At 36.3% G+C, this 115,343-nt stretch carries 107 protein-coding genes and 1 riboswitch (1 of these 108 running past the window's edge); of the genes, 68 read left to right on the top strand and 39 right to left on the bottom strand.

What is annotated here, in order from left to right; all coding sequences use genetic code 11:
• Positions 1-1,585 carry the beginning of a cytochrome c biogenesis protein CcsA gene (gene ccsA, locus ABS768_RS00535; protein WP_408072897.1) on the bottom strand. 1,637 nt of this gene lie to the left of the window's left edge, so the window shows 1,585 of its 3,222 coding nt (coding positions 1-1,585); its start codon is at positions 1,583-1,585; its stop codon lies beyond the left edge, outside the window.
• A gap of 315 nt (positions 1,586-1,900) precedes the next feature.
• On the opposite strand from ccsA, the gene ABS768_RS00530 reads away from it, so the two are divergent.
• The 7 genes from ABS768_RS00530 to ABS768_RS00500 all read left to right on the top strand — a co-directional run bounded on the left by ABS768_RS00530 (position 1,901) and on the right by ABS768_RS00500 (position 11,081).
• A complete protein-coding gene (locus ABS768_RS00530) occupies positions 1,901-3,832 on the top strand; it encodes a M1 family metallopeptidase (protein WP_408072895.1) in 1,932 nt (643 codons plus the stop codon).
• A gap of 63 nt (positions 3,833-3,895) precedes the next feature.
• Positions 3,896-4,654: a Rossmann-like and DUF2520 domain-containing protein gene (locus tag ABS768_RS00525; protein ID WP_408072893.1), complete on the top strand. Its 759-nt coding sequence runs from the start codon at positions 3,896-3,898 to the stop codon at positions 4,652-4,654.
• The gene (locus ABS768_RS00520) at positions 4,638-5,165 is read left to right on the top strand and encodes a KdsC family phosphatase (RefSeq protein WP_408072891.1); all 528 of its coding nucleotides are present in this window, start codon (positions 4,638-4,640) and stop codon (positions 5,163-5,165) included. The genes ABS768_RS00525 and ABS768_RS00520 overlap by 17 nt, the downstream gene beginning before the upstream one ends.
• Positions 5,166-5,199: 34 nt before the next feature.
• Positions 5,200-6,108: a geranylgeranylglycerol-phosphate geranylgeranyltransferase gene (locus ABS768_RS00515; protein WP_408072889.1), complete on the top strand. Its 909-nt coding sequence runs from the start codon at positions 5,200-5,202 to the stop codon at positions 6,106-6,108.
• Complete coding sequence (locus tag ABS768_RS00510; RefSeq protein WP_408072887.1) at positions 6,101-6,688, top strand: Maf-like protein; 588 nt, start codon at positions 6,101-6,103, stop codon at positions 6,686-6,688. Before ABS768_RS00515 ends, ABS768_RS00510 begins: the two co-directional genes overlap by 8 nt.
• 27 nt (positions 6,689-6,715) lie before the next feature.
• Positions 6,716-9,205 carry a PIG-L family deacetylase gene (locus ABS768_RS00505; protein ID WP_408072885.1) on the top strand — a complete coding sequence of 830 codons (2,490 nt, stop codon included), beginning with the start codon at positions 6,716-6,718 and terminating at the stop codon, positions 9,203-9,205.
• Between the two features lie 169 nt (positions 9,206-9,374).
• Positions 9,375-11,081 (top strand): sodium:solute symporter, encoded by a 1,707-nt coding sequence (locus ABS768_RS00500; RefSeq protein ID WP_408072883.1) that lies wholly within the window; start codon positions 9,375-9,377, stop codon positions 11,079-11,081.
• 56 nt (positions 11,082-11,137) lie between these two features.
• Here the strand turns inward: ABS768_RS00500 and ABS768_RS00495 are convergent, their stop codons facing one another.
• The gene (locus ABS768_RS00495; RefSeq protein ID WP_408072881.1) at positions 11,138-11,992 is read right to left on the bottom strand and encodes a DUF2911 domain-containing protein; all 855 of its coding nucleotides are present in this window, start codon (positions 11,990-11,992) and stop codon (positions 11,138-11,140) included.
• A gap of 155 nt (positions 11,993-12,147) precedes the next feature.
• On the opposite strand from ABS768_RS00495, the gene ABS768_RS00490 reads away from it, so the two are divergent.
• The 6 genes from ABS768_RS00490 to ABS768_RS00465 all read left to right on the top strand — a co-directional run bounded on the left by ABS768_RS00490 (position 12,148) and on the right by ABS768_RS00465 (position 16,511).
• Positions 12,148-12,609, top strand: coding sequence for an SRPBCC family protein (locus ABS768_RS00490; protein WP_408072879.1), 462 nt, complete (start codon positions 12,148-12,150; stop codon positions 12,607-12,609).
• A gap of 6 nt (positions 12,610-12,615) precedes the next feature.
• Positions 12,616-13,899, top strand: coding sequence for a cryptochrome/photolyase family protein (locus ABS768_RS00485; RefSeq protein ID WP_408072877.1), 1,284 nt, complete (start codon positions 12,616-12,618; stop codon positions 13,897-13,899).
• A gap of 59 nt (positions 13,900-13,958) precedes the next feature.
• Positions 13,959-14,825 carry a bestrophin family protein gene (locus ABS768_RS00480; RefSeq protein ID WP_408072875.1) on the top strand — a complete coding sequence of 289 codons (867 nt, stop codon included), beginning with the start codon at positions 13,959-13,961 and terminating at the stop codon, positions 14,823-14,825.
• 63 nt (positions 14,826-14,888) lie between these two features.
• A complete protein-coding gene (locus tag ABS768_RS00475) occupies positions 14,889-15,068 on the top strand; it encodes a hypothetical protein (protein WP_408072873.1) in 180 nt (59 codons plus the stop codon).
• Positions 15,069-15,173: 105 nt separating this feature from the next.
• Positions 15,174-15,704 carry a GNAT family N-acetyltransferase gene (locus ABS768_RS00470; RefSeq protein ID WP_408072871.1) on the top strand — a complete coding sequence of 177 codons (531 nt, stop codon included), beginning with the start codon at positions 15,174-15,176 and terminating at the stop codon, positions 15,702-15,704.
• A gap of 105 nt (positions 15,705-15,809) precedes the next feature.
• A complete protein-coding gene (locus ABS768_RS00465) occupies positions 15,810-16,511 on the top strand; it encodes a hypothetical protein (protein WP_408072870.1) in 702 nt (233 codons plus the stop codon).
• Between the two features lie 66 nt (positions 16,512-16,577).
• On the opposite strand, the gene ABS768_RS00460 is transcribed toward ABS768_RS00465, so the two are convergent.
• The gene (locus tag ABS768_RS00460; protein WP_408072869.1) at positions 16,578-18,206 is read right to left on the bottom strand and encodes an ABC-F family ATP-binding cassette domain-containing protein; all 1,629 of its coding nucleotides are present in this window, start codon (positions 18,204-18,206) and stop codon (positions 16,578-16,580) included.
• A gap of 128 nt (positions 18,207-18,334) precedes the next feature.
• On the opposite strand from ABS768_RS00460, the gene ABS768_RS00455 reads away from it, so the two are divergent.
• Positions 18,335-19,741 carry a TlpA family protein disulfide reductase gene (locus ABS768_RS00455; protein ID WP_408072868.1) on the top strand — a complete coding sequence of 469 codons (1,407 nt, stop codon included), beginning with the start codon at positions 18,335-18,337 and terminating at the stop codon, positions 19,739-19,741.
• Here ABS768_RS00455 and ABS768_RS00450 read toward each other — a convergent pair whose 3' ends face one another.
• Positions 19,742-20,215: a GyrI-like domain-containing protein gene (locus tag ABS768_RS00450; RefSeq protein ID WP_408072867.1), complete on the bottom strand. Its 474-nt coding sequence runs from the start codon at positions 20,213-20,215 to the stop codon at positions 19,742-19,744.
• A gap of 140 nt (positions 20,216-20,355) precedes the next feature.
• On the opposite strand from ABS768_RS00450, the gene ABS768_RS00445 reads away from it, so the two are divergent.
• Positions 20,356-20,913 carry an acetate uptake transporter gene (locus ABS768_RS00445; protein WP_408072866.1) on the top strand — a complete coding sequence of 186 codons (558 nt, stop codon included), beginning with the start codon at positions 20,356-20,358 and terminating at the stop codon, positions 20,911-20,913.
• An 8-nt stretch (positions 20,914-20,921) separates the two neighbouring features.
• Here the strand turns inward: ABS768_RS00445 and ABS768_RS00440 are convergent, their stop codons facing one another.
• Entirely contained in the window at positions 20,922-21,332 is a 411-nt protein-coding gene (locus ABS768_RS00440) for a hypothetical protein (protein ID WP_408072864.1), read from the bottom strand.
• A gap of 315 nt (positions 21,333-21,647) precedes the next feature.
• Here ABS768_RS00440 and uvrA point away from each other — a divergent pair, with 315 nt between their 5' ends.
• From uvrA to ABS768_RS00420, 4 genes are all read left to right on the top strand, one after another.
• Positions 21,648-24,479: an excinuclease ABC subunit UvrA gene (uvrA, locus tag ABS768_RS00435; RefSeq protein ID WP_408072863.1), complete on the top strand. Its 2,832-nt coding sequence runs from the start codon at positions 21,648-21,650 to the stop codon at positions 24,477-24,479.
• 27 nt (positions 24,480-24,506) lie between these two features.
• Positions 24,507-25,229 (top strand): LOG family protein, encoded by a 723-nt coding sequence (locus ABS768_RS00430; RefSeq protein ID WP_408072862.1) that lies wholly within the window; start codon positions 24,507-24,509, stop codon positions 25,227-25,229.
• A 151-nt stretch (positions 25,230-25,380) separates the two neighbouring features.
• Entirely contained in the window at positions 25,381-28,206 is a 2,826-nt protein-coding gene (locus tag ABS768_RS00425) for a gluzincin family metallopeptidase (protein WP_408072861.1), read from the top strand.
• 195 nt (positions 28,207-28,401) lie between these two features.
• Entirely contained in the window at positions 28,402-30,807 is a 2,406-nt protein-coding gene (locus ABS768_RS00420) for an alpha-ketoacid dehydrogenase subunit alpha/beta (RefSeq protein WP_408072860.1), read from the top strand.
• 59 nt (positions 30,808-30,866) lie between these two features.
• Here ABS768_RS00420 and ABS768_RS00415 read toward each other — a convergent pair whose 3' ends face one another.
• Positions 30,867-32,222 (bottom strand): NAD-dependent succinate-semialdehyde dehydrogenase, encoded by a 1,356-nt coding sequence (locus tag ABS768_RS00415; RefSeq protein WP_408072859.1) that lies wholly within the window; start codon positions 32,220-32,222, stop codon positions 30,867-30,869.
• Positions 32,223-32,322: 100 nt separating this feature from the next.
• Here ABS768_RS00415 and ABS768_RS00410 point away from each other — a divergent pair, with 100 nt between their 5' ends.
• Positions 32,323-33,585, top strand: a complete 1,263-nt coding sequence (locus ABS768_RS00410; protein ID WP_408072858.1) for an OmpA family protein — start codon at positions 32,323-32,325, stop codon at positions 33,583-33,585.
• A gap of 82 nt (positions 33,586-33,667) precedes the next feature.
• The gene (locus tag ABS768_RS00405; RefSeq protein ID WP_408072857.1) at positions 33,668-34,069 is read left to right on the top strand and encodes a glyoxalase; all 402 of its coding nucleotides are present in this window, start codon (positions 33,668-33,670) and stop codon (positions 34,067-34,069) included.
• Between the two features lie 48 nt (positions 34,070-34,117).
• On the opposite strand, the gene ABS768_RS00400 is transcribed toward ABS768_RS00405, so the two are convergent.
• From ABS768_RS00400 to fabG, 3 genes are all read right to left on the bottom strand, one after another.
• The gene (locus tag ABS768_RS00400; RefSeq protein ID WP_408072856.1) at positions 34,118-34,546 is read right to left on the bottom strand and encodes an META domain-containing protein; all 429 of its coding nucleotides are present in this window, start codon (positions 34,544-34,546) and stop codon (positions 34,118-34,120) included.
• 68 nt (positions 34,547-34,614) lie between these two features.
• Positions 34,615-36,642 (bottom strand): vWA domain-containing protein, encoded by a 2,028-nt coding sequence (locus ABS768_RS00395; protein WP_408072855.1) that lies wholly within the window; start codon positions 36,640-36,642, stop codon positions 34,615-34,617.
• 56 nt (positions 36,643-36,698) lie between these two features.
• The gene (fabG, locus tag ABS768_RS00390) at positions 36,699-37,445 is read right to left on the bottom strand and encodes a 3-oxoacyl-[acyl-carrier-protein] reductase (protein WP_408072854.1); all 747 of its coding nucleotides are present in this window, start codon (positions 37,443-37,445) and stop codon (positions 36,699-36,701) included.
• A 143-nt stretch (positions 37,446-37,588) separates the two neighbouring features.
• Between fabG and ABS768_RS00385 the strand changes: the two genes are divergently transcribed.
• The 4 genes from ABS768_RS00385 to ABS768_RS00370 all read left to right on the top strand — a co-directional run bounded on the left by ABS768_RS00385 (position 37,589) and on the right by ABS768_RS00370 (position 39,192).
• Complete coding sequence (locus ABS768_RS00385) at positions 37,589-38,128, top strand: GNAT family N-acetyltransferase (RefSeq protein ID WP_408072853.1); 540 nt, start codon at positions 37,589-37,591, stop codon at positions 38,126-38,128.
• 170 nt (positions 38,129-38,298) lie between these two features.
• Entirely contained in the window at positions 38,299-38,439 is a 141-nt protein-coding gene (locus ABS768_RS00380; protein WP_408072852.1) for a hypothetical protein, read from the top strand.
• A 255-nt stretch (positions 38,440-38,694) separates the two neighbouring features.
• Positions 38,695-38,892, top strand: a complete 198-nt coding sequence (locus ABS768_RS00375) for a hypothetical protein (protein ID WP_408072851.1) — start codon at positions 38,695-38,697, stop codon at positions 38,890-38,892.
• Positions 38,893-38,922: 30 nt separating this feature from the next.
• A complete protein-coding gene (locus tag ABS768_RS00370) occupies positions 38,923-39,192 on the top strand; it encodes a hypothetical protein (RefSeq protein ID WP_408072850.1) in 270 nt (89 codons plus the stop codon).
• Between the two features lie 77 nt (positions 39,193-39,269).
• Here ABS768_RS00370 and ABS768_RS00365 read toward each other — a convergent pair whose 3' ends face one another.
• Together ABS768_RS00365 and ABS768_RS00360 are read right to left on the bottom strand one after the other, a co-directional pair.
• The gene (locus ABS768_RS00365; RefSeq protein WP_408072849.1) at positions 39,270-39,890 is read right to left on the bottom strand and encodes an L-threonylcarbamoyladenylate synthase; all 621 of its coding nucleotides are present in this window, start codon (positions 39,888-39,890) and stop codon (positions 39,270-39,272) included.
• A gap of 79 nt (positions 39,891-39,969) precedes the next feature.
• Complete coding sequence (locus ABS768_RS00360; protein WP_456264632.1) at positions 39,970-42,309, bottom strand: ATP-dependent helicase; 2,340 nt, start codon at positions 42,307-42,309, stop codon at positions 39,970-39,972.
• Between the two features lie 198 nt (positions 42,310-42,507).
• Between ABS768_RS00360 and ABS768_RS00355 the strand changes: the two genes are divergently transcribed.
• The 6 genes from ABS768_RS00355 to ABS768_RS00330 all read left to right on the top strand — a co-directional run bounded on the left by ABS768_RS00355 (position 42,508) and on the right by ABS768_RS00330 (position 46,255).
• Positions 42,508-43,032 (top strand): DUF7935 family protein, encoded by a 525-nt coding sequence (locus ABS768_RS00355; protein ID WP_408072847.1) that lies wholly within the window; start codon positions 42,508-42,510, stop codon positions 43,030-43,032.
• Positions 43,033-43,080: 48 nt separating this feature from the next.
• A riboswitch (cobalamin riboswitch) is annotated at positions 43,081-43,261 on the top strand.
• A gap of 100 nt (positions 43,262-43,361) precedes the next feature.
• Complete coding sequence (locus ABS768_RS00350) at positions 43,362-44,060, top strand: Dph6-related ATP pyrophosphatase (RefSeq protein WP_408072845.1); 699 nt, start codon at positions 43,362-43,364, stop codon at positions 44,058-44,060.
• A gap of 15 nt (positions 44,061-44,075) precedes the next feature.
• A complete protein-coding gene (locus ABS768_RS00345; RefSeq protein WP_408072844.1) occupies positions 44,076-44,459 on the top strand; it encodes an acyl-CoA thioesterase in 384 nt (127 codons plus the stop codon).
• Positions 44,460-44,520: 61 nt separating this feature from the next.
• Positions 44,521-45,111 (top strand): hypothetical protein, encoded by a 591-nt coding sequence (locus ABS768_RS00340; protein WP_408072842.1) that lies wholly within the window; start codon positions 44,521-44,523, stop codon positions 45,109-45,111.
• A 7-nt stretch (positions 45,112-45,118) separates the two neighbouring features.
• Complete coding sequence (locus tag ABS768_RS00335) at positions 45,119-45,376, top strand: DUF7660 family protein (protein WP_408072840.1); 258 nt, start codon at positions 45,119-45,121, stop codon at positions 45,374-45,376.
• A gap of 48 nt (positions 45,377-45,424) precedes the next feature.
• Positions 45,425-46,255 carry a DUF5694 domain-containing protein gene (locus ABS768_RS00330; protein ID WP_408072838.1) on the top strand — a complete coding sequence of 277 codons (831 nt, stop codon included), beginning with the start codon at positions 45,425-45,427 and terminating at the stop codon, positions 46,253-46,255.
• Here the strand turns inward: ABS768_RS00330 and ABS768_RS00325 are convergent, their stop codons facing one another.
• Positions 46,256-48,328: a M1 family metallopeptidase gene (locus ABS768_RS00325; protein WP_408072836.1), complete on the bottom strand. Its 2,073-nt coding sequence runs from the start codon at positions 48,326-48,328 to the stop codon at positions 46,256-46,258.
• Positions 48,329-48,432: 104 nt separating this feature from the next.
• Between ABS768_RS00325 and recG the strand changes: the two genes are divergently transcribed.
• Entirely contained in the window at positions 48,433-50,535 is a 2,103-nt protein-coding gene (gene recG / locus ABS768_RS00320) for an ATP-dependent DNA helicase RecG (protein WP_408072834.1), read from the top strand.
• Between the two features lie 52 nt (positions 50,536-50,587).
• Here the strand turns inward: recG and ABS768_RS00315 are convergent, their stop codons facing one another.
• Together ABS768_RS00315 and ABS768_RS00310 are read right to left on the bottom strand one after the other, a co-directional pair.
• The gene (locus tag ABS768_RS00315; protein WP_408072832.1) at positions 50,588-51,244 is read right to left on the bottom strand and encodes an HAD family hydrolase; all 657 of its coding nucleotides are present in this window, start codon (positions 51,242-51,244) and stop codon (positions 50,588-50,590) included.
• The gene (locus tag ABS768_RS00310) at positions 51,244-51,900 is read right to left on the bottom strand and encodes an HAD family hydrolase (RefSeq protein WP_408072830.1); all 657 of its coding nucleotides are present in this window, start codon (positions 51,898-51,900) and stop codon (positions 51,244-51,246) included. The genes ABS768_RS00315 and ABS768_RS00310 overlap by 1 nt, the downstream gene beginning before the upstream one ends.
• Positions 51,901-52,094: 194 nt before the next feature.
• Here ABS768_RS00310 and ABS768_RS00305 point away from each other — a divergent pair, with 194 nt between their 5' ends.
• Genes ABS768_RS00305 through ABS768_RS00295 form a run of 3 tightly spaced genes read left to right on the top strand, consistent with a single transcriptional unit; the run spans position 52,095 to position 53,523 of the window.
• Positions 52,095-52,637 carry an RNA polymerase sigma factor gene (locus ABS768_RS00305; protein ID WP_408072828.1) on the top strand — a complete coding sequence of 181 codons (543 nt, stop codon included), beginning with the start codon at positions 52,095-52,097 and terminating at the stop codon, positions 52,635-52,637.
• Between the two features lie 30 nt (positions 52,638-52,667).
• Positions 52,668-53,075, top strand: a complete 408-nt coding sequence (locus tag ABS768_RS00300) for a hypothetical protein (protein WP_408072827.1) — start codon at positions 52,668-52,670, stop codon at positions 53,073-53,075.
• Between the two features lie 4 nt (positions 53,076-53,079).
• Positions 53,080-53,523 (top strand): sensor of ECF-type sigma factor, encoded by a 444-nt coding sequence (locus tag ABS768_RS00295; RefSeq protein WP_408072826.1) that lies wholly within the window; start codon positions 53,080-53,082, stop codon positions 53,521-53,523.
• Positions 53,524-53,586: 63 nt separating this feature from the next.
• Here the strand turns inward: ABS768_RS00295 and ABS768_RS00290 are convergent, their stop codons facing one another.
• Positions 53,587-54,633: a WD40/YVTN/BNR-like repeat-containing protein gene (locus ABS768_RS00290; RefSeq protein ID WP_408072825.1), complete on the bottom strand. Its 1,047-nt coding sequence runs from the start codon at positions 54,631-54,633 to the stop codon at positions 53,587-53,589.
• 197 nt (positions 54,634-54,830) lie between these two features.
• On the opposite strand from ABS768_RS00290, the gene ABS768_RS00285 reads away from it, so the two are divergent.
• Positions 54,831-55,358, top strand: coding sequence for a hypothetical protein (locus ABS768_RS00285; protein ID WP_408072823.1), 528 nt, complete (start codon positions 54,831-54,833; stop codon positions 55,356-55,358).
• Between the two features lie 14 nt (positions 55,359-55,372).
• Here ABS768_RS00285 and ABS768_RS00280 read toward each other — a convergent pair whose 3' ends face one another.
• Complete coding sequence (locus tag ABS768_RS00280) at positions 55,373-55,741, bottom strand: DUF983 domain-containing protein (RefSeq protein WP_035131150.1); 369 nt, start codon at positions 55,739-55,741, stop codon at positions 55,373-55,375.
• 93 nt (positions 55,742-55,834) lie between these two features.
• Between ABS768_RS00280 and ABS768_RS00275 the strand changes: the two genes are divergently transcribed.
• The 5 genes from ABS768_RS00275 (at position 55,835) to ABS768_RS00255 (ending at position 61,781) form a co-directional block, all read left to right on the top strand.
• Complete coding sequence (locus ABS768_RS00275; RefSeq protein ID WP_408072821.1) at positions 55,835-56,716, top strand: helix-turn-helix domain-containing protein; 882 nt, start codon at positions 55,835-55,837, stop codon at positions 56,714-56,716.
• Positions 56,717-56,752: 36 nt separating this feature from the next.
• Positions 56,753-57,511, top strand: a complete 759-nt coding sequence (locus tag ABS768_RS00270) for a hypothetical protein (RefSeq protein ID WP_408072820.1) — start codon at positions 56,753-56,755, stop codon at positions 57,509-57,511.
• 69 nt (positions 57,512-57,580) lie between these two features.
• A complete protein-coding gene (locus tag ABS768_RS00265; protein WP_408072819.1) occupies positions 57,581-58,795 on the top strand; it encodes an RsmB/NOP family class I SAM-dependent RNA methyltransferase in 1,215 nt (404 codons plus the stop codon).
• Between the two features lie 152 nt (positions 58,796-58,947).
• Positions 58,948-60,201, top strand: coding sequence for a hypothetical protein (locus ABS768_RS00260; protein ID WP_408072818.1), 1,254 nt, complete (start codon positions 58,948-58,950; stop codon positions 60,199-60,201).
• 155 nt (positions 60,202-60,356) lie between these two features.
• Positions 60,357-61,781 carry an L-serine ammonia-lyase gene (locus ABS768_RS00255; protein WP_408072817.1) on the top strand — a complete coding sequence of 475 codons (1,425 nt, stop codon included), beginning with the start codon at positions 60,357-60,359 and terminating at the stop codon, positions 61,779-61,781.
• 46 nt (positions 61,782-61,827) lie between these two features.
• On the opposite strand, the gene ABS768_RS00250 is transcribed toward ABS768_RS00255, so the two are convergent.
• Positions 61,828-62,265, bottom strand: a complete 438-nt coding sequence (locus tag ABS768_RS00250; protein ID WP_408072816.1) for a nuclear transport factor 2 family protein — start codon at positions 62,263-62,265, stop codon at positions 61,828-61,830.
• 125 nt (positions 62,266-62,390) lie between these two features.
• On the opposite strand from ABS768_RS00250, the gene panB reads away from it, so the two are divergent.
• The 4 genes from panB (at position 62,391) to ypfJ (ending at position 66,451) form a co-directional block, all read left to right on the top strand.
• The gene (panB, locus tag ABS768_RS00245) at positions 62,391-63,209 is read left to right on the top strand and encodes a 3-methyl-2-oxobutanoate hydroxymethyltransferase (protein WP_408072815.1); all 819 of its coding nucleotides are present in this window, start codon (positions 62,391-62,393) and stop codon (positions 63,207-63,209) included.
• Positions 63,210-63,296: 87 nt separating this feature from the next.
• The gene (locus ABS768_RS00240; RefSeq protein WP_408072814.1) at positions 63,297-63,986 is read left to right on the top strand and encodes an RluA family pseudouridine synthase; all 690 of its coding nucleotides are present in this window, start codon (positions 63,297-63,299) and stop codon (positions 63,984-63,986) included.
• 134 nt (positions 63,987-64,120) lie between these two features.
• Positions 64,121-65,458 carry a hypothetical protein gene (locus tag ABS768_RS00235; RefSeq protein WP_408072813.1) on the top strand — a complete coding sequence of 446 codons (1,338 nt, stop codon included), beginning with the start codon at positions 64,121-64,123 and terminating at the stop codon, positions 65,456-65,458.
• 132 nt (positions 65,459-65,590) lie between these two features.
• Positions 65,591-66,451 carry a KPN_02809 family neutral zinc metallopeptidase gene (ypfJ, locus tag ABS768_RS00230; protein ID WP_408072812.1) on the top strand — a complete coding sequence of 287 codons (861 nt, stop codon included), beginning with the start codon at positions 65,591-65,593 and terminating at the stop codon, positions 66,449-66,451.
• On the opposite strand, the gene ABS768_RS00225 is transcribed toward ypfJ, so the two are convergent.
• Positions 66,448-66,684 (bottom strand): hypothetical protein, encoded by a 237-nt coding sequence (locus ABS768_RS00225; RefSeq protein WP_408072810.1) that lies wholly within the window; start codon positions 66,682-66,684, stop codon positions 66,448-66,450. The two genes, ypfJ and ABS768_RS00225, sit on opposite strands and share 4 nt — an antisense overlap.
• A gap of 141 nt (positions 66,685-66,825) precedes the next feature.
• On the opposite strand from ABS768_RS00225, the gene ABS768_RS00220 reads away from it, so the two are divergent.
• The 5 genes from ABS768_RS00220 to ABS768_RS00200 are packed head-to-tail and all read left to right on the top strand — an operon-like array spanning position 66,826 to position 72,334.
• Complete coding sequence (locus ABS768_RS00220; protein ID WP_408072809.1) at positions 66,826-67,323, top strand: metallophosphoesterase family protein; 498 nt, start codon at positions 66,826-66,828, stop codon at positions 67,321-67,323.
• Complete coding sequence (locus tag ABS768_RS00215) at positions 67,323-68,609, top strand: anthranilate synthase component I family protein (RefSeq protein WP_408072808.1); 1,287 nt, start codon at positions 67,323-67,325, stop codon at positions 68,607-68,609. The genes ABS768_RS00220 and ABS768_RS00215 overlap by 1 nt, the downstream gene beginning before the upstream one ends.
• Positions 68,610-68,658: 49 nt before the next feature.
• On the top strand, positions 68,659-69,009 hold the full coding sequence (locus ABS768_RS00210; protein ID WP_408072807.1) for a four helix bundle protein: 351 nt from the start codon (positions 68,659-68,661) through the stop codon (positions 69,007-69,009).
• An 18-nt stretch (positions 69,010-69,027) separates the two neighbouring features.
• Positions 69,028-70,338, top strand: a complete 1,311-nt coding sequence (gene tilS, locus ABS768_RS00205) for a tRNA lysidine(34) synthetase TilS (RefSeq protein ID WP_408072806.1) — start codon at positions 69,028-69,030, stop codon at positions 70,336-70,338.
• A gap of 4 nt (positions 70,339-70,342) precedes the next feature.
• Positions 70,343-72,334, top strand: a complete 1,992-nt coding sequence (locus tag ABS768_RS00200) for a protein-disulfide reductase DsbD family protein (RefSeq protein ID WP_408072805.1) — start codon at positions 70,343-70,345, stop codon at positions 72,332-72,334.
• 31 nt (positions 72,335-72,365) lie between these two features.
• Here the strand turns inward: ABS768_RS00200 and ABS768_RS00195 are convergent, their stop codons facing one another.
• The gene (locus ABS768_RS00195) at positions 72,366-73,721 is read right to left on the bottom strand and encodes an FAD-dependent oxidoreductase (protein WP_408072804.1); all 1,356 of its coding nucleotides are present in this window, start codon (positions 73,719-73,721) and stop codon (positions 72,366-72,368) included.
• Between the two features lie 243 nt (positions 73,722-73,964).
• Here ABS768_RS00195 and ABS768_RS00190 point away from each other — a divergent pair, with 243 nt between their 5' ends.
• The 4 genes from ABS768_RS00190 (at position 73,965) to ABS768_RS00175 (ending at position 78,720) form a co-directional block, all read left to right on the top strand.
• The gene (locus tag ABS768_RS00190) at positions 73,965-75,500 is read left to right on the top strand and encodes a YifB family Mg chelatase-like AAA ATPase (RefSeq protein ID WP_408072803.1); all 1,536 of its coding nucleotides are present in this window, start codon (positions 73,965-73,967) and stop codon (positions 75,498-75,500) included.
• A 21-nt stretch (positions 75,501-75,521) separates the two neighbouring features.
• Complete coding sequence (locus ABS768_RS00185; RefSeq protein ID WP_408072802.1) at positions 75,522-76,106, top strand: hypothetical protein; 585 nt, start codon at positions 75,522-75,524, stop codon at positions 76,104-76,106.
• A gap of 119 nt (positions 76,107-76,225) precedes the next feature.
• Positions 76,226-76,975, top strand: a complete 750-nt coding sequence (gene truA / locus ABS768_RS00180) for a tRNA pseudouridine(38-40) synthase TruA (RefSeq protein WP_408072801.1) — start codon at positions 76,226-76,228, stop codon at positions 76,973-76,975.
• Positions 76,972-78,720 (top strand): ABC transporter ATP-binding protein, encoded by a 1,749-nt coding sequence (locus ABS768_RS00175; protein WP_408072800.1) that lies wholly within the window; start codon positions 76,972-76,974, stop codon positions 78,718-78,720. Before truA ends, ABS768_RS00175 begins: the two co-directional genes overlap by 4 nt.
• 392 nt (positions 78,721-79,112) lie before the next feature.
• On the opposite strand, the gene ABS768_RS00170 is transcribed toward ABS768_RS00175, so the two are convergent.
• The 9 genes from ABS768_RS00170 to ABS768_RS00130 form a co-directional block, all read right to left on the bottom strand.
• Complete coding sequence (locus tag ABS768_RS00170) at positions 79,113-79,598, bottom strand: DNA-deoxyinosine glycosylase (protein ID WP_408072799.1); 486 nt, start codon at positions 79,596-79,598, stop codon at positions 79,113-79,115.
• 88 nt (positions 79,599-79,686) lie between these two features.
• Positions 79,687-80,559 (bottom strand): succinate--CoA ligase subunit alpha, encoded by an 873-nt coding sequence (sucD, locus tag ABS768_RS00165; protein ID WP_035131199.1) that lies wholly within the window; start codon positions 80,557-80,559, stop codon positions 79,687-79,689.
• Positions 80,560-80,741: 182 nt separating this feature from the next.
• Complete coding sequence (locus tag ABS768_RS00160) at positions 80,742-81,104, bottom strand: nuclear transport factor 2 family protein (protein ID WP_157481548.1); 363 nt, start codon at positions 81,102-81,104, stop codon at positions 80,742-80,744.
• Positions 81,105-81,107: 3 nt separating this feature from the next.
• Entirely contained in the window at positions 81,108-82,040 is a 933-nt protein-coding gene (locus tag ABS768_RS00155) for a UDP-3-O-(3-hydroxymyristoyl)glucosamine N-acyltransferase (protein ID WP_408072797.1), read from the bottom strand.
• Positions 82,041-82,106: 66 nt separating this feature from the next.
• Positions 82,107-82,673, bottom strand: coding sequence for an elongation factor P (gene efp, locus ABS768_RS00150; protein WP_408072795.1), 567 nt, complete (start codon positions 82,671-82,673; stop codon positions 82,107-82,109).
• 67 nt (positions 82,674-82,740) lie between these two features.
• Positions 82,741-83,526, bottom strand: a complete 786-nt coding sequence (gene lpxA, locus ABS768_RS00145) for an acyl-ACP--UDP-N-acetylglucosamine O-acyltransferase (RefSeq protein ID WP_408072793.1) — start codon at positions 83,524-83,526, stop codon at positions 82,741-82,743.
• A gap of 10 nt (positions 83,527-83,536) precedes the next feature.
• Positions 83,537-84,925, bottom strand: a complete 1,389-nt coding sequence (locus ABS768_RS00140; protein ID WP_408072792.1) for a bifunctional UDP-3-O-[3-hydroxymyristoyl] N-acetylglucosamine deacetylase/3-hydroxyacyl-ACP dehydratase — start codon at positions 84,923-84,925, stop codon at positions 83,537-83,539.
• A 13-nt stretch (positions 84,926-84,938) separates the two neighbouring features.
• On the bottom strand, positions 84,939-85,961 hold the full coding sequence (gene lpxD / locus ABS768_RS00135) for a UDP-3-O-(3-hydroxymyristoyl)glucosamine N-acyltransferase (RefSeq protein WP_408072790.1): 1,023 nt from the start codon (positions 85,959-85,961) through the stop codon (positions 84,939-84,941).
• A gap of 23 nt (positions 85,962-85,984) precedes the next feature.
• Positions 85,985-87,229 carry an HD domain-containing protein gene (locus ABS768_RS00130; RefSeq protein WP_408072788.1) on the bottom strand — a complete coding sequence of 415 codons (1,245 nt, stop codon included), beginning with the start codon at positions 87,227-87,229 and terminating at the stop codon, positions 85,985-85,987.
• 361 nt (positions 87,230-87,590) lie between these two features.
• Between ABS768_RS00130 and ABS768_RS00125 the strand changes: the two genes are divergently transcribed.
• Entirely contained in the window at positions 87,591-88,157 is a 567-nt protein-coding gene (locus ABS768_RS00125) for a hypothetical protein (protein WP_408072786.1), read from the top strand.
• A 3-nt stretch (positions 88,158-88,160) separates the two neighbouring features.
• Entirely contained in the window at positions 88,161-89,129 is a 969-nt protein-coding gene (locus ABS768_RS00120) for a hypothetical protein (protein WP_408072785.1), read from the top strand.
• Here ABS768_RS00120 and ABS768_RS00115 read toward each other — a convergent pair.
• Positions 89,113-89,346: a hypothetical protein gene (locus ABS768_RS00115; RefSeq protein ID WP_408072784.1), complete on the bottom strand. Its 234-nt coding sequence runs from the start codon at positions 89,344-89,346 to the stop codon at positions 89,113-89,115. The genes ABS768_RS00120 and ABS768_RS00115 overlap by 17 nt on opposite strands.
• A 62-nt stretch (positions 89,347-89,408) precedes the next feature.
• Positions 89,409-90,572, bottom strand: coding sequence for a THUMP domain-containing class I SAM-dependent RNA methyltransferase (locus ABS768_RS00110; RefSeq protein WP_408072783.1), 1,164 nt, complete (start codon positions 90,570-90,572; stop codon positions 89,409-89,411).
• A gap of 58 nt (positions 90,573-90,630) precedes the next feature.
• Here ABS768_RS00110 and ABS768_RS00105 point away from each other — a divergent pair, with 58 nt between their 5' ends.
• From ABS768_RS00105 to ABS768_RS00075, 7 genes are read left to right on the top strand one after another with little or no spacing between them, the layout of a single operon-like run.
• Entirely contained in the window at positions 90,631-91,362 is a 732-nt protein-coding gene (locus ABS768_RS00105; protein WP_408072782.1) for an SAM-dependent methyltransferase, read from the top strand.
• 3 nt (positions 91,363-91,365) lie between these two features.
• Positions 91,366-92,088: a ZIP family metal transporter gene (locus tag ABS768_RS00100; RefSeq protein ID WP_408072781.1), complete on the top strand. Its 723-nt coding sequence runs from the start codon at positions 91,366-91,368 to the stop codon at positions 92,086-92,088.
• A 25-nt stretch (positions 92,089-92,113) separates the two neighbouring features.
• Complete coding sequence (gene murQ, locus ABS768_RS00095; RefSeq protein ID WP_408072780.1) at positions 92,114-92,929, top strand: N-acetylmuramic acid 6-phosphate etherase; 816 nt, start codon at positions 92,114-92,116, stop codon at positions 92,927-92,929.
• Positions 92,916-93,155, top strand: coding sequence for a DUF6095 family protein (locus ABS768_RS00090; RefSeq protein WP_408072779.1), 240 nt, complete (start codon positions 92,916-92,918; stop codon positions 93,153-93,155). Before murQ ends, ABS768_RS00090 begins: the two co-directional genes overlap by 14 nt.
• Complete coding sequence (locus tag ABS768_RS00085) at positions 93,142-93,729, top strand: DUF1572 family protein (RefSeq protein ID WP_408072778.1); 588 nt, start codon at positions 93,142-93,144, stop codon at positions 93,727-93,729. Before ABS768_RS00090 ends, ABS768_RS00085 begins: the two co-directional genes overlap by 14 nt.
• A complete protein-coding gene (locus ABS768_RS00080; RefSeq protein ID WP_408072777.1) occupies positions 93,726-94,097 on the top strand; it encodes a DNA topoisomerase IV in 372 nt (123 codons plus the stop codon). Before ABS768_RS00085 ends, ABS768_RS00080 begins: the two co-directional genes overlap by 4 nt.
• A 10-nt stretch (positions 94,098-94,107) precedes the next feature.
• Positions 94,108-94,887: a TerC family protein gene (locus ABS768_RS00075; RefSeq protein WP_408072776.1), complete on the top strand. Its 780-nt coding sequence runs from the start codon at positions 94,108-94,110 to the stop codon at positions 94,885-94,887.
• A gap of 50 nt (positions 94,888-94,937) precedes the next feature.
• Here ABS768_RS00075 and ABS768_RS00070 read toward each other — a convergent pair whose 3' ends face one another.
• From ABS768_RS00070 to ABS768_RS00035, 8 genes are all read right to left on the bottom strand, one after another.
• On the bottom strand, positions 94,938-97,586 hold the full coding sequence (locus ABS768_RS00070) for a DNA gyrase/topoisomerase IV subunit A (RefSeq protein WP_408072775.1): 2,649 nt from the start codon (positions 97,584-97,586) through the stop codon (positions 94,938-94,940).
• Positions 97,587-97,635: 49 nt separating this feature from the next.
• Positions 97,636-99,489, bottom strand: coding sequence for a DNA topoisomerase IV subunit B (locus ABS768_RS00065; RefSeq protein ID WP_408072774.1), 1,854 nt, complete (start codon positions 99,487-99,489; stop codon positions 97,636-97,638).
• A gap of 116 nt (positions 99,490-99,605) precedes the next feature.
• A complete protein-coding gene (locus ABS768_RS00060; protein WP_408072773.1) occupies positions 99,606-100,589 on the bottom strand; it encodes a transglutaminase domain-containing protein in 984 nt (327 codons plus the stop codon).
• 28 nt (positions 100,590-100,617) lie between these two features.
• On the bottom strand, positions 100,618-101,553 hold the full coding sequence (locus tag ABS768_RS00055; protein ID WP_408072772.1) for a transglutaminase domain-containing protein: 936 nt from the start codon (positions 101,551-101,553) through the stop codon (positions 100,618-100,620).
• A gap of 104 nt (positions 101,554-101,657) precedes the next feature.
• Positions 101,658-102,338: a TIGR02117 family protein gene (locus ABS768_RS00050; RefSeq protein ID WP_408072771.1), complete on the bottom strand. Its 681-nt coding sequence runs from the start codon at positions 102,336-102,338 to the stop codon at positions 101,658-101,660.
• On the bottom strand, positions 102,322-102,861 hold the full coding sequence (locus ABS768_RS00045; protein WP_408072770.1) for an NADPH-dependent FMN reductase: 540 nt from the start codon (positions 102,859-102,861) through the stop codon (positions 102,322-102,324). Before ABS768_RS00045 ends, ABS768_RS00050 begins: the two co-directional genes overlap by 17 nt.
• A 75-nt stretch (positions 102,862-102,936) precedes the next feature.
• Positions 102,937-103,614, bottom strand: coding sequence for a hypothetical protein (locus ABS768_RS00040; RefSeq protein ID WP_408072769.1), 678 nt, complete (start codon positions 103,612-103,614; stop codon positions 102,937-102,939).
• Positions 103,615-103,628: 14 nt separating this feature from the next.
• Entirely contained in the window at positions 103,629-104,054 is a 426-nt protein-coding gene (locus ABS768_RS00035; RefSeq protein ID WP_408072768.1) for an RNA-binding protein, read from the bottom strand.
• 48 nt (positions 104,055-104,102) lie between these two features.
• Between ABS768_RS00035 and ABS768_RS00030 the strand changes: the two genes are divergently transcribed.
• Positions 104,103-104,645 carry an AAA family ATPase gene (locus ABS768_RS00030; RefSeq protein ID WP_408072767.1) on the top strand — a complete coding sequence of 181 codons (543 nt, stop codon included), beginning with the start codon at positions 104,103-104,105 and terminating at the stop codon, positions 104,643-104,645.
• A gap of 50 nt (positions 104,646-104,695) precedes the next feature.
• Here the strand turns inward: ABS768_RS00030 and ychF are convergent, their stop codons facing one another.
• Positions 104,696-105,790: a redox-regulated ATPase YchF gene (ychF, locus tag ABS768_RS00025; protein ID WP_408072766.1), complete on the bottom strand. Its 1,095-nt coding sequence runs from the start codon at positions 105,788-105,790 to the stop codon at positions 104,696-104,698.
• Between the two features lie 166 nt (positions 105,791-105,956).
• Here ychF and ABS768_RS00020 point away from each other — a divergent pair, with 166 nt between their 5' ends.
• The 4 genes from ABS768_RS00020 to ABS768_RS00005 form a co-directional block, all read left to right on the top strand.
• Positions 105,957-106,493, top strand: coding sequence for a hypothetical protein (locus ABS768_RS00020; RefSeq protein ID WP_408072765.1), 537 nt, complete (start codon positions 105,957-105,959; stop codon positions 106,491-106,493).
• 161 nt (positions 106,494-106,654) lie between these two features.
• Positions 106,655-108,223 carry a T9SS type A sorting domain-containing protein gene (locus ABS768_RS00015; protein ID WP_408072764.1) on the top strand — a complete coding sequence of 523 codons (1,569 nt, stop codon included), beginning with the start codon at positions 106,655-106,657 and terminating at the stop codon, positions 108,221-108,223.
• 515 nt (positions 108,224-108,738) lie between these two features.
• Positions 108,739-114,906: a fibronectin type III domain-containing protein gene (locus tag ABS768_RS00010; protein WP_408072763.1), complete on the top strand. Its 6,168-nt coding sequence runs from the start codon at positions 108,739-108,741 to the stop codon at positions 114,904-114,906.
• A gap of 87 nt (positions 114,907-114,993) precedes the next feature.
• On the top strand, positions 114,994-115,343 hold a 350-nt coding region (locus ABS768_RS00005), incomplete at its 3' end, for a PorP/SprF family type IX secretion system membrane protein (RefSeq protein WP_408072762.1).

The following is a 115,343-nucleotide window of genomic DNA, read 5'->3' as shown; positions in this document are numbered from 1 at the left end:
TAATACGACTGAATTTAGCCGCATGCTCTTTACTTACCTTATATTTCTTAATTATAGAGTCTAACTGTTTTTCAGTTGGTTTTTCATGAGCATGTTGTGAATATCCGCTTAAACCAAAAAACAATACAAGTATAGTTATTAGTTTAGCTTTCTTTGCTTTTATTTTTTTCAGTTTTAGCCTTAAGTCACCAAAACGGGTGTTTTTATCAACGAGTATAACCATTAACCCAATATATAAAAGGAAATATCCAATATAACTTATCCATGTTCCCCAAAAATCATGATTAACCGAAAGACTTGTACCCAGTTCATCTTTATCAAAACTTGCCTGGAAGAAACGATAACCACGGTAGTCCAGAATATTATTCATAAAAATACGGGCATCAAAAGTGTTATTTTTTTCCTGGTCTATAACAGTAACCTTACTTTCAAAAGCCGAATAACTGGATTCTGTTCCCGGATATTTGTCGGCAATAAAATCATTCAGTTTTATACTGAAAGGAAGTTCGTATGTTTTACTTCCGTATATAAAAGTGTATTCAAGGCTGCCTATTTTGATTGACTGCGGTACTCCCATTTTCTTTACACCTCCGGCTAGAGTAATTTCTTTTTCTACTCCCTCGTTTTTAACTACAATAGTAAGAGCACCGTCTTCTTTTGTTTTATAGTCTCCGTTTGACTTATAAACCTTTTTACCTTTAATAGGTGCATCAGGGAATACAAATCGGGAGCCTGCAACATTATACAACGATCTAAACATTAAAGGCTGGATAGAGTCGGCATATACAGTACCCTGCATCCTGTCGGCCATACGCATAAAGTCACCTCCAAAAGATGACTGTAGCATGTATATATCATTTACAGAAGTAATGTTTACAGCACCCTGAGTAGGCTTATTAAAAGCATAAAGAATGTTGTGAATACTTTGTACTTCACCTTCTTTAAGGTAGTGCTCATGGCGTCCGCCGTCTCCGGCTTCAACCATTTTTATATAGTTAACTCCGTCTTTATCCTCTACAATAGTATCTTTAGCACCAAGTATATAATCTTTATACTCAATAGTGAAAGGAATACCATTAAACTCTTCGTTCATGGTGAAGTGGTTACTTCCCAACATCCCTATAAACCAAGGTTTATCTCCTTCTGGAGTCATTAACAGGTGTTTCTCAAAAGTCCTTCTTCTCATTTCACCCTGATATTCACCATCAACCATTACGGTTAAATAAGCTTTATCAGAATAAAAATGACTTTCGGTAGCACCTTCCCTAATCGGCATCATACCCTCATAGCTAATATATCTGGTTATTCCGGCACCCAGAATAATAAAGATAAATGAAAGGTGAAGTAAAAGAGTAGCCCACTTCTCTTTTTTATGTAACTGGTAACGCTTTATGTTACCAATAAAGTTAATTACAAAAATGAGCATAATGGCTTCAAACCATTTTGCATTGTAAATGTATAATCGGGCTGTCTCGGTATTATAAGCATCTTCTATAAATGTGCCTACCCCCATTGCAAAAGCAAAAACTATAAAAAGGACGGCCATTAAACGCGTAGAAGAAAAGAAGGAAATAACTTTATCCATGTTGTGAAGCGGAAAATGGTTTTTAAATTGATGCAAAAGTACTCAAAACTTCATTTTTAAAGTTTATTTTAACGATTAAAAATTAAGGAAATTTCTGTGCAAGGCTGTTTTTACATAATCTCTTTAGTTATTTTTGCCTTAAAGACATTCAAAAAGCAAAATTCTTTAAAACTATACTGCCGTAATGTTGCAATACAATGTATTGCATTAACTTTATGACTTTTTACAAATCATTGTTTTTAAAGGCATGGCTTTTGTGAAATAAAAATCAAAATATTGAATACAACTAAAAGAAAACTAAACAACCACATTTTAATGAAAAGATTTTTTTGTACTCTTTTAGCAGGCTTTTTGGGTATTACTGCTTTTGCTCAGGAAGTTGATGCTAATAACCAGAATAAGTTTGACGATTTTATGTACAGGCGAGGTAACGTATACCGTTCTGCATCGGGGATTCCCGGACCGGAATACTGGCAAAACAGCGCCGATTATGTTATTGAGGCCGAACTCGATGATGTAAACAATATACTTAAAGGTAAAATGACTATGACATACCATAATAATAGTCCGCAGGAACTAGAGTATGTTTGGATGTATGTAGAACAAAACCGTTTTACCGAAGACTCAAGAGGTACACTTACCACCCCTATTGCAGGAAACAGATATTCAGGCGATACTAATGGCGGACTTACAATTACAAATCTTGTAGCTAAGTCAAAAGGTAAAGAGTCAGGTAAATACCTGATAAGCGATACCCGTATGCAGGTGTTTTTTGATAATCCAATCAAAGCAAACGGTGGCAAAGCAACTGTTTCAATGAACTTTGAATTCAAAATACCTGAGGAAGGAATGGACAGGATGGGACAATATAAAACCGAAGACGGCATCACTTATTCTATGGCACAATGGTATCCAAGAGCAGCTGTTTATGATGATGTTGTAGGATGGAATACCGAACCTTACCTTGGTGCGGGTGAGTTTTATGTAGAGTACGGAAACTTTGATTATAAAGTAACGGTACCCCATGATTTTATTGTTGTAGGTTCGGGAGAACTTGTAAATGCTAAAGATGTACTTACCAAAAACGAGATAAACAGACTGGATCAGGCTTCTAAAAGCGATAAAACAGTTTATATCATATCACCGGAAGAAGTTGGAAATACAAGTGTTACACGACCTGTGCAAAATGGGAAACTGACTTGGCACTTTAAAATGGAAAACACACGTGATGTAGCTTTTGCTGCTGCCAAAAACTTTATTTGGGATGCAGCACGTATTAATCTTCCTAGCGGTAAAAAAGCAATGGCACAGTCGGTTTATACAAAAGAGAGTAATGGTAACGACAGATGGAGTCGCTCTACAGAGTACACTAAAGGATCAATAGAACATTATTCATCTATGTGGTATGATTATCCTTATCCAAATGCTGTTAATGTAGCCTCTAATGCAGGAGGTATGGAATATCCGGGTGTTTCTTTTTGTCATGCTAAAAGTTGGGGAGCTGATTTATGGGATGTAACCGATCATGAGTTTGGGCACAACTGGTTCCCCATGATTGTAGGTTCTAACGAGCGTCGTTACGCATGGATGGACGAAGGTTTCAATACTTTTATAAATTACTACAGCACTGTTAATTTTAACAATGGTGAATATACTTCAGATATTGCTAAGAGCCGTAACAGGGTTATGTGGTTTAGATGGAAAGGAAGAGAAAGTATCTCTACCTACCCTGATGTTGCAAAAGCAATGAACCTTGGTTATACAGCTTACTATAAGCCCGCAACGGGACTTATAATGCTTCGTGAATATATTTTAGGACACGAGCGCTTTGACAATGCCTTCAAAACTTATATAAGAAATTGGGCATTTAAGCACCCACAACCATCTGATTTTTTTAACTGTATAGAAAATGTAGCAGGAGAAAACCTAAACTGGTTTTGGAAAGGGTGGTTTGTAGGTAATGGTAATGTGGATTTAGGTATAACTAAAGTTTCACAGTATGATGACAATTCTACCATTATTACATTTGTGAACAAAGGCGATATACCAATGCCTGTAGTATTCAAGGTTTTCTATGAAGATGATTCAAGCGAGATAAAAACCCTTCCTGTAGAGGTATGGCAAAGAGGTAATGAATGGAAATATCTGCTTAAATCACCTAAAAAAGTGAAAATTGTAGATATAGATCCGGGGCGTTTTTTACCGGATATCGACTCAACAGACAATACATGGATTAAAGAAGAATAAACACAATAATATATAAAGCTGGCATTTTTTTTAAGCCAGCTTTTTTTTAATAATTTAGCCTCCATGTTAAAAGTAGTTGTTATAGGGAGTGGCAATGTAACTCAGCATCTCATATCTGTCTTTAAAGAGAGTGAAACCGTACAGTTGGTTCAGGTTTATGCCCGTAATCCGGAAAATTTATATCATATTATTGATAAAGAGAAAATTACCGATTCTTTTGAGAATATAACTGATGCCGATATTTATATTATTTCGGTAACAGATGATGCCATTGCACAGGTGTCATCTTCCCTGCCATTTACTAACAGACTTGTTGTGCATACTTCCGGGAGTGTGGCTTTAGAACAGTTAAATAACAAAAACAGGCGTGGAGTTTTTTATCCGTTACAAACATTTTCAAAAAACAAATCAGTAAATTTCAATACGGTTCCGTTATGTTTGGAAAGTGAATTTGAGAAAGATTACAGCATTTTAGAACAACTTGCCAACAGCATTTCCCATAGCGTTTACAACATAAGTTCACAACAACGAAAAGCACTGCATGTTGCGGCTGTATTTGTAAGCAATTTTGTGAATCATATGTATGTACAGGGTAAAAACGTATGTGAAGAACATAATATTCCGTTTGATATCCTTAAGCCTTTAATACTGGAAACTGCCGATAAAGTACAGCAAATGGATCCAATAGCTGCCCAAACAGGCCCGGCCGTAAGAAATGATAGGCAAACTATTGAAAAGCATATTGATTTTATAAACAACGATATACAAAAAGAAATATATAAGTTAATTACACAATCTATACAGGATGTCAAAAAGCTATAAAGAGATAATGAACGATATTACCACATTTGTTTTTGATGTGGATGGCGTGCTAACCGATGGTACAATACATGTAACCCCTACAGGAGAGATGTTAAGAAATATGAATATTCGTGACGGTTATGCCATGAAGGCCGCTGTAAAAAACGGATACACGGTTTGTATCATTTCCGGAGGGAGCAATGAAGGTGTAAGAGTGCGATTAAGAAACCTGGGAATTACAGATATTTATCTTGGTGTGCCAAATAAAGTAGAAACTTTTGATGAGTTTACCGATATTTACAACATAAAACCTGAAAATGTACTTTACATGGGGGATGATATTCCTGATTATCATGTAATGAAACTGGTAGGCTTAGCCACATGTCCACAAGATGCAGCGCCCGAAATTAAAGAAATAAGCAAATATATTTCTCATAAAAACGGAGGAACGGGATGTGTGCGTGATGTAATAGAACAGGTTATGAAAGTACAGGGAAAATGGATGGAACATTTTAATGCCAAATACGATTAATAAAACAAACACTAAACAGGACTAAATAAGCTTGATGAAAACAGCCCGACTTATACGCTACGGAAACCTTTTACTTATTGCATTTGCCTTTTGTACATTCAGATATGGATTTTTAGAAATGCAGTCTGGCCTTCCACTTGCATTAAACAACCTTCAGTTTTTATTACTAACCATATCGGCAGTATGCATAGGAGCCGGTGGTTTTCTTATCAATAATATAATTGATAATGATGTAGAAGAAAAATACGGTATAACCGAAAGTATGGCTTACAACCTATATATGGGGCTTAATATTGTAGGTGTTGGGATTGGGTTTTATATATCCAATTATATTGGCACTCCTAGCTATACACTTGTATTTATAATATTATCAGGCACTATGTATTTGTATGCTACAAGCCTTAAATATACTATTGCAATTAATAACATTATCGTTGCCTGTATTGTAGCAGTGAGTGTCGTGTTAATAGGTGTATTTAATTTATACCCTTCAATAACACCAGATAACAAATTATACATGGCTACTATATTCAGTATATTTCTGGATTATGCCGCTTTTGCTTTTATAATAAGCGTTATCAGGGAAATAATAAAAAATCTTAGGGATACTGATAAAGATTATAACAACGGAATCAATACATTACCCATTGCTTTAGGAAAAAGCAGAGTAGCAAAAATAGCAGTAGGACTTACGCTTATACCTGTTGCTATGACGCTTTACTACATTGACAGTTATTTTATTAACGAAAACGGAATGTTACTATATGCTCTACTTTATGTATTGATATTTATACTGGGTCCGCTTATTTACTTTATGATAAAACTATGGACTGCTAAAACAGCCAAAGATTTTGACAGGCTAAGCCTTACATTAAAAGTGGTTCTTGCTTTTACTATATTATCCATAGTAGTTATAACTTTTAATATTCAAAACAATGCTTAATGATAAACTGAAACATTACAATATTATACTTGCTTCAGGATCTCCCCGAAGGCAAAAGTTTTTAAAAGAACTGGATATTGATTTTGAAATACGCCTCAAGGATGTTGAGGAAATATATCCTAATCATTTAAAGGCAGAAGAAATTACCGATTTTCTTGCAGAACTTAAAGCTGCTGCACTTACAGATACACTGTCTGACAATGATGTTCTTATTACAAGCGATACCATCGTTTGGCATAAAGATAAAGCCTTAGGAAAACCAACAGACAAAGAAGATGCTTTTGAGATGCTCAAATCACTATCAGGTAATACTCACGATGTAATAACATCGGTATGTATAAAAAATAGTTCAAAATCAGTAACATTTAATGAAACTACAAAAGTTACCTTCAATACGCTGACTGACGAGGAAATATACTATTATCTTGAAAACTATAGGCCTTATGATAAAGCCGGGGCTTATGGTATTCAGGAATGGATAGGTCTTGTAGCCATTGCAAAAATTGAAGGTTCATATGTTAACGTTGTAGGTTTACCTGTAGATAAGGTATATCAACATTTAGTTTCTTTTACAAAATAATTATAAGGTTTAATGCCTATCATAACCATGCATAAATTTTTTAGTTACCTCCTACTCTTCTGTTATGTTTCGGTGTTTGCACAGCAGCCACAAAAACCTTCATCGGTAGAGATTTATCATAAAATTGAAAAACTTAATTTCTTAGGTACAGCATTATATATAGCTGCTCACCCTGATGACGAGAACACAAGGCTTATTTCGTTTCTTTCAAACGAAAAAATGGCTCGTACAGGTTATCTGGCTTTAACACGTGGCGATGGCGGACAAAACCTTATAGGGCTTGAATTAAGGGAGCTATTAGGTGTTATCCGTACACAGGAACTGATTGAAGCCCGAAAGATTGACGGAGGTGAACAGTTTTTTAGCCGGGCGAATGATTTTGGTTTCTCCAAAGTGCCAGATGAAACCCTACAGATATGGGATAAGGAAGAAGTATTACAGGATATGGTATGGATAATCAGGAAATTCAGACCGGATATTATCATTAACCGTTTCGACCACCGTACACCGGGAACCACACACGGGCATCATACTTCATCTGCCATGTTAACCCAAGAGGCTTTTGGTTTGGCAAATGACCCTAATTATGCACCTAATCAGTTAAAATTTGTAAATACCTGGCAAACCCAACGTGTATTTTTTAATGTATCATGGTGGTTTTTTGGCGGAAAAGAACAGTTTGATAAAGCCGACAAATCGAAATACATAAACCTTTCTACCGGAGTATACTACCCTATGCTTGGTAAATCAAATCAGGAAATAGCAGCGCTTAGTCGTAGCAGACACCGTTCTCAGGGCTTTGGTACTACAGGAGTGCGTGGAGATGATATGGAGTACCTGGAATTGATAAAAGGTGACAATCTAAAGGATAAACAAAACCTTTTTGAAGGGATTGATACTTCATGGAACAGAGTTAAAAACGGAAAGAAAATTGGTAAAGCAGTACAAAATATACTGGACAACTACAATTATAAAAAACCTTCATCCTTATTACCAGCTCTAATAGAGGTTTATAAAGACATACAGGCTCTTGATGACAATTACTGGAAAGAGATAAAAACGAAGGAAATAAAGGATATAATTGCTGCATGCAGCGGTCTGTTTGTTGAAGCATCGGCAAATAGCCAGTCGGCAACTCCGGGTAGTGAAATAACCATAAATTGGGAAGCTATAAACCGAAGTGCAGTACCAATGACTTTAAAGTCTCTTACGGTTTATCCTGACGATGAAACCTTTATCCATAATATTCCGTTACAAAACAATGTAGATAAAGGAGATAACTTTACTGTTACCATCCCTCAGGATATAGAGTACACCTCACCTTATTGGCTTAAAGAAAAAGGAAATAAAGGGATGTATACCGTAAACGATCAGCAAAAAATAGGTATACCCGATATTATTAGAGATTTGTACATAAGCTTTGAAGTTGAAATTGACGGGGTAATAATTCCTTTTAAAAGAGAACTGGTATATAAATATAATGACCCTGCTTTTGGCGAAGTATATCAGCCTTTTGATGTGGTTCCGGCAGTAACAACAAAAATACTTAACAAAGTACAACTGTTTAAAGACAACAAAAAACAGACTGTACAGGTTAAAATAAGCGCAGGTAAAGACAACTGTAGCGGTAAACTTCAATTAAAATTACCTGACACATGGAAGGTAAGCCCTGCTTCAATTCCGTTTAATCTGGAAACTAAAGGAAGTGAACAAATAGTATCATTTGAGGTTACTCCTCCATCACATTCTGAAGAAGCAGTAGCAGAAAGTATTGCTTTAGTTAACAATAAACAATATGATAAGGAACAGATAATTATAGATTATCCACATATTGCTAAACAACAGGTATTATTACCGTCTATAGCCAAATTTACAAAAGCAGATATCGAAATTAAAGGCAGAAGGATTGCCTACATAATGGGGGCCGGAGATAATGTTCCTGAAAGCCTTAGGCAAATGGGATATGAAGTAACTTTACTTAATCCGCAGTTAATTACTCCTGATATTCTAAAAGACTTTGATGCTGTTATAATGGGGATTCGTGCCTATAATGTACTGGACGATTTGATATACAAGCAACAAATTCTTTTTGATTATGTGAAAGAAGGTGGTAATATGATTGTACAATACAATACCACAGGTCATTTATCTATCAGGGATTTTGCACCTTATCATCTTCGTATATCAAGAGACAGGGTTACCGAAGAAGATGCCGAAGTAACCTTTTTAGCACCTGAAAATCCTGTTTTAAATAAACCTAACAAGATTACCGAGAACGATTTTAAAGGCTGGGTGCAGGAACAGGGATTGTATTATCCTGATGAATGGGGGGCAGAATTTACCCCTATCCTATCATCTCATGATAAGGGTGAGTCTTCTAAAAAAGGTGCACTGCTTATAGCAAAGCACGGAAAAGGTTATTATATTTATACCGGATTGAGCTTTTTCAGAGAATTACCTGAAGGGGTTTCCGGGGCTTACAGGCTCATGGCAAACATAATTGCATTGGGCAAATAAAGTTAACGGCTGGTGTAACAAATATGATGTTTGCCAGTCCTATTTAAACCTAAAAAAGAATTGTATGAAAGATAATCCCAATGCTTGGAAAAAAAGTTATTCGTTAGTAATACTACTTAACGTTATCTACATACTAGTGTTTTATTTTATAATGCAAATATTTACATAGATGCAGGCAATAGACTGGATTATACTTTCGGTTACACTACTTTTTATTGTTGTTTACGGTGTTATGAAAACCCGTGGTAGTAAAAACGTAGAGGAGTTTATACTTGGAAATAACGAAACGCCTTGGTGGACAGTAGGGCTATCGGTTATGGCTACACAGGCCAGTGCCATTACGTTTCTTTCTACACCCGGTCAAGCCTACCATGATGGTATGGGCTTCGTACAGTTTTACTTTGGTATGCCTTTGGCAATGGTGGTTATATGTATCACCTTTATACCTTTATATCACAAGTTAAAGGTATTTACAGCCTATGAATTTTTAGAACAACGATTTGATCTTAAAACACGTTCGCTTGCCTCAATAATATTTTTAATTCAAAGAGGGCTTGGTACGGGGCTTACTATTTATGCACCTGCTATTATATTGTCTTCACTTTTAGGCTGGAACCTTAACTTAATGAACCTTATAATTGGTGTACTTGTTATTATCTATACCTTCTCTGGTGGTACAAAGGCTGTAAATGTTACCCAAAAACAACAAATGTTTGTAATCATGTCAGGAATGATAATTACTTTTTTTATCATCCTGAGTTATCTTCCAGATGAGCTTAGTTTTGCCAATGCATTACACATAGCAGGAGCTAACGATAAAATGAACATTGTTGACTTTTCATTTGACCCTGCCGAAAAATATACCATTTGGAGTGGTATTGCCGGAGGTTTCTTTTTGATGCTTGCTTATTTCGGGACCGATCAGTCTCAGGTACAGCGTTATCTTTCAGGGAAATCTATCAGGGAAAGTCAGATGGGGCTTATTATGAACGGACTATTAAAAGTACCTATGCAGTTTTTTATACTGCTTATAGGTGTAATGGTTTTTATTTTTTTTCAGTTCCATTCTGCCCCGCTACACTTTAATCCTAATAATGTAAAGGTTTTAAAGGAATCACAATACAGTGATGAATATGCCGGACTGGAAAAGCAGCTTGAAGAACTTGCCCTTGAAAAGAAGGAAATAAGTATGATTTATGTAAATCAACTTAATCAGGATTACGATAATAAAGAGCTCCATAATAAAATGGTTACCCTTAATGCAAGGGAAAAGGGCCTAAGAGATAAGGCAAAAGGATTGATAAAGAAAGTAAGCGAGAAAGCTGAAACTAACGATAAGGATTATGTTTTTCTGTACTTTATATTAAACTTCCTGCCAAGAGGCCTTGTAGGATTATTACTAGCTGTAATATTCTCGGCAGCAATGTCATCATCGGCTTCAGGATTAAATGCCCTCGCCTCTACCACAGCTATAGATATTTATAAGCGTAATGTGGGGCAAAAATCAGAAAAGCATTATGTCAATGCTACTAAGATGTTTACACTTTTATGGGGAGTTGTGGCTATACTTTTTGCTTGTGTAGGCACCTTGTTTGAAAATCTTATACAATTAGTTAATATAATAGGTTCTATATTCTACGGAACCGTGCTGGGTATTTTCCTTGTTGCTTTCTATATTAAATATATAAAGGCACAGGCAATATTTTGGGGAGCTTTAATAACCCAAACAGCTGTTATTTATATATGGTATGATTATGTAAGAACAGATCACATAGGTTACCTTTGGCTTAACTTTATAGGTGCCATGTTAACCATTTTCCTATCACTGATACTACAGCCAATACTCGATAAGAGCAAGCCAATGGAAGAAGCATAATATAAAAAGGCAGGTTTTACAACCGGCCTTTTTAGTATATATTTATTTAGAAAAGATTACTTTCTGCTCCATTCAAGAATAGAATCCTTATTCATTTTTACATAATCATAATTGTTTGCTTTTTCCGCACCTGCCAGTGATTGTTTTGCAGTTTCAATAGCACCTTTCTTATCTCCCATTTTAGCCTGGATAAGAGATTTTTGTCTTAAAATATAAAATGGAACATCCTGTCCGCTTGGTGTCTTAGCGATAGAATTATTAATCCAATCTAAAGCTTTATTCATATCGGCGTTAGACTGGTAGTAGTATTGTGCTGCAGAGAAGTAATCGCCAGCACTTGGCCCTGCCATTGCAGTTTCAATACTTTCAATGGCTTTTTCCTTAGTAGGAACGACGAATTTTAAAGTAACTTTGGTTCTTTCCCAAGACAATTCAAGGTTTGCAAAGTCATTATCAAGATCTGCAATGTTAATAGTAAATGTCTCTATGTTTTTAGGAAGAAACTCCGGTTTAACTGTAGTTCTTAAAACCTCTTTTTTCTCATCCCATTTTTCAGGTAATCCCCAGTTGTGTGTATCACCATAAAAAATAATATCCCAGCTGTCTGCCTTTGGTAAAGTATATAAGGCATACTCACCTTTAGGAAGTGTTTTTCCGTCAATAACTACATCATCACTAAAAGTAATAACAGTATTAGTATTCGCACCGGTTCTCCATAATTTCCCAAAAGGAACTAACTCTCCATAAACAGATCTTCCTCTGGCACTTGGGCGTGAATAATCAATTTTAACATTTGTAAGCCCTACGGTCTGTTCAATTTTTGCTGACGGACTAGCCATTGGAGTCTGTACCTGAGCGTTTGTTGTTAAGCAGCCCAGCATTATAGCACCTGCAATAAGTAATTTTTTCATTTTAACCTGATTTTGTTTTATATATTGATACTGCGAAATTAATGATTATGCGTTTTACGATTGTTAAAAAATACCAAAAATAAGGTTCAACAAAGCTTAAAATTCCCTTGTGTTCCCTAACTTCACACAGTTTAATACTTAAAATATAGCCTGTTTTGTACACACTACATAAAACACAAAAAATACCTGTAAGTTTAAATGAAGCTTGGAACTTTATTTCTACTCCCAAAAACCTTGCCGTAATTACCCCACCCTCAATGGGTTTCGTAACATTATCTGGTGATGATAAGGATATGTTTGCCGGACAGATTATACATTACCATGTTAGTCCGTTACTGGGGTTAAAAATGGAATGGGTAACCGAGATAACCCATGTTGAGGATAAGCACTTTTTTGTTGATGAGCAACGTTTTGGTCCTTATAAATTTTGGCATCATAAACACTTTTTAAAAGAGATAGCAGGAGGTGTTGAAATGGAAGATATTATACACTACAAACTTCCTATGGGTATATTAGGCAAAATGGTGCAGCCTTTTATGGTAAAACCTAAACTGGAAGAAATTTTTGAGTACAGAAAAAATAAGCTAATTGAACTTTTTGGAGAATTTAACGACTAATTGAACATGAACATATTCTGGTTTAGAAGGGATTTACGAATAGAAGACAATACCGGGCTCTACGAAGCATTGAACAGTGATGAAAAAGTGTTACCCATATTTATTTTTGATAAAAACATTCTTGATGAATTACCTAAAAGTGATGCAAGAGTAACTTTTATATATGAACTTCTTAGTGACCTGAATAAAGCTTTCAAATCACATAACAGTTCACTTGCAGTATTTCATGATACTCCTGAAAATGTATTCAAAAAACTGGTCTCCGAAAACAAAATAAAAGCTGTTTACACCAACCATGACTATGAACCTTACGCTTTAAAAAGAGATAAAGCTATACTTCAATTATTTAAAGATAATAATATTGTATTTAAGCATTTTAAAGATCAGGTAATATTTGAAAAAAATGAAGTAGTTAAGGATGACGGAACTCCTTATGTGGTATACACACCATTTATGAAAAAATGGAAAGAAAAGTTTACCGAAAGTGATATCAGACAACATCATCCGGAAAACAAGCTTGATAATTTAGCTTCACATTCGTATCCGTTTTTAGAGTTAAAGGATATTGGTTTCTCAAAAAGTGACATAAAAGTTAAACCCTACAATACCGCCCCTAGCCTTATAGATAATTATGAAGACACCCGAAACATTCCCTCTATTGAAGGAACTTCGTTTTTGAGTCCGCATTTACGTTTTGGTTCGGTGAGTGTTCGTCAGTTAGTTAAAAAGGCATTAGAAAGTAAAAACCAGACTTTTTTAAACGAACTGATATGGCGTGAGTTTTTTATGCAAATATTATGGCATTTCCCCGAAACGGTTAGTAAGAGCTTCCGTCCTAAATACGACAACATCAAATGGCGTAATAATGAAACGGAATTTAAAGCATGGTGTGATGGTAAAACCGGATATGCTATGGTAGATGCCGGCATGCGTGAACTGAACAACACCGGCTATATGCATAACAGGGTACGTATGGTGGTAGCCAGTTTTTTATGTAAACACCTGCTAATTGACTGGCGCTGGGGTGAAGCTTATTTTGCCGAAAAGCTATTAGACTACGAACAATCCAGTAACGTAGGTAACTGGCAATGGGCCGCAGGAAGTGGTGTAGATGCTGCTCCTTACTTCAGGGTGTTTAACCCTATAGAACAAGCCAAAAAATTTGATCCTGATTTAAAATATATAAAAAAATGGGTACCTGAATATCAGGAAATAAACTATAGGCCAATTGTAGATCACAAAGAAGCACGTGAGAGAGCACTTAAAGTTTATAAGCAAGCCGTACAATAATATTTGGCAAAACATAAACTTTAAATACATTTGTGTAGCAATACTATACAACCAAACAGATGATAGCATACAACCCAAAAGAGTGGTTTTCATTCATATTCCGTTTTCATAAGGCCGACACATTCAGAAAGTTACTTCCTTTAATGCTTGCCATCGGTTTGTATTCATTAGGTGTAGCGTACCTTGAACTGGAATACTGGAAGGTGTCTGAAAGCAGCCATGTTAAAAACATAACTGTAATGCATACCCTGTTGGGATTTGTTATATCGTTATTACTCGTGTTTAGGACCAATACAGCTTACGATCGTTGGTGGGAAGGCCGAAAAGCTTGGGGAGCACTGGTAAACAACAGCCGAAATCTGGCTATTAAAATAGCTGTTATGGTAAAAAGTGATAAGGATAAGGAAATTTTCAGGAAACTTATCCCTGCCTATTCTGCCGTTTTGAACCTGCACCTTAAAAACGTAGATGTTAAGCACGAACTTTTTGATAATGCTACCCTATCTGACGATCATTATAAGCATAAGCCAAACCAGATAGCAAAAACTATAATCGCTAAAATTAATGAGTTATACGAACAGGGAAAAATTACAGGAGACCAGCTTATTGTACTTAATGCCGAAATGCAGTCATTAACCGATATTTGTGGTATTTGTGAAAGAATTAAAAATACCCCTATTCCCTACTCTTACAGTGCTTTTATAAAGAAATTTATATTTATATATGTAATGTCATTACCTTTTGGTTACGTGTTTTCACTTGGTTACTTGGTGATACCTGTTGTTATAGTAATTTTTTATGTACTTGCAAGCTTGGAACTTATTGCCGAAGAGATTGAAGATCCGTTTGGTTATGACCCTAACGACCTGCCAACAGCAAGGCTTGCTGAAATGATGCAAAAAAATGTGGAGGAGCTAATCTATTAATTTAGTTTCCCGTTAACATTTTCACATTTGTAATTTCCTTAATATTATACTTTAAAAGATACTATGGAAGCCGAAGATAAAAAAGAACATGATGATGATGGTGTTACCCAGTATACCGACAGTGTAGACACTAATGCTCATTATGATAAATCAGGTAAAATAACCCGGGAGGATTTTAGGGATGAGAAAGACAGCATCAATAACTGGGATGCCGAGAAAAACCGATCAGGAAGGCATAAATAATTAATAATTCCCGGTAAGAGAGTTGAATGTACTTTCGCAATGTATATCTATGGTTTTACTTAAACCTACTTCTTATTTACCTCATAGTGAAAATGACGTAAAAATATGACTGGAAACAAATTATCTATAAAAGAAATAGAGCATAAAGATGTAAAACTTATTGCAGACTATTGGTTTAATTCTGATAATGAATATCTTTTAAATATGGGGGTTGATGTAGAAAAACTCCCTGCCAGAGAGGATTTCATCACAATGCTGCAAACTCAGATTACCTTACCCTATAATGAGAAAAAAGTATATGGTGTCGTTTGGTATGTAGATGACAAGCCAATAGGACACAGTAACCTAAACCCGCTTGTTTATAAGGATCATGGTTATATGCATTTACATATTTGGCACGAACAATACAGAAACAAAGGTTATGGTATTGATTTTATTAAAATGAGTACAGCAGCATATTTTAATAACCTTAAACTTAAAAAACTATACTGCCAGCCAAATGCCTTTAACCCATCACCAAACAAAACACTTGAAAAAGCAGGATTTAGATTAGTAAAGGAATATATCACTACACCAGGCTCCATTACGTTTGAACAGGTAGTAAAACTATGGGAAACAAACGGGGCAATAATATAAGTACAACATCCGTTTTTTGTAAAAGCTGATTTATTTTTACTTAATTTGTACTGTATTATTTTAGGCACGCTAATTGCTGCTTACGTTAAAAAGATCAAAACCTATATGAAATACCTTTGTACCCTTTTGCTTATACTTTGCCTTACCCCAAAGCTAATGGCTCAGGGTGGCGATAAGCCACGCGGAGGTATTGCCATACCGCGTGAGGAAAATCCGCAAACATCACCTGAACCCGAAACTGATGATGAGACTCCAAGCCTGTTTAGTTTTGAACCTCCAAAAAAAGAACTAGACCCTCGTTTTCAGATTGGTGTAGACAGAACAGATACATCTCCTATGTCTACAGAAAGTCAGTTTGCTGATAATACCGATCAATATGAGGATAGAGTGAAAATTAAAATGGGCGGTGAATCAAATGAAGCCTATCGGGGTGATATGTTTTTGGGTGAAATACGAACCAATGCGGAGTATGTAAATTCATTTGCAGCCGACTTTGGTTTACAGGATGGTGACAGGATAAGAATTTGGCTTAACGGCAAAATAGTTATTAGTAATTTTGTATTAGCCAATAATCCGTCGGCTATACAAATACGACTTTCACCTGGCTTTAATAAAATTGACTTTGAAGCATTAAATCAGGGTACAACCGGTCCAAATACGGCAGATATAAGGATATATGACGACAACCGTAAGCTCCTTACGTCCAATCAGTGGAATCTTGCAACAGGATTTAAGGCTACAGTAATTATAGTTAAGGAAGATACTCCTGCTACAGCTCCCCCATCAACTAAAGACAAATCAGAGTAATATTTAAAATATTGGATATAAAAAAAGCCCGAAGTAATGATTCGGGCTTTTTAGTTTATTTATCTGTTAGCTTGAAGCATACATTTTCTTTCTCAATTCTTTGATTTTCTCATCATCAAGATAATCATCAAATGTCATATAACGATCAATAACTCCGTTTGGTGTAATTTCCAATACCCTGTTACCTACAGTTTGTGCAAACTCGTGATCATGAGTTGTGAACAGTACTGATCCTTTGAAGTTTTTAAGCGAGTTGTTAAATGCTGTAATCGATTCAAGGTCAAGGTGGTTTGTAGGCTCATCAAGCATTAAAACGTTAGCTCTTAACATCATCATTCTTGAAAGCATACAACGTACTTTCTCTCCTCCCGATAATACTCTTGAAGATTTTAAAGCCTCCTCTCCGCTAAATAACATTTTACCCAGGAAACCACGGATATAAACCTCATCGCGTTCTTCCTCTGTAGTTGCCCATTGACGTAACCAGTCTACAAGACTAAGGTCGGTATCAAAAAACTCATGGTTTTCTCCCGGAAGGTACGACTGTATAGTAGTAACGCCCCACTCAAATTTACCGCTATCCGGTTTGATTTTACCGTTTATAATTTCATAAAAAGCAGATGTGGCACGTGAATCTCTTGATACTACTACTATCTTGTCACCTTTAGCCATATTAAGGTTAAGGTCTTTGAACAGAAGCTCTCCGTCAATAGAAGCACTTAGGTCAGTGATATTAAGTATCTGGTCTCCAGCCTCACGTTCCTGTTCAAATATAATTGCAGGATAACGTCTGCTTGAAGGTTTAATATCATCAACTTTAAGTTTCTCAAGCATTTTTTTACGGCTGGTAGCCTGTTTAGACTTAGCCACGTTAGCGCTAAAACGCATAATGAACTCCTGAAGTTCTTTTTTCTTCTCTTCAGCTTTTTTGTTTTGCTGTGCTCTTTGTTTAGCAGCCAGCTGGCTTGACTCATACCAGAAGGTATAGTTACCTGAGTAATGGTTAATCTTACTGAAGTCAATATCTGAAATATGTGTACAAACAGCATCCAGGAAGTGACGGTCGTGAGATACAACAATTACAGTATTATCGTAGTTAGCCAGAAAATTCTCTAACCATGAAATTGTTTCAAAGTCAAGGTCGTTGGTAGGCTCATCCATAATAAGAACATCAGGATTACCAAACAAAGCCTGCGCCAATAACACACGTACTTTCAGCTTACTGTCCATATCTCCCATAAGGGTATAGTGAAATTCTTCACCAATACCTAAGCTTGATAATAAGGTTGCAGCATCTGAATCAGCATTCCAACCGTTCATTTCTTCAAAAACAACCTGAAGCTCACCTACTCTTTCACCATCTTTATCAGAAAAGTCAGGTTTAAGGTAAATTTCATCCATCTCCTTTTTTACAGCAAATAGCGTCTTGTTCCCCATCATTACGGTTTCAAGTACTGTATGCTCGTCAAACATATTGTGGTTCTGGTTAAGTACCGACATACGTTTGCCCGGTTCAAGGAACACATGTCCTGAAGTTGGGTCTATATCTCCTGCAAGTATTTTTAAGAAAGTAGATTTACCGGCACCGTTAGCACCAATAATACCATAACAGTTACCCTGAGTAAAAGAGGTGTTTACTTCGTCGAATAAAATTCTTTTACCAAACTGAACTGATAAATTTGAAACTGAAAGCATTTTAAAAAATTTTTGGCAAAACTACGAAAAATACAAGCAGTATCCTATTGGCCAATGTTATAATAAACATTAAAATATTTTAACGGTGTTTTAACAGCTTGCATACATAAGAACAAATATTTTTGTTAATGTACGGAAAAAACACAATGACAAACTACTATAAAAATTTACTACTGTTATTTACAATAATTGTTACCTTATCCTCATGTGGAAACCGTAACAATTATGAAGCTTATTTTGGTGGTGAAATAACCAGCCCAAAATCAGATCACATTTATTTTTGTCGTGATAATAAAGTTATTGATACTATAACATTAGACGAGAATAACAGATTCTTTATAAAGTTTGACTCCCTTACTCCCGGAATGTACAGTTTTAAACATGAGCCTTACTATCAATATGTATACTTTGATAAAAATGACAGCCTGATGGTAAATATAGATACAAGGCACTTTGATGAATCTATAGTATTTAGCGGTAAGGGTAATGAGAAAAATAATTTCATGATGGAATTATACCTTGTTAATGAAAAAGACCGCAACAGCTGTTTCTCCGTTTTTGATTATGACTTTGATAAATTCACAAAATGCATTGATTCCACTTACCAAAAAAGAATAGCCTATTATGAAGAAGAAAAATCAAGACTGGAATGGAGCAGTGGTTTTGATTTTTATGTAAAAGCCAGGCTGGACTTTAACTACTTCTCTAAAAAAGAATACTATCCCTACGCACACGCCTTAAAAACCGGAAAAAAAATAAACGATCTTATCCCTAATGATTATTATGATTATAGAGATGAAATAGAATTTAATAACCCCAAGCTTACCAACTATACGCCTTTTGTAAGATATTTTACAGCTATGCTTAATAATATGGCTATAAGCAAACATGAACCTTATAATATTCCGGAAGATACACTTGAAGAAAACATTACAAAACTAAACCTAGCCGACTCAATATTCATAAATGAAGATGTAAAAAATCAGGTACTAAATACACTTGCTTTTAACTACCTTCTTGAAGATAAAAATATTGTGAATCACGAAGCCTTTTTGGAGTGTTTTAACGAATTGTCTACAGATGATGATGACAGTAATGAAATTGTACGTATAGGGCAAGCTGTGGATGAACTGAGTGAAGGTAATAAACTCCCTGAAATAGAGCTCGTGGATAGTTATGATAATCCTATAGATATAAATAATGGTATTAATGAAAAAACAGTTATATTTTTCTGGACAAGCTGTTCTAAATCAAGACTCAAAGTTATTGATAAGAAAATAGACTTGCTCAAACAGCAATATGGAGAAATAGATTTTATAGCTATAAATGTTGATGAAGATGAGGAATGGAAAAAAACAATGAAGGAGTACTATCTTGAAAATGCCTGCCATTTAAGAGCTTCTAACTTCAAGGCATTAAAAGATAAGTGGGCGTTCACTAAAATAAACCGAACGATTGTGCTTAATCCCGACGGTACCATAAAAAAAGGTTTTGCCAATTTAATGGATTCAAACTTTAGCCGACACCTTCGCTAATTACCTTATTGGTATCCAGATTTCTTCTTCCGATTCGTCACTGCCATTTTTATACTTCTCCCCTAACACTTCAAAATGCGGGCGATTATCTAAAACATACCCCGACTGTGGCAACCATTCTTTCATTATATAGCTAAATACCTGTGTTGCATTAGCGGGACTTCCTTTGTAATAAAACACAGCATACATCCCTTCTTCCAGTTCAAATGTCTCCATTCCTCCGGGAATAGTGTTAAAATCAGTTACTTCAACCAGTGCCCATTTTTTGAATTCGGTAACAGGATTAAACTGTGAAAAGAAATTTTCATCATACACCTGTAATGAATACATCTCATTGCTAATATTATTAGCAATCTCTTTTCGCCTTGGCATAAAACTACGCCATAATTCGGCCGTCTTATTATCAATAAACGACATGTTTAGACTAACGCCAATCAGTTTTTTGGCAGAAATAGTTGTAATTATCGGAATCATATCTCAAAGATATAAACCTGATTGAATTAACTGGATGCAAATCCACTACAAAACTTTGACAGAATAATATATTGAATATTTTAACAATTAAACTAATAAAATTATATTTTTGATAGTACACTAAAATTAAAAATATATTTATGGAAGGAAAATTAGGAAATCCGGCGCCACTTGGTCTTATGGGCTTTGCAATGACAACCATACTGCTCAATATACATAATATGGGATTTTATCCGTTAAGCTCGGTGGTATTATCTATGGGGATATGTTACGGAGGAATTGCACAGGTAATAGCCGGTTTACTATCTTTCAAAAAAGGGAATACTTTTGCAGCCACAGCTTTTACTTCATATGGTTTCTTTTGGCTATCACTGGTATTGATATGGATGTTACCCGCAACAGGTATTGAAAACGCTCAGGCTACCCCGCCTAACTTTTTAGGTTGGTATTTGGCCTTATGGGGAATTTTCACAGCGTTTTTATGGGTAGGTACTTTTAAAAACAGTAAAGTACAACAGTTTGTGTTTTTATCGCTAACCATATTGTTTTTCCTATTAGCAACGGCTATCTGGACAAAAGACGTAAACCTACATAAAATAGCTGGTATTGTAGGTGTTATTTGTGGTAGTAGTGCTTTTTACCTTGCTATGGCCGAACTACTTGAAGAAGTAAAGGGCAGGAGAATTTTGCCTTATTAACAAGTAACTTAAGGCAACAACCATATTCTCCATTTAGGCCTGATTGCGAATTTTTTATAGTGATAAGAAAAAGCTTTAAATTCATCTGTCAATGGTAAGTTATTAGCCTGAGCATATTGGGTATAGTCATCTATAGTATTTAAAGGAATACTGGTCTTTTTCTCAAGATCATAAACAATAAAATCATAATCAGGAGAATTAGAATAATCACGGATTACTTCAGCACAAAGCTTATTTTGAGATACAGTAAATTTCCCGATATCAAAATCTTCGGAATCGTATGCATCCGGATTTGGATAAAAGTATACCATTCCACCATTACTACAAAACACATGCTGCTTATAACCTATAGGAACCATTACCGTTTCTCCAAGGCCGTTATCTCGCTCATAAGAAAACCTATATAATACTAATATCACAAAAAGAATTGGTATGCAGGAAAACCAGAAGGGTAACTTACGACTCGTGATTCCTGATATAAAAGAAAAGTTTGTTGTTTTAGCAATCAGTAATATAACTAATAACAAAACTCCTGAATATAGAAGTGACAGTAATAAACAGTGAATTAATGTTACGATAAGTTCAAAATAGGCTATAATCATGGTAAGGCAATTAATGTCTCAAAAATAAAATATAATAATATAAATCATATTGGTTTTAACAATTTCTTACTCCTACTTCCACTATAAAAATACCTTTAAAATCAGTATCTTTGCGTTTTGCACCAATTTGCTATGCTAAATAACGAAGAAACGATTGAAGTAATGGGCGCTCGTGCCCATAACCTTAAAAATATAGACGTAACCATACCAAGGGAAAAGCTTGTTGTTATAACAGGACTTTCGGGTTCCGGTAAATCATCCCTGGCATTTGATACTATATATGCCGAAGGCCAGCGCAGGTATATTGAGACCTTCTCGGCTTATGCGCGTCAGTTCCTTGGCGGGCTCGAACGTCCTGACGTAGATAAAATTGACGGACTTTCGCCTGTAATTGCTATCGAGCAGAAAACCACAAGTAAGAGTCCGCGTTCTACCGTTGGTACTATTACCGAGATATACGATTTCCTAAGGCTTTTATATGCCCGTGCCGGAGAAGCTTATAGTTATGTTACCGGAGAAAAAATGGTAAGCTACAGCGACGACCAGATCAAAGAGCTTATCGTAGAGAAATTTAATGGTAAGCGCATTACTATACTGGCTCCTATTATCCGTTCCCGTAAAGGGCATTACCGTGAACTTTTTGAACAAATTTCCAAACAGGGATTCCTAAAGGTTCGTGTAGATGGCGAAATCAGGGATATCGAAAGCGGCATGAAACTGGACCGTTACAAAACCCACGATATTGAAACGGTTATAGACCGCATGCAGGTTGACAGTAGTGAAGACCTGGACAAACGCATAAGCGAAAGTATCAAAACAGCAATGTACCACGGTGACGATGTAATGATGGTTATAGAACACGGTACTGATGATGTTCGTTATTACAGCCGTAATTTAATGTGCCCTACATCGGGTATCTCCTACCCTAATCCTGAACCAAATAACTTTTCGTTTAACTCCCCAAAAGGAGCGTGTGACAGTTGTAATGGTTTAGGTACTGTAAATGAAATCAATATCAAAAAAATAATTCCTAACCCTAAGCTATCTATCAAACAGGGTGGTTTTGCTCCGCTTGGAGAATATAAAAACTCATGGATTTTTAAACAACTAGAGGTAATTGGTGAAAAATACGGGTTTAAACTTACCGATCCTATAGAGACCATTTCGCAGGAAGCGATAAACATGATAATGAATGGCGGTAATGAGAAATTTACTGTCAACTCTAAAACTCTTGGTGTTAATCGAGAATACAAAATTGATTTTGAAGGAATTTCAAGCTTCATTCAAAACCAGTATGACGAAAGCGGTTCTACTTCTATAAAACGTTGGGCAAAAGACTTTATGGACGAGATAGAATGTCCGGTTTGCAATGGTACCCGACTTAAAAAGGAATCACTCTACTTTAAAATAGACGGTAAAAACATTGCCGAACTGTCTTTTATGGATATATCTGACCTTGCCGAATGGTTTGATAATCTGAACGACAGACTTTCTGAAAAGCAAAAAATTATAGCTTCGGAAATTGTAAAGGAAATCAAAGCCCGTTTAAGTTTCCTTCTGGATGTAGGTTTAAATTATCTGGCGCTTAACCGTAGTTCAAAATCCCTATCGGGTGGTGAAGCACAACGTATAAGGCTGGCAACACAAATAGGTTCACAGCTTGTAGGCGTATTGTACATTCTTGATGAGCCAAGTATCGGTTTACATCAGCGTGACAACGAAAAACTAATTCATTCACTGGAGCAGTTAAGGGATATAGGAAACTCGGTTATTGTTGTTGAGCACGACAAAGACATGATAGAGCGTGCGGATTATGTAATTGACATAGGTCCTGCTGCAGGACGTTTTGGCGGACAAATAGTAAGTAAAGGGACTCCGCAGCAATTACTTAAGGAGCATACCCTTACAGCAAGTTATCTAAACGGCGAAAGAGAAATTACTGTACCTAAAAAGCGTAGAGAAGGTAACGGTAAAAGCATAAAACTTAGCGGGGCCACCGGTAACAATCTTAAAAATGTTACCGTAGAGTTCCCTCTTGGTAAGCTTATTTGTGTAACTGGAGTATCAGGTAGTGGTAAATCAACACTTATAAACGAAACCCTGTACCCTATTCTTAACGCACACTTTTTTAATGCGGTTAAAAAACCGCAACCGTACAAAAAAATAGAAGGACTAGAACACATAGACAAGGTTATTGATATAGACCAGTCTCCTATCGGTCGAACACCACGTTCAAACCCTGCTACATATACCGATGTATTCTCTGAAATACGCAGGCTGTTTACCCAAACACCCGAGGCTATGATAAGGGGATACAAACCGGGACGCTTTAGCTTTAACGTTAAAGGCGGACGCTGTGAAACCTGTGAAGGATCGGGTCTTAGGGTTATAGAAATGAACTTCCTTCCTGATGTTTATGTGGAATGCGAAACCTGCCAAGGGAAACGTTTTAACAGGGAAACACTGGAAATCCGTTATAAGGGAAAATCAATATCAGATATACTGGATATGACAGTTGATGAGGCTGTTCCGTTTTTTGAGAACATTCCTAAAATTTTCCGTAAAATAAAAACAATTCAGGACGTGGGGCTTGGTTACATTACCTTAGGTCAGCAAAGTACTACCCTTTCGGGTGGTGAGGCACAAAGGATAAAACTGGCTACCGAACTTTCCAAAAAAGATACCGGAAATACCTTCTATATACTGGATGAACCTACAACAGGTTTACATTTTGAGGATATAAGGGTACTTATGGAAGTAATAAACAGACTGGTAAAAAAAGGAAATACCGTACTTATTATTGAACATAATATGGATGTTATTAAATTGGCCGACCATATTATAGATATTGGTTATGAAGGCGGTAAAGGTGGTGGTAAGCTAATAGCCGAAGGCACACCTGAAGAAATTATAAAGAATAAGAAAAGTTATACAGCAAAATTTCTTAAAAAAGAGTTATCTTAGTAAGTGACCTTAAAAATTTAAATTGCTATGTCTAAAGAATATAAAGATGACGACGAGAAAATCCGTGAAGATTTAACCCCTAAAACATGGAATGAAATAAGGAGTAACGATTCGTGGGCCATTTTTAAAATAATGTCAGAATTTGTTAATGGTTTTGAGAGCATGGCTCGTATAGGCCCGTGTGTATCCATATTTGGTTCGGCTAGAACCAAGGGAGATCACAAATACTACTTATTAGCAGAGAAAATTGCAGAAAAAATATCTAAAGCCGGTTATGGTGTAATTACAGGCGGTGGTCCTGGTATTATGGAAGCTGGTAATAAAGGAGCCGCAAAAGGTATGGGGCCTTCGGTAGGCCTTAATATTGATTTACCTTTTGAACAACACTTTAACCAGTATATAGATAGTGACAAGAATCTTAACTTCGACTACTTCTTTGTCAGAAAAGTAATGTTCGTTAAATACTCTCAGGGATTTGTGGTAATGCCGGGAGGCTTTGGTACGCTTGACGAAATGTTTGAAGCAATTACTCTTATCCAAACAAAAAAAATAGCCAAATTCCCTATTATACTGGTAGGTTCTGAATTTTGGACGGGTTTGATAGATTGGATTAAAAATGTACTTATAGAAAAGTACCTTAATGCGAGTCCGGAAGACCTGAACCTTATTAAAATAGTAGATAACGAAGACGAAGTGCTTGAAGTTATAGATACATTCTATAAAAAATACAATCTTAGTCCTAACTTCTAACTTAATAGTTCAGAAACATTTAACTCTTTTGAAGGCAACCTTCAGGTAACATTACACATCTCTTTTTAAGTAAATATTAATACTTGCATAGTTATTATAACCCTGCAAAAGCATATTTTAGTAAAAAGATTATTAATTTATACACCATACCTTGAATCGTAATTTTAAACTGTTTTTTGCCCTTTTTTTTGTTCTCACATCGGGAGCCTATGCCCAGCATCTTAATAAAATGTATGTGGTATTGGATTATGAGAATTACACGCTTAGAGTAAAGCAGGAAATTACATTTCATAATCAGTCGCAGGATACCCTGCATGAATTTATCCTTAACGATTGGAACAATGCCTACTCCAGTAAAACTACTCCGTTAGGAAAGCGTTTTTCTGATGAATTTGTGCGTTCATTCCATCTTGAAAAAGATGAGAAAAGAGGACATACGACTATATATTCGGTCACTAACCAATATGGGGTATCTTTAAAATACTCCCGACCTGAAAAACACCCTGATTTAATTAATATACAGTTAATTAAACCTATTTACCCAAATGAAAAGTTTAATATAAGTCTAATGTATTATGTTAAGCTGCCCGATGACAAATTTACCCGTTACGGTTACGATAACAACGGTAACTTAAAGCTAAAGGACTGGTACCTTACCCCTGCCCGTGTGGAAAACGGAAAATTTGTAAAAAACAGCAATGAAAACCTTGATGATATAGCCAATTCGTTTTGTGATTATCAGGTGGCTTTTATTGCTGATGAAAAACTTAATATTACTACTGATTTGTATCAGGGAAACAAACAAAAAACCGATCGCGGTATTGAATACTTTTTTATTGGGGAAGACCGACCGGGGTTTAGTATGGTTATTCAGCCTCAAAATGATTTTGAAGTATTTACAAACTCAACCGTAGAGGTAAATACCAATTTAAAAGATTACAGGGTTACAGGTATACAAAAGGCTTCTCTTATCAATAACATTATCAACTTTACTAATGATAATTTAGGAAAATATCCTTACGGTAAAATAACTGTAAACGAAGTAGATTACGAACGAAACCCGGTTTACGGACTTAATCAGTTGCCATCATTTATAGCTCCCTTCCCCGATTCGTTTATATATGAAATAAAATTCCTTAAAACCTACCTGAACAATTACCTGAAAAATACGCTTAGGTTAAATCCCAGGGAAGATAACTGGATATACGACGGTATACAAACCTACCTAATGTATAAGTATATTGAAGAGTATCATCCTGAAAAAACCATGATGGGAATTAAATGGGGAATCCTTAAAGGGCATAATATTTTTAAGGTAGACTACAATTCCAAATTCATTTACCTGTATCTGGTTATGGCACGTAAAAATTTGGATCAGCCTATTGGTAATCCTAAAAATACCTTTATAAAGTTTAATGAACAGATGGCCGGTAAATATAAAGCCGGACTAGCTCTTAACTATCTTGACAGTTACCTTGAGAACGATGTAATACCATCATCAATTAAAGAATATTTTGAACTGAATAAAGATCAACAAACTACCCGTAATGACTTCAGGAATATAATAGATTCTAAAACAGAGAAGCAAACAAACTGGTTTTATAGCTCTATTGTAGACAGCCGAGATATAATTGATTATAAATTCGGGAAAGTAAAAAAGAAAAAAGATTCCTTAAAAATTACCATAAAAAACGAAACAAGGGTAAACGTTCCTGTACCGCTCTACGGATTAAAAGACGGTGAGATTGTGTTTAAGCATTGGTTAAATAATATAAAAAAAGACAGTACTTTCACCATTGCAAGACAGGGCGCCGATAGGTTATCTATTAATTACGAAAATGAGGTAATTGAATACAACAGACGTAACAACTGGAAAAAACTTAATAAGGTTGTTTTAAATAACAAACCTATTAAGTTTACTTTTTTTCAGGATTTGGAAGATCCGGGGTATAACCAGATTTTTTATGTACCTAACTTTACATTCAACCTGTATGACGGACTTTCACTAGGTTTACGTTTGCATAACAAGTCTATACTTGAAAAACCTTTTATATTTAATGTAACACCAAGTTATTCCAGTAAAACAGGAGAGCTCATAGGGTCGGCATCAATGCAGTTTAATCATTATATTAGAGATGACGGTCCGTTATACAACATAAGGTACGGCTTAGGAGCCTCTACCTATCACTATGCACCTAATGCTGCTTATTTAAGGGTTTCTCCAAGTATACAGTTTAGATTTAGGGACGAGAATTTACGTAATAATAAAAAACAATTCCTGTTACTACGACATATATTAGTTAATAGAGAGAACTCAAACTTTACCTTTACCGATCAGCAAAACGAAGATTATTCGGTGTTTAATGCACGATACACTTCTTCAGAATCTGAAGTTATAAGGCATCTGGACTACTCTACTGATTTACAGATTGCCAACAACTTTGGTAAGTTGGCAGGAGAAGTACAGTTTAGAAGACTATTCAATGATAACAGGCAGATAAACCTGCGTTTTTACGGGGGTATGTTTATGTATAAGGATACCGATTCTGACTATTATAGCTTTGGCCTGGACCGCCCTACTGATTATCTTTTTGATTATAATTTCTATGGACGATCTGAAACTACCGGAATTTACAGTCAGCAGTTTGTTATGGCTGAAGGCGGATTTAAGTCAAAACTGGACACCCGATATGCAAATCAATGGATGACAACCGTAAATGCGAGTGTAAATATCTGGAATTGGGTAGAAGTTTATGGTGATGCAGGATTTTTGAAGAATAAGTATCAAAATGCCGAATTTGTTTACGATAGCGGAATTCGCCTAAACCTTCTTACAGATTATTTTGAACTGTACTTTCCAGTGTATTCGTCAAACGGTTTTGCCCTGAATGACAGCAATTATAGCCAGAATATACGCTTTGTAGTGACTTTAAGCCCGGGTACACTAATTAAATTATTCACAAGGAAATGGCTTTAGCAAGTATTTTATAACACTTTTAGATGTTGTTAAAAAATACATAATATTTATTTTTAAAGAGATTTTATTGAAAATAATTTATTGAAAAATAGCTTAAAAACGATTTTACTATCAAAAGTGAAATCATTTTTTTGTTTGAAATTTATGAAATTCAATACTTTTAATTAAATTTGTAATCATTCAATATGTGCGTTTATGACTGAAACAGAAACTAAAAAGACTATTTCTTTTGACGATTTTAAAGCAGAAGTGCTTAATGATTATAAAGTTGCCATAGTAAGCAGGGAATGTAGCCTTTTAGGCCGCAAGGAAGTTCTTACCGGTAAAGCTAAGTTTGGTATCTTCGGTGACGGAAAAGAAGTTCCGCAGCTGGCCATGGCAAAAGCTTTCCGTAACGGTGATTTCCGCTCAGGTTACTATCGTGACCAAACCTTTATGATGGCTATTGGAAAATTAAATATCCAACAGTTTTTTGCAGGACTATATGGGCATAGTGATTTAGAGCACGATCCAATGTCGGCAGGTAGACAAATGGGTGGTCACTTCTCTACACACAGTCTTGATGAAAACGGAAACTGGAAAAGCCTAACACAGCAAAAAAATTCCAGTGCCGACATCTCTCCTACTGCGGGACAAATGCCAAGATTACTTGGTTTGGCCCAAGCTTCAAAAGTTTTCAGAAACGTTTCGGGTATTGAAAACAAAACCGACTTCTCTATAAACGGTAACGAAGTTGCCTGGGGAACTATTGGTAACGCAAGTACATCTGAAGGGTTGTTTTTTGAAACTATAAATGCAGCAGGTGTACTACAAGTACCTATGATTATTAGTGTTTGGGACGATGAGTACGGTATTTCGGTACACGCACGCCACCAAACCACTAAAGAAAATATATCTGAAATCCTTAAAGGATTCCAGCGCGATGAGGAAAATAAAGGATATGAAATTATTGTAGTGAAAGGATGGGATTATCCTGAACTGATTTCAGCTTACGAAAGAGCCTCACAAATTGCAAGAGAGCAACACGTGCCTGTACTTATACATGTTCACGAACTTACACAGCCACAGGGACACTCTACTTCAGGTTCTCACGAGCGTTACAAAGATGTCGACCGTTTATCATGGGAAGCTGAATATGATTGTATCGCCCAAATGAGAAAATGGATGATTGAAAATGAAATGGCTACAGCTGAAGACCTTGATGCAATCGATTCTCAGGCTAAAAAAGACGTTCTTGAAGCTAAAAAGGCTGCATGGAGCGCTTATACTACACCTATAAAAGAAGAGCGTGACGAACTTGTTAACGTTTTAAAAACAATTGCAGATCAAAGTCCTAATAAAGTATTTATTGATAAATATATTAATGACCTTTCGGGCATAAAAGAACCTATAAGAAAGGAACTTTTAATTGCAGCAAGAAAGGTACTTCGCATGATTATCAAGGAAGCTGGTAAAAGCACGCTTTCAACATGGATTACTACTTATACCGAAAAAATTCAGCCAAAATTCAGCTCTCACCTATTCTCTCAGTCAGATAAAAATGTATTTAGCGTAAGCGAAGTGCTACCTGAATATGGAGATAGTAACGAGGAAGTTGACGGACGTATGGTTATACGTGATAACTTTGACGCTCTGTTCTCTAAATACCCAGGTACTTTAGTTTTTGGTGAAGATTGCGGACACATTGGTGACGTTAATCAGGGACTTGAAGGAATGCAGGAAAAATACGGAGATTTCCGTGTTTGTGATGCCGGTATTCGTGAAGCTACTATATTAGGTCAGGGTATTGGTATGGCAATGAGAGGTCTTAGACCAATTGCCGAAATACAGTATCTTGATTATTTGTTGTATGCCATACAGATAATGAGTGACGATCTTGCTACGTTACAATACCGTACGGCAGGAAGACAAAAAGCTCCGCTTATCATAAGAACTCGTGGTCACAGACTTGAAGGTATATGGCACTCCGGTTCTCCAATGGGAATGATAATTAATGCTATTAGAGGTATTCATGTACTTGTTCCAAGAAATATGACTAAAGCAGCCGGATTCTATAATACACTATTAGAAACAGACGAGCCTGCATTAGTGGTAGAATGCCTTAACGGTTACCGATTAAAAGAGAAAAAACCAATGAACCTTGGTGAGTTTAAAACTCCTATAGGTGTTGTTGAAACAATAAAAGAAGGTACAGATATTACACTTGTATCTTATGGCTCTACGCTTAGGCTTGTAGAACAGGCCGCAAAAGAACTTCTTGAAGTTGGTATTGATGCCGAGATTATAGATGTACAGTCACTACTGCCTTTTGATGTTAACCACGATATCGTGAAAAGTGTTGCTAAAACAAACAGATTGTTAGTGATAGATGAGGATGTTCCTGGTGGAGCTTCTGCTTACATACTGCAACAGATACTTGACGAGCAAAATGCTTACAGATATTTAGACAGTAAACCTGAGACGCTTACTTCTAAAGCACACAGACCTGCTTATGGTACAGATGGGGATTATTTCTCGAAACCATCTGTAGAAGATATTTACGAAAAAATTTATGCGATAATGCATGAAGTTAACCCAACAGAATATCCACAATTATACTAATATAAAAATTCCCGCTCAATGAGCGGGAATTTTTATTTATAATTACTCTCCTTAAAATATTATTTGGCTATGTAAACCGTTTTTACGTTTACAAATTCCTTAATTCCGTTTTCAGCCAGTTCACGTCCGAAACCTGATTTCTTAACTCCTCCAAAAGGTAAGGCAGGGTCTGATTTTACCATTGCATTAATAAATACTGCACCTTCCTCAAAAAGGCTTATTTTCTCTTTTATACCCTCGATATCTTCAGTAAAAATATTTACACCTAAACCAAAACCCGAGTCGTTACTTAATGCAACAGCTTCCTCAAAAGTATCAAAAGATATTACAGGAGCTACAGGGCCAAAAACTTCCTCATTAAATAAAGGCATATCAGTAGTAACATCAACCACAATAGTCGGTTCATAAAAAGCATTGTTACGCTTCCCTCCTGTTAAAACCTTTGCTCCCATCTCTACAGATTTGTTTACCTGCTTTTCTATATCTTCTGCAAGATCTACTCTGGCCAGCGGCCCTATATCGGTGTCTTCATCCATAGGGTTCCCTGATTTAAGTTTTTTCACTTCCGTAGTAAAACGTTCTAAAAACTCATCATAAAGTGAGCTGTGAACTAAAAAACGTTTAGCAGCAATACAACTTTGACCTGTATTTTGCATTCTGGCATTTACAGCTATAGGGATGGTTTTATCTAAGTTAGCATCTTCAAGAACTATAAAAGCATTACTCCCTCCCAGTTCAAGCACCGATTTTTTAATGAGATTAGCTGCTGTAGATGCTACATTAGCACCTGCTTTTTCACTACCTGTAAGAGATACACCTTTAATAATAGGGTTCTCAATCACATTTTTAACCTGACTACCGGATATCTGAAGGTTTTGATATACGGTTTCAGGAAACTCAGCCTCCTTAAATAGTTCTTCCAGTAACTGAGCACATTCAACAACATTTGAAGCGTGTTTAACCACAACAGTATTTCCTGCTATAATAGCCGGAATAGCGAAGCGAAAAACCTGCCAGTAAGGAAAATTCCAGGGCATTACCCCTAAAATAACTCCTAAAGGCTCATGAGTAACAAAACTTTCACCTGCATCTGAGGAAATTTCTTCATCCTGAAGGAACTTTTCTGCATGTTCAAGGTAAAAATCACACAAAAGTGAGCACTTTTTTACCTCGGCAATAGCCTGCTTAAGGGGTTTTCCCATCTCCTGAGAGCACTTTTCAGCTAGTAAATGTTGTTTTTTTGTTAAAACAAATATTAAATTTTTGATAAATTTCACCCTTTTTTTTAGGGGTGTTTTCCCCCATTTTCGAAAGCTTTTCTGACTAATTTCAAGCATTTGATTAACCTGAATGTCAGTGTAATACTGATATTCCGACAGGGTACTTAAGTCGTATGGATTAGTTGTTAACGGCATTATAAAGTATATATTTGTAAAAATAACACATATTTTCTTAGATTTAAAATTACTACATTTACAAAAAATTTCAAAGTACTGATAACAATAAACAATTATTATGAAGAAAGTTGTACTACCTTTATTAATGATTTGCCTAACTTCGGCAAGTTTACAAGCACAGGACGTGCAGGAAAGCGGTAACTCAAACGACTACAACAAATGGTCGATTGATGTTAACGGCGGTTTCAGCAAGCCCGCTAATCCAATGAGCCCGGGCTATCATTCATCTGCATTTAATTTTTTCCATGCAGATTTAGGTTTCAGGTACATGTTTAACACTAAATTCGGTCTTAAACTTGACGCAGGTTATGATGTGATGAGTGAAGATGACGGTCCTGAATTCGAATCTAAACTTCTACGTACAAGCTTACAGGGTTATGCCAACCTTGGCCGTATTATGGAGTTTGAATCATGGACTAACAGATTCAACCTTTTAGGTCACATGGGTGTTGGTGTAGGCCAACTTAAAAATGATGACCGTTTTGAAGGTGAAGACTGGATTGGAAACTTCCTTATCGGTTTAACCGGACAGGTAAGACTATCTGACAGAGTTTCGTTAAACGCTGACTTTACCATGATAAACAGCTTCTCTCAACAAAAAACTTGGGATGGTGGTAACAACCAGACAACAAAACAAGGTTTTGACAGCACCCTTTACAATGCTACTGTAGGTCTTTCTATCTACTTAGGTAAAAACGAGAAGCATGCTGACTGGTTTGTTGACGATAAGAGCGATGAGCTAGATGCACTAGAGCAAAGAATTGGAGAAGTCGAAACTATGATGAATGACTCTGATAAAGACGGTGTGCCGGATTATCTAGATGCTGAACCAAACAGTGTAACTGGTGTTGCTGTTGATACAAAAGGTAGAGCTATTGATAAAAACAACAATGGTGTGCCGGATGAGCTAGAGTCTTACCTAGATCAAAGAACTAACGAAATCAAGAAAGAAGTTAGCGAAAGCAATAGCAACGATCTTGCTGGTCTAATCAACAACGGTTATGTGAATGTTTACTTCGACTTCAATTCAGACAAACCAAACGCACAGTCTGTAAGCGGAATGAACTTCCTAATCAAATACCTAAAACAAAACCCTTCAGTTTCTGCAGACGTAGTAGGATATGCTGACGAAATCGGTAACAGCGATTACAACAAGCAACTATCTCAGAGAAGAGCTGAAAACGTTAAGAAAATTTTAGTTGACGCTGGTATCGATGCTGGTAGACTAAACATTGTAGGTAACGGTGAAGATACTTCAGTAAACAAAGATTCTAAATATGCACGTCAGGTAGTAAGAAGAGTTACTTTCATCCTGAAATAATATTAGATTCCAATAAATAAACTAAAAACCTCTGCTTATCGCAGAGGTTTTTTTTATATCTTTAAGGTAAAAGAAAAAGAAAATGAACCAGCGCGACAATGCCCTTCTTGAAATAAGAGGCGGTACTATAGGTGAAATAATGGAACAGTCTTCCACGGAAGAAAAATTTCAGAACAAAACCCTTAGACCTATTCTCAAATTACAAAATGATTTATTTGTAGAATCTTTCCTTAATTATGTAAACAAGCATAAAACTGATTTTTACAGCCTCTCTACAGAGAAAAAACTTCTTTTTATAGAGAATGCCATACAAAAGGATATAAAGTTCAGAAATGCCTTAAAAGGCATGGTTATCGCCATGTTTACTATTGAAGAGTTTAGAGAGTATATAACGAACTCTTCAAACCTTAACAAAAGGATGATGAATATACTCATTGAACGCCTTAAGGATCAGGTACAGGTTTTGGTAAGAACCGAAGTATAAAAAAAGGGGAGCCTACAGGCTCCCCTTTTTTTATCATTTTAATTTCCTTTATTTAGCTGAAGGAATAAATACCATTACTTCCTTATCTCCGTTTAAAAGGATAACTTTTCCTTTTTGGGTTTTAATCCTATTAGCATCATTAAGTGCTTTTAAGAACTCACTCTCACCCTGGGCATCGGCACAATACATTTTAGTAGCAAAAACCTTATCTGCCTTAAAACTGCCGTCCTCCCCTATTTGATACTCTCCTCCATATCCGTTGCACCCTGCATTTCCATTCATTTTGTTTTCTGATGTAAAAGTAACGGTAGGCATTCCACGTCCAAAATCAGCCGTATCAGCAGCCTTTCCGTTTAACATTGATAATTCCCATGCATTTGCTGTTAAAACGTCTACAGAAGCCTTTTCTGTGCATTTACACGATATAAGAGTAAATATAAATGCAATAATTGTAGTTGATGTTGCAAGTTTTTTCATAATGCTTATTTTTTGTTTCTATAAAATTAACCAAATAGCATTAATTAAAATCGGCAATTAGAATAATTTTATAACAGTCCGTTATATTTTCTCGTAAACCATTCTGTAGCAAGAGAAACACAAAGTACGATAAGAAGTGTAATCCAGTCTATTAACGGAGACTTCGTGGTTTTTACTTTTTGAGTTTCTTTGTAGTTTTCATTTTTAGCAAGAAAATCAATCAGTTCATCAGTTTGAGATGGGTAGAACACCTTACCGTTTGTATTATCTGCTGTCTGTAAAAGTCGGTTTAAATCAGGGTTTACAAACTGTTTCTCAATTTCAAAATCAAGTACTTCAAAGTTCCCTACATAAGTCGTATTGGAATTATTCTCCTTAACCGTGAAAGTATATTTCCCGGTTGGGAGCCCATCCATATTAACTTTATATTCGCTATTCCCTTTAAGAAAATCGTAGGTTTTGCTGAAGTCAGACTCCTTCCCTTTCACAATAATAGTTAAGCGTGCATTTTCATCAAACTCGTAATTTTTATTGAAAAATTGAGCTGTGATGTTTATTGGTTCACCCGAATTATAAAAACGTTCGTGATTAACCACCAATGATTTTCTTTTTGAGTTTGTCGCCAAATACTGGATTATTTTATCTGTAAAAATATCAAACTCTTCAAACGACTTATTATTCACATGCGTTTCAAGTCTCCATTTCCAGATGTTTTCTCCTAAAAGGAAAGCCTTACGGGATGAATCGCTTTCTGAAAAAACAAGTAAAGGGTTCTCAGTCTCAACATTCCTTATTCTTGCCTGCAGTAATGTGTTAGTTCCCGAATTTAGCTTAACATTACCAAAGGGCTGCTCTAATGGAGGAAATTGTTCAAAGCCTATATCATCTGTAGCAAAAAGATTGAATGATGAAATATAACTGGCCAGATAATCTTCCTTTTGGTTTGTCATCTTAAAGGATAACTGCTGCTGATACTGATTAAGTAAGTTAAAGTCAGTATGCATACCGGTAATAATCCAAGTGTTTAACTGGGCATTGGCATTCATATTCAAAAGCTCTTTAAAAGTAGCGTTTGGTTGATATAAAACCAATACGTTATAATCGTTTAATGATTTTATCTCATTTGGCTTAAGAATAGTTATCCTCCTTTGCTGGTTTGACTCAATAGCTCTTTTTAAAGCCCCAAGGTCAGGATGATTTAAGGAAGAAACAATAGCTACTTCACTTCGCTGATCAATTACCTCTACAGCAAAGTTTTTAATGTTATTATATTTATTTTTTTCCTGTTCGGGAGAAGACAATACCGCTCTGTAGGTTTGAACCCCTACCTTATCTGCATCCAGTAAAACAGTAACAGCCTGAGCTTTTTTATCTTTGGTAAAAGTGATATTCTGTTTACTTAAAACATTATTCCCCTGTTGAACTGAAAACACAGCATTAACGGTTTTATTTCCGTTATACTGCAAAAAGACTTCTACAGGAAATTTATTTTTAAGGAAAGCGTATTTGTTAGCGTTAAGCTGATTAATCTTCAAATCAGGAAAAACAGTAGTATCACCCAACACTATTGGGTAAACACTTGTGTTTTGCTGAAAACTGTATACATAATCATTACCTATGGTTTGGTTACCATCAGTAAGCAATATAACCGGATAGGTAGTATTTCTATAAAACTGTTTCAGGTTTTGTACTGCCTGGTCAATATGGGTTTGCTTCCCTGTAAAGTCGGGCTCCTTTCCTACTTCAAAACCTTCATCAAAAGTATAAAGCTGTACATCATACTTTTCATTAAGAGCTTTGTTTGAAGTGATTTTTTGAGAAAGTAGCTTAGCAATACTGTCCTGCCCCAATTCTTTAACCGACTGTGAGTTATCCAGCAGTATCGGAAGTGGTGTTTTAACCGTTTCATAATCCTGTTTTGTTACAACCGGATTAATAAGCAGTAAAAAAACAGCCATAAGTGTAATAAAACGTAAAAAAGCCAAAAAGAAGAACACAGGGCTTTTCTTTTTGGCTTTAAAAAGATATTGATAAAACGATAACGCAAAGGCTACAAGTGCAGATACTATTATTAATAAAACTGTAGATGTAGTCATATTGGCTGGTTATCGATATTCAATTGGTTTTAATTTAAAATTAATGCTTTTTTGAATTAGGTAAGCATACCTCCGTCTACGTTCAGGGTTTGTCCTGTTACGTAAGCCGACATATCTGATGCAAGGTAAACACAAGCGTTAGCGACATCTTCAGGAGTACCACCACGTTTTAACGGAATGTTCTCTGTCCATCCTTTAATTACATCTGCGCCCAGTTTCTCAGTCATTTCAGTTTCAATGAATCCCGGAGCAATAGCATTGCAACGGATGTTTCTTGAACCAAGCTCTAATGCTACTGATTTAGTGAAACCAATTACACCTGCTTTAGAAGCTGCATAGTTAGTTTGTCCCGCATTACCCTTAACACCTACTACAGAGCTCATATTGATAATAGAACCATGACGTTGTTTAAGCATTGTTCTTTGTACTGCTTTTGTCATGTTGAAAACCGACTTAAGGTTTACTTCTATTACCTTATCAAAATCTTCTTCAGATATTCTCATTAAAAGATTATCTTTAGTAATACCTGCATTATTAATTAATATATCTACAGTACCAAAAGTTTCCACTACTTCGTCAACCAGCTTTTGTGCCTCATTAAAATCAGCAGCGTTAGACTGATATCCTTTAGCTTTAATACCCAATGCTGTAAGCTCATCTTCTAATGTCTTAGCTGCTTCGGCAGAAGAACTGTATGTAAAAGCAACATTAGCACCATGTTTAGCAAAAACCTGGGCAATACCACGGCCAATACCTCTACTCGCTCCGGTAATGATAGCCGTTTTTCCTTCTAGTAATTTCATAGGTTCGTATTGTTTGTTTTTTTAATTATAGAGCAACAAATATAATAAAATGTTTGAGGTTTATTTACCCCTATTTATCTTTTAGTTTAAGTATTATAACGTTTTTTGTAGGGAAACTCATTATTAAGCTGTTAAGTTTATATATGGATAAATTGTATAGTGAAAATAAAATACCATCGGGAGAGGTTATTACCATACGCACTGGCAGCAGACAGGATGCCCAAAAACTTATAGCCTTAAAAAAGAGTTATATTACAGGTACCACTTCCATCCCTTTGTATGAGGATGAATACCGTAATACTATTGTAGAAGAAGCCGAATGGATAGACAGGTATAATAATCAGGATAACAGCCTGCTGTTATTAGCCGAATATAACGGTGAAGTAATAGGTAATATTGACCTAACCGGAAACCAACGCCGTAAATTATACCATACCGGTATGATTGGTATGGGGATTCATAATGACTGGCAAAACAAAAAAATAGGTTCACTACTTATGGAAACGACTATCGAATGGGCAAAAACGTCTCTATTACAAATTGTATGGCTAGAAGTATATGCATCAAACACAGCCGGAATAAAACTCTATGAAAAATTTGGTTTTGAGCGTTGCGGATTAATAAAAAACTTCTTTAGGGAAGGTAAAACAATTGATAAAATCACTATGGTTAAGTATCTCTAACTTTACGAAAAAACTAATTTAATGCTAAATAAGCCCTTAAGTATTAAAGTTTTATTAAATGGAGCCAGCGTTCGGTTTATTATTAGTAATTTCAAGGCACGAAGAAGAAAATCAAAATAATAAACAAAAAAAGCGTAATGATTAAAGTTAACCGATTAAAACAAGAGAAGATGAATGTGATGAAATTTTTCCTGGCCATGCTAGCAGGATTTGGACTTATAAGAGTCTATAATTTTATAGCGCAAAGGGAACTTGAAGAAGAAGAGAACGACATTTATGATGATGAACACGAGTACCCTCTTTTTGTATAGTTCCGCTATACATAATACTTTATTATAAGCACCTCCCTGCAGGTGCTAACCCATTATGAGGCAGCACTATTCAATAAGCCTCATATTTTTACCTGCATTATATTTTCATATCACTTCTATTAGGTTTTAAACAGTTTACAAGGAATTATAACCAAATATTAAACTGTTGATTATTAGCACTCTTTTAAGACATTATTAATACACTTTGTGATTGATAATAAGTAACTTGTAAGTGCTTTTAAAACCTAATTGATTATGAACAATCCAAACAGAAAACCGGATCAGGATCCGATTCCAAAAAATATAGTCCCTAACCAGGAACCCAAGCCTATACCCCAAAAAAACAGAAGGAGTAACTTAGGACAATGGGATGAGAAGGACGTGACAGAAGGAAGCCGACTTACTCCTGACAATGAAAAGAAGCAGGAAAACAAAACCAATAGTAAAGAATAAATTATTTATTAATCATAAAAATAAATAGCTATGAGTAACAAAAAATTAGTTTTAGGAATTGCTGCCGGAGTAGCAGCCCTTGCAGTAGTAGGAGTTATATGTAAAAGAAAAGGATATCTTGACGGAGCTTGTGAAAAAGCTGAGTCGTTAGGTAATGACCTTAAAGACAAGTACAATAATGTAAAAGAAAGTGCCCGCAAAAAATTTGATGAAGTGGTGCACAAAGGTGGCGAAATTGCCGACAGACTTAAAAACAAAAGCGAAACTGCTGCCAAAAATATTGATCCGACAACAAACTAGCCAGACAAATTATTATTCCATTAAAAACAGAAAGCTGCCCAAAAGGGCAGCTTTTATTATTTATCTGATATCAGTAGTTAGAATATAGCCGGATCTCCTTTTCCTTCTCTTACCACTATCGGTTCATCTCCCGAAAGATCTATAATCGTGGAAGCTACATTATCACCATATCCGCCATCAATAACGGCATCAACCTGATTTTGCCATTTCTCAAAAATAAGCTCCGGGTCGGTAGAGTATTCCAAAATCTCATCCTCATCATGTATGGAGGTCGAAACTATAGGGTTACCTAAAGCTCTTACAATATCAAGCGCTATGTTATTATCAGGTACACGTATACCAACCGTATTTTTCTTTTTAAACTCTTTTGGTAAATTATTATTACCAGGCAGGATAAATGTATAAGGACCAGGCAGCGATCGTTTAAGTATTTTAAAGGTACTCGTATCTATCTGCTTCACATAATCTGACAGATTACTCAAATCACTACAAACAAATGAGAAGTTTGCCTTATCCAGTTTAATGCCCTTTATACGGGCAATTCGCTCGAGTGCTTTACTGTTGGTTATATCACAGCCTAATCCGTAAACGGTATCAGTAGGATAAATTATAATCCCCCCATTACGCAATATCTTAACCACTTTTTCTATTTCCCTTTCATTGGGATTTTCAGGGTATATTTTTATGAATTGTGCCATGTTGTAGTCTGTTTTCGGTTTTTGCAAGCTTAAAGTTACGAAAGCTATTTATTATTAGCGTTAATTTAAACGTAAAGCTTTAGCCTATAACATCGAGCTTAGCAAAGCGAAGTAACAGCTTTTTAATTCCTCCTACCTCAAACTTTATTTCAGCCTTTTTATCAGCTCCTACACCTTCAAGGTTAAGTACCTGTCCTTTACCAAAACGTTCGTGCAGTACCACGTTACCAATGTTAAGCTTACTATCTGGCATTGCAGGTCCTGATGATGCGGGGGCTGATCCGCCAGCCATAGGTTTAAGCCTGCGTATTGGCATATCTGGCTTAGGGTCGTTATCGGTAACCCATTTAGGCGGAATACCACTTTTAGGTTTAGATTGCCTTAGTTTTGATTTATCTACATCACCAAAAACATCGTTATTGATCATTGGTTTATAACGATAGTTCGTTTCTACCGGAGTAAGGTATTCAAGGAAAACACCTGTAATCTCTTCTATAAAGCGCGACGGTTCACTATCAACCAGTTTACCCCAACGGTACCTTGACTGTGCATAAGTTAGATAAGCCTGATGTTCTGCACGTGTTAGTGCCACATAAAACAGCCTTCGCTCCTCTTCCAGTTCACTACGGGTATTCATACTCATGGCACTTGGGAAAAGATCTTCTTCCATCCCTACAATAAATACATGTGGGAATTCAAGTCCTTTTGCCAGGTGAATGGTCATAAGTGCTACCCTGTCATCATCTCCGGTATCTTTATCCATATCGGTAGCCAGGGCAACATCTTCAAGAAATTCAGATAATGCTCCTCTTGCACCGTCTACCTCTTTTTGACCTTCAATAAAGTCTTTAATACCGTTTAGCAACTCTTCTATATTCTCTATACGGGCAATACCTTCGGGCGTTGCATCCTTTTTCAGCTCCTGTATAAGTCCGGTTTTCTTGGTAACGTGCTCGGTAAGGTAAAAGGCATCATAACTGTCGTTAATGACCTGAAAGCTTTTTACCATGGTAACAAAATCCTGAATTTTGTTTCTTGTCCCCGAATTAAGCCTTAAATCAATCCTGTCGATATTTTCCATTACCTCAAAAATCGAACGTTTGTAATGGTTTGCGGCAACGGTAAGTTTTTCTATTGTTGTACCACCAATACCTCTTGCAGGATAGTTAATTACCCTTACAAGAGCTTCTTCGTCCTTAGGGTTAATAACCAGCCTTAGGTAAGCCAAAACGTCTTTAATCTCTTTTCTTTGGTAGAAAGAAAGCCCACCGTAAATCCTATATGGAATATCACGTTTCCTTAAAGCATCCTCAATAGAGCGTGACTGTGCATTGGTACGGTACAATACGGCAAAGTTTCCGTTAGGAAGCTGGTTCTGCATTTTCTGCTCAAAAATGGTACTGGCCACAAAACGCCCTTCCTCACTATCGGTAAGACTACGATGTACCTTAATTTTCGGTCCGTCATCATTGGCAGTCCATACAACCTTATCCAGCTTAGTTTTATTTTTATCTATAATGGAGTTAGCCGCTTCCACAATGTTTCGTGACGAACGATAATTTTGCTCCAGTCGGTATGTTTGTACGTTGTCGTAATCCTTTTGGAAGTTAAGGATGTTGTTAATGTTTGCCCCTCTAAAAGCGTAAATACTCTGGGCATCATCTCCTACCACACAAATATTCTGGAACCTGTCAGACAGAGCTCTTACAATAAGGTATTGAGAGTGGTTGGTATCTTGATACTCATCCACAAGTATATAACGGAAACGATCCTGATATTTCATAAGCACATCAGGGAAACGGTTGAGAAGCTCATTAGTACGAAGCAAAAGGTCATCAAAGTCCATGGCTCCTGCCTTAAAGCAACGCTCTACGTACTGCTCGTATACCTCGCCCATTCTTGGTTTTTTGGACATGGCATCGGCTTCCTGAAGTTCAGGGTTGTTGTAATAAGCCTTAACCGTAATAAGGTTGTTTTTATAATTGGAAATACGGCTCAATACCTGCTTTGGCTTGTATACATCCTTATCTAGCTGCATTTCCTTAATGATAGAAGATATAAGGCGTACACTATCCTGACTGTCGTAAATACTAAAGTTTGACGGATAGCCCAGCTTATCGGCCTCAAAACGCAGTATTTTGGCAAAAATAGAGTGGAATGTACCCATCCAAAGGTTTTTGGCTTCAGAGTTCCCTACAATACCCGCAATACGGTTTTTCATTTCACGCGCAGCCTTATTGGTAAAGGTAAGTGCCAAAATATTAAAGGCATCCACCCCCTGACTCATAAGGTAAGCAATACGCAGTGTAAGTACCCTTGTCTTACCCGATCCTGCACCTGCAATTACAATCATAGGTCCGTCTTTTTGCAAAACCGGAGCCCTTTGCGCTTCATTTAGCTGGCTTATATACTTTTCAATTTCCGTCATAACTTCTAAAAAAGCAAAAATAGTTATTTTTAGTCGGGAAATAAACTCTAATTATAGTTTCAGATAAGCTGTTTTGTTAAAAATTATTCACAATAATTTTATCTTACAAAAAGTATTTCGTTATTTTCGCCTTTCACAATTTTATATTAACAAACTGCGTTAGTTTATTACACCAAACTATTACTAAACATGGATTTTACAAAATTTATTGACGTACTGGCATATACGCTACCTTCAATCGTAGTAGGACTTTTAGCCTACTATTTTTTTGATGCCCAACGCAAAAACGAAGAAAGTCGCCGCCGATACCTTATTCACAAAGAAGCACAAAAAAATGCTATGCCGTTGCGACTGCAGGCATATGAAAGACTGGTACTTTTCCTTGAAAGAATAAACCCTTCAAAATTGCTTATAAGAATTGCTCCCCAGTCATCAAACAAACATGATTATGAGGAGTATGTAATTGCACAAATTGAGCAGGAATACGAGCATAACCTTACGCAACAAATCTATATTTCTGCCGAAAGCTGGGATATTATCACTACGGCAAAAAATGCTACTATCCAAATGATACGCAAAACCAATATGAGCGAAAAGGTAGATAGTGCAAACAAGTTAAGAGAGGTTATACTTACCGATTTGTTTGACACACAAAGTCCAAGCAGCATCGCTGTGGCTTATCTTAAAAATGAAGTAGCCGAAATGTGGCAATAATGCCAATTTACAATATTTTACAAGGCATCCTGAAAAGGATGCCTTTTTATTTTATATTTGCCAAAAGGTTTTGCTTAACGCAAATTAATAGGGAATCGTGTGTAAATCACGGGCTGTCGCGCAACTGTAAAGTACAAAACAGTTTTATCGAAATAAACCACTGCTGCATTTAGCGGGAAGGGCGATAAAATGTACAAGCCAGGAGACCTGCCTTACTAAATAATGACTATGCTTTCGCGGTTAAAGTGATGTCCGGTAATTGTACTCCTTTTTGGAGTTTAACTGCTGTGCCTTCATTTTATCTCCGTAAAAGCTTTAAAAATATACACGTGACGGAGAACACACAAAAAACGTATTTTAACTGGAGTAGCGGTAAAGACAGCGCCATTGCACTTTATTACCTGTTACAGAACAAAAACTATAGTGTAGACAGCCTGCTTACATCTATAAATTCACATTATGACCGTGTTAGTATGCATGGTTTACGTAAAGAGCTTTTACTACAGCAAATTGAAGCCATAGGGATACCGGGCACTACTATAGAGCTTCCCCTCCAGCCTACCAACGAGGAGTATGAAACCATTATGAAAAATAAGGTTCAGGAACTTATAAATGAAGGATACACTACCGCTGCTTTTGGTGATATTTTTTTAGAAGACCTTAAGGTATACAGGGAAAAACAACTTGAACCTTATGGTATAAAAGCGGTTTTCCCTTTATGGAAAAAAGACACTAAAGAATTATTAAAAGAGTTTATAGACCTGGGCTTTAAAACCATAACCGTTTGTGTAAACGGTACTAAACTGGATAAATCATTTGTTGGTCGTGTTATAGACCATGATTTTATAAATGAACTACCCGATGATGTTGATCCCTGTGGTGAAAACGGTGAGTTCCATACCTTTTGCTTTGATGCTCCCTACTTTAAAAAACCTGTAGACTTTACCATAGGTGAAACGATTTACAGAGAATACGACAACCACGGCACAAAAACCGGATATTGGTTTTGCGATTTGATTCCACAATAAATAACCATCATAAATATGACATCAGAAGTAAGAATAAAACTATCGGAAACACGAATTTTTAAAGCGGTTTTCCCTAACACAACAAATCACTATGATACTCTTTTCGGGGGTACTGCCATGCACTTAATGGACGAAGTTGCTTTTATAACGGCTACGCGTTTTAGCCGTCAGCGTATGGTAACGGTGAGCAGTGATCGTATCGATTTTAAGAAACCCATCCCTGCAGGTACTATAGTTGAGCTTATTGGTAAGGTTACCTATGTAGGAACCACCAGTCTTAAAGTACGTGTAGAGATTTATGTAGAACAGATGTATGAAAATACAAGGGAAAAAGCAGTAAACGGAGAGTTTACTTTTGTCGCAATAGATGAGAATAAAGTCCCGGTAAAAATACTTTAATTAAAAGGCATCCTTCAATCGGATGCCTTTTTTGTTTATGTTTGTTTTATAAAACATTATCATGAAAAAGATATTTACTGCCTCTCTTATTTTTTTATGCCTTAGTTCGGCTTTTGCCCAAAAAATATATCATAACAAAGGTTTTGGTATCACTATCGAAATACCTCAAACCTGGTGGGAAGACAACCGTAACGGGTTCCCTGCCGAAATTGAATTGAGCAAAAGCGAACGTAAAAAAATACTGGATGACAGTAACTCGGTTTTCCTTACCCTGTTTTATGACAGGGAAACCATAAAAGAAGGAGGTAATTACATCCCTAAAATGCAGTTTAACGTTGCCAGTAATTATGAAAAAGATTTTAAAGTACTGCTGAAAGCTACCGAGAACAATGTTAAAATACAGAAGAAATTCCAACCGGATTTTAAACTGGTTAAAAAACCTAAAGAGGTAAAAATTGCGGGTATTAAAAGTATAGGCTATGTAGCTACCTACTCCATGATGGTAAACGGGAAAACTACAACTATACGCAGTTTTACTTATGTTATACCTTATAACAATTATGTTTTCCATCTTAATTTTACCGATGAGATAAACGGAAAAGACCGCTCTAAAGAATTTGAAGCAGCAGTAAAGACTATTAAAATAGGATAATTAACAGATGACGGATGAACTCTATAGTAAACAGATTACAAGTAGGAAAGATTTTGTTGAGTTTTTAAAACTTCTGCATAAATACTACGCCTCAAAACCGGAAGATTGGGAGAATAACACCCTCGAATCTTTTTTGAAAGCACTATCTGATTATGCTGATGATATACCTAAGTATTATAAAAACACTAAACAGGACAGAAGCCCCGAGACTGCAGACTGGCATGTATTTGCAGACATGCTAAAAGGTGCTATTGTTTACGAATGACCTCTTTAACCAATTGTTTTTGTTATATTTATAAAAACAAAAACAACTATGAAGAAAGCCTTACCGCTATTATTACTTTTTATTTGTACTACAGTATTTTCACAAAAAACTGACATCGTACTACTGGGAACAGATCATTTTAGTCAGATTTATAAGGAAGATAACCCTAATACTGATATCAAATCTGATAAAAGAAAAACTGAAATAAATACAGTTATTGATTTAATTGGCAAGTACAAACCTGACTGCATTATGGTTGAGGAACTTCCGGAAAATCAACCCGAAATAGACAGTATGTATAATCTTTATGTAAAAGGTATTTTAAACACTTCCAGCAGAAGAGAGATTTTTAATATCGCTTTTCCTATTGCTAAAAAACATAATCTAAAAAAAGTATACTGCGTTAATGCACCAGGGGGCACATCACAAAGTCTCTTGGATAATGGAGATAATATTGAGTTGTATAAAAACGAAACTCTGGAGCTTCGGGAAATAGTAATGGCAAAATACAAGGCTATTAGTAACGGTACGCTCTCTTTTAAAGATTATCTCACCTTTCTAAACCAACCCGATACTTACAACAAAGTCTACCATTTGAAATACATAACCCCTGCAAGGGTTAGAAACGGTACTTTTAACGGCAACGATGAAATGATTGATTCCGCATTTGTTGATACAAAATATATAGGTGCAGAGCTTACTTCTGTGTGGAAAAACAGGGATTATAAAATATACTCCAATATTGTAACCACTCAACTAAAGGAAAAACCTAAACGTATTTTGCTTATTATTGGTGTAGGTCATGTAGGCTCACTTAAAAGCATTTTCAGGGATGACCCCGAATATAACCTTATAGAAGCAAATACAATTTTAAAATAATTATTCGGCTAAAAGTAATTCCAGCCTTTGTCTTTCATTCTCCTTAAGTTCAGGCATTATATTGGTAAACGCTTCCCTGTAGCCTTCTTCTTTAAGCAGCTTTCTTATATTATCACGTCCAAACTTGGCAAATTGCCATTTGTGATGTTTAGTGGCTCTGGCAAGATTTATAAGTACAATATCATCCTGCTTACCTATAAAAATTAAATTAGACAATGCATTTTGACGGATACTGCTTTCATACTTTGGAGACGCATAATCCTGTAGCTCGGCATAATATTGCTCTTTTTTATCAGCTCTGTAGTCTTTAGTGGTGTAAGCTAGCGTTAGCCATAGTATCCTTAAATTTTTGTCGTTAAATCCAACCCAGGTATCAGACACATCAAGGAACTCCCCTATCCTGTCTGGGAAACGCATGCTTAAAACATTAAGAGCAATTTCCTTTGTTACGTATGACTCATCCTGCATAAGTGATGTGTATTCTTCAAAAAACGCATCAGGAATAGTAACAACCGTACGGGCAACCGCCTGCCTTATTTTTATATTATCCGTTTTCATGGCAGTACGCACAATGTCGGCTTTTTCTTCAAATGGTACTTCTGCCAGTTGGAACAGTATTTCTTCTTTTAAAGGCCAAAATGCATCCGAATTCATTACCTGTGTATACATTTCCTTACCTTCCTCAAATGGTTGGTTTTGCAGACTGCCTATAGCAAAATACTGTTGTATGAATTTATTTTTTTTCAGTAAATCAATAGCTTCACCAACCTCAAACTTAGGATTTTTAAGCCAGCGTTTTTTAAATGATTCGGTATTATAATCAGACACCTTGTTAATCTCTGCAAGAAAATCATCGGTACTTACATTCTTAAAGGCATATTTTTCCAAATAAGTTTTCACTGCTTTCCTAAAAACATCATGCCCTACACCTTCTCTTAATACATGCAGTGCCCATGCTCCTTTTTGATAGTAACTCAAGGCACTTGCTTTTTCGTTTAATATAGGCACTGTATCAGTTTGTGATGCCTGCTGTAACCTTTCTGCCATTTGGTATAACTCATAGTAAAAATGGTCTTCCCCATACAGTTCCTGTTCTGCCAGTAAAGCATAGTAAGTAGCAAAACCTTCCTGTAGCCAGTGATGCTCACCCGACTTTGCCGTAATCAAATCGCCAAACCACTGGTGAGCCAGTTCGTGGGCATTAACATTTACATAAGTTCGATCATTAAAACCAATGTTATCCACCACATAATCCTGTGAAAATATAGTAGAAGTTGTATTTTCCATACCTGCATATAAAAAGTCGAGCACCGGTATTTGCCTGTAAATTCCCCAAGCATACTTCACTCCTATTTCCTTTTCAAAAAAATCGAATATCTGTTTACTGTAACGATAGGTAGGTTCAAATTTATCCCTGTCTTCCGGACGGTAATAAAACTCTAACGGAGTACCTGAGGCCGACATCTGCTGCTGTTTTTCAAACCTGCCTATAGCCATCATCAAAAGATAGCTACTCATAGGATTTTGCATTTCGTAATTCCATTTTTGAAGGTTATCCTCAGCGGATTTACCTTTCAACTCACCATTAGCCAGTACTTCAAATCCCTCCTGAAATCCTACCGAAAGGTTAAACACCACCTTTTCGTTCATGTCGTCAAAACTCGGTAGCCAGTGACTGGTATACTTCCCCTGCCCTTGTGTCCATATTTGCAGTCCGTTGCCTTCACCCACAAAGTAAAGCGTTTGTTTAGGCTGTGCCGTGTAATCAAACTCCAGTATGTTTTTTCCTTTTTTATAACCTTTGTAAAGCTTTAAGGCATGGGGAGCATCTACAAAACCTGCTTTCTTACCGTTAATGGTTAAGTTGGCATAATCCATATCGTGCGCGTCAATGGTAATGGTATCGGTTTTTTCAAGCAAATCAAAGGTATACTTAACCTTACCCATAATCTTTTTATGGGATACATCAAAAGTAAGGTAGGCATTAAGGGTTTTAAAATCGGCCTTTTTGTATTGCTGGGCAAAGCCCGAAAGGCTTAGTAAAAATATAGTGGCAGAAATGTAGTTTTTCATGGAAAATCAAAGTATTTATACAAAACTAATAAATGCATACATATATTACACTTTAATTTTATCGAATAAGTTTTATCTTCGTAACTCAATCCTTACAAGCCAAAATGAATAACCTATTAGAAACTCCTATAGAATACCTTAAAGGCGTAGGCCCTGCCCGTGGCGAGTTGTTACGTAAGGAGTTGGGCATTCATAAATATGGCGACCTGCTTAACCTTTACCCTAACCGCTATATAGACCGTACTAGGTATTACCGTATTAACGAATTGCAAAACAGTAACTCTGAAGTACAGATTGTAGGGAAAGTAATCAACATAAAAACGGTTGAACAAAAACGCGGAAAACGCCTTGTTGCTACCTTTGTAGACAATACAGGGCAAATGGAACTGGTGTGGTTTCAGGGACAAAAATGGATAAGGGAAAACGTTAAGATAAATGTGCCTTATGTAATTTTTGGTAAAGTTACTTCGTTTAACGGAGTTTTCAATATGGCACACCCAGAAATGGAACTGCTTAGCGAACACGAAAAAAGCCTTCGCAGCGCCATGCAGCCTATTTACCCAAGTACCGAAAAACTTACGCAACGCGGTATTACAAATAAAGTGGTAAACAAAATAATGCAACAGCTGTTTATAGAAACACAGGCATTGTTTAAGGAAACACTACCGGCATGGCTTTTACAGGAAATTAAACTAATTCCTAAAAATGCGGCATTGTTTAATGTACACTTTCCTAAAAGTCAGGAAATACTGGCTCAGGCACAGTTCAGGCTTAAGTTTGAAGAACTGTTTTTTATTCAGCTACAGCTTATTACTAAAAATTTACTGCGTAAACATAAAATAAAAGGACACCCCTTTGACAAAGTAGGCGAAATGTTTAACGGTTTTTACCAAAATCACCTTCCTTTTGAACTTACCAATGCCCAAAAACGCGTACTAAAGGAAATTAGGCACGATATGGGGCATCCGGCACAAATGAACCGCCTGTTACAGGGAGATGTGGGATCGGGTAAAACCATTGTAGCGCTAATGAGTATGCTACTGGCTCTTGATAACGGTTTTCAGGCCTGTCTTATGGCACCTACCGAGATTTTGGCTAACCAGCATTTTGTAGGTTTATCAGAACTGGCAGCGCCTTTAAATATTAATATTAAAATACTTACAGGGTCTACCAAAACGGCCGAAAGAAGGATTATTCACGAAGAACTCGAAAACGGTACATTACACATTATAATAGGCACTCATGCCCTACTTGAAGATAAGGTTCAGTTTAAAAACCTTGGACTTGCCATTATTGACGAGCAACATCGTTTTGGTGTGGAACAACGTTCCAAACTCTGGAAAAAGAATGAAATTCCACCACATATACTGGTAATGACCGCCACTCCTATTCCGCGAACGCTTGCTATGAGCCTGTATGGTGATTTGGATATTTCCGTTATAGATGAACTTCCTCCGGGACGTAAACCTATTAAAACGGTACACCGTTATGACAGTAACCGACTAAAAGTTTGGGCTTTCCTGAAGGAAGAAATTGCCAAAGGAAGACAGGTTTATATTGTCTATCCGTTAATTCAGGAAAGCGAAAAGATGGATTATAAAGACCTGATGGTCGGTTATGAGAGTATTTCACGCGACTTCCCCCTACCACAGTATAGTGTTAGTATAGTACACGGACAGATGAAACCATCTGAAAAGGATAGCGAAATGGAACGCTTTGCAAAAGGTAAAACCAATATTATGGTAGCTACCACTGTGATTGAAGTTGGTGTAAATGTACCCAACGCCAGTGTTATGGTCATTGAGAGTGCCGAACGTTTTGGGCTGTCCCAACTTCACCAGTTACGTGGACGTGTAGGCCGTGGTGCCGAACAGAGTTATTGTATAATGATGACGGGGGGTAAACTGAGTAACGACAGTAAAGTACGTATGGATACTATGGTACGTACCAATGACGGATTTGAAATTGCAGAAGTTGACCTAAAACTGCGTGGCCCTGGTGATATTATGGGAACACAGCAAAGCGGTGTGCTTAACCTACAGATAGCCGACTTAGTAAAAGACCGTGAAATACTCCAAATGGCAAGGCATTATGCCATAAAACTGCTTAAGGACGATGCTAACCTAAATAAACCAGAACATGCCGCACTACGAACGGCCTTTATAGAAATGACCAAAAAGAAGAATATCTGGAATTATATATCTTAGTCAAAGAGGGAAAAAGTCTAAAGCGATAAAGAAAAAACCTTACCAATCAATATTAGATAAGGTTTTTAATCGTTTTATAGTCAAGTTGTTTAAAATCGGTAATAACCTTATTGGCTAACGATGTATCCTGCCCCATAGAATGTTCACTTTGGTAGCCAATACAAAACACTCCGGCACCTGTTGCGGCCTTTATACCGTTTGTACTGTCTTCAATAATAATACATTCCTCTTTTGGAAAACCGGTTTGTTTAACCGCTTCAACAAATATGGCAGGATTAGGTTTTGAAAATTCAAAATCTTCCCCGCTTATTTTGGTCTTAAAATACTGGTGTAGGTCAAACCTTGTAAATACAGCCTCTATTTTTCTTTTAGCAGCCGATGAAGCTAATACCAGTGTCATTCCGTTAGTATATAAGTCAATAATAAGGTCTTTTACTCCCGGTATAAGTTCCAGTTCGTCACTAGTCTCAAAAGCATCAAAGTAATATTTGTAACTCTCCTCAAGAAGCACTTCTTCGCTCTGCTCCAAATTAAACCTACTACGGAGTTTCTGTATAATATTCTTGTCGGAATTACCTATAAAATCAGAATATATCTCATCAGTAACCTCAATGCCAAGTTCCTTATAAAACTTACGATTCGCCTCCAGTCCTACGGGTTCGGTATTAACCACTACCCCATCCATATCAAATATTACAGCGTTTACCATTATTTAATGTCCCTTACTTTTAGGAAATCAAGCTCATTGAAATGGGCAATAATCTTATCGGCCTCTTCAAGCTCCTGTAATTTTGAATTTTCACTTTGGTACCCTACACAAAATATACCGGCACCTTTTGCAGCTTTAATTCCATTTGTACTGTCTTCAATAACAATACATTCCTCTTTTGGAGCAACAGATAATGATGCTGCATGTTCAAATATAGCCGGATGTGGTTTCGATTTAGGAAAATCTTCTCCGCTCACTATATGTGTAAAATACTGATGAAGCCCAAAACGGTTAAATACCCTCTCTATAGTTACCTTAGAGGCAGATGAAGCCAGTATAAGCTGAATACCGTTACCGTGTAAATCCACTATAAGTTCTCTAACACCCGGTAACAAATCAAGGTCTTCCTTTACATCAAAAGCATCATTAAATAGGGATCTTTTGGTTTGTACCAAATGCTCCACCTCATGCTCAAGATCAAAAGTATCTTTAAGTTTCTGGTAAACATTTTTGGTCGAATTACCTGTAAATGAAGCATACATTTCGTGTGTAACTTCAATATTCAGGTGTTTAAAATGCTGGTAGTAGGCAAAATGATGTACGGGTTCAGTATCAACAATAACCCCGTCCATATCAAATATAACGGTCTTTATCATAGTCAGAATTAAAGCCGCAAAATTACAACATACTATTGTAAGCTAAAAGTTTTATGGCATTAAGATGGAGTTAAATTACCCCCTTTAACATAGTAAAACAGTACAATAAACGTTTTCGGGAAATTATTTATAAGTCGGTTTTAAACCTTTTGCAGTAACTTTAGTCTTAAATATAAATCAGTACTCAAAAAGAATTGCAGGACGAAAAGGCATTCATAGCACAATTGCTTGACCCTAAAACGCAAAACGATGCGTTTAGGCAGCTTGTATCTCAATACAGCAGGCCATTGTATAGCCATATCCGTAATATAGTACTAAATCATGATGATGCCGATGATGTACTGCAAAACACATTTATAAAAGTATTCAGGAATCTTAGTAATTTTAAGGGTGAAAGCAAACTGTTTTCCTGGATATACCGCATAGCCACAAACGAATCGCTTACCTTTATTAGTCAAAAGGCAAAGAAAGCCGGGGTAAGGAATGAGGAAATATTAGAGAAACAGGCTCAGGAACTGCATGCCGACAATTATTTTAGCGGAGACGAAATACAACAAAAGCTCCAACAGGCCATTACCACATTACCCGAAAAGCAACAACTGGTTTTTAAAATGCGTTACTTTGAGGATATAGGCTATGAAGAGATGTCGGAAATACTGGATACATCAGTAGGTGCCCTAAAAGCTTCTTACCATCATGCCAGTAAAAAAATTGAAAATTATTTTAACACTCATTAAACCTTTTGTAAATTATTCAGTCTTAAATATATGAAACCATTTAACTTAGATAAAGAACAAAAAATAAAATCGGGATTTACCACACCCGACAGCTATTTTGATGACTTTACCGAAAAGATGATGCAGCAGCTTCCTGAAGAGGAAGTTAAAGTTGTACCGCTTTACAGGAGGATGTCGGTTTGGATATCATCTGTAGCTGCAGTGTTGGTTATTGCCCTTGGAGTTTCTTTACTTTTAAAAATGAATACTACAGTTGAGCCCGATACTACTACTATAGAGAACTACCTGGTTTATCAGGCAGATATAATGCCTAATGACTTTATACAGGGACTGGATGAAGATGCCATAGAGTCTCTTGAGGCATCTATAGTAATTAGCGATGAAGCTATAGAAAACTACTTAACCAACGAAGATTACGATATTTATCTAAATGAATAACACTATGAAAACAAAGTTATTACTAACATTATTATTAAGTTTCTCACTAAGTGTTTTTTCACAAACGCATAAGGAGAAAAGAGACCGGATTAAAGCTTTAAAGGTATCGTTTTTAACTACAGAACTAAAGCTTACAAGTCAGGAATCGGCTAAATTCTGGCCTATATATAATGCATATGAAGAGAAGGAATTTGAGATAAAGCATGACAAAATGCGCTCTATTATCAAAAAGATAGAAAGTGCCGGAGAATCATTAACTGAAAAAGATGCCGGCAATTACCTAAGTCAGTTTCAGGAAGCTGAAAAAGAGCTCTTAGAGCTGAAAGGTAAAATGATTGCCGACTTAAAGCCTGTTATAGGATCAGTAAAATTACTGAAGCTTCAAAAGGCTGAATTTGATTTCAACAGAAAATTATTGTCTAAATATAAAGACAAACATAAAGAGTAGTTTAATTAGGTTATTTTGTTACTAAAATCAGCAGGCATCTTTTTCATTACCCTGCTGATTTTTTTATTTTAAAGTCAGCCGTACAATCCTGTTCTGCCCTGCGGCTATAATGGTTTTATCATCTTTAAATCGTAGTGTATGCAGATCGGTATCATTAAGTATTTTCTTCCAGGTTTTCCCCATATCAAACGAATAGAACATACCGTTTGCCCCACTGGCTATAAGTTCGTAACCTTCACTATTTGGCATAAACTGTACGCATGAGGCATATCCGAAACCTGAACCATCGGCTATTTTTTTCCATTTTCGTCCGCCTTTAGTAGTAATTATTTTGTTACCGGTATTCATTTCGGCTTTAGTATAATCTCCTCCTACCGCAAAACCTATTTCCTCATCATAAAAATCGGAAGAATATATACCTTCCGTTGAAGTACCCTGTACTATAGGCGTTTTATAAACTTTCCATGACTCCCCCATATCATCAGAGAAAAACACCCTTGATTTCTTTCCTCCCGAAACAATCCATGCTTTTTTACCTTTTACAACAATATTGGTGTTACTGGCTGCAAAAGCCGCTTCCCCTTCTTCTGCTTCGGGTAAATCATCGCAGGAAAGTTTTTTCCATGAATTACCGCCATCTCTGGTCACAATAACCGAAAGACACTCATTTGTAGGATCGCCCATTGCAATACCATTTTTATTATCAAAAAACTGCATACTGTCATAAAATACTTTTTCACCTTCTTCGGTATAAACAACTGTATTAGTTTTATTGTCTTTGTTAATTTTATAGAGTTTAGCGGGAGAAGCTACATTGAGTATAAATACATTCTTATCAGTTTGTGCTATAGCCCTGAATTCAGGTAACGAGCCATCAAAAGCAATAACTCCGTTAAAAGCCTTTTCACCTGTTAGTGAAATATAACCGTACTTCCCCCTGCTACCGGAATACCAAACCTTATCATTATCAATAGCTATGGCACGTATGCTTATACTATCAGTAAGTAATGTATCAACATTTACAGTGGCAAAAGAAGCTTTAAAATCCTTTTTTTCTTCCTTACAGGATAGTATAGTAATAGCAAATATAAGCAGTAGGCTTTTTCTCATGTTTAAAATTTTGAAGCCCTAAATTAATCAATTTAAAATAGTGTCTTATAAATAGGCGATATTTATATTTAGGATAGATTTATTTACAATATGCATTTCATCAGGTAATATTTGCATTATGACTATTGTGTGAAATGAATTGTTAAAATTTTAAAATTTGTGATTATATTGGGGTACCAACCATAAAACAAACACAAATGAAAAAACTTATCTTGACCATGGGATTCCTGTGTCTCATCAGTTCGGGATATAGTCAAAGCCTTCAGCTTCCTGTTATTGAGCCTGTAACTCTTGAGTCACTTCCGGCGGCGGTATCCAAAAGCATTGAACTGAAAGATTTTGAAAAAGCGGCACTACAGGCCTCTGACTTTATTATATCCTCTCCTATTGATGATCTTAACAACGAAGAAGTTAAGGCCAGTAAAGGTTATTTACTGGGATGGATGCAGGATAGCCCTGATTTTAATTTTGCCCCGGATCATACCATAGCCATATTTGAAGACAATAATCTCCTAATGTGGACTTATATGGCCTGTATGGCAAAATTTACAATAGAAAACAAAGCTCAGTCTGGCGATACCGATTTTATTAAACTGGGCACATGGGAACTGGTTGCAGATTACATAGACAACCCCGGGAATAATGTCCCAAGGACAGATAAGCTCAATCAGCTTTGTAATGCTTACAGAAATAATCAGCTTAGTACTTTCCTTGAAAGCCTATAAAGAAAAAGAGCAGGTTATACCTGCTCTTTTTTCTCTTCCTTACTGTCAAACATATGCATCCATATCATTCGTGACAGTCTGAAATTAAACATACTCAGCGCTACAGCCATAAAAGCTATTAATGCCAGCATGCCGCCAAAGCCTTCTATAAAAAAATGAGCTATTACATATACCGCAATCATTTCGGCTACAGTAAGTCCATAACTCACATACATTGCACCATAAAAAAAGCCTGGCTCCCTTTCAAACTTATGATCACAAACAGGACAGTGATCGTTCATTTTTGGCAAGCGAAATAAAAACAGGTTTCCTTTGCTTTTAAACACTTTACCCTCTCCGCATTTCGGACATTTTTCCTCTATTATATCGTTGAATTTAGACATCTTGTTTTTTATTTCAAATTTACTACAGATAGTAAAAAAAGGCAATAGCTTATTTACGCAATAATTTGTACTTTTAGGACATTATTACTAACTATGAAAAAAACAGCCATACTTGATATTAATCAGTTCCAGCAAACCGGACTCGAAGATTTTTATGTAAACACACTGGAAGACCACCTTATTACCAGCCATAAGGATATTTCTCTTCCCCATAAACATAACTTCTATCTGGCTATACTTTTTACGCATGGAACCGGTATTCATGAAATAGATTTTACGGTTTATGATGTTAAACCGGGGAGTCTGTTTTTCCTTAACCCTGGGCAAACCCACCACTGGGAACTTTCGGCAGATACTAAAGGTTATATCTTTTTCCATACACAGGGTTTTTACAATTTATACTATACCCAAAACCAGATAAATAACTTCCCCTTTTTTTACAGCATGCACAGTTCTCCCTGCATTTACCTTGAAGGAGAAAAGCTAGAGGATATTACACTATTATTTAAACGAATACTAAAAGAAAACGGTAGGGATGAAATTTTAAAAAAACATCGTATAATCAATTTGGTACAGTATGTATATATAGAATGTACCCGTATATATGCCCGTCAAAACCCCGTAGCTGCGCTGGAAACCCATAATAGTTATTACAGCAAATTCCTTAAACTGGAAGAGTTGGTAAACCAAAATTTCATTGCAGAAAAATCGCCAGCTGCCTATGCCGAAATGATGTATATAACTCCAAAACACCTTAATCGTATTACACAGGCAGTGGCAGGTAAAACAACATCAGACATTATTACCGACAGGGTTTTACTGGAAGCAAAAAAAGAACTCATATTACAACAGGATGATTTTGCCGGAATATCAGAAATGCTGGGCTATGAGGATTATGCTTACTTTTCACGCCTGTTTAAAAAGAAAACGGGGGAAACCCCAAGTGAGTTTTTAAACAGATATATGAAAGAGTAAATTTTTAACTAACTTCCTTAAAAGAAAAAAATCAAAATGAAATATAAACTTTTAATATTTTTTAGTCTTATTATCATATCCTGTAAGTATAAAGAGAAAAGTTCTGTTGAAACGAACAATATAAAACTTGAAGACACATTACAGAACAGCAGTAATAGTAAACCTAATAAAGTATATATACCTTTTGAATATGATTGTAAATGCCCTGAAAACAAATTCACTTCTGTAAAAGCAGATACTGTATTTACATTAAAAAATAACAGACAAATCGCTCTTTGTGGCTATAGAAATAATGATAATACCTTTTCCGAATTTATACTTTCAGACTGTGATGAAAAAACAGTAATAAATTTTTGGGATGCCTTAACCGTTTGTGATGTTAGAACTGATAACGACAAACTGATGGTTAAAAAAATAATTCAACTACCTGTAGGAAAACAAAAAGCCTTTGAGCCAATAGTATGGACTATTGAAAAACTATATTTCGATGAAGGTGAGATTAAAAGATCATTGATAATAAACCCTGAATTCCCAAAATATACTACACAGGAAACAGACTTAATAATCAAAGAGTATGAAACCCAAAAACTGGAACAAAACGAAAACTATATAAAACTGGCATACTACTTATTTACAGCAGCTATTTCAGGAAGTGAGACAGCCAAGCAGTATTTTTATGAGTTTCCTCAAAAAGTAAAACTTCCTGACGGAGCCTATTCTGAAGAATATAATGACTTAAAAAACCGTATGCAAGAATTTGAAAACTTAGAGTCTGCCAAAACAAAACAGTACTAAGTCATATCTCGAAGTATATTATTTAACTTCTCCTAAAAAATAATACCTTTGCAGCTTCAATTCACAAAAATGAGATTACACAGAAATTTAGTGTTTACGGTTATTGATTCCCTTAACTTTATTTTTAATGAGGGAGAGTATGCCGATAAGGTTGTGGCAAAGGCTTTAAAGAAAGACAAACGTTGGGGAAGCCACGACAGGAAGTTTGTTGCCGAAACGATATATGAAATTGTGCGCTGGAAACGCCTGTATGCTGAAATTGCCGAAGTTAAGGAACCTTATAACAGGGATAACCTATGGAGAATATTTGCCGTATGGGCAGTACTTCGTGGTTATAACCTGCCAGACTGGAAATACTTTGAGGAAACTCCGGTACGCCGTATTAAAGGCCGTTTTGATGAGCTTTCAAAAATCAGGAAGTTCCGTGAATCTATTCCGGATTGGATGGATGAACTTGGTGTTAAGGAGCTTGGTGAAAAGAAATGGGAAAAGGAGCTTGCCGCACAAAACGAGCAGGCAAAAGTTATACTTCGTGTTAACACTCTAAAAACAACAAAAGAACAGCTTCGTGCCATTTTAATGGACAGCAATATAGAAACCGAATTCATTAAAGAATATCCTGATGCCCTTGTGTTAAAGGAACGTGCAAACGTATTCCTTACTCAGGCATTTAAAGACGGACTTTTTGAGGTTCAGGATGCTTCTTCACAGCTGGTAGCACGTTTTCTTGATGTAGCTCCGGGTATGCGTGTGGTTGATACCTGTGCCGGTGCCGGTGGTAAAACCCTGCACATGGCTTCCATTATGGAAAATAAAGGTCAGCTTATAGCTATGGATATTTACGAAAGTAAATTAAAACAGCTAAAGCTTCGTGCAAAACGTAACAGCGTTTTCAATATTGATTACCGCGTTATTGAAAGTACTAAGGTCATCAAGAAACTACATGAAAAAGCCGACAGGGTTCTTATTGATGCCCCTTGTAGTGGACTTGGTGTTTTAAAACGCAACCCTGACAGTAAATGGAAACTGCAACCTGAGTTTATTGATAATATCAAAAATACTCAAAGAGAGGTACTGGAAAACTACTCTAAAATGGTTAAACCGGGTGGTAAGCTTGTTTACGCTACCTGTTCGGTACTACCATCTGAAAATGAGGAGCAGGTTAAACACTTCCTTACTACAGAGATTGGTAAACAGTTTACTTTTGTAAAAGACAATAAAGTCCTGGCATCAGACTCCGGATTTGACGGATTCTATATGGCACTTATGGAACGTAAAAAATAAATTAAAGCCTCCCAATCGGGAGGTTTTTTATTTCTGTAAATTTGGAGTAACACTAAAAAGTTTAGCTTTTGAAAAGGTATAAGCCTTCAAAAGCTATCGTATAAGAATTTTGAAAATTAATTTTTATTATGTTTGTTTCAAACCATGCCGTCATGAAACAAACATTTTTCTTTTTAGCCCTTCTTATCGCCCAGTTACTAGCAGCTCAGGATAACAATATCTCTGTCATTTCAGTTGAAAAAGCTAACATTGTTTACAGGGGTATTCAAAACCCTGTTAAAATAGCTATACCGGGAGCCAAATCATATAAAGTTACCACCCTTGCAGGGTTAACTAAAAAAGACTCTTTGGGTAATTATTATTTAAATGTTAGTCGTGTACAGGGAAAAACAATAAAAATAAACATTGAATCTACCCTTGAAAATGACAGTATAATTAATGAATTCAAAGAGTTTGAGGTAAGGGATATTCCTCGAAGAAAAGCTATGATAACTAATCTTTACAGTAATAAGATTTATGAAATGACATTGGAGGAGTTTGAAAAGCTTAAAGTTAAAATTCTAATAGATGATATAGCTTATACATTGCCCTCTGAATACAGTAAAGTAATGTCGTTTATCATCAAAACAGAAGGTTATGAAGATATATGGATTGAAGGAGATTCAATTACCCCCAAAGCTTATTCGGTTCTAAAAAAGCTTAAGCCTGGTCATGAAATACTTATTTGTCATATAAGACAATATAACCCAAGTCAAGTTGACATGGCTCGTATTCCTTCTTTAAGAATAAAACTAATAGAAAAAAATGATGAGTATTATTCTCTTATTCCTGAAGTTTCAACTAAATATGGTAACACTATAGTTTACAGAGGCATCAAAGATACTTTAGAAATATCAGTACCCAATGCAAAATCATTCAAGGTAAAAGGAAAAGGACTAAAAATGTTACCCGACAGCATTTATGTAATGGATGCGGGTAAAATAAAAAAAGATAAAACCTACCTGGAGTTTGAAATAGTAAATCAACATGACTCAATAATCCATACAAAACAACTGCTATATGTAAAAGACAGGGATACAACACCTAAAAAAATTACTGTAAACGGAAAAGGCTGTGGTAACTGTATTCTAAAAATGACATTACAGGAACTAAAAGATGCCGTTATAGATATAACCGAGGATGATGAGCAAAGCTCTTTAACTCAATACCAGGTTTTGGCCTGTAATATAAAGCTACCCGATGGTAATAATATAGATCTAAATAATAATACAATTACAGATACTGCTTTTGAACAACTCTCAACCCTTCCGGAAAACTCAATTATTGAGATTAAAGTATATCATTCTCTTTTTAGGTATCCTCTCAACCTTTCACCATTAAAAATAATGATTATTAGTACCTATTAAGCCCAATAAAATTCCAAAACTAACAATTTTACTATTGTTTGTTATAAGCATTTTATCATATCAACAAATTTTCATCTACATCGTTATAGTATCATCAATTTAATTACCTTTGGGCGCTTTTGTATAAGTCGCAATAATTATATTTTTGTATTACTATGAATGAATGTATTTCAGTTTTCGATATGCTTAAAATCGGCGTGGGTCCTTCAAGTTCACACACTTTGGGTCCGTGGCGCGGTGCAGAACGCTTTCTTGAGGAATTGCGTGAAGAAGGCATTTTTGAAAAAACTAACCGCGTTAAGGTAGACCTGTACGGTTCGCTTTCCCTTACCGGAAAAGGACACGCAACAGATCTTGCCGTGATGCTGGGCCTTAGTGGTGCCGATCCTGAATATGTTCCTGTAGAGAGCATACAAAATACTATTGACGACATTAACTTCCAAAAGCAGCTTATATTAGGCGGACTGAATGTTATACCATTTAACCCTGAAAACGATATTGTTTTCAACAGGGATTTCCTTCCTTTCCATGCTAACGGTTTTGTTTTCACTGCTTATTATGAAGGTGGTGAATATGAGTCTACCTTCTACTCTATTGGTGGCGGGTTTGTTGTTAAGGAAGAAAGAATAAACGCTAAAGAGAATGCTGTCATTAAATGTGCTTTCCCTTTCCCTACCGATAATGCAGCCGATTTATTGAGATTTGCCCAAGCAGAGAATAAACGCATTTCTGAAATAGTTTATGAGAATGAAAAGTCTATTCGTAGTGAAGAGGATATTCACAGTGAACTGATGCGTATATGGAACACTATGCTGGAATGTATGTATACCGGCTGCCATACCGAAGGCATACTACCCGGAGGTTTAAACGTAAGGCGCAGGGCGTTTGACATGCATAAAAACCTTATTGGCGAACTACCATACAATAGTCCGCAGGAATGGTTAGAAGTTATCAGAAAAACAGAAGTAAAATTCCGTCAGATATTAAAATGGGTAAGTTGTTTTGCTCTAGCAGTAAATGAGGTTAATGCTTCACTAGGCCGTGTAGTTACAGCACCAACAAACGGAAGTGCGGGAGTTATACCTGCAGTACTAATGTACTATATGGTTATTGAAAACCACGATGCTAACGAAGAACATATAAAACAATTCCTTATGGTTGCCGGTGAGGTGGGCAGTATCTTCAAAAAAGGCGCTACCATATCTGCTGCTATGGGTGGTTGTCAGGCAGAAATCGGTGTATCATCGGCAATGGCTGCAGCTGCTTTATGTGAAGTTATGGGCGGTTCGCCGGAACAGTGCCTTATCGCTGCCGAAATCGCAATGGAACATCACCTTGGTATGACATGCGACCCTATTGGCGGACTTGTACAAATCCCTTGCATAGAACGTAATACCATGGGAGCTATTAAAGCTATTAATGCTGCAGAACTGGCATTAGAAACCGATCCTAAAAATGCTAAAGTACCATTAGACAAAGTGGTAAACACCATGTGGCAAACAGCACAGGACATGAATAATAAATACAAAGAAACATCGGAAGGCGGACTTGCAGTTACCGTTAATAATGCCGACTGTTAACCGTTCTACATACATAAAAAAAGCACTTGCAATGCAAGTGCTTTTTTTATGCCTTTTCGCGTGTATCAATTATATATACAATTTTCCATATCCCTTTATCATTATAAAGCTGAAAGGAATTCACTCCTTTATGGCTTAGCTTCCCTTCCACATAAAATTCATAAGGTGTCCAAACATGAGCCATGGCTCCGTCAAACTGAATTTTATATTCCAAAAGTTTTTCCTCTATCTCCAGTTCTTTTGGCACAGCTGCAATGGCCGCAAAAAATTTGGGTGCCTCGTCTGTAGTAAGTGTCACCTCCCCTTTATTGTTTCGGCTAACTGACTGAAGCATAAGCCCTGAATCACAAACCGACTGTATTTTTTCAACATCTTTATTATGTAACCCCTCAAAAAAGGTATCTATAGACTGCTGTATCTCCTTATTTTGTGCAAATACCCCCTGCATACTCAGAAGTAAAGCCAATAAAACCAATTTTCTCATGATTAATACTATTTACGTAGTAGTAAATATATTGTTTTATTATTAAACAACTGTTCAATAAAAGCAGTATATCTTACTCAGTGTTACCACAATTTAGTAAATTTACCGTCCTAAAAATTCAGATTATGTCTACAGCAAAAAAAGATTATAAAAGAATAACCACAAGGTCACTTATAGAAATGAAAGCAAACGGAGAGAAAATCTCCATGCTAACAGGTTACGATTATACTATGGCAACTATTACCGATGGTGCCGGTATTGATGTTATACTTGTGGGTGACTCAGCATCTAACGTTATGGCAGGTCACGAAACCACTCTTCCTATCACACTGGATCAAATGATTTATCATGCATCGTCGGTAGTAAGAGGTGTTAAAAGAGCACTTGTTGTGGTAGACCTTCCTTTTGGTAGTTACCAGTCAGACTCAAAGGAGGCTTTACGTTCTGCCATCAGGATCATGAAAGAAAGCGGTGCACATGCCGTTAAGCTTGAAGGTGGTAGTGAAATTAAGGACTCTATCAAAAAGATACTAAATGCCGGTATTCCAATTATGGGGCACCTTGGATTAACACCGCAATCTATTTATAAATTTGGTACTTATACCGTTCGTGCAAAGGAAGATGCCGAAGCCCAAAAACTTATTGACGATGCCAAGCTATTGGAAAAACTGGGTTGTTTTGCATTAGTACTGGAAAAAATCCCTGCTCAGCTTGCCAAAAAGGTAGCCGAAAGTATTTCTATTCCGGTAATTGGTATTGGTGCCGGTGGTGATGTAGACGGACAGGTACTTGTAATACACGATATGCTGGGAATGAACAATGAGTTCAGTCCGCGTTTTCTAAGAAGATATATGGATCTGCACGAAGATATGACCAATGCTATTTCACAATATGTTAGCGATGTAAAATCACAGGACTTCCCTAACGAAAACGAGCAATATTAATTTAGATTATTCGAAATTTAGATTATTCGCATTACTCTAAATGCAGTCGGATATTCTAAAAATCCAACAATCTAAAAAATCCTTATAATGAAAGTTATATCTACAAAAGATAATTTAGATGTCCTTTATGAAGACAACCATATAATAGTTATCAATAAGCGTGTTGGTGATATTGTTCAGGGTGATAAAACCGGAGACAAACCTTTAAGTGATGTAGTTAAGGAGTATTTAAAAGAAAAATACAACAAACCGGGTAACGTATACCTTGGAGTAGTACATAGGCTGGACAGGCCTACTACCGGAATTGTACTTTTTGCACGTACCTCTAAAGCGTTACCAAGGCTCAACGATTTATTTAAAAACCGCGAAACCAAAAAAACATATTGGGCAGTGGTTAAAAACAAACCTGAAAACGAAACCGATACTTTAGTCCATTACCTGAAGCGTAATGAAAAAAGTAACACGTCGCGTGCTCATACTAAGGAAGTACCTAACAGTAAAAAAGCAAGCTTGGATTACACTATAATCAAAGCTCTTAATAACTATTATGTACTTGAAGTTAACCTTCACACAGGGCGCCATCATCAAATCAGGTCACAGCTCTCTGCAATAGGTTCGCCAATAAAAGGAGATTTGAAATATGGCTTTGACAGAAGTAATCCTGACGGGGGTATACACTTACATGCCAGGAAACTGGAATTTGTACACCCCGTTACAAAAGAACATTTAATAATTACAGCACCTGTGCCAAGCGATACGATTTGGCAATCAGTATAAAAATTAAAAATACCCGGTTCTGGGTATTTTTTTTTTGATTGTTTTGATTGAAATTTTACAGAAAAATTCTATTAAAATTTACTGTAATACATAGTCTTTTACTAATTTAGAATAACCAAAAAACAATCAATCTTATGAAGAAACCCCTATTATTTATCATAACACTTTTGTGTGCAAACACTTACGCACAGGAACACTTTTCAGGCATCAACACATCACGGCGAACAGGTATACTAAATGCCTCGGTTAACCCGGCTGAACTCGTAAACCTTAAAAATGAAATGGAAGTAAATGTATTTACTTTCAGTGCCAATGTTTCCAATAACAAAATCACCTTTGGCGACTTGGTTGGAGGCGACAACTTAGGCGATCTTATTTTTGAAGGAGATGAACCGGTAAACTTAAGAGCCGATGTAGAAATACTGGGACCTTCGTTTGCTATGAAACACAACAAATGGGCTTTTGGCATACAAACCGCTGCAAAAATAAAAACCAATTTGGTTGACATAGATACTAACTTAGGTAACGCACTTGTCAATGCCAGTGATGATTTACTTATTGGACAGGCAAATATAGTTACTGATTATAATCAAAGAGCCTCCGCAACTGCCTGGGGTGAAATTGGTTTTTCGGCAGCAAGAGAAGTTTTTGAAAACGAAACCCACAAAGTAGCCGCAGGTGCTACTCTAAAAATGATATTTCCCGGTACGTACGCTAACATGTCGGCAGATAGATTTACCGGTACAATTGAGAATGTAGGTCCGCTTGTTGGTCTTACAGATACTCATACCAATGTAAATCTGGCTTATTCAGGTGCATTAGGAGACAGTTTTACTGATAGCGGTAATTTTAGTGAATTCTTTGCCGGAGGACTTAACGGTTTTGCTGCCGATTTAGGTGTTAACTACCAATGGAAAGACGAAAACGGAGGCTATAAAATTAATGCAGGAGCATCTGTAAAAAATATAGGATCCATGACTTTTAAGGATGATAATAACGTAAATAAAAGTTATGTTGTTGATATTCCTGATGGGCAATACCTTGATTTGAGAGAGTTTGAAGATGTAGACAATATTGATGATGTAGAGGCTATACTGGTAAATAGTGGTTATGCTACCTTAACTGAATCTGAAAAAGATTTCAAAATAAAACAGCCTACTATGCTTTCCCTCTATGCCGATGTTAAAGTATACGATAAATGGTATGTAACGGGATTTTTACAGCAAAACCTTAGTGATGCCAGTAATAATAACCGTATAGGTTCACAAAATGTATTTACTGTTACACCACGTTATTCTACAAGCTTCTTTGAAGCCTATGCTCCATTCTCTCATAATGAGATTTCAGGGTTTACGGCTGGTGTTGGTTTCAGAATTGGAGGATTCTTTATAGGTTCAGGTTCAATACTATCAGCGGCAATTGGCAATACTACTCAGGCAGATGCCTATATGGGCTTTAGATTCGGAATATAAAAAACATTAAATCACATAATTAACAAAAGCCACCATTAAGGTGGCTTTTGTATTAAATAATCATAAAATAGCATTTATGTTATCCTAATTTTATTAATTTCACTTTACCAAAAACCAAAAAATGATAGCCTTATGAAATGGAAAGGAAGAAGAGAAAGCAATAATGTTGAGGACAGAAGAAGCATGTCTGGCGGAAAGATTGCTGCAGGTGGTGGTATTATAGCCATTGTTATAATACTAATTAACCTTTTTATGGGAGGCGATAATTCGGCTGTACTAAATGAGATAAATAACCAGTTACAACAGCAAACAACTACAGAACAACCTGCACCACTTAGCGCTCAGGACGAAGAGATGGGACGCATGGTTAAGGTTATCCTTGCTGACACTGAAGACGTATGGCATAAAATATTTCAGGAAAATGGTTTGGTATATGAAGAGCCAAAACTGGTACTTTTCCGCAATTCGGTTGAGACTGCATGCGGTGGTGCTTCATCGGCATCAGGGCCGTTTTATTGTCCTTTGGATAAAAAAGTATATATGGATTTGTCTTTCTTTGACGAACTACAATCACGTTTTGGAGCTCAGGGAGGCGATTTTGCCATCGCTTATGTTATTGCTCACGAGGTAGGTCACCATGTACAAACCCTTATGGGAACATCGTCCAAAGTAAGGCAAATGCAGCAACAGCTTAATCAGGCAGATGCCAATAAACTATCGGTAGCCCTTGAGTTACAGGCTGATTTCTATGCCGGATTATGGGCACATTATAACGAAGAAATGAACCAGATGCTGGAAGAAGGTGATGTGGAAGAAGCTTTAAGTGCTGCTCACGCGGTAGGTGACGATGCCATCCAAAAACGTGCACAGGGACATGTAGTGCCTGACTCTTTTACACATGGTACATCGGCACAACGTGTGTATTGGTTTAAAAAAGGATTAAACACCGGACAATTTAACGCAGGTACTACCTTTAATGATTTGGAAATCTAATCATTTTTCAGCTTTGCATTCATTATCTGCCACTGGTCTTCAATGTATTTAATTTTCCTAACTTCTTTCATGATAGACTCCAGTTCTTCTTCATAATAATCTATATCGTCTTCCCTATTCATAAAATCAAGGTCTTCTGCCCTCTCCAGTAATATATCTATTACCGGCATTACCCTATTTTTCACATAGGGAGACAGTTTCCCGAATACTTCCTGTAGTTGTGTTTTTACCATAATACAAAGTTGCTAATTTTTAGTTTAGCTTTTGGTATAAACAAAATATTTTTTAAAGGATTACCTAATCCTCGTTCAAAGTTTGAACACACAAACAATCTTTGTAAATTTGACGGTTTAAAAATCGTAAAGTACATTCCGTTGAAAAAAATACTTCTCCTTTCTGATACCCACAGCCATATCGATGATACTATTATGAAATATGTAAGACAGGCGGATGAAGTATGGCATGCCGGAGATATAGGAGACCTATCGGTAACTGATGCCATCAAAAAAGAAAAGTCCTTAAAAGCGGTATACGGAAATATTGACAATGCCGAAGCCCGACTCGAATTTCCCCTTAATAACCGCTTTTTTTGTGAAGGTGTAGATGTTTGGATTACGCACATTGGTGGTTATCCGGGTAAATACAATCAGGCAATAAGGGAAGAGATAAATACAAATCCGCCTAAACTATTTATCTGTGGGCATTCGCATATCCTAAAAGTTATGCCCGATAATAAACTTAACCTTATACATATGAATCCCGGTGCTGCCGGAGTACATGGCTTTCACCAAATACGCACCATGTTACGATTTGAAATAAACAGAGATAATATTCAGAATCTGGAAGTGATAGAAATAGGAAAAAGAGCTTAATGAGAACTTCAGTTATATATACCCTACAGGAGCCCAAACTTTTTAAGAAGCAGCTTTTAAAATGGGCACAGCAATACAGGGAAATCACATTTTTAGACAGTAACGATTATCATCAGCACTACTCATCTTTTGATGCGGTATTGGCTACCGATGCACTTACACTAATAAAAACCGATGAATATAAAGCTTTTGAAGATCTTAGTGCCTATCAAAAAACAACACGCGACTGGATTTTCGGTTATCTGTCTTACGATTTAAAAAATGATACTGAAAGACTAGAATCCAATAACCATGATGGTTTGGATTTTCCCGATTTGTTTTTCTTTCAGCCCAAAAAACTGTTCTTTATTAGGGGAAATCAGGTAGAAGTTGCTTACCTCAATATGTGTGATGATGAACTGGAGGACGACTTTAAAGATATACTTGCAACCCAGATTGAAAATAAAGACGTACATACTCCCCTATCTATAAAACAACGTATTACTAGAGAAGGCTATGTAGAAAAAGTAACTCAAATGCTGGAACATATCCATTTGGGAGATATTTATGAAGCTAACTTTTGCATGGAGTTTTATGCCGAAGACACTATAATCAATCCGTATGAAAAGTATCAGGCATTAAATGACATATCCGAACCTCCTTTCGCTGCCTATTTTAAAAACCATAAACAGTACCTGCTTTCGGCATCTCCTGAAAGGTATATCAGGAAAGAAGAAAACAAAATAATATCCCAGCCCATAAAAGGAACAGCCAGGAGAAGTAACAATACAGAAGAAGATGAGGCTATTAAGCTGGAACTTACAAAAAACGAAAAGGAACGTTCTGAAAATATAATGATTGTCGACTTGGTTCGTAACGATTTATCGCGTACCGCAAAAAAAGGATCGGTTAATGTTAAAGAGTTATGCGGAGCGTACACCTTTAAACAGGTACACCATCTTATATCTACCGTAGTGTCTGAGTTAGATGCTGAGTATTCTCCTGTTGATGTGATTAGAACCTCATTCCCTATGGGGAGTATGACCGGTGCACCTAAAATATCGGCCATGCAGATTATTGAAAAACTGGAAGAAACTAAACGCGGACTCTACAGTGGTTCAGTGGGCTACTTTACCCCTACGGGAGATTTTGACTTTAATGTGGTAATAAGAAGCATACTTTATAATGAAACTAATAAATATGTATCGTTCTCTGTAGGAAGTGCAATCACATCAAAAGCATTACCTGAGAAAGAATATGAAGAATGCCTGTTAAAAGCCAAGGCAATGCGTAGCGTGTTGGAATAGTTGATACTCATTAAAGATATAAGGCAAAAGGCAATAGTTTAAATAAATTATGAAAAGCTACAAAGATTTAATCGTATGGCAAAAATCGGTTGAGTTAGTTACTCAAACCTACATACTAACAACTTCTTTTCCTGATGAAGAAAAATTTGGGTTAACTTCACAATTAAAGAGGAGTGTTATATCAGTTCCATCCAATATTGCAGAAGGTTATGGTAGAAAATATACTAAAGACTACATTAGGTTTTTACAAATAGCACGAGGTTCTTTATTTGAGAGCCAAACTCAGTTGGAAATTGCTTTTCGTTTAAAGTTTGTAAGTCAAGAAGAAGCAATCAAAATAAATGAACTCTCTCTGGAAGTAGAAAAAATGCTAAATTCGCTTATCAATAAATTAGGGTAATCTTATGCCTTTTGCCTTATGACTGAAAAACTTCTTCATCATCTCAAAGAAAATCTACCTTACTTAGCCGGTAAAAAATTGCTTTTGGCTACCAGTGGAGGCATAGACAGTATGGTACTGGTTCACCTTTTTAATCGGCTTAACTATACTGTGGCTATGGCTCATTGTAACTTCGGATTAAGAGGTGAAGAAAGCGATGGTGACGAGAAATTCATTAAAGATTACGCACAAAAAAACAGTATAGAATTATTTGTAACTAATTTTGATACAAATAAATATGCAGAGGAGTTTAAACTATCCATTCAAATAGCTGCACGCAGACTTAGGTACAGTTGGTTTTACGAATTAATGGAACAAAACAGTTTTGATTTCCTGCTTACGGCACATCATCTTGATGATAGCATTGAAACTTTTCTAATAAATCTTACTCGTGGCACGGGTCTTGATGGGTTGACAGGTATTCCGCAGCAAAATGACAAAATTGTACGTCCGCTACTTCCTTTCGGCAGAAACGAAATTGAGCAATATGCAAAGGATAACAATATTACATGGAGAGAAGACAGTAGCAATGCAAGCGATAAGTATTTAAGGAACAAGCTAAGGCATGATGTGGTACCGGTTTTAAAATCACTAAATCCCTCTTTCCTTGAATCGTTTCAGGATACATTAAATCACCTAAAGCAATCACAATCGTTAGCCGATGATGCCGCTGTTTTGGTTTACAAACAGGTAGTAAGTGAAAAGGACAATCAAAAACTGATTGACATTAACCAACTCAAAAGGCTGCCAAATTATAAAGCCTATTTATACCAATGGTTAACCCCATTAGGTTTTACAGCTTGGAAGGACATTTATAGCCTTACCGAGGCACAATCAGGTAAACAGATATTGGCAAGTGGTTACCGACTTTTAAAAGACAGGGAAAAGCTCATATTGCAGCCCATTGAGGAAAATGTTACAAATGTTTATGAAATACCCGAAGGGACTACCGAAATATCACAGCCCTTTGGCATGAGGTTAACAAATGTTAATAAAACATTAAAAAAATATGCGAATAACGCAATCTATGTTGATGCTGATACATTAAAATTCCCGTTATTTGCAAGGAAATGGATGGAAGGTGACTATTTTTTCCCTGCCGGCATGAATGGACAAAAGAAAAAGGTTTCCAAATACTTTAAGGACGAGAAGATGTCTTTAAGCGAAAAAGAGAAAACCTGGCTGCTTTGTTCCGGTAATCAGATTGTATGGATTATTAATAAACGTGCCGACGAGCGATTTAAAGTAACCGATAAAACAACTCAAATTATAAAAATAGAAGTTTTATAAACCAATGAAAAAAACTGCTTTATTATTCTTTTTATTACTCTCTTTTATAGCGGGTAAAGCACAAATTATTGAGCCGGTAAAATGGACCTCAAAAATTGAAAAAAAATCAGAGACCGAGTATGTTCTTATCTTCAATGCTACAATTGAAGAGAACTGGCACATGTATTCACAGTTTTCTGCCGATGGTGGCGGACTTCCGCTAGAAGTTGAATTCAACAATGCTGAAAATAACTTTGAAGCTGTTGGCAAAGCTGAAGAAAGTGAAACCCATAAAGAGTACAATGATATCTTTGAAGTAGAAGAAACTTTCTTCTCGAATAAAGCTGAACTAAAGCAAAACATAAAAGTAAGTAACCCTGATAACACCTTGGTACAGGTTGGACTTTACTATCAGGTTTGTAAAGAGTCATGTATTCAGGGAGAGAATCTTTTTGTTTTCAACTTAAAAGATCTTACTTCTCAGGAAGTGATGAACTTTGAAGAAGTTGTAGTTCAGCCTGAAACTAATAAATCAGAAGTTAAGGATAGTGCTCCGGCTACCGGAGATAGCAACAAAAAAAAAGATGATGAAAGAGGTTTATTCACTATTTTCATCATAGCATTTTTCTCGGGCTTTGCAGCCCTACTTACACCATGTGTATTCCCGATGATACCTATGACCGTAAGCTTTTTTACCAAACAGAGCAAAACAAAAGCTGCCGGTATAAAAAATGCTTTCATTTATGGTATTTCAATTATTGTAATTTATGTTGTTTTAGGTTCGCTGGTAACAGCCATATTTGGTGCTGACGCTCTTAACGCCCTTTCAACAAATGTTATATTCAATATTGCTTTCTTTGTACTGCTTGTTGTATTTGCCTCTTCTTTCCTTGGAGCTTTCGAAATCATGCTGCCTAACTCATGGGCTAATAAAGTAGATCGTCAGGCAGACAGAGGTGGTATAATAGGAATACTTTTTATGGCACTTGCTCTTGCAATTGTATCATTCTCGTGTACAGGACCTATTGTAGGTACGCTACTGGTTGAAGCAGCATCTAAAGGAGGAATAGCTCCAATTGTTGGAATGTTTGGTTTTTCATTAGCATTAGCATTACCATTTATGCTTTTTGCAATGTTCCCGGGATGGTTAAACAGTTTACCAAAATCTGGCGGATGGCTTAATACCGTAAAAGTATTTTTAGGTTTCCTTGAACTTGCTTTTGCATTCAAATTCCTTTCCAATGCAGATCTTGTTCTTCAAATGCATATACTTGAAAGAGAAACTTTCCTAGCTATCTGGATAGCTGTATTCGGAGCATTATCACTATATCTTTTTGGAAAAATCACATTACCGCATGATAGTCCATTGCAATCTATCTCTGTAGGAAGATTATTCATGGGGCTATTTACATTAACATTTACAATTTACCTTATACCTGGATTATGGGGTGCACCTCTTAAACTTATTAGTGGTTTCCCTCCTCCAATGCATTATAGTGAATCTCCGCACGGATTTGGTGGTGGTGGTTCAGTAATATCTTCATCTGAAGACTCTAAACTTCCTAAAGGAGCTAAACTTGGTGCACATAACATTGTAGCCTTTAAAGATTATGCTGAAGGACTTGCTTACGCTAAAGAGGTAAACAAACCTGTTATGATTGACTTTACCGGTTATGCCTGTGTAAACTGCCGTAAGATGGAAGATTATGTATGGTCTGATGAACGTATTATGTCAATACTTAAAAACGATGTAGTGTTGATTTCTCTATATGTAGACTACAAAAAAGAACTACCTGAAAGTGAAAAGTACGTATCTGAAACTACAGGTAAGAAAATAGAAACTATTGGTAACAAATGGAGTGATTTTGAAATCACAAGATATAAAGCCAATGCACAGCCATATTACGTTCTTATAAATCTGGAAGAGGAAAACCTAAACGATCCTGTAGGTTACACTCCCGATGTTGAAGAATATCTTGAATGGTTACAATCAGGAATAGCAAACTTTAAAAAATAATAAAAAACCCTCTTAATGAGGGTTTTTTATTCTATATACTATTTATAAGTTTTCTTGCAGCTGTTTGCACAGGATCCCAAACCGGAGAAAATGGTGGTGCATAAGATAAATCCAAATCTATAATATTTTGTAGTGTAAGATTATGAGTCAAAGCAGTTGCCAAAACATCTATACGTTTTGCAGCCCCCTCCTCACCTATTATCTGTCCGCCTAGTAATCGTCCACTGTTCTTTTCAGCTAATAATTTTACCACAATCTTTTTCGAACCGGGATAATAATGCGCCCTTGTACGGCTTTCAATAGTAGCCTTTACATAATCGATATTAAGCTTTTGCAATTGCTTTTCCAGTAGCCCTGTACGGGCTACTTCATAACTGCATATTTTACACACAGCAGTACCTACCACACCGGGAAAAACAGTTTTTTCACCAGCTATACTACTACCTGCTACCAGTCCGGTTTTATTGGCAATAGTACCCAGCGCTATATATACATGTTCTTTACTTACTAAATGTAAGGATTCGGTACAATCACCCGCTGCCCAAACATCGGGTATATTAGTACGTAACTGACCATCTACTTTTATAGCGCCACGGGTTCCAAGTTCAATTTTACTACCTTTAAGAAAATCAGTATTAGGACTCGAGCCCATACCTAATATTACAATATCAGCCGGAATACTTTGTTTGTCAGTTAATACAGCAGCTACCTTACCCTCTTTTACGTCAAATCCGGTAAGTGCTTCGCCTAAAAACAGCTCAACTCCAAGTCCCCTCAAAGCTTCAGACACCAAAGCCCCCATATCAGGATCAAGTGTATTCATTACCTGTTCTGACCTGTTAATTAACGACACTTTTAACCCCCGCTCCAAAAGTGATTCGGCCATTTCAAGACCAATATATCCTCCGCCCACTATTACTGCTTTTTGAGGCTTTTTCTCTTCTATATAGCGCTCAATATTAATTCCACTTTTAAGCGTAGTAACCCCAAATACATTTTCAGAATCATATCCCTTAACATCAGGGCAAAACGCCTTCCCACCGGTAGCAATCATTAACTGGTTATAGCTTTCCCAAAACTCATCTCCGGTTTTCTTATTCAGTACTTTTATCTTTTTATTATCAGTATCTATAGATAGTGCCAAATGTTGCGTTCGTACATCTATATGATATTTATTCCTGAAAGTCTCAGGATCACGTACTATAAGCTCCTGATAAGTTTTTACCTTCTCAGAAATAAAATAGGGTATTCCACAGGCAGAATAAGAAGTATAATCCGATTTTTCAAAAACAATTATTTCCCTATCGGGCTGTTCCCTTCTTACTTTTGATGCGGCTGTCATTCCTGCTGCATCCCCTCCTATCACTACCAGTTTATTATTTGTCATTTTTACATTATTAGCAAGTTGCTATTAAAGGTAGTAAGAAAAATAGTTTTACAGGACTTAATTAACTTACACATATATTTTTTTCCTATTTTTAAGCACTTAAAACTCAACCTTACCAATACATGAAAAACTTTTGTTTTTTACCTCTCTATGATGACTCATTTCCTACGTGTCTAATTACCCGCAAGACCTTTGTTACCACAAAACATAAAAAATTAATTATAAGCCATTTAAGTTAATAACATGCTCATAAAAGTATTTGGAAGCGCCGTATTTGGTGTTGAAGCCACAACCATAACCGTAGAGGTTAATATTGATAAAGGAATAGGATATCACCTTGTAGGATTGCCCGATAATGCCGTTAAAGAAAGTAGTTACCGTATTGCTGCGGCCTTAAAGAATAACGGTTATCAATTACCCGGTAAAAAGATTACCATTAATATGGCTCCGGCCGACTTGAGAAAAGAAGGATCTGCTTACGATCTTACTCTTGCTGTAGGAATACTTGCAGCATCAGGACAAATCCCGCCTGAAGAAGTTGATAAATATATTATAATGGGTGAGCTCTCGCTAGACGGAAGCCTACAACCAATTAAAGGCGTACTACCTATTGCTATTAAGGCAAAGGAAGAAGGTTTTAAAGGTTTCTTCCTCCCTAAACAAAACGTAAAAGAAGCAGCTATTGTTAGTGGACTGGATGTATACGGAATAGAAAACGTTACCGAAATAATTGACTTTTTTAGCGGGAAAGGCAGCTTACAGCCTACCGTAATCAATACCCGCGAAGAATTTTATAAAACACTTGATTTCCCAGAATTTGATTTTGCTGATGTTAAGGGACAGGAAAGTATAAAACGCTGTATGGAGATTGCAGCGGCAGGCGGACATAACATAATACTTATAGGTCCTCCAGGAGCAGGTAAAACCATGCTTGCCAAACGACTGCCCAGCATATTACCACCTATGACACTCAAGGAAGCCCTGGAAACAACAAAAATCCACAGTGTTGCCGGCAAGATAAAAGATGTAGGACTAATGAACCAACGTCCGTTTAGAAATCCCCATCACACAATCTCGGATGTTGCTCTGGTTGGAGGCGGAACTTTCCCACAACCGGGAGAAATTTCACTGGCACATAATGGCGTTTTGTTTTTGGACGAGTTACCCGAGTTTAAACGAACAGTACTTGAGGTTATGCGTCAACCACTGGAAGATAGGGAAGTTACCATTTCACGTGCCCGATTCACCATTACTTACCCATCATCATTTATGCTGGTAGCCAGTATGAATCCTAGTCCGGGTGGTTATTTTAATGACCCCGATGCTCCGGTAAGTTCGTCACCACATGAAATGCAACGCTATATGAGCAAAATATCGGGTCCATTATTGGATAGGATTGATATTCATATCGAAGTTACACCAGTGCCTTTTGAGAAACTATCCGACAAACAAAAAGCCGAAAGCAGTACAGACATCAGGAAAAGAGTTATGGAAGCCAGAGAGATACAAACAAATCGTTTTGCACATCTGGAAAACATACACTACAATGCCCAGATGAATACCAAACAGATACGCGAGTACTGTGATCTTGATGAAATTTCGTTACAGCTTTTAAAAACAGCTATGGAAAGGCTTAATCTTTCAGCTCGTGCTTACGACAGAATTTTAAAAGTATCGCGTACCATTGCCGATTTAGAAGGCTCAACGAATGTTGAATCACAACACATATCAGAAGCTATTCAATATAGAAGCCTTGACCGTGAGGGATGGCTGGGGTAAAATATATATTATTTAATTAGAATGAATAAAACACACATAAAGACACTACTAGTATTAAGTTTTGTTTTTTTAGCTTCATGCACCCCTATTGCTAAAATAATTTATGGCATAAAAAATTTTGAAACCTATGTCCCTAATGACGAAAGAGTAGAATATTACAAACCGTATTTTGAATCAACTGATAATAAAGTAAATATCTATGCTTTTAAAAACCGGGAAGGCCTTAAAGCGACTTCTGACTCAGTAGGTATACCCCGTGTATTTTTACATAACATATTAAATGATTCGGTTTATGTTCTCAATTGTCATGAAGACATGCTATATGATGTTGAAGAAATTAATAAAAATAACTTTAAAGATATATTGTTAGCTGACAAAAAGGAGTTTGTTAATTTAAAAAACATAATAGATACCAGCGCTGTTTTAACTTATACTGAGAACGAGATAAGAAAAAACAATAAATGGAAAGTTTATCTTGTAAATGGTACATTTATGGGTAAAACATTGAGAAAAAAAGCATTACCTGTTACAAAAACACTTGAAGGCGTAGAAGAACTTATTGTTGTTGATGTAAGTATAGACGGAGAAAAACCTGAAAATAAATAATAAACCTAACCTCTATTTAACACTGTTAAAAAATATAATTTGTTACTTTGCCTGTCTGTAACTTTACGCCGTCAATACCCAAAAAATAGTATCTTTGCATAAAAAATTAGCTACAGGTTTTGAGGTATTTTATTGAATTTGCTTATAACGGAAAAAACTATCACGGGTGGCAGTATCAGCCACACAGCATATCGGTACAGGAAGTATTAAATAAAGCCCTCTCTACCCTGCTAAAACAACCTATAGATGTTACAGGGGCCGGCCGTACAGATACAGGTGTGCATGCAAAACAAATGTATGCTCATTTTGATTTTGATAAGGAACTGGACAGTAGCTTCTGGACAAAAAAACTCAACGCATTTTTACCAAAAGATATAGTGGTATACAGGATAATACCACTGCATGATGATGCGCATGCCCGTTTTGATGCTACCAGCCGTACCTACGAATATCATATACATACTTATAAGGATGCCTTTGATAACGAAGCCAGTTGGTATTATTTCCATAAACTGGATATAGATAAAATGAACGAGGCCGCTAAAATCCTTTTTGACTATAAAGATTTTAAATGCTTCTCAAAAACGCATACAGATGTCAAAACATTTAACTGCGTAATGATGGAAGCCAACTGGAAACAAAATGGCAACAAGTTAGTATTTACCGTTGCTGCCGACAGATTTTTAAGAAACATGGTAAGGGCCATTGTAGGAACATTAGTAAATGTAGGACAGGGCAAATTAACCTTACAGGAATTCAGGGAAATTATAGATAGCCGCGACAGAAATAAAGCAGGCTTCTCGGTTCCCGCACACGGATTGTACCTAACCAAGGTAGCTTATCCATACATCGATCAAGAAATAATATGAAAGCAATAAAATCCACATCACTAAAAAAAGTACTAAAGTTTACCAAACCTTACAGGGCCCGCTACAATGCCGTTATCTTTTTTGCAATATCGCTATCGCTTTTTGCTGCCCTTAGACCCTATCTTTTAAAAAGAACGGTAGACGAATATGTAAGCCCCAAAGATGAAACAGGCCTGCTGTATTACATTATTGCAATGGGCGTTGTTTTAATGCTTGAGGTCACCTCACAGTTTTACTTTGTTTACTGGGCAAACTGGCTGGGACAGGATATCGTTAAGGATATTCGTGAGAAACTTTTCAGTCAGATTTCACGTTTCAAAATGAAGTTTTTTGATAACGAACCTGTAGGTAAACTGGTAACCCGTACCGTTTTTGATATCGAATCTATCGCCAGAATTTTCAGTCAGGGTTTGTTCATGATAATCAGTGACCTGCTTAAAATGATAGTTATACTTGGCTTTATGTTCTACATGAACTGGAAGTTAACCTTTATCGTATTACTGGCTATGCCTATTTTACTTTATGCTACCCGAATTTTCCAAATCAAAATGAAGGCTGCATTTGAGGAGGTTCGTGCCCAAATTTCAAACCTTAACACCTTTGTACAGGAAAGGCTTACCGGCATGAAAATCGTTCAGCTTTTTAATCGTGAGAAAATTGAGTACGAAAAATTTAAGGAAATTAATAGGAAACACAACAAAGCTTGGTTAAAAAATATTTTATATAACTCTATTTTCTTCCCTATTGCCGATATTATTTCGTCTATTACATTAGGTATTATTATTTGGTATGGAGGATTAAATATACTTAACGGAGATAACATAACCACATTTGGTGATTTGTTTGCCTACACTATGTTTATAAGTATGCTGTTTAACCCATTAAGGCAAATAGCCGATAAGTTTAACGAGCTCCAAATGGGGATAATAGCTTCAGACAGGGTATTGGAATTACTGGATTCTGAAATGAAAATACAGGATGCAGGCACACTTATAGCTACTCATTTTAAAGGAAATCTAAACTTTAAAGATGTGCGCTTCAGCTATATTGAGGATGAAGAAGTAATTAAAGGAATTAACCTTGATGTAAAGGAAGGAGAAACCATTGCTATAGTTGGTGCTACAGGTGCGGGTAAATCGACCATTATAAACCTGTTAAACCGATTTTACGAAATAGATAGCGGTACTATATGCATTGATGGCACTAACATTAATGAATTTACATTGGAGAGCCTTAGAAAACAAATAGCTGTGGTATTACAGGATGTCTTCCTTTTTGCAGATACTATTTTTAATAATATTACACTGGATGATCCCAATATAACAAGAGAACAGGTTATAACCGCTGCAAAAAACATTGGTGTTCATGATTTTATTATGTCACTACCTAACGGTTATGATTATAATGTAAAAGAACGTGGTGTAATGCTTTCTTCGGGGCAGAGACAGCTTATCGCCTTTTTAAGGGCTTATGTGAGCAACCCTAGTATATTAATATTAGATGAGGCAACATCTTCAATAGATACTTATTCTGAAGAGCTTATTCAAAATGCCACCGACACCATTACACAAGGAAGGACATCAATTGTTATTGCACACAGACTTGCCACTATTATTAATGCCGATAAGATTATTGTAATGGATAAAGGTAAAATTGTAGAAGCTGGCTCACACTACGAACTCATTAATAAAGATGAGGGCTATTACAAAAACCTCTACTATTCGCAGTTTGCTGTTGAGAGTTAATAAAAAACTAATTTAAGCTACCTAAGGGTAGCTTTTTTTAACACTTATTTTCAAAAGTAAAACCATTTAACAAATAATTACGTAAGTAATTTTGTATAAAAAGACAATATTATAAGAATTAAGTCGTTAATTTTATGAAAAACAAACACTTAATTAACTAATGTTTTTAATAAAAATTTAATATAAAATTAGAAATATTTAATTTATAAATACTGAACTTGCAACTATCAAAATCAACCCCACAGTATTATGAAATGGACTAACTTAAAAAACAAACTAAAGCTCCTTATCGAGGTAAGCATTAGAAGCTACCGACAAAGACGGTTAAGGAGGTACTTTACTTCGTGAGCAATTCAAAAATATCATGAAGAAAATATTTTGCCATTGATTTTTTAAGTCAGTGGCAAAATTTTTTTCGCCCATATTTCAAGTTTCTCTGCAAATGATTTTGTAGCATTTGCTCCGCTTGGTGAAGGCAATACATCATAATTAAGATTATTCTTTCTCCCAACATATTTATCATAATATACCGCTGCATTTTTACTGGAGAAAAATACATGGCTGATATTAGGGTGATTTTTATAGAAGTCATCAAAATTATTAGCTACTTCATTTTTAATATTACTGTCAAGACTTCCCTGCCTTTCGCAAAACTCAAGTACATCCCATAAGGCTATATTATATTTACCAAGCAATAATTTACGATCTTCATAATCTAAAGAAAAATCTTCCCCTAGTAAATTATATATCAGTTTCCAAAACTGGTTACCCCTATTACCATAATACTGCCCTAATTCCAGCGATTTCTCACCCGGCATGGTACCAAGTATCAGTATAGTACATTTACTATGTACTAAGGGCGGAAATGCTTTTTTCATATTATCATTGTAAACCATATCACAATATAAGTTTTAGAAACAAAAAAAGCCTCACATTGTGAGGCTTTAATTTTATAATCTAAAGAAATTATCCTAGAACTTCTTTTACTTTTTTACCTATCTCAGCTGGAGAGTCAACAACGTGGATACCGTTTTCGCTCATGATACGTTTTTTAGCTTCTGCTGTATCGTCAGCACCACCAACAATCGCACCTGCGTGGCCCATTGTTCTACCTTTAGGAGCAGTTTCTCCGGCAATGAAACCAATAACTGGTTTTCTGTTACCATCAGCTTTAATCCATTTAGCAGCATCCGCCTCAAGCTGACCACCAATCTCACCTATCATGATGATAGCTTCAGTTTCAGGGTCATTCATTAAAAGCTCAACTGCTTCTTTAGTAGTAGTACCAATGATTGGGTCACCACCAATACCGATAGCTGTAGTAATACCTAAACCTTGCTTTACAACCTGGTCTGCAGCTTCATAAGTAAGTGTACCTGATTTAGAAACGATACCTACATTACCTTTTTTGAATACGAAACCTGGCATGATACCAACTTTAGCTTCACCCGGAGTAATAACACCAGGACAGTTAGGACCTACTAAACGACAGTCTTTACCTTGTATGTAGTCATAAGCTTTGATCATGTCTGCAACAGGAATACCTTCTGTAATAGCAATAATTACTTTGATACCTGCCTCAGCAGCTTCCATAATTGCATCAGCAGCAAATGCCGGCGGAACAAATATGATAGATGTATCAGCACCTGCAACTTCAACTGCATCTTTTACAGTATTAAATACAGGACGATCTAAGTGAGTAGTACCACCTTTACCCGGTGTTACACCACCTACTACGTTAGTGCCATATTCAATCATTTGGGTAGCGTGGAAAGTACCTTCGCTTCCTGTGAATCCCTGAACAATTATTTTGGAATCTTTATTAACCAGAACACTCATGATATATTTTTTAAATTATTTTTTAAATCGCAATGCAAAAATAGCTTTTTACTAATTATATATAAAGCTTTTTTTGATTTTTATACACTTAATTCACTAAAAAAAGCCCACGCTTTTTTCTTTATATTTTTTTGACAGAATGATAACCAACAGGTGAATGACTTTTATAGTAAAACCAACCGTTAAGCTAACTGACTCATTAAAAAACCTTTATAAAACTGATTGTCTTTTATTTCCCAAATTACCATAAAATTAGCCAATACCATTTCTTCATCCGGATTTTCAAATGCATGTACATAATGGGTATAACGTACACTAACGGTATCCCCTTCCTCAATAATATGAGATATATTTACACGCGATGAAATGTAAGATTTATTCAGTTCGGCAGCTAAAGCCAGTAAATCATCCTTATCAAGTTCAAGATAGCCTTTAGAACTGTTCCATTGCAATACAATATCATTATGAATAAAACGTTTCAGGGCTTCTGCATTTGCATAAGCCTGCGAATTATAATACTCCAAAACCAGTTCTTTAGCTCCCATATCTTATTTTTTTAATTTTTCTAAAATTTCGGGAATACGTTTGATATGTGCAAGTTGTTTTAGCTTTTCTCTTGATTCTTCTGCCGGATAGCCAAAATATACTTTTCCGCCTTCAAGGGATTTACTAATGCCCGACTGCGCCAGTAATACCGCCTTACTACCTATGGTTATACCACTGGTAGTACCTACCTGCCCCCAAATCGTAACTTCATCCTCAATTATAACACAACCTGCAATACCGGTTTGTGCAGCAATAAGACATTTTTTACCTATTACTGTATCATGGCCTATATGCACCTGATTGTCAATTTTAGAACCTTCACCTATAGTAGTATCACCTGTTACTCCCCTATCTATAGTACATAATGCACCAATACCAACGTTGTCTTTAATCACAACGCGACCACCTGAAAGCAATTGATCAAATCCTTCAGGACGCTTTTTGTAATAAAAAGCATCGGCTCCTAAAACAGTACCTGCATGTATAATAACATTATCACCTATAACAGCATTGTCATAAATCACAACGTTAGAATAAATAAGGCAGTTTTTACCAATAGTAACATTTTCGCCAACTACAACATTGGGTTGTATGACCGTTCCTTCACCAATTTTAGCTGTAGAGGCTATAGCTGCTCCTGCTGCTTTAAAAGGCTGAAAATGTTTGGTAAGTTTATTGAAATCCCTAAACGGATCGTCTGAAACCAAAAGTGCTTTACCTTCAGGGCAATCTACTTCTTTATTGATAAGTACAATTGTCGCTGCCGACTGTAATGCCTTATCATAATATTTAGGATGATCTACAAAAACTATATCTCCCGGTTCGACCACGTGAATTTCATTCATACCGTGTACCGGGAAGTTCTCATCACCTACAAAATCACAGTCAATAATTGCTGCGATTTCCTTAATAGGATAAACTTTAGGGAATTTCATAAAAATGAAAATGAATTAAGATAAAAAAGCCAGTTCAAAATATTTTAAACTGGCCTGTAGTATAAATTATTCTTTAACACGCTCAACATAAGAGCCTGTTGCAGTATCAATTTTAATTTTATCACCTTCGTTAATAAACAAAGGAACGTTTACAGATGCACCTGTTTCAACCTTAGCCGGCTTAGTTGCATTTGTTGCAGTGTTACCTTTAACACCTGGTTCTGCATAAGTAACTTCAAGAATAACAGAAGCAGGCATATCTACAGATAGAGGAGCTTCAGTTTCAGTATTAATGATAACCATTACCATTTCCCCTTCTTTTAAAAGATCCGGTGCATCAAGAATATCTCTTTGAAGAGAAATTTGCTCATACGTTTCGGCATGCATAAAGTGGAAAAGATCTCCTTCAGGATACAAATACTGAAATTTGTGAGTTTCTACCCTTACGTCTTCAATTTTATGACCTGCAGAGAAAGTGTTATCAAGTACTTTACCTGTTGTTAAACTCTTTAGTTTAGTTCTTACGAAAGCTGGTCCTTTACCCGGCTTAACGTGTAAGAATTCGATAATCTTATAGATATCGTTATTGTATTTAATACATAGTCCGTTGCGAATATCTGATGTACTAGCCATTATTCCTTTCTGTTAAAATTTATTACTTTGTTTGCTTGTATCTGTATTTCAGCCTTACAAAAATGTATTAATACATTCCTGTATATCCTTTCATTATACCTCTTGACGAGTTTCTAACTGCCATGATAATCTCATCACGTTCCGGTGTAGCTTCCATTTCGGCTTCAATAATTTCGATAGCCTGAGTTGTATTGTAATTTCTTTGGTAAAGAATACGATATATGTTTTGTATCTCGCTTATCTTTTCTGAGGTAAACCCTCTTCTTCTAAGTCCAACAGAGTTGATACCAACGTAAGAAAGTGGCTCTCTTGCCGCCTTTACAAATGGAGGAACATCTTTACGTACTAACGAACCACCGGTTACAAAAGCGTGGTTACCAATAGTACAAAACTGGTGCACCGCTGTTAAACCTGCTAATACCACATAGTCGCCCACAGTTATATGTCCTGCTAAGTTAGTATTATTAGAGAATATACAAAAGTTACCCACAAAACAATCGTGAGCAACGTGAGAGTAAGCCATAACAAGACAGTTGTTACCAATAACGGTTTTCATTCTGTCAATAGTCCCTCTGTTAATGGTTACACACTCCCTGATAGTTGTGTTGTCGCCAATTTCGGCAGTAGTGTCTTCTCCCTGATATTTTAAATCCTGTGGCGGTGCAGAAATTACTGCCCCCGGAAATATATTACAGTTTTTACCAATACGCGCACCTTCCATAATGGTCACGTTTGATCCTATCCAGGTTCCTTCCCCAATTACTACATTATTGTGAATGGTAGTAAAAGGTTCAATCACTACATTTTTGGCTATTTTAGCCCCCGGATGTACATATGCTAAAGGTTGATTCATAAAGTCTTGTTTAACTGTTTTTGACAATTTGCGCCATTAGTTCTGCTTCTGCTGCAAGTTTACCGTTTGCATAGGCATTAGCCTGCATGTGGCATATACCTCTCCTGATAGGAGAAATAAGGTCACACTTAAATATAAGTGTATCACCTGGTAATACCTTTTGCTTAAACTTAACGTTGTCAATTTTCATAAAATAAGTTAGGTAGTTCTCAGGGTCTGGTACAGAACTTAATATTAATATACCCCCTGTTTGAGCCATAGCCTCAACTATAAGTACTCCCGGCATTACCGGAGCACCCGGGAAGTGACCTACAAAGAAGCTCTCGTTCATGGTGACGTTTTTAAGGCCTACCACATGGCTCTCACTCATCTCAAGTATCTTATCTACCAATAAGAATGGCGGACGGTGAGGCAACATGCTCATAATTTTGTTAACATCCATAAGCGGCTCCTGATTCAAATCGAAAACAGGTACCTGGTTGCGCTGTTCTATTTTTACCAGTTTTGACAGTTTTTTAGCAAACTGAGTGTTTACAAAGTGTCCTGGCTTATTAGCTATAATTTTACCTTTAATTCTTGTACCTACCAGTGCAAGGTCACCAATCACATCAAGCAGTTTGTGACGTGCAGCCTCATTAGGATAATGAAGCGTAAGGTTATCAAGAATACCGTTTGGTTTAACTGCAATAGAGTCTTTACCGAAAGCAACCTTAAGGTTTTCCATTGTTTCAGGAGATATCTCCTTATCCACATAAACAATAGCGTTATTAAGGTCTCCTCCTTTTATAAGTCCGTTATTTAAAAGCGTCTCAAGCTCATGAAGGAAACTGAAAGTCCTTGCATCTGCAATTTCTGCTTTAAAATCTTTAAGGCTTTTTAAGGTTGCGTTTTGGGTTCCTAAAACTTTAGTACCAAAATCAACCATTGTGGTTACCTGATATTCATCAGAAGGCATAACTATGATTTCACTTCCTGTAGTTTCATCAGTATAAGAGATAACCTCTTTTACCACATATACTTTTCTTTCAGCATCCTGCTCCTCTACTCCGGCCTTTTCAACAGCCTCTACGAAGTATTTGGAAGAACCGTCCATAATTGGTGGTTCGGAAGCATCCAGTTCTATAATAACATTATCAACATCGCAACCCACAAATGCAGCAAGAACGTGCTCTGAAGTTTGTATTTTGACACCGTTCTTTTCAAGGTTTGTACCTCTTTGCGTGTTTACTACATAGTTGGCATCTGCCTCTACAATAGGATATCCCTCAAGATCTACCCTTACAAAAGTATATCCGTTGTTTACCGGTGCAGGTTTAAAAGTCATAGTAACTTCTTTACCTGTATGAAGCCCTACCCCTTTTAATGAAATTTCACTTTTGATTGTGGTTTGCTTAACCATAAATCTATTTTTATTATTGTTTGATTTGTTGTTTAATATCCTCTAGATCTGCTACAATTTTAGGCAGATTTTTAAAGTGTACGTATGACTTGTTAAAGTCAGAATACCCCAGTGAAGGTGTCCCCTGTACGGTTTCACCGTCGGCAAGGTTTTTAGATACTCCCGATTGTGCCTGTATACGTACATTGTTACCTATTGTAATGTGCCCTACTATACCAACCTGACCACCTATAATACAACTCTTACCTATCTTGGTAGATCCGGCAATGCCGGTTTGTGATGCAATAACAGTATTCTCACCTATTACAACATTATGTGCAATTTGTATTTGATTATCCAGCTTAACACCTTTTTTAATAACTGTAGAACCCAGTGTGGCTCTGTCTATAGTAGTACAGGCTCCCACATCTACATTATCTTCAAGAATAACATTCCCTATTTGAGGTACTTTATGGTATTCACCTTCTTCGTTAGGAGTATATCCAAATCCGTCAGAACCAATAATAGCCCCCGAATGGATAGTACAGTTATCTCCCATAACAGTTTCAGAATACACCCGTACTCCTGCAAAAAGAATACAGTTGTCACCAATGGTCACGTTATCGCCCACAAAACTGTTAGGATAAATTTTTACGTTTTTACCTATCTTAACATTTTTACCTATGTAACAAAAACTACCAAGATAAAGACCTTCACCATATTCTACAGTGTCAGATAATACAGAAGGTTGCTCTATGCCAGATTTCATAAGCTTAACCTGATTATAATATTCAAGTAGCTTAGAGAACGATTTGTAAGCATCATCTACCTTAATAAGTGTAGTGCTAAGTTCTGACTCAGGCTCAAAAGTCCTGTTAACAATGGTAATGGTTGCTTTTGTAGTATATATATATGGTGAGTATTTTGGATTTGCTAAAAAAGTGAGAGAACCTTCAATTCCTTCCTCAATTTTAGCCAGAGTATGAACTTCCGCTTCCGGATTCCCCACAACATCTCCATCTAAAATACCCGCTATTTGTTCTGCTGTAAATTTCATCCCGACAAAAATATAAAATTTAATTAAATGACTGCTTTTTCCAAAAGCACTTTTGGGAAGCACAGGTAATACTTAGTAACGGGCTTAGATAATGCTTTAAGATTCAGTTGGTCTGAAGCCTCAACAACATCCTCAACATTTCTGTCTTTTTTCAATATATGTATCGGTTCTCCAGTTTTATTATAGGCTTGGTTTTTAATTTTGCCCTTAAAAACAAAATAGTCGGCCTCTTTTTCAGTAAGCTTGTATTTCAAAATAAACTCATCTTTAAGTTTTTTTACTTCATCCTTACTCACTTTGTCTGACTGTAACCTGATTTTAGGGAGATCCCTGTCAATTAACATCCTGCACAAATTACTTAATACAAAGTCGTCTTCAAAACGCCATTCCTTAATAGCCGAAATGACATCAAAATCGTCAAGCATTGAGAAAGTGTACAACACTTTATCATTAAAATCTTCCAGAGATATTTTGTTTTGAAGGAAAAACTGTAACGGACTACTGGCTGTAAGTATCCTGCCATGCTGGGTAAGTTCTTTAGCCCTTTTAAGTATTTTAGTCAGTACAAGTTCGGCAGCTAGGCTGGTTTTATGTAAATAAGCCTGCCAGTACATGAGCCTACGGGCAACAAGGAATTTCTCTACAGAATATATACCCTTCTCTTCTATTACCAGCATATCGTTTTGCACATCAAGCATTTGGATAAGCCTTTCAGAATTAATATTACCTTCGGCTACACCCGAATAGAAACTGTCCCGTTTCAGGTAATCCATCCTGTCCATATCAAGCTGACTGGAAATAAGGTGAAGCATAAACTTCCTATGGTACTCTCCTTTAAATATTTTTATAGCAAGATCCAGCTCACCGTTAAACTCACGGTTTAGCTTATCCATAAATAATAAGGAAATAGACTCATGGTTAACATCTTCCACTATACTATGCTCCATAGCGTGAGAAAAAGGTCCGTGACCTATATCATGTAATAAAATAGCAATGTAAAGTGCGTTTTCTTCCGCTTCAGATATTTCCACACCTTTAAAGCGCAGTACCTGAACGGTTTTTTGCATAATATGCATACATCCTAACGCATGATGAAAACGGGTATGGTGTGCCCCCGGATAAACAAGATAGGACATTCCCATTTGAGAAATACGCCTTAAACGCTGAAAATAAGGATGCTGAATAAGGTCGTAAATAAGCGGATTGGTAATAGAAACAAATCCGTAAATAGGATCGTTAAATATTTTAAGTTTATTGATATTGCTCACTAATTAGGTAATTTTCAACAAATATACAATATCTGCCCTATGAGAAAAGCCGTAAACACAGTTTTTTTAACACTGTAAAGCATACAATTAACGCTATTTTATTATAAACGTTAAACCTAGGTTAATTTTGTTGCTAAAGCCAAATTTTATATCGCAAATACTTAATTTTATGGTGTTTAATTAAAGAAATGCGTAAACAATCCAACTTCAGCCGAATAGGTTATTAACAAAAATCTTCAACCGGCCTGAAAACAATAATAACGTTATTTTTTGTTACTTAGGTTATTGAAGGAAAAGGTCTGTAAACAAAATTTGCAGGCCTTTTTTGATTATATTAGCACACACAATCCTTACCATCATTATGACTCCCTTTCTAATAATTTTCACTATTTTTTTCATAATAACATTAATCATTGGAGGTATTATTTATTTAATTTACATTCCTTTCAAAACCTACCTGAAGAAGAAAAAGTGGTTAACCCAAAAACGAAACAGGATAATAAATTACAGTTACCTGTTTTTACTTTTTGTAATACCGGCATACATTACTTATGATGCCTTCTACCCTGTTAAAGAATTCTATATTGAAGAGTTTAAAAGTGTAACACATCTGGACTTTCCAAACTCAGGAAAATTTGTATATAAAAAAGCCTCATACCCTGATTTTCAAGGTGATTATTTTTCCAGTTCTCAAATAAAATTATCTCAAAATGATTATAAAGAGCTTTATAAAAAGATATCTCTTGATAGTAACATGGTAAAAACTGAAATTATAAGCCGTTTCAAAGAGTTTGACGATATCAAAAACAAAAGTGAATTAGAAATAATAAATGGTTTTACCCGTAAAACCGCAGAAAACGATTTACACAGTTATATAGGTTTTTGCAATGATAGTCAAACTATATTTGTAAACGTCATTCAGTCATAAAAAATGGAGATAAAACAAAATACTATATATATTACAGGAGGGACTTATGCCCTACTTATTAAGGCACTTGAACAATGGATTGAAGCATATACCGATGTACTTAATCCTGATTTTATATTCCAAATTAACCCGGTAAGTAACAATAAACACATAATAATCGCAGATAAGAGACTGGATAATAAGCTGTTTTTCTTTCTTGTTAATTACATCAAATTTCCTATAAAAATTGAGTATAACATTAGCTTAAAAGCTTATACTATTTTAGAAAGTCACTTTACGGGAAAAGAGGCTATGATTTTTATTAATGAAAATGATAAAGAGTCTGATAATGTATATGCCACAACTACAGATAATGAGGTTTTAAAATTTGATTTTGGAGGAAAATCAAAACAGATAAATAATAGTGATGTAATTTTTACATTACCTGATTTTAAGCTAAGTGATTCCAAACATTCAAAAATAATAAAACCTAAAGAGAAGAAAAACTACAAAACAAATGATAATACTGAGTCATCGGCTTCCTTTCAGCTCAACATCATAATTGCCATTTGTGTTATGATACTAATAGCTACTGCTCTTTTTTCACATAAAAATTTTTCCCTCTATAACGTATTGGTATTTTTGGGATATGGATTGTTGCTGTTCGGTGAGTATGAATTACTACAACATCCAAAAGCGTATAAAAAAGCCCTTGTTTTTTCCGTAATACTAGCTATTTACGGTATTATACTATTACTAACCTCCCATACTGATGAAAAAGATAAAGATATTATTTTCTATCTTTCTCTTTCCCCTGTAATATTCCTTTTATACCAAAAACCAATAAGGCTAAAATTTATAGCATTATATGGTAAAGAACCTATAATTGAAAGACTTAATAAAGATTCTGATTTTATATATGGTTTAGTTTTATTGGGGCTTACAGCAGCAACACTTTACTTATTAAGTTTAGTTGTTACTTTACTTCCTTAACCCCCTTTATAAAAAGCCACTTCATAAATATTTTTTCTCCCCCCTGAAAACGTACTGCCTGAAATTTAGGCGATAATATTGTAGAAGCCACTGCTGATGTTACAGGAACCATATACCCCGTCATGTGAGTGAAACTCACAATAAGGAAATAGACTATAAAATAAAAAAATGTAAATCCTAAAAAGTTATATAATAAAGCCTTATTCTTTTTGCTCATAACTAATTTATTTTTTCAGTATTACCGAATATTATATAATTAAGTATTTAGGGACTAAGTTTTTAGTCCCTGTTTTGGAATTTGGTACGCTTACTGCCCTCATACATTTCATACTTCACCAACCTTGCTTCCAGCTTACCGTTAAACAGTTTTATTTTGCGTGATGGTTTCAGTCCTACAAACTTAAGCGCTTCAAGATTAGCTGTAATAAACCATGCGTTAGTATTTGGATACTCCTGTTTTAAAGTATCACCTAATTCTCTGTAAAAACGCTCTAAATTAATGTCAAGCCTTTCCCCGTATGGAGGGTTAAATACCATGTGAAGCGGACCTTTACTCTGCTTTTGTGTTTCAAAAAAGTTCTCTTGTGATATGGTTATATACTCATCAAGATTAGCATTCCTAATATTGTCTTTAGCCTTCATTACTGCCGACGGAGCCTTATCATACCCTTTAATGGTATAATGAAATTCTCTTGTCTTTTTCAATAGTGAATCAACTATAGTATCAAAAAGGTCATTATCCCAATCGTGCCATTTTTCAAAAGCAAATTCCTTACGGTTTATATTTGCCGGAATATTACAGGCTATCATAGCAGCTTCTGCCAGTATAGTACCACTACCACACATTGGGTCTAAAAAGTCACTCTCTCCTTTCCAGCCCGAAAGTAATAACATACCCGCAGCAAGGACCTCGTTTATCGGAGCTATGTTAGTAGCCGTTCTATACCCTCTGTGGTGTAACGATGCTCCCGAGGTATCAAGCGCTACAGAACACTGATCGTCATGAATATGAACGTTTATCCTTAAATCAGGATAGTTTTTATCAATATCAGGCCTTTTACCAAACTTATCCCTAAACTGGTCTACAATAGCATCTTTAGATTTAAGGGCAACAAACTGCGAATGGTTAAAATGATCAGAGCTTAATGTAACATCAACCACAAAAGTATCGTTCACGTTGATGTACTCACTCCAGTCAACCGACTGAATTCCGTTATAAAGGCTCTTATCATTATAAGCCTTAAACTTTTTAACCGGTTTAAGTATCTTTAAGGCTGTACGCAGGGCTATATTAGCTTTGTACATAAAGCCCTTATCTCCTTTAAAGCTTACCATTCTCACTCCTTGCTCCACATCCTGTGCGCCAAGGGCTCTTAACTCGTTTGCCAGTATCTCTTCAAAACCAAAAAAGGTTTTGGCTATCATTGTATAATTATTTTCCATAATTCACGCTCAAATTCTTGGCAAAAATAAACTAAATTTGCGGGTACATTAAATGAATATGCAAAAAGAAACAAATAACTGGTTTGCATCCTGGTTCGATACACCCTATTACCATATACTCTATAAAGACCGTGACTATGAAGAGGCTCAGCTCTTTATGGACAATATTACCGGCTATTTAAACCTCCCGGAAGACGCTAAAATATTAGACTTAGCATGCGGAAGAGGTCGTCATTCCATCTACTTAAATAAGCTTGGATATGATGTAACCGGAGCCGATCTTTCGGAAAACAGTATAAAAGAGGCATCAAAACATACTAACGACAAACTACATTTTGTAGTACACGACATGAGAGATACATGTAACGAAAAGTATGATGCCATATTTAATTTGTTTACCAGTTTTGGCTATTTTGAGAGTGACGATGATAATCTCACTACACTAAAAGCCATACACAATAGCTTAACCGAATATGGTTTTGCTGTTATTGATTTTATGAATGTACATAAAATCATTGCGAATCTGGTTCCTCAGGAAACTAAAGTAATAGACGGTATAGAGTTTCACGTAAAGCGTTATGTGGAAGACAACCATATTATAAAAGAAATTAATTTTAACGATAAAGGACAACAGTTCCATTTTACAGAAAAAGTAAAGGCTCTTACCCTTGAAGATTTTGAAACCATGATGGAAGAGGCAGGTATTTACCTGCTGGATGTTTTTGGGGACTATAAGCTGCATAAGTTTTACAAAAATGAATCTGAACGTTTAATAATGATCTTTAAATAACCCATGATATATTTATTGCCCTTACTATCAGTAATTTTAGGTTATGCAATAGCTTTAATATTAAAGCCTACTAACCGCAAGAACCTCAAGCTACTTTTGGCTTTTAGTGGTTCGTTCCTGCTTTCATTAACCGTAATGCATCTGTTGCCCGAAGTTTATGAAACAAGTCTGCATGCACATCACGGTCATGATCATGATCATTCACATAACAGCCCTATAGGTATATACATAATGGCAGGTATTATATTCCAGATTATTTTGGAATATTTCTCTAAGGGTGCCGAACACGGACATGTACATGGTAGCGGTCATAATCATGAGCATGACCACTCAAAAATGCCATGGCTTCTTTTTATAAGTTTATGTATACATGCGTTACTGGAAGGTATGCCTGTAAGCCATCATCATGATATGGCCTGGGGTATTGCAATACACCACTTTCCTATTGCGATTATACTAACAGCTTTCTTTATAAACAGCGGACTTAATAAAACCATCGTTATGCTGTTTATGCTTGTATTTGCCTTTATGACTCCGCTTGGAACACTGTTGTCAGAACAATTACATTTTATAGAACATTACTTTACAGAAATTTCTGCTGTGGTAATAGGTATTTTATTCCACATTTCATCAACCATTATTTTTGAAAGTAACGAAGGGCATAAGTTTAACCTTGCTAAGCTTTTAGCTATTATACTTGGGGTTATTATGGCTTATTTTCTGTAATTTTACCCTAAAACACAATATATTCATGTCGTTTACCAAAACTACAGAGCAAAGTTCAAAATACGAGCACCTCGAAAAGATGTCGGTTTCACAGTTACTTCACAATATAAACAACGAAGATAAAACCGTACCTCTTGTTATTGAAAAGGCGCTACCGCAAATTGAAGCCTTAATAGAGCAGATTATCCCAAGAATGAAAGAAGGCGGACGGTTATTTTATATAGGTGCCGGTACCAGTGGGAGATTGGGAATTGTAGATGCTTCCGAATGTCCTCCTACCTTTGGCGTTCCTTTTGATTTGGTAATAGGTCTTATTGCCGGTGGTGATACTGCCATTCGTAAAGCCGTAGAATTTGCCGAAGACGATAAAGAACAGGCATGGAAAGATCTTTCTCAATACAACATAAACGATAAAGATACTGTAATAGGCATAGCAGCTTCGGGTACTACTCCATATGTTATAGGCGGACTTGAAAAATGTAATGAGAATAATATCCTTACCGGATGCATTACCTGCAACGAAGGCAGTCCGTTAGCTAAAACTGCCAAATACCCTATTGAAGTGGTTGTGGGACCAGAGTTTGTAACCGGAAGCTCGCGCATGAAAGCAGGTACTGCACAAAAACTGGTACTAAACATGATATCTACAGCGGTGATGATTCAGCTGGGTCGTGTAAAAGGCAACAAAATGGTAGACATGCAACTAAGTAACCACAAACTTGTAGACAGAGGTGTACGAATGATTATGGATGAACTTAATGTATCCCGTGAAGAGGCAGCAAAGCTTTTACAGGAGCATCAAAATGTTAGGAAAGCGATAGAAAGTTATGGCAACAGATAAAAAAATACTTGTAAAAGGCTTAACACGTTTAGGATGGGCATTACCTATGTTTTTTATAGGCCCTGTAATTATACACAGTTCCTTTAAAAATCAGGAACATCCGTTTTATGTACCTATACTTGGTGTTGGTATAATAATTTGTATCAGCGCCATGGTGTTTATGCTTTTAGGAATAAAAACCATAATAAAAAGCCTTTTTGAAGGAGATAAAAATGAGCATCAGTAAACAATATCTTCACAGTATAAAAAAACAGTTTGAGTACTACAAAAACGTAGCCGAAAGAGCTATGGAACAACTGGAACCACAACAGCTTTTTTATTCCTTTAATGATGACTCAAACAGCATAGCTGTTATTGTAAAACACTTACACGGAAACATGATGTCAAGATGGACAGATTTCCTTACTACAGATGGTGAAAAGGACTGGAGAAACCGTGATGATGAATTTGAACAGCCTGTTACTGATAAGGAAGGTTTAATGAAGTTATGGGAAGAAGGATGGTCTTGTTTCTTTAATACAATAAATAGCCTTACTCCCGAAAATTTGACTGATATTATTTATATAAGAAATGAGGGACATACAGTGATGGAAGCCATAAACCGACAGCTTTCCCACTACCCTTACCATATTGGGCAAATAGTATTCTTAGCAAAACAGATTAAAAACACTCCTTGGGACAGCCTTACCATTCCCAAAAACAAATCAGGGGAGTATAATAAACAGAAGTTTGAACAGGAAAAAGGACAAAGAAGCTTTTTAGATACCGAACTCAATAAGATTAAAAAGAATAACCAATGAAAAAACTACTAATACTACCTGCAATACTTTTATTAGCTTCATGCTTCCAACAGGAACGTAATTGTACTGATTTCAAAACGGGTAAGTTTAAGTTTGAACAGGTAATAGACGGTAAAACAGAAACCACCATTTTTGAAAGAACCGAAGATCTGGAAATAGATACCTATGAGGGTAAAAGCGATACAGCTTCCATTCGCTGGATTAATGATTGCGAATATATTGTACAAAAAATCCATCCTAAAAACATGCAGGAAAAAAAAGCTGTACACATGAAAATACTAACCACAAAAGGAGATTCATATACTTTTGAATATTCTTTTGTAGGAGACAGCAACAAACAAAAGGGTACTGTAACAAAAATTGATTAACTTCACAGTTATGGAAATTTTCTTAAATCCTAATACCTGGGTAGCATTACTAACTCTTACGTTTTTAGAAATCGTATTGGGTATAGACAACATTATCTTTATATCTATAGTTACCGGTAAGCTACCTGAAGAAGAACGTAAAAAAGCTACAAGGCTTGGTCTTTTCCTTGCAATGTTTATGCGTATTGCCCTGTTGTTTGGGGTAACATGGCTTATCGCCATGAAAATGGTACTCCTCCCTATTGACTGGGGATGGTTTAGCGCCGATATTACGGGACAGGCTTTAGTGCTATTGGTAGGAGGTTTATTCCTTATATACAAGAGTACAAAAGAAATTCATGAAAAAGTAGACCACAAAGGTGAAGAGGAAGCAGAGCTTAATACTAATAGTAGGAAAAAATCTTTCTCGGGTATAATATTACAAATACTCATGATTGATATAATCTTCTCGGTAGATTCTATCCTAACGGCTGTAGGTATGACAAACGGTGTTGAAGGCGCTCTTATAATAATGATTACTGCTGTAGTAATATCTGTAGGCATCATGATGTTGTTTGCGGTACCTGTTGGCACGTTTGTAAACAATAATCCTTCACTTCAAATATTAGGGCTTGCATTTTTAATACTCATAGGTTTTATGCTGATAACCGAAAGTATGCACTTATCTAATGCACAACTGGCAGGACAATATGTTGGTGCAATCCCAAAAGGCTATTTATACTTTGCTATTGCGTTTTCTGTTTGCGTAGAGTTCATAAACATGAAAATGAGGAAAAAAGAAGTTAAATAATATAAAAGACATATAACTAAAAAGTCCCGAATTTAACGGGACTTTTTGTTTTATTCATCATCTAATGATAAGGTTATCTGTCCGTCATCATCAAGGCTTATTGTTGTATTTCCTTCTGTTAAATCAACTTCATCCTTCACCTCCATTTCTTCCGGTTCCGGTTCTTCTTCCGGTTCATCATAAGGTAATGATTCTAACAGATTAATTTGTCTTACTTTATCTGTGGTTAACTGGTTACCCAGTGCCTTTATACCTTTTACAGCAATAAAACCTTCAAGGTCTACTTCCATATTTTCTTTCTGTACTCCTTTTACCTTAGAGAAAATTATCTCGGCAACTGGTCTGTAATCAGTAGAAACTATTTCAAGTTGCGAGTTAGGATGCTCTGTTATAAAAATTTCTTCCCTGTTCTCGTTTTCAACCAAAAAGCGTTTTATATAGTAACGGCTTTTCTCTCCATCATAATAAATGGCAGAAATAGGCTTTTTAGGCACCCATTTTTCCAGTACAATCATTCCCTCTTCAAAGTGTGTGGAAAGATCAGGGATAATGGTTTTCACCTTGCCTGACTGATTAATGATTAGTAGCCTGTCGTTCGATTTGAATTCGCCAAGCAGCTCTCCCCTTCCGTCAACATTTAAACGCTGCACGGTATCGTCAAACCAAATCCTTCTCGGTTTTAAAGTAGATATACCTTTCTCTTTAAGTTCAATACGCTTAATAGGATATCTTGTCACTTTATTACCCTTTGAAGCACGCCCTTTTATGGCTAGCGAAGCAAAATCAAGATCAAATTTAAGTTTCTTGATACTTCCCACCTGTCTTAGCAGTATAGTAACGACTTCAGCTTCACCGTTTGGATTACCCGAGAAGTATACTATTTGCGAACCTTTATTCCCCTGAGTCAAATCATACAATTTATCTCTGGTAATACTGGTTACATTAAATCGTTTTACGTAGGATGGTCCCGACTTACCGTCTCGGTAAATCATGTTGTAAATTGTACGCTTATCGTTTTTGGTAAATACGGCAACATAAATAATGTCTTTACCCACAAAGGTTTTTACATCTACTTTTGTTACCATCATGTTACCATCCCTTAAAAATACAATTACATCGTCAATATCAGAACAATCGGCAACATACTCGTCTTTTTTAAGTCCGGTACCTACAAAACCTTCTTCGCGGTTAACATAAAGCTTGGTATTGCGTAAAACAACCTTAGTTGCCTCAATATTATCAAAGTTCCTAATCTCAGTTTTACGTTCCCTGCCTTTACCATATTTCTCTTTCAGGTTCTGGAAGAAATCAATGGCAAAATCAATTATATGCTCTAAATTATGCTTAACCTTTTCGATATCGCCTTCAAGAGACTCTATTTTCTCCTGAGCTTTGTCAATGTCAAACTTAGAGATACGTTTAATTCGTATTTCGGTAAGTCTTACAATATCCTCTTCGGTTACTGCACGCCTAAGGTGTTTTGTAAAAGGCTTTAAGCCTTCATCGATAGCCTTAATAACGCCTTCCCATGTTTCCTCTTCCTCAATACGGCGGTAAATCCTGTTTTCAATAAAAATACGCTCTAGCGACTGGAAATGCCATTGCTCTTCAAGCTCGTTAAGTTCAATTTCCAGCTCACTTCTTAAAAGTTCCACCGTTCTTTCGGTCGACATTCTAAGCATATCGCTTACCCCTACAAACAGCGGTTTTTGATCCTGAATAACACAGCCAAGTGGTGCTATAGATGTTTCGCAGGCCGTAAAGGCATAAAGGGCGTCGATAGTCTTATCAGGCGAAACACCATTAGGTAGATGTATTAATATCTCAACATCTGCCGCAGTGTTATCCTCAATCTTACGTATTTTTATTTTACCTTTTTCGTTAGCTTTAAGTATACTATCTATTAACGAAGTAGTATTAGTGGTAAAAGGTATTTGTGTAATAACCAGCGTACTCTTATCCTGCTGTGAAATTTTAGCACGTACTCTTACACGACCTCCCCTCATACCATCGTTGTAGTTAGACATATCGGCCACACCTCCTGTAGGGAAATCAGGATAAAGTGTAAAAGATTTTTTCTTTAATATCTTAACCGAAGCATCTATAAGCTCAAGAAAGTTATGCGGAAGTACTTTGGTAGATAAACCTACCGCAATACCCTCGGCACCCTGAGCCAATAGTAACGGGAACTTAACCGGAAGGTGTACCGGTTCATTTTTACGTCCGTCATAAGACGACTGCCAGGTAGTAATCTTAGGACTATACAATACATCGAGCGCAAACTTGGAAAGTCGCGCCTCAATATAACGGGGAGCAGCCGCTCCGTCGCCTGTAAGAATGTTACCCCAGTTACCCTGAGTATCGATAAGCAGGTCCTTCTGTCCTATTTGTACCATGGCGTCACCTATACTGGCATCTCCGTGCGGGTGATACTGCATAGTGTGCCCTACCACGTTAGCCACCTTGTTGTAACGGCCATCGTCCAGTTCTTTAAGGGAATGCATTATCCTGCGCTGTACCGGTTTAAAACCATCTTCAATGGCAGGTACGGCACGCTCCAGGATAACATAGGAAGCATAATCCAAAAACCAGTCTTTATACATACCCGTTACCTTGGTAATGGTATCCTGTGACTCCGGATTATCCGACTTTTCGTAAAAATTTTCGCCTTCTAACGGCTCTAAGTTTTCTTCGTCCATGTATTTACTTCCAAATTAAAATTTGAAATAATATGTATGTGAATTGGGATTATTCATCAACAACATCAAGTTCAACCTTTAGGTTATTGATAATAAACTCCTGCCTGTCCGGCGTGTTTTTACCCATATAGAATTCCAATAGGGTCTCTACTGATGTCGCTTTATCCATCAATACAGGATCCAAACGTATATCCTGACCAATGAAGTGCTGGAACTCATCGGGCGAAATCTCACCCAAACCTTTAAATCGGGTTATTTCAGGCTTGCCTTTAAGTTTCTCAATGGCATTACGGCGTTCCTCATCAGAGTAGCAGTATATGGTTTCCTTTTTGTTCCTTACACGGAATAAAGGTGTTTGTAATATATACAAATGGTTCTCCTTTATCAGCTCAGGGAAAAACTGTAAAAAGAAGGTAATTAACAGCAGGCGTATGTGCATACCGTCAACATCGGCATCGGTTGCAATTACAATGTTGTTGTAACGCAGGTTCTCCATATCCTCCTCAATATCAAGCGCAGCCTGTAAAAGGTTAAACTCTTCGTTCTCATAAACAATTTTCTTGCTCATGCCATACGAGTTTAAAGGTTTACCACGTAAACTGAAAACCGCCTGTGTATTAACATCCCTTGACTTGGTAATAGAACCTGAAGCCGAATCTCCCTCAGTAATGAAAAGTGTACTTTCCAGACTTCGCGGATTTTTAGCATCGGTTAAGTGTACCCTACAGTCTCGTAATTTCTTGTTGTGAAGACTTGCTTTCTTCGCCCTGTCCCTTGCCAGCTTACGTATACCTGAAAGTTCTTTACGCTCACGCTCTGCCTGTAATATCTTTTTCAGCAGGGCTTCTGCCACATCCGGATTACGGTGCAGAAAGTTATCCAGTTTGGTTTTAATAAAATCGTTTACAAAAGTACGTACCGTAGGCTGGTTTGGCCCCATATCGGTAGAACCCAGCTTGGTTTTTGTCTGCGATTCAAATACAGGTTCCTCTACCTTAACGCTAATAGCACTAACAATAGATTTCCTTATATCTGCCGCTTCAAAGTTTTTGTTATAAAACTCTTTTACAGTCCTCACTATAGCCTCACGGAAAGCCCCTAAATGGGTACCTCCCTGAGTGGTATTCTGTCCGTTAACGAAAGAGTAATACTCTTCACTGTATTGGGTTTTACTGTGAGTAATGGCAACTTCTATGTCTTCATCCTTAAGATGAATTATAGGGTAAATCCTGTCATCCTCATGTATTGTTTCTCCAAGAAGATCTTTAAGTCCTTCTTCAGAGTAATATTTTTCACCATTGAATATTATTGTTAGTCCTGTATTCAGGTAACAATAATTTTTGAGCATTTTTATAATGTACTCACTACGGTATTTGTAGTTTTTAAAAATGGTATCATCTGCAAGAAAACTGACTTTAGTACCTTTCCTTTTGGAAGTTTCTGTAAGCTCTTCCTCAGCAGTAAGTTCTCCGGCAGAAAACTCGGCAGCCTTGATTTGATTATCCCTAACCGACTCTACCCTGAAATAGCTTGAAAGTGCATTTACCGCTTTGGTACCCACACCATTTAAACCCACTGATTTTTTAAATGCTTTAGAGTCGTACTTACCACCGGTATTCATTTTGGAAACCACATCTACCACCTTACCTAAAGGAATACCACGCCCGTAGTCACGAACACTCACAGTTTTATCCTTCACGGTAACCTCAATGGTCTTACCGGTTCCCATTACAAACTCATCAATAGAGTTGTCTATAACCTCTTTTAAAAGAATATAAATACCGTCGTCTGGCGAAGAGCCGTCTCCCAGCTTACCAATGTACATACCCGGACGCATACGGATATGTTCCTTCCAGTCTAACGAGCGGATGTTATCTTCAGTGTACTGATTCTGCTCCAGCATAGTAAAATTTATGGATTTTCTGCTAATATATTATATCTGCAGAAAAAAAGAAAGCGCGAAAGGGGAAACTTATTAAAAGTCAGATAACTTTTATGAGTTTATTAATGTTTTATGACCTATCCCCTGTTTATGCGGTATGCAAGCACCGATTTTCTGTTAATATACAAGGTCAAAATACCTATTGAGTTGTTATTGAACTCTACTTCAAACTCGGCTACATCACCTTTAAAAACAGGTTTTACCATTTTAAAAATACGTTCCTTACTAAATGTATAAGCAACGGTATCCTGCGGACTGATATTTTTAATTTTAAAGGATAAAACCCCGTTTCTTACCCCTTTAAAAGTCCCGTATTTTGGAGTGATTAGTTCATACCCTCCCGAAAGATAATTGCCATAATACAATGGTAAATTAGCAAATTCTTTTTCGGTTTTATTTGTTAGCAACCATTTTTTATCGTCAGGAAAATGATTCAGAAAAAAAGTCTCAGGATTGGTAAAAAAGAAGGCATCGTTAAACCTGAATTCAAATCGCAAAGGATTACCTGTTGCCGTACCCGCAGCCCATGTTACATCGAGAAGTTCCCACTCACCCTCTATTTTAACAGCATTCCAGGCATGATCTCTCGCTCCCGGACCTGCACCCACGTGTGACGGGTGTGATTTTGAAGTCCCTGGTATTATTTCAGCTTCAAGCCCCACTTTATTTGCAACAACCTTAAATAACGCTGAATAACCGTGACACACCGCTTTTTTGCTTTTTAAGGTAGTTATAGCCAGTTTTTCATCCATTTCTTTCAATTTAGCCAGCTTTTCGGCTTCTGTACGGTATGAAAAACCTACGGGACGTTCATTAACACCATATTTACCAATATCGTATTCCACATTGAGAGCAATCCATGTAAATATAGCACGTGCCTTTTCATCATCACGTGTAAAATCAGCATTTACCTTTTCAGCAAATTTATCTAAAGATGAAAATTTATTTGGGTATCCTTTAACTACATCATCTACCTTGGTAAAATCCTGTGCGGTCATTTTACCGCTAAACAACGTGAAGAGTAATAAGATTATAACAGACTTAAAATGCGTTTTTTTCATGTATCATAACCACCAATAATCCTGCCAGTTATTTTAAAATATAAGTCACAACAAACTGTTGATCAATAACTATATTCAAATAATGGTCTGTACCTTTATTCACCTTAGCTTTGGCTGTCATTGTATTTGCATCAATTTCCATGTATTCCAGTTTATTGGTTCCGTCAGTAAAATAATATACAGCCATGTATGGATCGGCATCCTTAAATTTAATAACTATTTCTCCATTAGAAGGAATTGCAACCACAGCTGCAGAAGGTTCGGTAATTACATAATCTGCTTTTATATATTCGCCGTAATATAATGGCAGGTTTATAAATTCTTCTTTAGTTTTTTGGGTTAATAACCATTTTTCATCGTTAGGGTAATGATTAAGGAAGAATTTATCGGGTTCTGTAAAAAAATAGCCATCATTAAAGTTAGCCTTAAACTGCCCGGGGCCAACCATAATACCTGCTCCAAGTGTAGCATCTGCAAACTTCCATTCCCCGTTTATTTTAATTGCATTCCAGGAATGATTAACCGTTACAGGGCTTTTCCCTATATCCTGAGGGGAAGCTTTAAGAAAACCAACTATAGACACGCATTCAAGCCCAACCTCATTACTAAGTTTTTCAAACAGTTCTGTATAACCACGGCTGGTAGCCTTATTATTTTTTAAAGCCTTTGCTACTATTTCTTCTTTATATTTTTTTTCTTTCTGAACCCTTTCCTGTTCAGTTTTATAAGTAAACGCAGCTGTTCCTGACTGTACATCATCAAACTTAACATTTTGGGCTATCCAGCTAAAAACAGCTCTTGCCTTATCATTTTCAGATATAAAATCTTTTTTTATAAGCTGAGTCAATTGATTTACATCGGTAAACGAATGAGGATAAGAAGCAACAGTAGCATCTACAGTTGAAAAATCTTGTGAATAAACGGTTACCGAAAGTAGTAAAAAGAGTAATGCTATTTTTTTCATAGGTATGTTTTAAAGGCTCAAAGATATACTCTTATTTTAATACTAAAAACCCTAAAGTTTTCATTCCTTATTTATTTAAACAAAAGCCCACGAAATAAGAAGTATCATTTATATTTATTTAAAATTGCTTTATCATAAGTTGTCCATAAACAGGCTTTTTGGTTTGCTGCTTTTAGAGCATTATTAGTCCATGTGTTACAGGTATAAAACAGGCTGTATTTACCATTACCCTCATAAAAAGCATCATACTGCCCGTAGCTTCGGTTGGCTATCCAAATTACCTCTCCGCTTGCATCATACTCAAAACTTTTTTCAATATAATCAACTAATTTTTCGTAATCCTGTCTTTTAATGGTAAGCTTAATACAGTTATCATCCTGGCTTACAGTTTTATAAAACCTTGTATGCATAGCCGATGAACCCATGTAAAAAGCCGCGTTAAAAGCTGTACTGGCTTTAAGATCACTCCACTTTGGCGTGTTAAGGTAAAACCCTTTATCACCCCAGCCAAAAGCTACATATTTAGCCAAAGTATCGTTAGCCTTTGTTTCACTATACAGTATTTGTCCTGTCCAATCCTTTACTTCGTTTTTTACAGGTACTATAATATCTGTATGCACACCGTTAGAGTTTACATATACAACAATATCTCCTTTTTGAGCATTGGCATTTACAGTAATGTACGACAACACAAGTGTAGCAAGTACGTACACCAGCACAAAACAAAACAGACCTACAATTAGCTTTTTAAAAACCTTTAAGGACCATTTAAGAATTAAGTTCATAATCGAAATTGCGTATAATGTCTTTTAACGCATTATCAAGCTCTTTATTGGAAATTGTTCCGTTTTCCACATCAAAATTCTCATTGAAAGATGGCAGCGAGAAGGTATCTTTTATATTACCTCCATACCATTTTAGGCTTATTTTAGCAGCTTCAAGCGAGTTTTTACCTCCAAACTTACCTGGCGAGGTAGACATTAATAATAATGGCTTATTAGCAAACACTTCCTTCTTTTGGCGTGAAGCCCAGTCGTATATATTTTTAAAGGCAACAGTCATCCCTGCATTATGTTCGGCAACAGAAATAACCAAAACATCGGCACTTTCAAGTTTTTCTAAAAACTTACCGGCAAGTTCCGGTTTTCCAATCTCCTTTTCCCTATCTACACTAAACAGTGGTAATTCGTAATCATTTAAGTCAAGCACCTCTACATCACCACCTTCAAAAAGACCTGCTGCATAAGTTGCCAGTTTTTTATTTATTGAATTTTTACTGCTGCTTCCGCCAAAAGCTACTATTTTCATAGAGTTTAAAATTTTAGGTTGATTTCTAAAATTACAAAAAATACTACAATAGTATAGTTGTTTAACAATCTATTATCAGCCTTTCTTTTTAGGATATTTATTGTAACCTGAAGGTTCTACCGAAAGAATTTTAGCGAACTCTTTTCTACTTGGATTAAGATAAACTTTAAGTGTATCCTCATCAGTTCGTATATCATCAACTAAGGCTTTGAGCTTCATAAAATCGCTTTTATCCTTAAAGTATTTCCAATACAAAGTATCTTTATGAATTGACAATATTCTTGCTAACCAAAACACCGAATCTTTTTCGCTCAGCACAAGCTGTCCCTTAAAGCGTTTAGCCTTGTGTTTTTCAGACAAAGAGAAAACAGTATCTCTTATTTCCTTATGAAAGAATATAGTATCCCCTTTTTCCTCAGTATCATAAACTACACTTTCATCCGGAGAAATTACAGTAAGCTTTCCTTTTTTATAAATAACACTATCGGTTAAAGTCTCTAATTCAGATTTTGTAATTTCACCATTAAGCAAGTACTTGTAGTAAATATCTTTTTCATCTATGTACAGTTTCCTAACGTCATCTGTAGTGGCATAAATCCCCCTGTATTTAGCCGGAAACGATTTCAAATCAGAATCATTAACAGGCTGCGGTTCTTTAAAATAAAACCGAACGCCATACTCTTCCATCATTGATGATTCTTTACAGCTTACAAGAATTAATAAAACTCCAAAAAGTAATACTTTTATCTTCATAGTTATCAAGGTATTTAAACCGAAAAATCTGTTAAAAACATTGTACCATCTTGCCTATCCAAAAAAAGCTTCTTATTTTCATAATCTCCTTTTACTTTCCAAACATCATAAGCTTTTATATCCTTTGGCATAAACCATTCAGGCTTATCAAAAAAGAAGAATAAAAAATCACTGTCTACTTCATTCTTTTTAATTTTGACTAAATTGTTTTTCTCTATTATCTTTGAAATTAACTGTGGATTATTCTCTATCTCTATAAAGAAACAATACTCATAAGTCCAGTGAGAAGATTGCCAAAACCATGAATTAATTATAGTTATATCATCTGGCTTTTCCTCATAAAAAATTCTTCCCCAATTGTCATCATTATCCTCCCATGTTCCACCCATAAAGCATCCTGACAATATGAATAACAACAATATATAAAAAGCTTTTTTCATCTTTATCATTTTACTTCCCTAAATATACATAAATAAAAGACTACAACTATGATCAATAATCTTTATATCATAACCGGGGGACCCGGTTGTGGCAAAACAACCTTAATAGAAAAATTAAAACAATATGGATATAACTGTATAGATGAAGCTGCACGTTCAATAATACAGGAACAGGTTAAAAATAACGGTGATGCCCTACCATGGAAAAATACATTTAAATACAAACAATTAATGCTCCAAAAAAGCATTGAAGATTATACAAAAGCTAACAAAGAATCAATAACATTTTTTGATAGAGGTATACCCGACACCGTATGCTATTCTAAAGTTTTAAATAAAGAAATTACCCCTGAAGAAAACTTAGCTTCAATAACTTACAGATATAACAAAAAAGTGTTTTGGTTACCTCCGTGGAAAGAAATCTATACAACAGATAGTGAAAGGAAACAAAACTGGACAGAAGCAAAGAGAACTGCATTTTTAATGCAAGAAACTTATTTAAACTATGGCTATGAAGTGATTAAAATCCCCAAAACAACCCCAAAAGAAAGAGCTTTGTTTATATTAGATAATTTAGATAATATTCAATAAAAAGCCCTGCTATAATATAGCAGGGCTTTTTATTATCTTTTAAGTAATTATTATACATTAAACCTGAAATGCATTACATCTCCGTCTTTAACAATATATTCTTTACCCTCTACTCTAAGTTTTCCGGCCTCTTTTACTTTAGCCTCAGATCCGTAAGCTACATAATCATCATAACCTATTACTTCTGCACGGATAAACCCTTTTTCAAAATCAGTATGGATAACACCTGCAGCCTGTGGCGCAGTATCACCTATTTGAATAGTCCATGCACGAACTTCTTTCACACCTGCTGTAAAATACGTCTGTAAACTTAATAACTTATAAGCCGAACGGATTAATGCGCTTGCTCCCGGCTCTTTCAAGCCAAGATCTTCAAGGAACATTTGGCGCTCTTCATAGCTCTCAAGCTCAGTAATATCTGCCTCTGTACCTACAGCAAGGAACATAACCTCTGCATTTTCATCTTTAACAAGTTCGCGTACTTTCTCTACATACTCATTACCTGTAGCAGCAGCGCCCTCGTCTACATTACAAACATAAAGTACAGGCTTAGTAGTAATAAGCTGGAACAATTGTATAAGCTCTTCTTCGTCCTGATTTTGAGGCTGTACCGTTCTGGCCGATTTACCCTGTAAAAGTGCTTCCCTGATTCTCTCCATTAAAGCAACTTCTGCCTGAGCTTCTTTATTACCGGTTTTAGCAGCTTTTCTGGCTTTTTCAAGACGCTTTTCTATTGTTTCAAGATCTTTAAGCTGAAGTTCAATATCAATAGTCTCTTTATCTCTAATAGGGTTAACATTACCGTCAACGTGTACAATGTTATCGTTATCAAAACATCTTAGTACGTGTATAATAGCATTACACTCTCTAATGTTTCCTAAAAACTGGTTCCCTAAACCTTCACCTTTACTGGCACCTTTTACAAGGCCTGCAATATCAACAATCTCTACAGTTGCAGGAATTACCCTTTCAGGGTTAACAAGCTCTTCCAATTTAGAAAGCCTTGGGTCTGGTACGTTAACCACACCTACGTTAGGCTCTATGGTACAAAACGGGAAGTTAGCACTTTGTGCTTTAGCATTTGATAAACAATTGAAAAGAGTTGATTTACCGACGTTTGGCAATCCTACAATACCTGCTTTCATTATGAAGTGATTTTTAAGGGTGCAAATATAAGTTTTTGAAATTAAAAAATCAGTAGCCCACTGTTTTAAAAAACATTGTTTTTTACCAATACTTTAGGTTTATATATAAATATATTTAACATTGAGACATTAACTTTGACGTAACAACCTTAAAACCAAAGACATTATGAAAAATTTAATAACAATATTAGTGCTTTTTTTCGGGGTCACGGTTTATGCTCAAAACACTAACGTTACTAAAGAAACCAAGACTACTACTGTAACGGTAGATGATGGTACAGGCGAACCTAAAAAACTGGTAAAAACACAGCATACAGAAGCCAGGCAAAATGTAGAGGTAAAACAAACAGGGCGTAATACTCTCAATAAAGACGTTAAGGAAACACCTGTAAAAGTTACCGAAACAACAACCCTATCGGGCGATGGAATAGCTACCCAGGAATTAGGAGAGACTATTCGTTACGAACTTAAAGGAAAAACCTATATACTTATAAGAGATAATAGCGGATTTAAAGTATACTCCCCCGAAAATGAAGAACTTGGCGTAATCAGGAAAACATCTAAAACTACTTACATATACCAAACCAAAGACCATAAAGTATCATTAGGATATTTTGACGATAACGGAAACTTTATTATTGAAAGTTATAACAATGATGATGACAGTGTAAAAACCGAGAGGTTTTCTAGAATTACTCAATAATAACTCCTTTATATACAAATGTAAATCCCAACCTGAGTTGGGATTTTTTATGGTTTTCAAATTCTCAATAAAACATGTAAAATTCTAATTAACATTATACATATATCCTTTTTTTTACTCTAACCTATTAGTTTACATAATTTTGGAGAAAAGAAAAACCAATGAAAACCACAATTACTTTACTGTTTTCCATTTTAATCTACTTTAACGCAGATGCCCAAAGTGAAAGCTTTAGCTGGGTTAATATCCCTCCCATTGATATTAGTCTTAACCCGGATATGATTGGATATACTAATGCTATTGACAATTCAGGTAATATATATACTGCTGGTTTTATGGATAACGCCACTCCGTGCTCGCCCGAAATTATGGGGAACTTATTTTACAACAAATATAACAGCAATGGCGAAATTATATTCAGTAAAACCTTTACGGGCACCGGAGCTATTTTTGATATGAAAACCGATACACAGGGAAACATACTCCTTGCATTAGGTTTTCAGGATAACATAACAATAAATAGTACCACTTATACTAGCGATGTTGCTTTTCAAACCAAATTATTACTTATAAAGCTAAATAGTGAGGGAGATGTTTTATGGTCGTATGAGCCTGTTATGGAAGGAGCAGAATCATGGGACGTAGTTTCAGATTTCAGATCCATAATAACCGATTCTAATAATAACATATACATAGGATATAACAACTTTGCCAACTCATTTATAACAAAACTTACATCAAGTGGAGATGAATTACTTACCATAACACAGGAAGACGTTAGGAGAATAACATCTTTAAGCACAGACAGCACAGGGAACATATATGCAGCAGGATCATGCGCCGATCCAAATGCAACCTTTGCGGGGATAACTGTAGAAAATAACTTTACTTATAATACTTATGCCGTAAAATACGACTCTGAAGGAAATTATCAATGGGTAAAATATATTGAGGATATCACCTGTCCTGAACCACAAATAGCAGCATATAATCAAAATGAGATATATCTAAGCTCTTTTCTTTTCGGGAGTTTTATGTTTGATGACATAACTACTGAAGGAGGTACTGCATTTGGTGATTTTTATTTAGCAAAACTTAATAGCGAAGGAGTATTTCAATGGGTTCAGGAAGCACCCGGAACAACTGGTCAGGTTATATTAGGTAAGAGAAACTTTCTTAATACAGACACTCAGGGAAATGTTTATATAACCGGAAAAACCAAGTGGGTAATAAACTGGAGTAACGGAATTACTACCGAACCAATAGGAAACTCTTATGATGCCCTTGTACTAAAATATTCTTCGGAGGGAGAGCTTTTAACAGTAAAAACCATTACAGGCGAAGGAGACAGCCGTATTGACAATATTATAACAGACGACAACGGTAACATGTATCTTACCGGAATGAGTTTAGGTAAAAACTATTTTGATGATATTATACATGATAGTACGGCATATAATTCTTTTTTGGCAAAACTAGGCACAACTGAATTAGACATAAAAGATAATACCTTAAAAGAAATAAGCCTGTACCCTAATCCATCATCTGATTATTTATATATAACAAACTTAGAAAACAGTAGTAAATTAAGCATATATAATACCATAGGACAGGAGGTGAAAAAAGTTTCCATAATTTCTAATGAAGGTATCCCCATTCAATCACTAAACAGCGGAGTTTACTTTATAAAAATTGAAGGATATAACCCTGTAAAGTTTATTAAAAACTAAAACTACTAATCTCTATATAAAACCCCTTTAGAATGTATTTGTGAATCTAAAGGGGTTTATTTTTTATTAAAAAAATTCAGTAATAATTTTCAAAATGTCGTTTTAGGATTTTTTAATGACTCTTATCCTCCATATTAATGACAAAACAAGCTGTATTGATTATCGAAATAAGGAAAAGCTATAATATTTAAATATTACAGATTGTTAAAATTACAATTACAAACTGATATATAGAAAATTAGCTTAGCACTAAATATTAAAAAATTCATAAATTAAGTACCGATAAATACAAAATAAATATTGAATATTCATTTTTTGCATTTTATATTAAAAAAAATAGAATTTTAAACTTTTTAACAGTTTTTGTTATTTAAAACACAAAAATTAATATTATAACTTTAAACAGTGTTTTTGTTGTATTTATTCACTTTAATTAAGTAATGTGATAATTAACACAAATTATACCTTAATTTTTTATAAATTTAAAGCCCTTTTAACAAACTAAATATTAATCTATGAGAAAAATTACATTTTTAATTCTCTTAATGTTCATTTCCTACAGCAATTATGCTCAGCTGCCTGGTGGCACCGAAGGATTTGAAACATGGCCACCGACAGGTTGGACTATAGAGGATAATGGTTCAGGTAATGTTCAATCCTGGCAACAAAGTACACTAGGTAACACTATATTACCTCCTTACGCAGGTGATTATGCCGCTTTTATTGACCGGGAAAATGTGCTCGACACCGATGAAACTCCGCAGGATTGGTTAATAACACCTTTACTTACTTTACCTAACAATCCACAACTTCGTTTCTTTTCACGCTTATCAGTAAATGGTGACGATGGAGGATTATATCGTATTATGGTTTCGACCGATGCTGATCCAGCTAACTTAACTGCTTATACTGAAATTATAGAGTGGACTGAATTAGTTTTAAATCCGGTACAACAGGAATATACTGAAAAAATTGTAGACCTTACAGGTTTGGCTGGTGAAGATGTGTATATCGCTTTTGTGATGGAAGGTGACTTTGCTGACAGATGGTTAGTTGATAACGTTAGCGTTGTAGAAGAATGTATAGCACCTACAGCTTTAACAGCTACTAACCCTACTCTCGATTCTGCCGATTTAAGCTGGACTCCAGACCCTGGTAGTGATACTTGGGAAATTGAAGTGGTAGAAGCTGCTGCTGCACCAACAGGAACAGGAGTTATTTATGATCAGGCATTACCATATCAGCCACCAGGGCTATTAGAAGGTACTGATTATAAATTTTATGTAAGAACAGTTTGTGGACCAGGTAATACAAGTGAATGGGCAGGCCCGTTAAACTTTAGTACTGCTTCTTTAGGAGAAACATGTGGTGCTCCTATAGATATTACTGCATTACCATACTCCACTACAGATGACACATCTAACTATGGTGATGACTATAGTGGTTCACCGGGTGCTTCAGGTTGTGGTACCACAAATCAATATCTTAATGGTGACGATGTAGTTTATGCGTATACCGCTACTGCAGACGGAGCTATTAGTATAGATGCAACAGGCTTAGGTAATTTTGCCGGTCTTTTTGTTTATGATGATTGTGCCGACATAGGTGTAGAATGTATAGGTGGAGCAACAGGAAATGCTACTACTCCTATATCATTATCTACAGTACCTGTACTGGCCGGTACTACTTATTATATAGTAATATCTACATGGGCAAACCCTCAGTCTACACCATATACTTTAACTGTACAGATTGTTAACTGTCCTCCGCCTACAACATTATCTGCTACTAACATTGATAATGATTCTGCTGATCTTTCATGGGATGCTAACGGAGCTACATCTTGGGAAATTGTAGTACAAAATGCCGGTGCTGGTATACCAGCCGGAGCAGGAACTACTATAACTGATAACAGTGACTATAATGTTACAGCTACTACAGCTGCAGTTGCCTTTACTGAAGCCACTACTTACGAATATTATGTAAGAGCCGATTGTGGTGATGGTACTTTTAGTGCATGGTCTGGGCCATATGTGTTTATGACTACACAGGTACCTGCTGCTATGGACTTCTCCGACGATTTTGAAGCGGTTTCAGGATGGTCTTTAAGTAATGGTACAGCCACTAACCAATGGACAATTGGTAACGCAACAAGTAATGGCGGAACACAATCACTTTATATAACAAACGATGGTGGTGTTTCAAATGCATTTACAAATAACTCTACATCTGTAGTGCATGCATATAGAGATATACAAATGCCGGCAGCTGTAGATCAGGTATTACTATCATACGACTGGAAAGCAGTTGGTGAATCCTGCTGTGATTACTTAAGGGTATGGATAGTTCCTGCTACTTTTGTTCCAACAGCCGGTACACTTATAACAGCGGGTGCCAGTGGCGGACAACAGTTTGGCGGAAACCAAAACATGAACGCTAACTTTATTACGGCTAACTATGTGGTAGATGCTTCTGCATATGCAGGACAGGTAGTACGTTTAATATTTGAATGGAGAAATGACGGTAGTATAGGTACAAACCCTCCTGCTGCTGTAGATAATGTTAACCTTTCGGTAATAACATGTCCTGCTCCTAGTGACCTTACATTAGATGATTTACAAATAGATCAGGCTACAGTATCATGGACAGGTCCAACATCTGTAACACCTACATTTGATTATTATCTTTCAACCTCAAACACAGCTCCTGATGATGCTACTACACCAACAGGAAACGTTACAGATCCAAACGTAACCCTTGATCCTCTTGATGATTCTACAGGATATTTCTTCTGGATAAGAAGTAATTGTGGTGCTGGTGACACTAGCTTCTGGGTAGGCCCCTTAGCATTCAGTACACCGCAAATCCCTGCTGATTTGAATTTCTATGATGATTTTGAAGGTGCTGTAAACTGGACATTAACTAATGGTACACAAACTAACCAATGGATAGTAGGTACCGCTACTAGCAGTAGTCCTGATAACTCATTATACATTACTAACGATGGTGGTGTTTCTAACGCTTTTACAAACAACAGTACATCTGTAGTACAGGCATACAGGGATATACAAATGCCGGCAACAGCGGTAGATGAAATAAGCGTTTCATTTGACTGGAAAGCGGTAGGTGAATCATGTTGTGATTATTTAAGAGTATGGATTACTCCTATAACATACACCCCTACTGCTGGAACTCAAACAACTACTGGTAACAGTAATGGTGTAAACATTACAGGTAACCTTAACATGAATAGTGACTGGACAACAGAAAACTATGTTATAGATGCTACTGGTTATACAAACCAAATTGTAAGAGTTGTTTTTGAATGGAGAAACGATGGTAGTGTGGGTACAAACCCTCCTGCTGCTGTAGATAACGTTAATATTGCTGTCATCACTTGTCCGGCTCCAGATAACTTAGTAGTTTCTAATATTACTGAAAACTCTGCAGATATAGCATGGGATGCTCCGGCAACAGCTCCGGATAGTTATGATTACTATCTTTCAACTTCAAATGCGAGCCCTGCTCCTGATGCTACACCAACAGGTAACGTAGATCCTACAAATGCTGATCTTGAAAGTTTAACTCCTTCTACAACATATTATGTATGGGTAAGAAGCAACTGTGGTACCGATGATTATAGCTTCTGGGTAGGTCCTGCTGTATTTAATACAACACAAATACCAGCTGATGTAACTTTTGACGAAGATTTTGAAAGTGGTACTGTAGAATGGACTTTAAACAATGGTACTGCTACTAACCAATGGGTAGTAGGCAGTGCTGTGAGTAATAGCCCTGATAATTCGTTGTACATCTCTAACGATAGTGGTATATCTCATGCATATACAAACAACTCAACATCTGTAGTTCACGCTTACAGAGACATCGCAATACCTGCTGATGTTGTTGGTGGTGCAATTTTCTCTTTTGACTGGATGGCTCTTGGAGAAAGCTGCTGTGACTACCTTAAAGCATGGATAGTTCCTGTAACCTACACCCCTACTCCAGGCACATTAATACCTAATGGTACAGGACAACAGTTTGGTGGTAACTTTAACCAAAGTAGTGAATGGACAAATCAAACTTATATATTTGATGCTTCAGTATATGCAGGACAAACCCTTAGGGTAGTTTTCGAATGGAGAAACGACGGTAGTGCAGGTTCAAACCCTCCTGCTGCTGTAGATAATGTACTTGTACAAATACTTACATGTCCCCAACCTATAGATCTTATAGCTGAAGGTATGCAGGGAACTCCGTTTATCAATCTTTCATGGACTCCTGTTGGTTCTGAAACACAATGGGAAGTTGTAATTCAGGAAATGGGATCCGGTGCTCCTGGTGACGAGCCAACCACATCTGTAATCGTTACTGATGATCCTAACTACATTACTGATATTGAAGAAGGTGTATTCTATGAATACTATGTAAGAGCTATTTGTGATGAAGATGATTTAAGTTTATGGTCTGGACCGGCGGTATTCTCAATATTCAACCCGCCTGGATGTGCTAATGTTGAGGCATATGACCCTAACTTAGATATAATAGTACCTGATGGTGAAATTATTGTTTGTCCTGGTGACGATGAGTGTTTAGCACTATCTGCAAACTATCTGCAAACCGGACAAACTTCATCTTATGAAATAGAATCTATCGAATATGCTCCGCCATTCCCATTTACGGGAGGTACTCCGGTATCGGTTGGTACAGATGACGTATGGTCTCCGGTAGTAGATCTTCCGTTTGATTTCTGTTTCTTTGGAGAAACTTATTCTGAAGTAATTGTTGGTTCTAATGGTGTTGTTTCTTTTGATACAACCGATGCTGAAGGGTATTGTCCGTGGGCATTTAATCAAACAATTCCAAACACAGGATTCCCTATCCTTAACGCTATTTATGGTGTGTATCAGGATATCGATCCTAACCAGGATAATGATGTAGCAAACCCTGATATTAACTATCAGGTACTAGGTACTTATCCTTGTCGTGCACTTGTAGTTAACTTCTCTGAAGTGGCTCAGTTTAGTGGTGCTTGTAACAATAACCCTGATATTGGCGCACAAACAACTCAAATTGTACTTTACGAAATTTCTAATATAATAGAAGTTTATGTTGGTAACAGGGTACCATGTACATCTTGGCAAAATGGTGCGGGTGTACTTGGGCTTCAAAATGCAACTGGTACCGAAGCATTTGTACCGGATGATAGAAATACAGGTTCATGGACTGCAACTGAGGAAGCTTGGAGGTTTACTCCTAATGGCGATTCAAACGTAGTTTTCGAATGGTTGCAGGATACTGCTTTCTTAAGCAATGAAACAGATATTACTGTGTGTGTGACTGAAGAACCAATTGTAATGACTGCACGTGCTACGTACACCACTTGTAACGGAGAAGAGTTCGTTAGAGAAACCAGCTTTACTCTTCGTTTGGCTGAAGAAATTCTTAATGGCGAAACTACTGATTTAACAGTTTGTTCTACAGATGGACCAGCTACGTTTAATTTAATGGATGGTGTTGCAGATATAATTGCAGGACTTACAAACCCGGAAAACTTTACCGTAACATTCTATACGTCAGAAGAAGCTGCTAACCTTGGAGATGATGATAACCTTCCGGAAATGTATGAAACAGATACTGATCAGACAATTTATGTAAGAATTCAGGAAAACGGAGGTGAATGTTTCTATGTGTTCTCATTTGATTTGATTATTTCAAACATTCCGCCACAATTTACAATTGATGGTGATCTTGAAGCATGTGAAGGCGAAACTGTAACACTTACAGTAACTCCTATCAACTTTACTGATACTGATAATGTAACTTACACATGGACATTAGACGGAGGACCTCTTGCAGATACTGGTTCAAGCATTATAGCTACAGAATCAGGAATTTATGAAGTTCTTGTAGATAATAGTGGTTGTTCAGCTACTGAAGCTGTTACTGTTACAATATACCCTATGCCGGTTGCAGATGTAATGGTAGATGTTGCAGAGTGCGATGCTTTTGTCCTTCCTACACTAAGTGCTAATAATAACTACTACACAGGTCCTAACGGAACAGGTGATATACTTGCCGCCGGAAGTGAAATATCTGCGAGTCAAACTGTTTACATTTTTGCTCAAATACCTAATACTGATTGTACAGATGAGACAAGTTTCGTTGTAGATATAGTTCCTACTCCTATTATTAGTGTTAACCAGGGTTGTGAAGGCGGAATTTATATGCTTGAAGTAGCTCTTGATGAAAACTATACAGAAAGTACAGTTAATATTGACTGGACTGATGCGGGTGGTGCCACTATAGGTACAGGTTTAACCGCTACAGCTACAGAAGTTGGTGTTTACACCGTAACTGTAACGCCGGTTGGAGGCGATATCTGTTCATCATCATTTGAACTTACTGTTGATAATGTTGCCTGTATGATTCCTAAAGGTATCTCTCCAAATGGGGATACAATGAACGATGAGTTTGATCTTACCGGATTTGGAGTTACCAAAATAAGCATCTTTAACCGATACGGTAAAGAAGTTTACAGTCAGGGATCTTATAACAAAGAATGGTATGGCCAGGACAAAAAAGGTAATGAGCTACCAACAGGTACTTACTATTACTCTATCGAATTAGGTAACGGTGATAGTAAAACCGGATGGGTTTACATTAACAGAGAGGAGAACTAAGAATAAACTTAAAGGCAAACAGGCTGCGGAACCCTTTTCAGGGTTCCCCGGCTCTTGCTTTTGCCTAACGATAAAGAAAACACACACATGAAGAAAATATACCTAGCGGCGCTTGTTGCGCTGTGCGGCCTGGCAGATGTTTCTGCCCAGCAGGATCCGCACTACACGCAGTACATGTATAACATGAACGTGATCAACCCTGCCTATGCGGGATCGAAGGAGAACTTATCCTTCGGGCTTTTATACCGTAAACAGTGGGTTGACATCGAGGATGCGCCAACTACGGCGACCTTTTCGGGCAGCAGCCCTGTGGGCAAGAACGTAGGATTGGGACTATCGGTAATCAACGATGAGATAGGTCCTGTAAAAGAAACCAACGTATATGCCGACTTTTCCTACACCCTTAACCTTGGCGGGGAGCACCGTTTAGCCTTAGG

This window comes from Flavobacterium rhizophilum (assembly GCF_046000485.1).
Lineage (GTDB): Bacteria > Bacteroidota > Bacteroidia > Flavobacteriales > Flavobacteriaceae > Flavobacterium > Flavobacterium rhizophilum.
The sequence above is the reverse complement of the archived record's forward strand: the minus strand, read 5'-3'. Positions and strand labels throughout refer to the sequence as shown.

Excerpts from the sequence above, each read along its gene's own strand:
- ABS768_RS00530 (WP_408072895.1), top strand. The coding sequence starts at position 1,901 with ATGAAAAGATTTTTTTGTACTCTTTTAGCAGGCTTTTTGGGTATTACT.
- ABS768_RS00525 (WP_408072893.1), top strand. The coding sequence starts at position 3,896 with ATGTTAAAAGTAGTTGTTATAGGGAGTGGCAATGTAACTCAGCATCTC.
- ABS768_RS00520 (WP_408072891.1), top strand. The coding sequence starts at position 4,638 with ATGTCAAAAAGCTATAAAGAGATAATGAACGATATTACCACATTTGTT.
- ABS768_RS00515 (WP_408072889.1), top strand. The coding sequence starts at position 5,200 with ATGAAAACAGCCCGACTTATACGCTACGGAAACCTTTTACTTATTGCA.
- ABS768_RS00510 (WP_408072887.1), top strand. The coding sequence starts at position 6,101 with ATGCTTAATGATAAACTGAAACATTACAATATTATACTTGCTTCAGGA.
- ABS768_RS00505 (WP_408072885.1), top strand. The coding sequence starts at position 6,716 with ATGCATAAATTTTTTAGTTACCTCCTACTCTTCTGTTATGTTTCGGTG.
- ABS768_RS00500 (WP_408072883.1), top strand. The coding sequence starts at position 9,375 with ATGCAGGCAATAGACTGGATTATACTTTCGGTTACACTACTTTTTATT.
- ABS768_RS00495 (WP_408072881.1), bottom strand. The coding sequence starts at position 11,992 with ATGAAAAAATTACTTATTGCAGGTGCTATAATGCTGGGCTGCTTAACA.
- ABS768_RS00485 (WP_408072877.1), top strand. The coding sequence starts at position 12,616 with ATGAACATATTCTGGTTTAGAAGGGATTTACGAATAGAAGACAATACC.
- ABS768_RS00480 (WP_408072875.1), top strand. The coding sequence starts at position 13,959 with ATGATAGCATACAACCCAAAAGAGTGGTTTTCATTCATATTCCGTTTT.
- ABS768_RS00475 (WP_408072873.1), top strand. The coding sequence starts at position 14,889 with ATGGAAGCCGAAGATAAAAAAGAACATGATGATGATGGTGTTACCCAG.
- ABS768_RS00470 (WP_408072871.1), top strand. The coding sequence starts at position 15,174 with ATGACTGGAAACAAATTATCTATAAAAGAAATAGAGCATAAAGATGTA.
- ABS768_RS00465 (WP_408072870.1), top strand. The coding sequence starts at position 15,810 with ATGAAATACCTTTGTACCCTTTTGCTTATACTTTGCCTTACCCCAAAG.
- ABS768_RS00460 (WP_408072869.1), bottom strand. The coding sequence starts at position 18,206 with ATGCTTTCAGTTTCAAATTTATCAGTTCAGTTTGGTAAAAGAATTTTA.
- ABS768_RS00455 (WP_408072868.1), top strand. The coding sequence starts at position 18,335 with ATGTACGGAAAAAACACAATGACAAACTACTATAAAAATTTACTACTG.
- ABS768_RS00450 (WP_408072867.1), bottom strand. The coding sequence starts at position 20,215 with ATGATTCCGATAATTACAACTATTTCTGCCAAAAAACTGATTGGCGTT.
- ABS768_RS00445 (WP_408072866.1), top strand. The coding sequence starts at position 20,356 with ATGGAAGGAAAATTAGGAAATCCGGCGCCACTTGGTCTTATGGGCTTT.
- uvrA (WP_408072863.1), top strand. The coding sequence starts at position 21,648 with ATGCTAAATAACGAAGAAACGATTGAAGTAATGGGCGCTCGTGCCCAT.
- ABS768_RS00430 (WP_408072862.1), top strand. The coding sequence starts at position 24,507 with ATGTCTAAAGAATATAAAGATGACGACGAGAAAATCCGTGAAGATTTA.
- ABS768_RS00420 (WP_408072860.1), top strand. The coding sequence starts at position 28,402 with ATGACTGAAACAGAAACTAAAAAGACTATTTCTTTTGACGATTTTAAA.
- ABS768_RS00415 (WP_408072859.1), bottom strand. The coding sequence starts at position 32,222 with ATGCCGTTAACAACTAATCCATACGACTTAAGTACCCTGTCGGAATAT.
- ABS768_RS00410 (WP_408072858.1), top strand. The coding sequence starts at position 32,323 with ATGAAGAAAGTTGTACTACCTTTATTAATGATTTGCCTAACTTCGGCA.
- ABS768_RS00405 (WP_408072857.1), top strand. The coding sequence starts at position 33,668 with ATGAACCAGCGCGACAATGCCCTTCTTGAAATAAGAGGCGGTACTATA.
- ABS768_RS00400 (WP_408072856.1), bottom strand. The coding sequence starts at position 34,546 with ATGAAAAAACTTGCAACATCAACTACAATTATTGCATTTATATTTACT.
- ABS768_RS00395 (WP_408072855.1), bottom strand. The coding sequence starts at position 36,642 with ATGACTACATCTACAGTTTTATTAATAATAGTATCTGCACTTGTAGCC.
- fabG (WP_408072854.1), bottom strand. The coding sequence starts at position 37,445 with ATGAAATTACTAGAAGGAAAAACGGCTATCATTACCGGAGCGAGTAGA.
- ABS768_RS00385 (WP_408072853.1), top strand. The coding sequence starts at position 37,589 with ATGGATAAATTGTATAGTGAAAATAAAATACCATCGGGAGAGGTTATT.
- ABS768_RS00380 (WP_408072852.1), top strand. The coding sequence starts at position 38,299 with ATGAATGTGATGAAATTTTTCCTGGCCATGCTAGCAGGATTTGGACTT.
- ABS768_RS00375 (WP_408072851.1), top strand. The coding sequence starts at position 38,695 with ATGAACAATCCAAACAGAAAACCGGATCAGGATCCGATTCCAAAAAAT.
- ABS768_RS00370 (WP_408072850.1), top strand. The coding sequence starts at position 38,923 with ATGAGTAACAAAAAATTAGTTTTAGGAATTGCTGCCGGAGTAGCAGCC.
- ABS768_RS00365 (WP_408072849.1), bottom strand. The coding sequence starts at position 39,890 with ATGGCACAATTCATAAAAATATACCCTGAAAATCCCAATGAAAGGGAA.
- ABS768_RS00355 (WP_408072847.1), top strand. The coding sequence starts at position 42,508 with ATGGATTTTACAAAATTTATTGACGTACTGGCATATACGCTACCTTCA.
- ABS768_RS00345 (WP_408072844.1), top strand. The coding sequence starts at position 44,076 with ATGACATCAGAAGTAAGAATAAAACTATCGGAAACACGAATTTTTAAA.
- ABS768_RS00340 (WP_408072842.1), top strand. The coding sequence starts at position 44,521 with ATGAAAAAGATATTTACTGCCTCTCTTATTTTTTTATGCCTTAGTTCG.
- ABS768_RS00335 (WP_408072840.1), top strand. The coding sequence starts at position 45,119 with ATGACGGATGAACTCTATAGTAAACAGATTACAAGTAGGAAAGATTTT.
- ABS768_RS00330 (WP_408072838.1), top strand. The coding sequence starts at position 45,425 with ATGAAGAAAGCCTTACCGCTATTATTACTTTTTATTTGTACTACAGTA.
- ABS768_RS00325 (WP_408072836.1), bottom strand. The coding sequence starts at position 48,328 with ATGAAAAACTACATTTCTGCCACTATATTTTTACTAAGCCTTTCGGGC.
- recG (WP_408072834.1), top strand. The coding sequence starts at position 48,433 with ATGAATAACCTATTAGAAACTCCTATAGAATACCTTAAAGGCGTAGGC.
- ABS768_RS00315 (WP_408072832.1), bottom strand. The coding sequence starts at position 51,244 with ATGGTAAACGCTGTAATATTTGATATGGATGGGGTAGTGGTTAATACC.
- ABS768_RS00310 (WP_408072830.1), bottom strand. The coding sequence starts at position 51,900 with ATGATAAAGACCGTTATATTTGATATGGACGGGGTTATTGTTGATACT.
- ABS768_RS00300 (WP_408072827.1), top strand. The coding sequence starts at position 52,668 with ATGAAACCATTTAACTTAGATAAAGAACAAAAAATAAAATCGGGATTT.
- ABS768_RS00295 (WP_408072826.1), top strand. The coding sequence starts at position 53,080 with ATGAAAACAAAGTTATTACTAACATTATTATTAAGTTTCTCACTAAGT.
- ABS768_RS00290 (WP_408072825.1), bottom strand. The coding sequence starts at position 54,633 with ATGAGAAAAAGCCTACTGCTTATATTTGCTATTACTATACTATCCTGT.
- ABS768_RS00285 (WP_408072823.1), top strand. The coding sequence starts at position 54,831 with ATGAAAAAACTTATCTTGACCATGGGATTCCTGTGTCTCATCAGTTCG.
- ABS768_RS00280 (WP_035131150.1), bottom strand. The coding sequence starts at position 55,741 with ATGTCTAAATTCAACGATATAATAGAGGAAAAATGTCCGAAATGCGGA.
- ABS768_RS00275 (WP_408072821.1), top strand. The coding sequence starts at position 55,835 with ATGAAAAAAACAGCCATACTTGATATTAATCAGTTCCAGCAAACCGGA.
- ABS768_RS00270 (WP_408072820.1), top strand. The coding sequence starts at position 56,753 with ATGAAATATAAACTTTTAATATTTTTTAGTCTTATTATCATATCCTGT.
- ABS768_RS00265 (WP_408072819.1), top strand. The coding sequence starts at position 57,581 with ATGAGATTACACAGAAATTTAGTGTTTACGGTTATTGATTCCCTTAAC.
- ABS768_RS00260 (WP_408072818.1), top strand. The coding sequence starts at position 58,948 with ATGAAACAAACATTTTTCTTTTTAGCCCTTCTTATCGCCCAGTTACTA.
- ABS768_RS00255 (WP_408072817.1), top strand. The coding sequence starts at position 60,357 with ATGAATGAATGTATTTCAGTTTTCGATATGCTTAAAATCGGCGTGGGT.
- ABS768_RS00250 (WP_408072816.1), bottom strand. The coding sequence starts at position 62,265 with ATGAGAAAATTGGTTTTATTGGCTTTACTTCTGAGTATGCAGGGGGTA.
- panB (WP_408072815.1), top strand. The coding sequence starts at position 62,391 with ATGTCTACAGCAAAAAAAGATTATAAAAGAATAACCACAAGGTCACTT.
- ABS768_RS00240 (WP_408072814.1), top strand. The coding sequence starts at position 63,297 with ATGAAAGTTATATCTACAAAAGATAATTTAGATGTCCTTTATGAAGAC.
- ABS768_RS00235 (WP_408072813.1), top strand. The coding sequence starts at position 64,121 with ATGAAGAAACCCCTATTATTTATCATAACACTTTTGTGTGCAAACACT.
- ypfJ (WP_408072812.1), top strand. The coding sequence starts at position 65,591 with ATGAAATGGAAAGGAAGAAGAGAAAGCAATAATGTTGAGGACAGAAGA.
- ABS768_RS00225 (WP_408072810.1), bottom strand. The coding sequence starts at position 66,684 with ATGGTAAAAACACAACTACAGGAAGTATTCGGGAAACTGTCTCCCTAT.
- ABS768_RS00215 (WP_408072808.1), top strand. The coding sequence starts at position 67,323 with ATGAGAACTTCAGTTATATATACCCTACAGGAGCCCAAACTTTTTAAG.
- ABS768_RS00210 (WP_408072807.1), top strand. The coding sequence starts at position 68,659 with ATGAAAAGCTACAAAGATTTAATCGTATGGCAAAAATCGGTTGAGTTA.
- tilS (WP_408072806.1), top strand. The coding sequence starts at position 69,028 with ATGACTGAAAAACTTCTTCATCATCTCAAAGAAAATCTACCTTACTTA.
- ABS768_RS00200 (WP_408072805.1), top strand. The coding sequence starts at position 70,343 with ATGAAAAAAACTGCTTTATTATTCTTTTTATTACTCTCTTTTATAGCG.
- ABS768_RS00195 (WP_408072804.1), bottom strand. The coding sequence starts at position 73,721 with ATGACAAATAATAAACTGGTAGTGATAGGAGGGGATGCAGCAGGAATG.
- ABS768_RS00190 (WP_408072803.1), top strand. The coding sequence starts at position 73,965 with ATGCTCATAAAAGTATTTGGAAGCGCCGTATTTGGTGTTGAAGCCACA.
- ABS768_RS00185 (WP_408072802.1), top strand. The coding sequence starts at position 75,522 with ATGAATAAAACACACATAAAGACACTACTAGTATTAAGTTTTGTTTTT.
- ABS768_RS00175 (WP_408072800.1), top strand. The coding sequence starts at position 76,972 with ATGAAAGCAATAAAATCCACATCACTAAAAAAAGTACTAAAGTTTACC.
- ABS768_RS00170 (WP_408072799.1), bottom strand. The coding sequence starts at position 79,598 with ATGAAAAAAGCATTTCCGCCCTTAGTACATAGTAAATGTACTATACTG.
- sucD (WP_035131199.1), bottom strand. The coding sequence starts at position 80,559 with ATGAGTGTTCTGGTTAATAAAGATTCCAAAATAATTGTTCAGGGATTC.
- ABS768_RS00160 (WP_157481548.1), bottom strand. The coding sequence starts at position 81,104 with ATGGGAGCTAAAGAACTGGTTTTGGAGTATTATAATTCGCAGGCTTAT.
- ABS768_RS00155 (WP_408072797.1), bottom strand. The coding sequence starts at position 82,040 with ATGAAATTCCCTAAAGTTTATCCTATTAAGGAAATCGCAGCAATTATT.
- efp (WP_408072795.1), bottom strand. The coding sequence starts at position 82,673 with ATGGCTAGTACATCAGATATTCGCAACGGACTATGTATTAAATACAAT.
- lpxA (WP_408072793.1), bottom strand. The coding sequence starts at position 83,526 with ATGAATCAACCTTTAGCATATGTACATCCGGGGGCTAAAATAGCCAAA.
- ABS768_RS00140 (WP_408072792.1), bottom strand. The coding sequence starts at position 84,925 with ATGGTTAAGCAAACCACAATCAAAAGTGAAATTTCATTAAAAGGGGTA.
- lpxD (WP_408072790.1), bottom strand. The coding sequence starts at position 85,961 with ATGAAATTTACAGCAGAACAAATAGCGGGTATTTTAGATGGAGATGTT.
- ABS768_RS00125 (WP_408072786.1), top strand. The coding sequence starts at position 87,591 with ATGACTCCCTTTCTAATAATTTTCACTATTTTTTTCATAATAACATTA.
- ABS768_RS00120 (WP_408072785.1), top strand. The coding sequence starts at position 88,161 with ATGGAGATAAAACAAAATACTATATATATTACAGGAGGGACTTATGCC.
- ABS768_RS00115 (WP_408072784.1), bottom strand. The coding sequence starts at position 89,346 with ATGAGCAAAAAGAATAAGGCTTTATTATATAACTTTTTAGGATTTACA.
- ABS768_RS00110 (WP_408072783.1), bottom strand. The coding sequence starts at position 90,572 with ATGGAAAATAATTATACAATGATAGCCAAAACCTTTTTTGGTTTTGAA.
- ABS768_RS00105 (WP_408072782.1), top strand. The coding sequence starts at position 90,631 with ATGCAAAAAGAAACAAATAACTGGTTTGCATCCTGGTTCGATACACCC.
- ABS768_RS00100 (WP_408072781.1), top strand. The coding sequence starts at position 91,366 with ATGATATATTTATTGCCCTTACTATCAGTAATTTTAGGTTATGCAATA.
- murQ (WP_408072780.1), top strand. The coding sequence starts at position 92,114 with ATGTCGTTTACCAAAACTACAGAGCAAAGTTCAAAATACGAGCACCTC.
- ABS768_RS00090 (WP_408072779.1), top strand. The coding sequence starts at position 92,916 with ATGGCAACAGATAAAAAAATACTTGTAAAAGGCTTAACACGTTTAGGA.
- ABS768_RS00085 (WP_408072778.1), top strand. The coding sequence starts at position 93,142 with ATGAGCATCAGTAAACAATATCTTCACAGTATAAAAAAACAGTTTGAG.
- ABS768_RS00080 (WP_408072777.1), top strand. The coding sequence starts at position 93,726 with ATGAAAAAACTACTAATACTACCTGCAATACTTTTATTAGCTTCATGC.
- ABS768_RS00075 (WP_408072776.1), top strand. The coding sequence starts at position 94,108 with ATGGAAATTTTCTTAAATCCTAATACCTGGGTAGCATTACTAACTCTT.
- ABS768_RS00070 (WP_408072775.1), bottom strand. The coding sequence starts at position 97,586 with ATGGACGAAGAAAACTTAGAGCCGTTAGAAGGCGAAAATTTTTACGAA.
- ABS768_RS00065 (WP_408072774.1), bottom strand. The coding sequence starts at position 99,489 with ATGCTGGAGCAGAATCAGTACACTGAAGATAACATCCGCTCGTTAGAC.
- ABS768_RS00060 (WP_408072773.1), bottom strand. The coding sequence starts at position 100,589 with ATGAAAAAAACGCATTTTAAGTCTGTTATAATCTTATTACTCTTCACG.
- ABS768_RS00055 (WP_408072772.1), bottom strand. The coding sequence starts at position 101,553 with ATGAAAAAAATAGCATTACTCTTTTTACTACTTTCGGTAACCGTTTAT.
- ABS768_RS00050 (WP_408072771.1), bottom strand. The coding sequence starts at position 102,338 with ATGAACTTAATTCTTAAATGGTCCTTAAAGGTTTTTAAAAAGCTAATT.
- ABS768_RS00045 (WP_408072770.1), bottom strand. The coding sequence starts at position 102,861 with ATGAAAATAGTAGCTTTTGGCGGAAGCAGCAGTAAAAATTCAATAAAT.
- ABS768_RS00040 (WP_408072769.1), bottom strand. The coding sequence starts at position 103,614 with ATGAAGATAAAAGTATTACTTTTTGGAGTTTTATTAATTCTTGTAAGC.
- ABS768_RS00035 (WP_408072768.1), bottom strand. The coding sequence starts at position 104,054 with ATGAAAAAAGCTTTTTATATATTGTTGTTATTCATATTGTCAGGATGC.
- ABS768_RS00030 (WP_408072767.1), top strand. The coding sequence starts at position 104,103 with ATGATCAATAATCTTTATATCATAACCGGGGGACCCGGTTGTGGCAAA.
- ychF (WP_408072766.1), bottom strand. The coding sequence starts at position 105,790 with ATGAAAGCAGGTATTGTAGGATTGCCAAACGTCGGTAAATCAACTCTT.
- ABS768_RS00020 (WP_408072765.1), top strand. The coding sequence starts at position 105,957 with ATGAAAAATTTAATAACAATATTAGTGCTTTTTTTCGGGGTCACGGTT.
- ABS768_RS00015 (WP_408072764.1), top strand. The coding sequence starts at position 106,655 with ATGAAAACCACAATTACTTTACTGTTTTCCATTTTAATCTACTTTAAC.
- ABS768_RS00010 (WP_408072763.1), top strand. The coding sequence starts at position 108,739 with ATGAGAAAAATTACATTTTTAATTCTCTTAATGTTCATTTCCTACAGC.